At 63.1% G+C, this 110,603-nt stretch carries 118 protein-coding genes and 1 tRNA gene (2 of these 119 running past the window's edge); 69 read left to right on the forward strand and 50 right to left on the reverse strand.

The features are described from left to right. Nucleotides 1-414, reverse strand: partial view of a phosphoketolase family protein gene (locus NKH89_RS20720; RefSeq protein WP_352481445.1) — the beginning only. The gene continues 1,998 nt to the left of window position 1, outside the view; only the first 414 of its 2,412 coding nucleotides appear in the window; it begins with the start codon at nt 412-414; its stop codon lies beyond the left edge, outside the window. Nucleotides 415-713: 299 nt separating this feature from the next. On the opposite strand from NKH89_RS20720, the gene NKH89_RS20725 reads away from it, so the two are divergent. Both NKH89_RS20725 and NKH89_RS20730 read left to right on the forward strand, forming a co-directional pair. Next, nucleotides 714-2,714, forward strand: a complete 2,001-nt coding sequence (locus NKH89_RS20725; protein WP_352481446.1) for a protein-L-isoaspartate(D-aspartate) O-methyltransferase — start codon at nt 714-716, stop codon at nt 2,712-2,714. A gap of 49 nt (nt 2,715-2,763) precedes the next feature. Beyond that, nucleotides 2,764-3,009: a hypothetical protein gene (locus NKH89_RS20730; RefSeq protein ID WP_023720508.1), complete on the forward strand. Its 246-nt coding sequence runs from the start codon at nt 2,764-2,766 to the stop codon at nt 3,007-3,009. Between the two features lie 120 nt (nt 3,010-3,129). On the opposite strand, the gene NKH89_RS20735 is transcribed toward NKH89_RS20730, so the two are convergent. From NKH89_RS20735 to NKH89_RS20750, 4 genes are read right to left on the reverse strand one after another with little or no spacing between them, the layout of a single operon-like run. Continuing rightward, nucleotides 3,130-3,702 (reverse strand): DUF1772 domain-containing protein, encoded by a 573-nt coding sequence (locus NKH89_RS20735; protein WP_352548028.1) that lies wholly within the window; start codon nt 3,700-3,702, stop codon nt 3,130-3,132. After that, nucleotides 3,699-5,237 (reverse strand): SpoVR family protein, encoded by a 1,539-nt coding sequence (locus tag NKH89_RS20740; RefSeq protein WP_352909722.1) that lies wholly within the window; start codon nt 5,235-5,237, stop codon nt 3,699-3,701. The genes NKH89_RS20735 and NKH89_RS20740 overlap by 4 nt, the downstream gene beginning before the upstream one ends. After that, nucleotides 5,237-6,559, reverse strand: a complete 1,323-nt coding sequence (locus NKH89_RS20745) for a YeaH/YhbH family protein (RefSeq protein ID WP_023720505.1) — start codon at nt 6,557-6,559, stop codon at nt 5,237-5,239. Before NKH89_RS20745 ends, NKH89_RS20740 begins: the two co-directional genes overlap by 1 nt. A gap of 19 nt (nt 6,560-6,578) precedes the next feature. Next, nucleotides 6,579-8,528, reverse strand: a complete 1,950-nt coding sequence (locus NKH89_RS20750) for a PrkA family serine protein kinase (protein WP_023720504.1) — start codon at nt 8,526-8,528, stop codon at nt 6,579-6,581. 271 nt (nt 8,529-8,799) lie between these two features. Here NKH89_RS20750 and NKH89_RS20755 point away from each other — a divergent pair, with 271 nt between their 5' ends. Beyond that, the gene (locus tag NKH89_RS20755; protein ID WP_023720503.1) at nt 8,800-8,961 is read left to right on the forward strand and encodes a hypothetical protein; all 162 of its coding nucleotides are present in this window, start codon (nt 8,800-8,802) and stop codon (nt 8,959-8,961) included. Between the two features lie 16 nt (nt 8,962-8,977). Here the strand turns inward: NKH89_RS20755 and ocd are convergent, their stop codons facing one another. Next, the gene (ocd, locus tag NKH89_RS20760) at nt 8,978-10,045 is read right to left on the reverse strand and encodes an ornithine cyclodeaminase (RefSeq protein WP_023720502.1); all 1,068 of its coding nucleotides are present in this window, start codon (nt 10,043-10,045) and stop codon (nt 8,978-8,980) included. Nucleotides 10,046-10,048: 3 nt separating this feature from the next. Then, nucleotides 10,049-10,969: an arginase gene (gene rocF / locus NKH89_RS20765; protein ID WP_352481448.1), complete on the reverse strand. Its 921-nt coding sequence runs from the start codon at nt 10,967-10,969 to the stop codon at nt 10,049-10,051. 129 nt (nt 10,970-11,098) lie between these two features. On the opposite strand from rocF, the gene NKH89_RS20770 reads away from it, so the two are divergent. Together NKH89_RS20770 and NKH89_RS20775 are read left to right on the forward strand one after the other, a co-directional pair. Further along, nucleotides 11,099-11,536, forward strand: coding sequence for an Lrp/AsnC family transcriptional regulator (locus NKH89_RS20770; protein ID WP_352909725.1), 438 nt, complete (start codon nt 11,099-11,101; stop codon nt 11,534-11,536). Between the two features lie 189 nt (nt 11,537-11,725). Further along, complete coding sequence (locus NKH89_RS20775; protein ID WP_352909728.1) at nt 11,726-12,043, forward strand: hypothetical protein; 318 nt, start codon at nt 11,726-11,728, stop codon at nt 12,041-12,043. Between the two features lie 48 nt (nt 12,044-12,091). Here the strand turns inward: NKH89_RS20775 and NKH89_RS20780 are convergent, their stop codons facing one another. The 7 genes from NKH89_RS20780 to cyoA all read right to left on the reverse strand — a co-directional run bounded on the left by NKH89_RS20780 (nt 12,092) and on the right by cyoA (nt 18,262). Further along, entirely contained in the window at nt 12,092-12,307 is a 216-nt protein-coding gene (locus tag NKH89_RS20780) for a hypothetical protein (RefSeq protein WP_352481451.1), read from the reverse strand. Between the two features lie 23 nt (nt 12,308-12,330). Continuing rightward, nucleotides 12,331-12,702, reverse strand: coding sequence for a SpoIIAA family protein (locus NKH89_RS20785; RefSeq protein WP_352909730.1), 372 nt, complete (start codon nt 12,700-12,702; stop codon nt 12,331-12,333). 79 nt (nt 12,703-12,781) lie between these two features. Beyond that, entirely contained in the window at nt 12,782-13,987 is a 1,206-nt protein-coding gene (locus NKH89_RS20790) for a DUF3182 family protein (RefSeq protein ID WP_352909732.1), read from the reverse strand. A 273-nt stretch (nt 13,988-14,260) separates the two neighbouring features. Beyond that, entirely contained in the window at nt 14,261-14,689 is a 429-nt protein-coding gene (gene cyoD, locus NKH89_RS20795; protein WP_352909734.1) for a cytochrome o ubiquinol oxidase subunit IV, read from the reverse strand. Further along, entirely contained in the window at nt 14,686-15,339 is a 654-nt protein-coding gene (gene cyoC, locus NKH89_RS20800) for a cytochrome o ubiquinol oxidase subunit III (protein ID WP_023720495.1), read from the reverse strand. The genes cyoD and cyoC overlap by 4 nt, the downstream gene beginning before the upstream one ends. Next, nucleotides 15,336-17,342, reverse strand: a complete 2,007-nt coding sequence (gene cyoB, locus NKH89_RS20805) for a cytochrome o ubiquinol oxidase subunit I (protein WP_352909736.1) — start codon at nt 17,340-17,342, stop codon at nt 15,336-15,338. Before cyoB ends, cyoC begins: the two co-directional genes overlap by 4 nt. A gap of 2 nt (nt 17,343-17,344) precedes the next feature. Further along, the gene (cyoA, locus tag NKH89_RS20810) at nt 17,345-18,262 is read right to left on the reverse strand and encodes a ubiquinol oxidase subunit II (RefSeq protein ID WP_352548035.1); all 918 of its coding nucleotides are present in this window, start codon (nt 18,260-18,262) and stop codon (nt 17,345-17,347) included. A 369-nt stretch (nt 18,263-18,631) separates the two neighbouring features. On the opposite strand from cyoA, the gene NKH89_RS20815 reads away from it, so the two are divergent. The 12 genes from NKH89_RS20815 (at nt 18,632) to NKH89_RS20870 (ending at nt 31,006) form a co-directional block, all read left to right on the forward strand. Next, complete coding sequence (locus NKH89_RS20815; RefSeq protein ID WP_352791038.1) at nt 18,632-18,838, forward strand: hypothetical protein; 207 nt, start codon at nt 18,632-18,634, stop codon at nt 18,836-18,838. Between the two features lie 32 nt (nt 18,839-18,870). Continuing rightward, nucleotides 18,871-20,013 (forward strand): extracellular solute-binding protein, encoded by a 1,143-nt coding sequence (locus NKH89_RS20820; protein ID WP_352856068.1) that lies wholly within the window; start codon nt 18,871-18,873, stop codon nt 20,011-20,013. Further along, nucleotides 20,013-20,864, forward strand: coding sequence for an IclR family transcriptional regulator (locus tag NKH89_RS20825; protein WP_352548037.1), 852 nt, complete (start codon nt 20,013-20,015; stop codon nt 20,862-20,864). The genes NKH89_RS20820 and NKH89_RS20825 overlap by 1 nt, the downstream gene beginning before the upstream one ends. A gap of 23 nt (nt 20,865-20,887) precedes the next feature. Then, the gene (locus NKH89_RS20830; protein ID WP_352909740.1) at nt 20,888-21,919 is read left to right on the forward strand and encodes a sugar ABC transporter substrate-binding protein; all 1,032 of its coding nucleotides are present in this window, start codon (nt 20,888-20,890) and stop codon (nt 21,917-21,919) included. Between the two features lie 138 nt (nt 21,920-22,057). Continuing rightward, nucleotides 22,058-23,041 carry an ABC transporter permease gene (locus NKH89_RS20835; protein ID WP_023720488.1) on the forward strand — a complete coding sequence of 328 codons (984 nt, stop codon included), beginning with the start codon at nt 22,058-22,060 and terminating at the stop codon, nt 23,039-23,041. Further along, a complete protein-coding gene (locus NKH89_RS20840) occupies nt 23,031-24,563 on the forward strand; it encodes a sugar ABC transporter ATP-binding protein (protein ID WP_352909742.1) in 1,533 nt (510 codons plus the stop codon). The genes NKH89_RS20835 and NKH89_RS20840 overlap by 11 nt, the downstream gene beginning before the upstream one ends. Nucleotides 24,564-24,593: 30 nt before the next feature. Continuing rightward, a complete protein-coding gene (locus NKH89_RS20845; RefSeq protein ID WP_352909746.1) occupies nt 24,594-25,589 on the forward strand; it encodes an ABC transporter permease in 996 nt (331 codons plus the stop codon). A gap of 1 nt (nt 25,590) precedes the next feature. Next, nucleotides 25,591-26,376, forward strand: coding sequence for an SDR family NAD(P)-dependent oxidoreductase (locus tag NKH89_RS20850; protein WP_352640322.1), 786 nt, complete (start codon nt 25,591-25,593; stop codon nt 26,374-26,376). 17 nt (nt 26,377-26,393) lie between these two features. Then, a complete protein-coding gene (locus tag NKH89_RS20855) occupies nt 26,394-27,599 on the forward strand; it encodes a CaiB/BaiF CoA transferase family protein (RefSeq protein WP_352909749.1) in 1,206 nt (401 codons plus the stop codon). A 2-nt stretch (nt 27,600-27,601) separates the two neighbouring features. Further along, nucleotides 27,602-28,387, forward strand: a complete 786-nt coding sequence (locus tag NKH89_RS20860; RefSeq protein WP_352909752.1) for an enoyl-CoA hydratase/isomerase family protein — start codon at nt 27,602-27,604, stop codon at nt 28,385-28,387. After that, nucleotides 28,384-30,159, forward strand: coding sequence for a CoA-transferase (locus NKH89_RS20865; RefSeq protein WP_352717485.1), 1,776 nt, complete (start codon nt 28,384-28,386; stop codon nt 30,157-30,159). The genes NKH89_RS20860 and NKH89_RS20865 overlap by 4 nt, the downstream gene beginning before the upstream one ends. A 13-nt stretch (nt 30,160-30,172) precedes the next feature. Continuing rightward, on the forward strand, nt 30,173-31,006 hold the full coding sequence (locus NKH89_RS20870) for an SMP-30/gluconolactonase/LRE family protein (protein ID WP_352481464.1): 834 nt from the start codon (nt 30,173-30,175) through the stop codon (nt 31,004-31,006). Between the two features lie 31 nt (nt 31,007-31,037). Here the strand turns inward: NKH89_RS20870 and NKH89_RS20875 are convergent, their stop codons facing one another. Then, entirely contained in the window at nt 31,038-31,367 is a 330-nt protein-coding gene (locus NKH89_RS20875; protein WP_352640318.1) for an antibiotic biosynthesis monooxygenase family protein, read from the reverse strand. A gap of 156 nt (nt 31,368-31,523) precedes the next feature. Continuing rightward, on the reverse strand, nt 31,524-32,102 hold the full coding sequence (locus NKH89_RS20880) for an EF-hand domain-containing protein (RefSeq protein ID WP_352909755.1): 579 nt from the start codon (nt 32,100-32,102) through the stop codon (nt 31,524-31,526). Between the two features lie 105 nt (nt 32,103-32,207). On the opposite strand from NKH89_RS20880, the gene NKH89_RS20885 reads away from it, so the two are divergent. Continuing rightward, on the forward strand, nt 32,208-32,468 hold the full coding sequence (locus tag NKH89_RS20885) for a DUF3606 domain-containing protein (RefSeq protein ID WP_352811898.1): 261 nt from the start codon (nt 32,208-32,210) through the stop codon (nt 32,466-32,468). A gap of 32 nt (nt 32,469-32,500) precedes the next feature. Here the strand turns inward: NKH89_RS20885 and NKH89_RS20890 are convergent, their stop codons facing one another. Beyond that, complete coding sequence (locus tag NKH89_RS20890; protein ID WP_352859092.1) at nt 32,501-33,049, reverse strand: DNA-3-methyladenine glycosylase; 549 nt, start codon at nt 33,047-33,049, stop codon at nt 32,501-32,503. A gap of 94 nt (nt 33,050-33,143) precedes the next feature. Beyond that, nucleotides 33,144-33,473 carry a hypothetical protein gene (locus tag NKH89_RS20895; protein ID WP_023720476.1) on the reverse strand — a complete coding sequence of 110 codons (330 nt, stop codon included), beginning with the start codon at nt 33,471-33,473 and terminating at the stop codon, nt 33,144-33,146. A 254-nt stretch (nt 33,474-33,727) separates the two neighbouring features. On the opposite strand from NKH89_RS20895, the gene NKH89_RS20900 reads away from it, so the two are divergent. Both NKH89_RS20900 and NKH89_RS20905 read left to right on the forward strand, forming a co-directional pair. After that, nucleotides 33,728-34,246: a metallophosphoesterase gene (locus NKH89_RS20900; RefSeq protein ID WP_352591929.1), complete on the forward strand. Its 519-nt coding sequence runs from the start codon at nt 33,728-33,730 to the stop codon at nt 34,244-34,246. A 74-nt stretch (nt 34,247-34,320) separates the two neighbouring features. Further along, complete coding sequence (locus NKH89_RS20905) at nt 34,321-34,629, forward strand: hypothetical protein (RefSeq protein WP_352909844.1); 309 nt, start codon at nt 34,321-34,323, stop codon at nt 34,627-34,629. Nucleotides 34,630-34,639: 10 nt separating this feature from the next. On the opposite strand, the gene NKH89_RS20910 is transcribed toward NKH89_RS20905, so the two are convergent. Then, a complete protein-coding gene (locus NKH89_RS20910) occupies nt 34,640-34,873 on the reverse strand; it encodes a hypothetical protein (RefSeq protein ID WP_352909758.1) in 234 nt (77 codons plus the stop codon). A gap of 235 nt (nt 34,874-35,108) precedes the next feature. On the opposite strand from NKH89_RS20910, the gene dcm reads away from it, so the two are divergent. Both dcm and NKH89_RS20920 read left to right on the forward strand, forming a co-directional pair. Continuing rightward, on the forward strand, nt 35,109-36,317 hold the full coding sequence (gene dcm, locus NKH89_RS20915) for a DNA (cytosine-5-)-methyltransferase (RefSeq protein ID WP_352909761.1): 1,209 nt from the start codon (nt 35,109-35,111) through the stop codon (nt 36,315-36,317). Beyond that, a complete protein-coding gene (locus tag NKH89_RS20920; RefSeq protein WP_352909764.1) occupies nt 36,310-36,765 on the forward strand; it encodes a very short patch repair endonuclease in 456 nt (151 codons plus the stop codon). The genes dcm and NKH89_RS20920 overlap by 8 nt, the downstream gene beginning before the upstream one ends. A gap of 65 nt (nt 36,766-36,830) precedes the next feature. Here the strand turns inward: NKH89_RS20920 and NKH89_RS20925 are convergent, their stop codons facing one another. The 6 genes from NKH89_RS20925 to NKH89_RS20950 form a co-directional block, all read right to left on the reverse strand. Further along, nucleotides 36,831-37,334: an EcoRII N-terminal effector-binding domain-containing protein gene (locus NKH89_RS20925; protein WP_352909766.1), complete on the reverse strand. Its 504-nt coding sequence runs from the start codon at nt 37,332-37,334 to the stop codon at nt 36,831-36,833. Beyond that, nucleotides 37,252-39,066 carry a DEAD/DEAH box helicase gene (locus NKH89_RS20930; RefSeq protein WP_352909768.1) on the reverse strand — a complete coding sequence of 605 codons (1,815 nt, stop codon included), beginning with the start codon at nt 39,064-39,066 and terminating at the stop codon, nt 37,252-37,254. Before NKH89_RS20930 ends, NKH89_RS20925 begins: the two co-directional genes overlap by 83 nt. After that, the gene (locus NKH89_RS20935) at nt 39,059-39,883 is read right to left on the reverse strand and encodes an HNH endonuclease (protein WP_352909769.1); all 825 of its coding nucleotides are present in this window, start codon (nt 39,881-39,883) and stop codon (nt 39,059-39,061) included. Before NKH89_RS20935 ends, NKH89_RS20930 begins: the two co-directional genes overlap by 8 nt. A gap of 1 nt (nt 39,884) precedes the next feature. Then, on the reverse strand, nt 39,885-41,516 hold the full coding sequence (locus NKH89_RS20940) for an ATP-binding protein (protein ID WP_352909772.1): 1,632 nt from the start codon (nt 41,514-41,516) through the stop codon (nt 39,885-39,887). A 361-nt stretch (nt 41,517-41,877) separates the two neighbouring features. Next, nucleotides 41,878-41,954 (reverse strand) — tRNA-Arg (locus NKH89_RS20945). Between the two features lie 162 nt (nt 41,955-42,116). Next, entirely contained in the window at nt 42,117-43,037 is a 921-nt protein-coding gene (locus NKH89_RS20950; RefSeq protein WP_352909775.1) for a zinc-binding dehydrogenase, read from the reverse strand. 202 nt (nt 43,038-43,239) lie between these two features. Here NKH89_RS20950 and NKH89_RS20955 point away from each other — a divergent pair, with 202 nt between their 5' ends. Continuing rightward, on the forward strand, nt 43,240-44,052 hold the full coding sequence (locus NKH89_RS20955) for an AraC family transcriptional regulator (protein WP_352548051.1): 813 nt from the start codon (nt 43,240-43,242) through the stop codon (nt 44,050-44,052). A 33-nt stretch (nt 44,053-44,085) separates the two neighbouring features. Here the strand turns inward: NKH89_RS20955 and NKH89_RS20960 are convergent, their stop codons facing one another. Then, a complete protein-coding gene (locus tag NKH89_RS20960; RefSeq protein ID WP_502896921.1) occupies nt 44,086-44,979 on the reverse strand; it encodes a D-alanyl-D-alanine carboxypeptidase family protein in 894 nt (297 codons plus the stop codon). A 249-nt stretch (nt 44,980-45,228) separates the two neighbouring features. Between NKH89_RS20960 and NKH89_RS20965 the strand changes: the two genes are divergently transcribed. Then, complete coding sequence (locus tag NKH89_RS20965; protein WP_352909778.1) at nt 45,229-46,335, forward strand: hypothetical protein; 1,107 nt, start codon at nt 45,229-45,231, stop codon at nt 46,333-46,335. A gap of 345 nt (nt 46,336-46,680) precedes the next feature. Beyond that, nucleotides 46,681-47,301, forward strand: a complete 621-nt coding sequence (locus NKH89_RS20970) for a nucleoside triphosphate hydrolase (protein ID WP_352495059.1) — start codon at nt 46,681-46,683, stop codon at nt 47,299-47,301. 43 nt (nt 47,302-47,344) lie between these two features. Here the strand turns inward: NKH89_RS20970 and NKH89_RS20975 are convergent, their stop codons facing one another. Then, complete coding sequence (locus tag NKH89_RS20975; protein WP_352481497.1) at nt 47,345-47,626, reverse strand: hypothetical protein; 282 nt, start codon at nt 47,624-47,626, stop codon at nt 47,345-47,347. On the opposite strand from NKH89_RS20975, the gene NKH89_RS20980 reads away from it, so the two are divergent. Next, entirely contained in the window at nt 47,619-47,744 is a 126-nt protein-coding gene (locus NKH89_RS20980; RefSeq protein WP_352481498.1) for a hypothetical protein, read from the forward strand. The genes NKH89_RS20975 and NKH89_RS20980 overlap by 8 nt on opposite strands. 21 nt (nt 47,745-47,765) lie before the next feature. Here NKH89_RS20980 and NKH89_RS20985 read toward each other — a convergent pair whose 3' ends face one another. The 3 genes from NKH89_RS20985 to NKH89_RS20995 all read right to left on the reverse strand — a co-directional run bounded on the left by NKH89_RS20985 (nt 47,766) and on the right by NKH89_RS20995 (nt 50,074). Beyond that, nucleotides 47,766-48,470: a glutathione S-transferase family protein gene (locus NKH89_RS20985; RefSeq protein ID WP_352481499.1), complete on the reverse strand. Its 705-nt coding sequence runs from the start codon at nt 48,468-48,470 to the stop codon at nt 47,766-47,768. A 136-nt stretch (nt 48,471-48,606) separates the two neighbouring features. Then, complete coding sequence (locus NKH89_RS20990; protein WP_352816691.1) at nt 48,607-49,815, reverse strand: beta-ketoacyl-[acyl-carrier-protein] synthase family protein; 1,209 nt, start codon at nt 49,813-49,815, stop codon at nt 48,607-48,609. Between the two features lie 4 nt (nt 49,816-49,819). Next, nucleotides 49,820-50,074 carry an acyl carrier protein gene (locus NKH89_RS20995; protein ID WP_023677013.1) on the reverse strand — a complete coding sequence of 85 codons (255 nt, stop codon included), beginning with the start codon at nt 50,072-50,074 and terminating at the stop codon, nt 49,820-49,822. Nucleotides 50,075-50,297: 223 nt separating this feature from the next. Between NKH89_RS20995 and NKH89_RS21000 the strand changes: the two genes are divergently transcribed. From NKH89_RS21000 to NKH89_RS21020, 5 genes are read left to right on the forward strand one after another with little or no spacing between them, the layout of a single operon-like run. Further along, nucleotides 50,298-51,119 (forward strand): urease accessory protein UreD, encoded by an 822-nt coding sequence (locus NKH89_RS21000; RefSeq protein WP_502896922.1) that lies wholly within the window; start codon nt 50,298-50,300, stop codon nt 51,117-51,119. 28 nt (nt 51,120-51,147) lie between these two features. Next, nucleotides 51,148-51,450 (forward strand): urease subunit gamma, encoded by a 303-nt coding sequence (locus NKH89_RS21005; protein WP_023677011.1) that lies wholly within the window; start codon nt 51,148-51,150, stop codon nt 51,448-51,450. 23 nt (nt 51,451-51,473) lie between these two features. After that, nucleotides 51,474-51,731, forward strand: a complete 258-nt coding sequence (locus NKH89_RS21010) for a DUF1272 domain-containing protein (protein WP_023722547.1) — start codon at nt 51,474-51,476, stop codon at nt 51,729-51,731. A gap of 35 nt (nt 51,732-51,766) precedes the next feature. Next, complete coding sequence (locus tag NKH89_RS21015) at nt 51,767-52,360, forward strand: HupE/UreJ family protein (RefSeq protein ID WP_031195187.1); 594 nt, start codon at nt 51,767-51,769, stop codon at nt 52,358-52,360. 8 nt (nt 52,361-52,368) lie between these two features. After that, entirely contained in the window at nt 52,369-52,674 is a 306-nt protein-coding gene (locus NKH89_RS21020) for an urease subunit beta (RefSeq protein ID WP_023722545.1), read from the forward strand. 26 nt (nt 52,675-52,700) lie between these two features. On the opposite strand, the gene NKH89_RS21025 is transcribed toward NKH89_RS21020, so the two are convergent. Then, on the reverse strand, nt 52,701-53,195 hold the full coding sequence (locus NKH89_RS21025) for a hypothetical protein (RefSeq protein ID WP_023722544.1): 495 nt from the start codon (nt 53,193-53,195) through the stop codon (nt 52,701-52,703). A 126-nt stretch (nt 53,196-53,321) separates the two neighbouring features. After that, entirely contained in the window at nt 53,322-53,705 is a 384-nt protein-coding gene (locus tag NKH89_RS21030; protein ID WP_023722543.1) for a hypothetical protein, read from the reverse strand. Nucleotides 53,706-53,884: 179 nt separating this feature from the next. Here NKH89_RS21030 and ureC point away from each other — a divergent pair, with 179 nt between their 5' ends. The 7 genes from ureC to NKH89_RS21065 all read left to right on the forward strand — a co-directional run bounded on the left by ureC (nt 53,885) and on the right by NKH89_RS21065 (nt 59,472). Continuing rightward, nucleotides 53,885-55,597: an urease subunit alpha gene (gene ureC / locus NKH89_RS21035; RefSeq protein WP_502895920.1), complete on the forward strand. Its 1,713-nt coding sequence runs from the start codon at nt 53,885-53,887 to the stop codon at nt 55,595-55,597. A 47-nt stretch (nt 55,598-55,644) separates the two neighbouring features. Then, nucleotides 55,645-56,238 carry a hypothetical protein gene (locus tag NKH89_RS21040; RefSeq protein WP_023722541.1) on the forward strand — a complete coding sequence of 198 codons (594 nt, stop codon included), beginning with the start codon at nt 55,645-55,647 and terminating at the stop codon, nt 56,236-56,238. A 56-nt stretch (nt 56,239-56,294) separates the two neighbouring features. After that, nucleotides 56,295-56,879: an urease accessory protein UreE gene (locus NKH89_RS21045; RefSeq protein WP_023722540.1), complete on the forward strand. Its 585-nt coding sequence runs from the start codon at nt 56,295-56,297 to the stop codon at nt 56,877-56,879. Next, nucleotides 56,872-57,543 (forward strand): urease accessory protein UreF, encoded by a 672-nt coding sequence (locus tag NKH89_RS21050; RefSeq protein WP_352495055.1) that lies wholly within the window; start codon nt 56,872-56,874, stop codon nt 57,541-57,543. Before NKH89_RS21045 ends, NKH89_RS21050 begins: the two co-directional genes overlap by 8 nt. Continuing rightward, on the forward strand, nt 57,540-57,980 hold the full coding sequence (locus tag NKH89_RS21055) for a DUF3995 domain-containing protein (protein WP_023722538.1): 441 nt from the start codon (nt 57,540-57,542) through the stop codon (nt 57,978-57,980). Before NKH89_RS21050 ends, NKH89_RS21055 begins: the two co-directional genes overlap by 4 nt. Beyond that, nucleotides 57,977-58,618 carry an urease accessory protein UreG gene (gene ureG / locus NKH89_RS21060; protein WP_352791970.1) on the forward strand — a complete coding sequence of 214 codons (642 nt, stop codon included), beginning with the start codon at nt 57,977-57,979 and terminating at the stop codon, nt 58,616-58,618. Before NKH89_RS21055 ends, ureG begins: the two co-directional genes overlap by 4 nt. Nucleotides 58,619-58,704: 86 nt before the next feature. Next, the gene (locus NKH89_RS21065; RefSeq protein WP_352791971.1) at nt 58,705-59,472 is read left to right on the forward strand and encodes a class II aldolase and adducin N-terminal domain-containing protein; all 768 of its coding nucleotides are present in this window, start codon (nt 58,705-58,707) and stop codon (nt 59,470-59,472) included. Nucleotides 59,473-59,583: 111 nt separating this feature from the next. On the opposite strand, the gene NKH89_RS21070 is transcribed toward NKH89_RS21065, so the two are convergent. After that, complete coding sequence (locus NKH89_RS21070) at nt 59,584-60,216, reverse strand: HAD family hydrolase (RefSeq protein ID WP_352909783.1); 633 nt, start codon at nt 60,214-60,216, stop codon at nt 59,584-59,586. 360 nt (nt 60,217-60,576) lie between these two features. Between NKH89_RS21070 and NKH89_RS21075 the strand changes: the two genes are divergently transcribed. Continuing rightward, nucleotides 60,577-61,536 (forward strand): sugar-binding transcriptional regulator, encoded by a 960-nt coding sequence (locus NKH89_RS21075; protein ID WP_352716338.1) that lies wholly within the window; start codon nt 60,577-60,579, stop codon nt 61,534-61,536. Between the two features lie 75 nt (nt 61,537-61,611). Here the strand turns inward: NKH89_RS21075 and NKH89_RS21080 are convergent, their stop codons facing one another. Next, entirely contained in the window at nt 61,612-61,797 is a 186-nt protein-coding gene (locus NKH89_RS21080) for a hypothetical protein (RefSeq protein ID WP_254815832.1), read from the reverse strand. Nucleotides 61,798-61,907: 110 nt separating this feature from the next. Between NKH89_RS21080 and gcvA (NKH89_RS21085) the strand changes: the two genes are divergently transcribed. The 9 genes from gcvA (NKH89_RS21085) (at nt 61,908) to NKH89_RS21125 (ending at nt 72,026) form a co-directional block, all read left to right on the forward strand. Continuing rightward, the gene (gcvA, locus tag NKH89_RS21085; RefSeq protein ID WP_352859128.1) at nt 61,908-62,819 is read left to right on the forward strand and encodes a transcriptional regulator GcvA; all 912 of its coding nucleotides are present in this window, start codon (nt 61,908-61,910) and stop codon (nt 62,817-62,819) included. 222 nt (nt 62,820-63,041) lie between these two features. Beyond that, nucleotides 63,042-64,352: an ABC transporter substrate-binding protein gene (locus NKH89_RS21090; protein WP_023722530.1), complete on the forward strand. Its 1,311-nt coding sequence runs from the start codon at nt 63,042-63,044 to the stop codon at nt 64,350-64,352. A gap of 113 nt (nt 64,353-64,465) precedes the next feature. Beyond that, the gene (locus NKH89_RS21095) at nt 64,466-65,338 is read left to right on the forward strand and encodes a carbohydrate ABC transporter permease (protein ID WP_031195183.1); all 873 of its coding nucleotides are present in this window, start codon (nt 64,466-64,468) and stop codon (nt 65,336-65,338) included. A gap of 208 nt (nt 65,339-65,546) precedes the next feature. Then, nucleotides 65,547-66,371, forward strand: coding sequence for a carbohydrate ABC transporter permease (locus tag NKH89_RS21100; RefSeq protein WP_352909788.1), 825 nt, complete (start codon nt 65,547-65,549; stop codon nt 66,369-66,371). A 50-nt stretch (nt 66,372-66,421) separates the two neighbouring features. Next, on the forward strand, nt 66,422-67,426 hold the full coding sequence (locus tag NKH89_RS21105; RefSeq protein ID WP_352484353.1) for an ABC transporter ATP-binding protein: 1,005 nt from the start codon (nt 66,422-66,424) through the stop codon (nt 67,424-67,426). Next, entirely contained in the window at nt 67,423-68,193 is a 771-nt protein-coding gene (locus NKH89_RS21110) for an L-iditol 2-dehydrogenase (RefSeq protein ID WP_352484352.1), read from the forward strand. The genes NKH89_RS21105 and NKH89_RS21110 overlap by 4 nt, the downstream gene beginning before the upstream one ends. A gap of 72 nt (nt 68,194-68,265) precedes the next feature. Next, nucleotides 68,266-69,744 carry a mannitol dehydrogenase family protein gene (locus tag NKH89_RS21115; protein ID WP_352909790.1) on the forward strand — a complete coding sequence of 493 codons (1,479 nt, stop codon included), beginning with the start codon at nt 68,266-68,268 and terminating at the stop codon, nt 69,742-69,744. Nucleotides 69,745-69,759: 15 nt separating this feature from the next. Further along, the gene (locus tag NKH89_RS21120) at nt 69,760-70,443 is read left to right on the forward strand and encodes an HAD family hydrolase (protein WP_352909793.1); all 684 of its coding nucleotides are present in this window, start codon (nt 69,760-69,762) and stop codon (nt 70,441-70,443) included. Then, nucleotides 70,440-72,026, forward strand: a complete 1,587-nt coding sequence (locus NKH89_RS21125) for an FGGY-family carbohydrate kinase (RefSeq protein ID WP_352909796.1) — start codon at nt 70,440-70,442, stop codon at nt 72,024-72,026. Before NKH89_RS21120 ends, NKH89_RS21125 begins: the two co-directional genes overlap by 4 nt. A gap of 14 nt (nt 72,027-72,040) precedes the next feature. Here the strand turns inward: NKH89_RS21125 and NKH89_RS21130 are convergent, their stop codons facing one another. Next, nucleotides 72,041-72,622 carry a histidine phosphatase family protein gene (locus tag NKH89_RS21130; protein ID WP_352495113.1) on the reverse strand — a complete coding sequence of 194 codons (582 nt, stop codon included), beginning with the start codon at nt 72,620-72,622 and terminating at the stop codon, nt 72,041-72,043. 229 nt (nt 72,623-72,851) lie between these two features. Between NKH89_RS21130 and NKH89_RS21135 the strand changes: the two genes are divergently transcribed. Beyond that, on the forward strand, nt 72,852-74,255 hold the full coding sequence (locus NKH89_RS21135; protein ID WP_352592983.1) for an MATE family efflux transporter: 1,404 nt from the start codon (nt 72,852-72,854) through the stop codon (nt 74,253-74,255). A 16-nt stretch (nt 74,256-74,271) separates the two neighbouring features. On the opposite strand, the gene NKH89_RS21140 is transcribed toward NKH89_RS21135, so the two are convergent. From NKH89_RS21140 to speB, 4 genes are all read right to left on the reverse strand, one after another. After that, nucleotides 74,272-74,919, reverse strand: a complete 648-nt coding sequence (locus NKH89_RS21140; RefSeq protein ID WP_352640300.1) for an amino acid ABC transporter permease — start codon at nt 74,917-74,919, stop codon at nt 74,272-74,274. Next, the gene (locus NKH89_RS21145) at nt 74,916-75,584 is read right to left on the reverse strand and encodes an amino acid ABC transporter permease (protein ID WP_352548064.1); all 669 of its coding nucleotides are present in this window, start codon (nt 75,582-75,584) and stop codon (nt 74,916-74,918) included. The genes NKH89_RS21140 and NKH89_RS21145 overlap by 4 nt, the downstream gene beginning before the upstream one ends. Nucleotides 75,585-75,590: 6 nt before the next feature. Continuing rightward, the gene (locus NKH89_RS21150; RefSeq protein WP_352592981.1) at nt 75,591-76,400 is read right to left on the reverse strand and encodes a transporter substrate-binding domain-containing protein; all 810 of its coding nucleotides are present in this window, start codon (nt 76,398-76,400) and stop codon (nt 75,591-75,593) included. A gap of 138 nt (nt 76,401-76,538) precedes the next feature. Next, complete coding sequence (gene speB / locus NKH89_RS21155) at nt 76,539-77,600, reverse strand: agmatinase (RefSeq protein ID WP_352909800.1); 1,062 nt, start codon at nt 77,598-77,600, stop codon at nt 76,539-76,541. A gap of 182 nt (nt 77,601-77,782) precedes the next feature. On the opposite strand from speB, the gene gcvA (NKH89_RS21160) reads away from it, so the two are divergent. The 8 genes from gcvA (NKH89_RS21160) (at nt 77,783) to NKH89_RS21195 (ending at nt 86,711) form a co-directional block, all read left to right on the forward strand. Next, entirely contained in the window at nt 77,783-78,757 is a 975-nt protein-coding gene (gcvA, locus tag NKH89_RS21160; RefSeq protein WP_023722516.1) for a transcriptional regulator GcvA, read from the forward strand. Nucleotides 78,758-78,949: 192 nt separating this feature from the next. Beyond that, nucleotides 78,950-80,254 carry a nicotinate phosphoribosyltransferase gene (pncB, locus tag NKH89_RS21165; RefSeq protein ID WP_352484344.1) on the forward strand — a complete coding sequence of 435 codons (1,305 nt, stop codon included), beginning with the start codon at nt 78,950-78,952 and terminating at the stop codon, nt 80,252-80,254. Nucleotides 80,255-80,430: 176 nt separating this feature from the next. Next, complete coding sequence (locus NKH89_RS21170; protein WP_352909803.1) at nt 80,431-81,879, forward strand: hypothetical protein; 1,449 nt, start codon at nt 80,431-80,433, stop codon at nt 81,877-81,879. Nucleotides 81,880-82,042: 163 nt separating this feature from the next. After that, nucleotides 82,043-83,347 carry an ABC transporter substrate-binding protein gene (locus tag NKH89_RS21175; RefSeq protein ID WP_352909805.1) on the forward strand — a complete coding sequence of 435 codons (1,305 nt, stop codon included), beginning with the start codon at nt 82,043-82,045 and terminating at the stop codon, nt 83,345-83,347. A gap of 86 nt (nt 83,348-83,433) precedes the next feature. Next, nucleotides 83,434-84,315 (forward strand): branched-chain amino acid ABC transporter permease, encoded by an 882-nt coding sequence (locus NKH89_RS21180; RefSeq protein WP_023718163.1) that lies wholly within the window; start codon nt 83,434-83,436, stop codon nt 84,313-84,315. After that, nucleotides 84,312-85,274 carry a branched-chain amino acid ABC transporter permease gene (locus NKH89_RS21185; RefSeq protein WP_023718164.1) on the forward strand — a complete coding sequence of 321 codons (963 nt, stop codon included), beginning with the start codon at nt 84,312-84,314 and terminating at the stop codon, nt 85,272-85,274. The genes NKH89_RS21180 and NKH89_RS21185 overlap by 4 nt, the downstream gene beginning before the upstream one ends. Next, a complete protein-coding gene (locus NKH89_RS21190; protein ID WP_023718165.1) occupies nt 85,271-85,999 on the forward strand; it encodes an ABC transporter ATP-binding protein in 729 nt (242 codons plus the stop codon). The genes NKH89_RS21185 and NKH89_RS21190 overlap by 4 nt, the downstream gene beginning before the upstream one ends. Then, nucleotides 85,992-86,711 (forward strand): ABC transporter ATP-binding protein, encoded by a 720-nt coding sequence (locus NKH89_RS21195; RefSeq protein WP_352484342.1) that lies wholly within the window; start codon nt 85,992-85,994, stop codon nt 86,709-86,711. Before NKH89_RS21190 ends, NKH89_RS21195 begins: the two co-directional genes overlap by 8 nt. On the opposite strand, the gene NKH89_RS21200 is transcribed toward NKH89_RS21195, so the two are convergent. Both NKH89_RS21200 and pncA read right to left on the reverse strand, forming a co-directional pair. Next, nucleotides 86,712-88,139 (reverse strand): sodium:proton antiporter, encoded by a 1,428-nt coding sequence (locus NKH89_RS21200; protein ID WP_023718167.1) that lies wholly within the window; start codon nt 88,137-88,139, stop codon nt 86,712-86,714. 40 nt (nt 88,140-88,179) lie between these two features. Next, nucleotides 88,180-88,779: a bifunctional nicotinamidase/pyrazinamidase gene (gene pncA / locus NKH89_RS21205; RefSeq protein ID WP_352909809.1), complete on the reverse strand. Its 600-nt coding sequence runs from the start codon at nt 88,777-88,779 to the stop codon at nt 88,180-88,182. A gap of 272 nt (nt 88,780-89,051) precedes the next feature. On the opposite strand from pncA, the gene NKH89_RS21210 reads away from it, so the two are divergent. Genes NKH89_RS21210 through NKH89_RS21235 form a run of 6 tightly spaced genes read left to right on the forward strand, consistent with a single transcriptional unit; the run spans nt 89,052 to nt 96,113 of the window. Then, nucleotides 89,052-89,912, forward strand: coding sequence for an FAD binding domain-containing protein (locus NKH89_RS21210; RefSeq protein ID WP_352484341.1), 861 nt, complete (start codon nt 89,052-89,054; stop codon nt 89,910-89,912). Continuing rightward, a complete protein-coding gene (locus NKH89_RS21215) occupies nt 89,912-92,665 on the forward strand; it encodes a molybdopterin-dependent oxidoreductase (protein WP_352790254.1) in 2,754 nt (917 codons plus the stop codon). The genes NKH89_RS21210 and NKH89_RS21215 overlap by 1 nt, the downstream gene beginning before the upstream one ends. Continuing rightward, complete coding sequence (locus NKH89_RS21220) at nt 92,662-94,203, forward strand: 6-hydroxynicotinate reductase (RefSeq protein ID WP_352484339.1); 1,542 nt, start codon at nt 92,662-92,664, stop codon at nt 94,201-94,203. Before NKH89_RS21215 ends, NKH89_RS21220 begins: the two co-directional genes overlap by 4 nt. Next, nucleotides 94,203-95,078 carry a UPF0280 family protein gene (locus NKH89_RS21225; RefSeq protein WP_352484338.1) on the forward strand — a complete coding sequence of 292 codons (876 nt, stop codon included), beginning with the start codon at nt 94,203-94,205 and terminating at the stop codon, nt 95,076-95,078. Before NKH89_RS21220 ends, NKH89_RS21225 begins: the two co-directional genes overlap by 1 nt. Next, nucleotides 95,071-95,655 carry an amino acid synthesis family protein gene (locus NKH89_RS21230; protein ID WP_023718173.1) on the forward strand — a complete coding sequence of 195 codons (585 nt, stop codon included), beginning with the start codon at nt 95,071-95,073 and terminating at the stop codon, nt 95,653-95,655. Before NKH89_RS21225 ends, NKH89_RS21230 begins: the two co-directional genes overlap by 8 nt. Further along, nucleotides 95,652-96,113 (forward strand): MarR family winged helix-turn-helix transcriptional regulator, encoded by a 462-nt coding sequence (locus NKH89_RS21235; RefSeq protein WP_352484337.1) that lies wholly within the window; start codon nt 95,652-95,654, stop codon nt 96,111-96,113. The genes NKH89_RS21230 and NKH89_RS21235 overlap by 4 nt, the downstream gene beginning before the upstream one ends. A gap of 69 nt (nt 96,114-96,182) precedes the next feature. Here NKH89_RS21235 and NKH89_RS21240 read toward each other — a convergent pair whose 3' ends face one another. Genes NKH89_RS21240 through NKH89_RS21250 form a run of 3 tightly spaced genes read right to left on the reverse strand, consistent with a single transcriptional unit; the run spans nt 96,183 to nt 100,002 of the window. Then, entirely contained in the window at nt 96,183-97,148 is a 966-nt protein-coding gene (locus NKH89_RS21240; RefSeq protein WP_023718175.1) for a substrate-binding domain-containing protein, read from the reverse strand. Next, entirely contained in the window at nt 97,145-98,458 is a 1,314-nt protein-coding gene (locus NKH89_RS21245) for an ABC transporter permease (protein WP_023718176.1), read from the reverse strand. The genes NKH89_RS21240 and NKH89_RS21245 overlap by 4 nt, the downstream gene beginning before the upstream one ends. After that, nucleotides 98,455-100,002 carry a sugar ABC transporter ATP-binding protein gene (locus NKH89_RS21250; RefSeq protein WP_352909813.1) on the reverse strand — a complete coding sequence of 516 codons (1,548 nt, stop codon included), beginning with the start codon at nt 100,000-100,002 and terminating at the stop codon, nt 98,455-98,457. Before NKH89_RS21250 ends, NKH89_RS21245 begins: the two co-directional genes overlap by 4 nt. 253 nt (nt 100,003-100,255) lie before the next feature. Between NKH89_RS21250 and NKH89_RS21255 the strand changes: the two genes are divergently transcribed. Beyond that, nucleotides 100,256-101,275 carry a LacI family DNA-binding transcriptional regulator gene (locus NKH89_RS21255; RefSeq protein WP_352484335.1) on the forward strand — a complete coding sequence of 340 codons (1,020 nt, stop codon included), beginning with the start codon at nt 100,256-100,258 and terminating at the stop codon, nt 101,273-101,275. 254 nt (nt 101,276-101,529) lie between these two features. Further along, nucleotides 101,530-102,153 (forward strand): L,D-transpeptidase, encoded by a 624-nt coding sequence (locus NKH89_RS21260; protein WP_352484334.1) that lies wholly within the window; start codon nt 101,530-101,532, stop codon nt 102,151-102,153. A 157-nt stretch (nt 102,154-102,310) separates the two neighbouring features. Here the strand turns inward: NKH89_RS21260 and NKH89_RS21265 are convergent, their stop codons facing one another. The 3 genes from NKH89_RS21265 to NKH89_RS21275 all read right to left on the reverse strand — a co-directional run bounded on the left by NKH89_RS21265 (nt 102,311) and on the right by NKH89_RS21275 (nt 105,807). Further along, on the reverse strand, nt 102,311-103,312 hold the full coding sequence (locus NKH89_RS21265; protein ID WP_352484333.1) for an LLM class flavin-dependent oxidoreductase: 1,002 nt from the start codon (nt 103,310-103,312) through the stop codon (nt 102,311-102,313). 157 nt (nt 103,313-103,469) lie between these two features. Beyond that, the gene (locus tag NKH89_RS21270) at nt 103,470-104,630 is read right to left on the reverse strand and encodes an AI-2E family transporter (protein WP_023718182.1); all 1,161 of its coding nucleotides are present in this window, start codon (nt 104,628-104,630) and stop codon (nt 103,470-103,472) included. A 118-nt stretch (nt 104,631-104,748) separates the two neighbouring features. Continuing rightward, nucleotides 104,749-105,807, reverse strand: coding sequence for an LLM class flavin-dependent oxidoreductase (locus tag NKH89_RS21275; protein ID WP_352548082.1), 1,059 nt, complete (start codon nt 105,805-105,807; stop codon nt 104,749-104,751). Between the two features lie 231 nt (nt 105,808-106,038). Between NKH89_RS21275 and NKH89_RS21280 the strand changes: the two genes are divergently transcribed. After that, nucleotides 106,039-106,467, forward strand: coding sequence for a DUF6481 family protein (locus tag NKH89_RS21280; RefSeq protein WP_352484331.1), 429 nt, complete (start codon nt 106,039-106,041; stop codon nt 106,465-106,467). Between the two features lie 83 nt (nt 106,468-106,550). Here the strand turns inward: NKH89_RS21280 and sugE are convergent, their stop codons facing one another. Both sugE and NKH89_RS21290 read right to left on the reverse strand, forming a co-directional pair. Then, nucleotides 106,551-106,865, reverse strand: a complete 315-nt coding sequence (gene sugE / locus NKH89_RS21285) for a quaternary ammonium compound efflux SMR transporter SugE (protein ID WP_352484330.1) — start codon at nt 106,863-106,865, stop codon at nt 106,551-106,553. Nucleotides 106,866-107,018: 153 nt separating this feature from the next. Then, nucleotides 107,019-107,144 (reverse strand): hypothetical protein, encoded by a 126-nt coding sequence (locus NKH89_RS21290; protein ID WP_013528464.1) that lies wholly within the window; start codon nt 107,142-107,144, stop codon nt 107,019-107,021. A gap of 215 nt (nt 107,145-107,359) precedes the next feature. Here NKH89_RS21290 and NKH89_RS21295 point away from each other — a divergent pair, with 215 nt between their 5' ends. The 3 genes from NKH89_RS21295 (at nt 107,360) to NKH89_RS21305 (ending at nt 109,710) form a co-directional block, all read left to right on the forward strand. Then, complete coding sequence (locus NKH89_RS21295) at nt 107,360-108,169, forward strand: transglutaminase-like domain-containing protein (protein ID WP_023718185.1); 810 nt, start codon at nt 107,360-107,362, stop codon at nt 108,167-108,169. 106 nt (nt 108,170-108,275) lie between these two features. Then, nucleotides 108,276-109,238: a cation diffusion facilitator family transporter gene (locus NKH89_RS21300; protein WP_352484329.1), complete on the forward strand. Its 963-nt coding sequence runs from the start codon at nt 108,276-108,278 to the stop codon at nt 109,236-109,238. A 67-nt stretch (nt 109,239-109,305) separates the two neighbouring features. After that, a complete protein-coding gene (locus tag NKH89_RS21305) occupies nt 109,306-109,710 on the forward strand; it encodes a GFA family protein (protein WP_352909820.1) in 405 nt (134 codons plus the stop codon). A gap of 43 nt (nt 109,711-109,753) precedes the next feature. Here the strand turns inward: NKH89_RS21305 and NKH89_RS21310 are convergent, their stop codons facing one another. Further along, nucleotides 109,754-110,603, reverse strand: partial view of a DNA recombination protein RmuC gene (locus tag NKH89_RS21310; protein WP_352909823.1) — the 3' portion only. Its footprint extends 413 nt past the window's final position; the window shows 850 of its 1,263 coding nt (coding positions 414-1,263); its start codon lies beyond the right edge, outside the window — the gene reads right to left on this strand; it ends in the stop codon at nt 109,754-109,756.

Below are 110,603 nucleotides of genomic sequence, written 5' to 3' on the forward strand. Positions count from 1 at the left end.
CGCGTGGCTCGGCACTCCGCCGGGAAACGAGAACTGCCGGAACAGCTTTCGCAAGCCGTCTTCGTCCTTGCCGACCTCGGGATAGATCTCGCTGTAGGTCCCCTCGAGCCAGGTGTTCGCGACCATTGCCGGGCCGCCGTGACCCGGACCGCAGATGAACAGAACATCGAGACCACGTTCACGGATGATCCGGTTCAGATGCACATAGATGAAATTGAGGCCGGGTGTCGTGCCCCAATGGCCGAGCAGCCGCGGCTTGATGTGCTCGGGCAGCAAAGGCTCGCGCAAGAGCGGATTGTCGAGCAGATAGATCTGGCCAACCGAAATGTAGTTCGCGGCGCGCCAGTAGCGGTCCATCACATCGATCTGGTCAAGGCCGGTTGTTTGCGCAGTGGTGCGGGCCTCGTCGTTCATAGAAATGCCTCCGGAATACCCTCGTCCGTCGTTATCTGGGGTGGCGTCGCGCCGGAGAAAGGATTTGCCTCGAAATAAGTTAGGGCGGCCGCCAGCGCCGCTTGCCGATCCTGCAACCTGGCGAGCCCGACAAAAGCGGGTCGGTCTTTGGGGAACCTCGGGGCTTGCCAACGGTTAGGAAGGTGCACCGCATTGTATGAATCCAGGCGGACTGCCGAGGCCCTGGGACATGGACCGGCCAAAGTGCCGTTTGAGCAGCTTGGGCGATTGTGGCGGAGGCCCATAGGAGGAGCAGAAAAATGCTCGATCTCTCCCATGCCCGCAACCAAATGGTCGACATTCACTTAAGCCGCCGTGGCATTCGCGACCGCAATGTCCTTCAGGCGATGCGCGAGGTGCCGCGCGAGGCTTTCGTCGAGCCTGGTTTTGAAGAATTTGCCTATGAGGACGGGCCGCTGCCGATCGCCGAAGGTCAGACGATATCGCAGCCCTACATCGTTGCGTTGATGATCGAAATGGCGGAGATCGGAGCCGGTGACCACGTCCTCGAGGTTGGCACCGGCTCGGGCTATGCGGCTGCCGTAATGAGCCGGATCGTCGAACGCGTCTACACGATCGAGCGCCACGCCGCGTTGGCTGAAACGGCAAGGCAGCGGTTTAAAAAGCTTGGCTACGACAATATCGAAGTCCGCACCGGCGACGGCACCAAGGGCTGGCCCGAGGCGGCACCCTTCGATGCGATCCTGGTTGCGGCCGCCGGGCCCGGCGCACCGCTCGCCCTGCAAGAACAGCTCGACGTCGCCGGCCGGCTTATCATCCCGGTCGGCGACGAATTCGACTCGCAGCGCCTGCTCAAAGTCACCCGGACTGGCGCAGCAACTTACACCGAGGAGGATTTCGGCGGCGTGCGGTTTGTTCCACTGATCGGCGAGCAAGGCTGGGGCGAGCCAGGCAGCGACAGCCAAATAGCGGCCGATCTTCCGCACCGGCATCAGCGCAGAAGCAGCCTGCCGCAGATGATAGCGACCGCCGCCGAACCGCTTCCGGATTTCGACGATCCCGCCTTCGGTGCGCTGTTCGACCGGTTTGCCGACCGCCGCGTCGTCTTGCTCGGCGAAGCCAGCCACGGCACGTCGGAGTTCTACCGCGCGCGCGCCGCGATCACTCGCAGGCTGATCGAGAAGCATGGCTTCACCATCGTCGCGGTCGAGGCCGACTGGCCCGATGCCGCGGCGATCGACCGCTACGTCCGTCACCGGCCACCGCGGCCGGGCGCCGATCCGCCGTTCCAGCGCTTTCCCACCTGGATGTGGCGCAACACCGACGTCGCGGCGTTCGTCGACTGGATGCGAGAGCATAATGAGCGGATCAGGATATCCTCCCGGCGGGCCGGGTTCTATGGCCTCGACATCTACAATATGGGCGGGTCGATCGCGGCGGTCTTGCAATATCTCGACCGGATCGATCCGCAGGCGGCAAGGATCGCACGCGAGCGCTATGGCTGCCTGACGCCGTGGCAGAACGACCCGGCCACCTATGGCCGTGTCGCACTCACCTCCGGCTACCAGAAATGCGAGAAGGCCGTGCTCGAGCAATGCCGGGAACTGCTTTCCAGAGAGCTCGACTATGCGCAGCAGGACGGCATCGATTTCCTCGACGCCACCCAAAACGCCCGCCTGGTCGCCTCCGCCGAACGCTATTACCGCACCATGTATTACGGCGGCGCGCAGTCCTGGAACCTGCGCGACACCCACATGTTCGAAACACTGGAGCACCTGCTGCAGGCCCGCGGCCCGGCCGCCAAGGCGGTGGTGTGGGCACATAATTCCCATATCGGCGATGCCCGCTATACCGAGATGGGGATCGTCAGGGACGAAGTGAACATCGGCCAGCTCTGCCGCCAGCGTTTTGGCGACGAGGTTGCCTTGATTGGGCTCAGCACGCATTCCGGGACGGTGGCCGCCGCCACCGACTGGGACGGCGACATGGAAGTGAAACCGGTTCGTCCTTCCCACAACGACAGCTATGAGCGGCTTTGCCATGACAGCGGCGTCTCGCCTTTCCTGCTCGATTTCGAGCGCGACGACACGCTGCGCCAACGGCTTCTGGAGCGCCGGCTGGAACGCTTTATCGGCGTTATCTACCGGCCGGAGACCGAGTTGCACAGCCACTATGCGGATGCCTCGCTCGCCCGCCAGTTCGATGCTTTCGTCTGGTTCGATGAAACCAGTGCCGTGACGCCGCTTGGGCCGGAACATGCGGGGACAGGCCTTCCCGAGACCTATCCTTTCGGGCTGTAGCGAATTTGGACCCTGGGGGAAGCGGAAAATCGAAAGAAGGACGTCACCAATGGCCGGAAAGAAGACTCATGAGCAGCAATTGCGCATCATCGAAGAGCGCGAGAACACGAAAAACGCTGGCAAGGATTTCGACGCGGAAGCGGATTTGAAAAAGACCAGGCAAGAGCGCGAGGCGTTCCGGCGCGGTGCCGAGCTCAGATCGGACCCCAAGGACATTGCCGATCCCGACGACCGCAACATCATCCGCGGCGAGCACCAGGAAAGCGCCCACAACAAGCATCGCGCCGACCGCTGAAACGGCGGGATCGCTTAACGTTAAGACAGTATGGCGCCGGTTCCCGTTCCCCGATCTGACGGATGCAGCGTTCGTGGCCGCAAATTGGCGGACGAGGGCGCCGTCTTGATCCCCTCGGCGCTATTCAGCAAAAAATGTCGCGGCGACAGCAATTGAGACGAGGCTCAGCATCGCCAGGCCTGCCCTGGCGACATGCGAAGTCTCCCAGACGTTGCGCAAATCTCTCCAGTCGCCGGTCTGCTTTCGAGAAAACATTGAAAAAAACGTCGCGGCTGATTGCGGCATGGCAACGTCTTGCACCCAGAAATTATTGACGGGATGCGTGACCAACCAATAGGTCGCATGTTCCGCCAGCAGGAAGACAAGCGCCGCCAAGGTCCACCAGAATCGAGCGCTTGGATAAGGCGTCAGGTAGAGCAGGATGGCGAGTGCAATGATGCCGCCGATCTCGGCAAACCCGCCGATCGTGAAGCCGGGATAGTAGATCGCCTGCACTGATTTGTAGGTAGCCTCCTTGAGGCGCAACTTGCCCGGCAACTCCAAAGCGTGCGCAAGCGACAGCGCCATCGTGACAGCGACCAGAAGAAGGCGGCGATCATCAATACGCGCATGTTCCTGCTCCCTGACCACAGCGTGGTTGGTGATCCGGTAAAGGCGACGCCACCCGACTTCCCTGCAGGCCGGTTCGGTCATTCCCCGATCTGGCTGGTCGACCGTTCGTGGAGTGTGGCGCCGGTCTGCGCGTCGACCGCGACCATGCTGACCTCGTAGCCCCAGAGCTTGCGGATATGGCGCAGCGTGGCGTCACGGCTGCCGCCTTCCAGCACGATGCCGTCCTTGACCTTGTGCTGCAGGCGCAGATGCCGGTCGCCGAGCAGGTCCACGTCCACCACCTGGATGTCCGGCCGGCTGGCGCCGATGTCGTAGCTGTGGGCGAGTGCGGCGCGGACGCTCTCGTAGCCGCGCTCATTGTGTATCGAGGCGACTTCGTAATGCGGGTCGTTGGCGGCATCGGCAAGGACAAAGAACCGCCATTTCCGTATCAGGGTAGGGCTCAGATACTGGCGGATGAAGGACTCGTCGCGATGGTTGGCCCAGGCGTCCAGCAAGGTCTGGCGCCAGTCGCCATTGCCGGCGATATCGGGAAACCAGTCGCGGTCCTCAGCCGTCGGCGCGGTCGAGATGCGCTGGATGTCCTGCATCATGTCGAGACCCAGCGCGTAAGGATTGATACCGGAAAAGCGCGTATCGTCGAACCCTGGCTGGAAGATCACGTTCGAATGGTTGCGCAGGATTTCCAGCATGGCACCTTCGCCGATCAGGCCGCGGTCGAACAAAAGGTTCATCAGCGTGTAATGCACGAAGGTGGCGCAGCCCTCGTTCATCACCTGCGTTTGCCGCTGGGGATAGAAATACTGCGCGATCACGCGGACGATCCGGATGACCTCACGCTGCCACGGTTCCAGGATCAGGCTGTTCTTCTCCAGGAAATAAAGCAGGTTCTCCTCGGGCAGCTTGAGCGATTTCTTGCGCTCCGTCATGGTATCCGTTTCGCGGACCTTGGTGCCGTCCTTGGAAGGCGGCAGCGTGCGCCACAGATCGTTGTAGGAACGTTCCTCGTATTCCAGGCGCTCGCGAATCCCCTCGCGCTGCTTTTCCGACGACAGCTTCGGCGGCCGGTGATATCTGAACACGCCCTGTTCCATCAGCGCATGTGCGGCATCGAGGATCTCTTCCACCGCATCGACGCCGTGCCGCTCTTCGCAGCGGGCAATATAGCCCTTGGCAAAGTCGAGATAGCTGAGGATGGCGCCGGCGTCCGTCCACTGCCGGAAAAGATAATTGTTCTTGAAGAAATGGTTATGGCCGAGCGCCGCGTGCGCCGTCACCAGCGCCTGCAGGGCCATGGTGTTTTCCTCCATCAGATAGACGATGCAGGGATTGGAATTGATGACGAGTTCGTAGGCCAGCCCTCGCCCACCTTTGCGGTAGAGCAATTCCTGGTAGAGGTAGTGCTTGCCGAACGACCAATGCCGGTACATCAGCGGCATGCCGACAGAGGAATAGGCGTCGAGCATCTGTTCGGACGAGATGATCTCCATCTGCACCGGATAAACGTCGAGGTGGAACTCTTCGGTGGCGACCGCCTCGATGGTCTCGTAGGCGCGCGACAGCGTCCTGAAATCCCAGTCGGAACCGGAAAACAGCAACCCGGATTTGCTCGCCATCAGCCCCCTCTTTCACCGCTCTTTTGATAACCCGGCTGTCTGGCGAAGAGTTGGCGGAAAACCGGGTAGATGTCGGCCGCCGTGGCGATGCGGCTCATCTGGAAGTTCGACCATCTCAGCTTGACCGCACTGTAGGCACGCCACAGCGACGTGCCGTTGTCGGTAGCGCCGAAGATGTGGCTCTCACGCTCGTCGAGGATCTCGACATAGGCAAAATACTGGCAAAGCCGCATGATCTGTTCGTCGAGAAGGGCGATGCAGCGCTCGGAATCGGTGACGAAATTGTCGCCGTCCGAGGCCTGGGCGACATAGATGTTCCATTCGCGGCTGGGATAGCGTTGCTCGACGATGCGGTGCATCTCCTCGAGCGCCGTGGAAACCACCGTGCCGCCGCTCTGGGTGTTGTAGAAGAAGGTTTCCTCGTCCACCTCCTGCGCCTCGTGCGTGTGGCGGATGAAGACGACCTCGGTCCGGTCATAGCGCCGCTTCAGGAACAGGTGCAGCAGCACGAAGAAGCGCTTGGCCAGATCCTTCTCGCGTTCGCCCATCGAACCGGACACGTCCATCAGGCAGAACATCACCGCATTGGCGTTCGGCACCGGCTGGGCGTCGAAGCGGTTGAAGCGGATATCGACCGGATCGACAAAGGCGATCCGCTTGCGGCGGCGCTCCAGCCGCTCAAGCTCTTCCTGCAGCGCCACGATGCGCTGCCGCATCTCGGCGTTTTGCGGCTTGGCCTCCAGCGTCGCGATCTCCTGCGCGACAGCGTCGACCGCCTCCTGCTTGGGACGCCTGAGCGCTATGCGGCGGCCATGGCTGTTGCGCATCGTGCGTCCGACATTGATGTTGGTCGGCGAGCCGGTCGCGGCGAAGCCGGCCCGGCGCGGCTTGAAGGCGAGGATCTCCTTGAGGTTGAGCTTGACCATATCAGGCAGTTCGAGGTCTTCGAAGAAGAGGTCGAGCACCTCTTCGCGCGACAGCACGAAACGGAAATCGTCCTCCGATTCGGTTCTCCCCGGGGCGGATCCCATGCCGCCGCCCTGGCCCGGCTTGGGCAGCCGGTCGCCTGGGGCAAAATGCTTGTTGCCGGGCAGGACGTGCTGGCGGCTGCCGCTGTTCCGGGCATCGTTGAAGCTCGGCTCGCCGGTGCCTCGCGCCGGCATCGAAACGGCATGCTCGGCGTCCACGTCGGCGATCTTGCCGGTGCGGATCTGATCGCGGATGGTGCGCTTCAACTCTTCGCGCGCCCGCCGCAGGAAACGCTGCCGGTTGCCGAGGCTTTTGTCCTTCGGGTTCAGTCGGCGATCGATGAAGATCGGCATATGTTACCCCGGGCTGGCTTCAACCCGCCTTGTTCACCCGCATGTACCAGTCCACCAGCCGGCGGACCTGGCGCTCGGTGTAACCGCGCTGGATCATCCGCTGCACGAATTCGGTATGCCGCTTCTCCGTCACGCTGTCTTGCTTGGAGCCGAAGCTGATCACCGGCAGCAGATCTTCGACCTGCCCGAACATCCGCTTCTCGATGACTTCGCGCAGCTTTTCATAGCTTGTCCATGACGGGTTACGGCCGTGGTTTCTGGCCCGCGCGCGCAGCGTGAACTTCACCACTTCGTTGCGGAAGTCCTTGGGATTGGCGATGCCGGCCGGCTTTTCGACCTGCGACAGTTCGTTGTCCAAAACCTCGCGATTGAGGATCTGGCCGGTATCGGTATCCTTGAAGTCCTGATCCTCGATCCAGGCATCGGCATAGGCGATGTAGCGGTCGAACAGGTTCTGGCCGTATTCGCTGTAGGATTCCAGATAGGCCTTCTGGATCTCGTGGCCGATGAACTCGGCATAACGGGTGGCGAGCTCCGACTTTATGAAATCGAGATAGTCCGCCTCGGTTTCCTTCGGGAACTGCTCGCGCTTGATCGCCTCTTCCAGGATGTACATCAGATGCACCGGATCGGCGGCGACCTCTTCGGTGTCGTAGTTGAAGGTCTGCGACAGGATTTTGAAGGCGAAGCGGGTGCTGACGCCGGTCATGCCTTCATCGACACCGGCCGCGTTTCGGTACTCCTGGACCGACTTCGCCTTGGGATCGGTTTCCTTGAGGTTCTCGCCGTCATAGACGCGCATCTTGGTGTAGAGCGGCGAATTGTCGTGTTCGGCCAGGCGGGTCGAAACGGTGAACCGGCTGAGGATATCGAGCACTTCCGGAGCGCAGGGGCTGGAGGCCAATTCGCTTTCGCGCAACAGCTTCTCGTAGATCTGCCGCTCTTCCGTGACCCGCAGGCAATACGGCACCTTGACCACCAGGATGCGGTCGAGGAACGCCTCGTTGTTCTTGTTGTTCTTGAACTGCAGCCATTCCGATTCGTTGGAATGGGCAACGATGATGCCCTGATAGGGGAAAGCGCCGAAATTCTCGGTGCCGTTGTAGCTGCCTTCCTGGGTCGCGGTCAGCAGCGGATGCAGCACCTTGATCGGCGCCTTGAACATCTCGACGAATTCGAGCAGTCCTTGCGTCGTCCGGTTCAGGCCGCCGCTATAGGAATAGGCATCCGGATCGGACTGGCTGAAGTTTTCCAGCTGCCTGATGTCGACCTTGCCGACCAGGGCCGAAACGTCCTGGTTGTTCTCGTCGCCCGGCTCGGTCTTGGCGATGCCGATCTGGCGAAGCCTGGACGGCATCAGCTTGACGACGCTGAATTTGGAGATGTCGCCGGACAATTCGTCGAGGCGCTTGGCCGCCCAGGGCGAGATCAGGCCGTTCAGCCGCCGCCGGGCGATGCCGTATTTGTCCTCCAAAAGGTCGCCCATGCGGTCGGGGTCGAACAGCCCGAGCGGCGATTCGAAGACCGGGCTGACCTGGCCGCCGACCTTCAGCGTATAGATCGGACGCTGCTCCATCAGCCTTTTCAACTGCTCCGCAAGCGAGGACTTGCCGCCGCCGACCGGGCCGAGGAGATACAGGATCTGCTTGCGTTCCTCGAGCCCTTGCGAGGCATAGCGGAAATAACCGGCGATACGCTCGATCGTATCCTCCATGCCGTAAAAGTCGGCGAAGGTCGGATAGATCTTGATCGTCCGGTTCGAAAAAATACGGCCGAGCCGCTCGTCCTTGCTGGTATCGACAAAGGTCGGCTCGCCGATCGCCTCGACCATCCGCTCGGGCGCCGAGGCGTACATCGACTTGTCCTCGCGGCAGGCAAGCAGATATTGCTGGAGGCTTATCTCCTCCTGCGCCGCATTCTTGTAAACCTCGGAAAACAGATCGAAGACGTCGGATTGATTCTCACGCATGGTATTCCTAGCCCCGGAGCCGGTGTGGCTGCACGTTTGTCTCTTGAACAACCAAATGTCGGAAAGCCCTTGTGGTTCCCTTCACTTTGCAGAGAGTGCCTGTGACCGAATGATAAGACTCTAGATAAGAGCATCCTGCATGCCGACAAGGCGTGGAACGTCCTGCTCGAGGCACAAAATCCTGAATCACGCCACGCGGTGCGGGCGACCTCCGACAAGACGGAGGAACGGTTCTGGTCCTTCCCGGTTGTGAGGGAAAGGAGACGGTTCGATGTTTGAGACTAGTTTGTGGTTGCTCGTTGTTGCAGGCGGTCCACTGCTGCTGGCAATCCTGATCGCCTACGCCCTGCTCACCCAGCGCCGTCGCGGCCCGGCGGAGCGCAGGGAAAGCGAGCGCGCGACCGAGCGCCTGTACCAGGAAAAGAAGGACTGACCGACGGGATCGCAGCTCAGCTGCGGGCAACCGCCAGCCCGGCCACTTTTTCGGCGCGCAGCAGCATGCCGAACAGGTCACGCGGCTCATCGGGATCGGCCAGAAGGTCTAGTTCCTCGTAAAGGCCGGTCCGCTGAAGCTGATCGCGGACGTAGCGTAGCGCGGAAAAATCCTCGATCGCAAAGCCGACGGAATCAAACAGCGTGATCTGTCCGGCGTCCGTCCGGCCTGCTGCCTTTCCTGTCATCACCTGCCACAATTCGGTGATCGGATGGTCCGCATCGAGCTGCTGGCTCTCGCCTTCGATGCGCGTCTGCGGCGGATATTCGACGAAAATATCCGAGCGCAGCAGAATGTCGCGATGCAGCTCGGTCTTGCCCGGGCAGTCGCCGCCGACCGCGTTGATGTGCACGCCGGACCCGACCATGTTGTCGGTCAGGATTGTTGCCGATCGCTTGTCGGCGGTTACCGTGGTGATGATCTGTGCACCTTCAACGGCCTCCTGCGCCGACGCGCAGAGCTTGATGTCGAAACCCATGCCGGCAAGGTTCTTCATGCATTTGGTCGAGGCCGCCGGGTCGATATCGTAGAGGCGCAGCCTGTCGACGCCAAGCAGCGCCTTGAACGCAATAGCCTGAAATTCCGATTGCGCGCCGTTGCCGATGATCGCCATGCATCTGGCGGCCCCGGGAGCGAGGTATTTCGCCGCGACCGCCGAGCTGGCCGCCGTTCGCAGGGCAGTCAGGATGGTCATTTCCGAAAGCAGCATCGGATAGCCGTTGCCGACATCGGCAAGCACGCCGAAAGCGGTCACGGTCTGGCGGCCGTCACGCGTGTTCTTCGGATGCCCGTTGACGTATTTGAAGCCGTAAAGCTGCCCGTCGCTGGTCGGCATCAGCTCGATGACGCCGTCAATGCTGTGCGAGGCGACGCGCGGCGTCTTGTCGAACAGCTCCCAACGCCTGAAATCCTCTTCGATATAGGCGGCAAGCTCGACCAGGAAGCGCTCGATGCCGATGGCAAGCACCAGCTTCATCATGCGGTCGACGCTGACGAACGGAACGATGTTCAAATTGACGGTCATGGCTCAGAACCCCCTCGTCGGGCGATCCATGATCCGCCGGCCCATCAGGCTTGCGGTCAGGTCGACCAAAAGCGTGGCGGTGCGGCCGCGCTCGTCGAGAAAGGGGTTGAGTTCGACCAGGTCGAGACTGGTGACGAGCCCGCTGTCATGCAGCATTTCCATCGCCAGATGCGCCTCGCGGAAGGTGGCGCCGCCGGGAACGGTGGTGCCCACCGCCGGCGCGATCGACGGGTCGAGAAAATCGACATCGAGGCTGACATGGAGCATGCCGTTGGCGGCGCTCACCCGTTCGAGAAAGGCGCGAAGCAGTTGCGCGATGCCGTGCTCGTCGATCGAACGCATGTCGTGGACCGTCACGCCGGCTCTGCGCAACGCATCCCGTTCCGCCAGGTCCACGCTGCGGATTCCCAGCGCGCATATGCGAGCCGGGTCCACCTGCGCCGCGAGGCGGGGGAAATAGCCCTCGAAGCCGGGCTGCCCGCTGGCATAGGCCAGCGGCACGCCATGCAGATTGCCGCTGGTCGTCGTGTCGAGCGTATGAAAATCGGGGTGGGCGTCGAGCCACAGCACGAAGAGCGGCCGGCCGGCATTCGCTGCCCGGCGGGCAATGCCGGCGAGCGTGCCGGCCGAAATGCTGTGGTCGCCGCCGAGAAAGATCGGCATTGCGTCGGCGCTCGCAGCATAGGCGGTTTCGCTGATCGCTGCCGTCCAGGCGGCGATTTCCGGCAGCGCCTTCACCACCGCGTTGCCGTGTACGACAGGGCGCATGTCGGCAGGGACAATCGTTCCGAGGTCGGTCAGCGTATGGCCAAGCTCGGTCAGCGCGCCGGCCAGACCGGCCGTGCGCAGCGCGCTCGGCCCCATCTCGCAGCCCATCCGGCCAGAGCCGGCCTGGATCGGTGCTCCCACGATCACGCAGTGCATTCTCGTACCCCACCAAATTACGATGCCTTTAGTGAACCCCGCATCGCTGGCAGAATGAACATATCAAATTGGCAAATTTGTCGAAGTGCCTTACCATAGTGGCAGCATCTACTTCCGTTGTGAGCAATCATGGACCAGCTCGACGAGCAGATCATCACCTCTTTGCGGCATGACGCCCGGCGCAGCATTTCCGACCTTGCCGTTAGCCTGGGTGTCTCCCGGGCAACGGTAAGGTCCCGGATCGAGCGACTTGAAAGAGACGGCGTCATCGTCGGCTACACCGTCATTCTACGCGCCGACGCAGTCGATCAGCGGGTGCGTGGCATCATGATGATCGAAATCGAAGGCCATGCCGCAGATCGCGTCATCCGGGCGCTGGGCGGCTTCTCCGAGGTCTCGACGATCCACACCACCAATGGCCGTTGGGATCTGGTGATAGAACTCGGAACCCAGACGCTGAGCGAGTTCGATGCGGTGCTGAGACGTATCCGCCTGATCCCCGGAATTACCGGCAGCGAAACAAGCCTGCACCTGGCAACGCCGCGCACCACCAAAGCGCGGCTGTGACCTTCGCCCGTGACCTGTAGCGGTAACGAAGCTACGGAACCTTCAATTGCCGCCGCGGTTAGAGCAATTCCAGGAAAAGCGTGGAACGATTTTCCGTTCGGAATTGCGTCAAAACAAAAAGATTGAGCGGTTCGGCGTTTCCGCGAAACCGTTCCAAGCCCACACAGCCTTCTTCGAGGGAGAACAAGCATGGCTCACGCCCAGCAAGAACTCGTCGAATTCGTTATCAGCAAAGCCTTCAATCCGGTCATGCGGGCCAAACCCGACGGAAAATCCGATGCCGAGCGCAAGATGCTCGAACATGTTCAGCAGGCCACGAAGACCGAGATCGAGCGCTATCGCCGTTACGGCTCGGCTGAGGAGGTCGCGACCAATTTCAAGCGCGACCTGAATTCCGACGCTGCCAAAAAGTTGCACGCCCAGCTGCGACGCCTGCATCTGCCGACGATCGAGGACATTCGCGACGACTTCGAGGACAAGGCCCGCGCGTTAGGCGTCAAGGCCTAGCCGTAGATCCGCGACCGGTCGTCCTCGGTGACGTCCGTCCGGTTGTCATCACAATCCGTCCTTGGTCGGAGGCCACCCTGACCGAACCGTCTCGGGGATGTTGTCCGACGTCAGCTCGCCCCGATTGAGCTTTTCAATCGCTTCACCGGCTTCGCTCTCATCGAGACCGGAAAGCGGCAACCCGCCGACCACGACGGCTTCGTCGCTCTCGCTGTCATAGACCTCCCAGAGGCCTTCCGGATCCTGTCGTTTGTCGTAGGGCATGGCCACTCCTCCAGGCAACGCCGCTATTGTACGGCCGCTACCCATTTCAGGGCCTGAGCCTTTTCGTCTTCCGGGAACACCCGCGCCTCGATTTGCGGAAACAGCGCGTCCGTCATTTCCGTGGCTGCCTTGATCCACTGCTTGTCGGAAATCACGGCGGCACGTTTGAAGCGGTGGAGCTCGCGGAGTTTGCTCAGCCCATACTGCAGGTCGCGCCGTAAGGCGCCAGCCGTCATGTCTTCGAAATCGGTAAGGTCAGTCAGGACGCCGATGTCCTTGTGGTCGCTCAGTTTCTCTTCGATGGCCGGGGTGATTTTTTCGTAGTCCTCCGCCGTCACAGTGCCGGCGACACGAAAGGCAGCGACGTTTTGGGGAGCGGAAATCATCTCGATCATTTTTTCCTCCGGTTTCTGAATGGCTGGCTGCCTGAAACAAACTCGGGCCATTCGCGGATGTTCCCTGCCAAAAGCGTGTTCACTTCGACCTAAAATGACGATCGGCTGGCTTCCTGACGGGTCCTCGGATCGCCTGCGTGACGACGGTATAACGCGTGATTTGGCCCTCCACGGGGTCCTCTCCGTGGAAGTGGATTTCTGCATCCAGCGGCATCTGCGCGGTGTTGCCGAATTGCTTGACCGCGCACGCATGCACGAGCTGTACGTCGGGGTCACGCATCATGGCCTCCATTGCCGCAAGCTCTGCCGTGCTGCTGCCGCCGATCCGCCAGCTGGCTTCCAGCACACCCGATCGCCAGATGCCCGAGGAATCGACACCTTGGCCGATGTCGTAGTTGCGCCTCGAGGCGAAGAATCCGGGATGGCCAAGCATCGCCGCGTCGTAGGTCCTCGCCTGCGCCACAGCCAAAGTCAGCGCCGGAGACAGCTGCAGCCTGTCGAGCGCTTCCCATCCGCCGCGCACGACGACCAGATCGGATCCGCCGTAAACGGGCTGTCCGGCATTGTCGGCGGTCATCCGCTGCACGCCATAATAGCTGACCGATGTTCCGTCGATCGCGGTTCTGCCAATGCTCAGCGTGACAATGTCGCGAAGCTCCGTTTCGAGAACAAGCCCGTATTCGCTTAGGTCGGAGGATGGATATCGTTCCAGCAGCCTTTCGATATCGGCGACCGTCGCGGCGGTGTGCTGGTCGCGGCCCCGCGAAGCGCGCGGTGGCTTGAACCGGACCAGCCCGAGCTGCAGCAGACGTTCCGCTGCGCGCAGCGCGTCATCGCGTGAAAATGCGGTGTAGCCGGGCAGTACGGCCGCGCCGACGGCGCTGCCGAAGCCGGCTGGCCAATCTTTTGGCCGTGCCGCCGACCCGTCCACCAGCTCGTGGGTTATGGCCTTGGTGGTTGCGAGGCGCCAGGGCACCACACCGCCGAAGAGGTCGTCGGGCCCGTTGATGCCCAGTTGGACCGCATCGGCGGCAAGCAGGCTGTCGTCCGGCACGAAATACAGCCCGCCGTTGTCACCGCCCCAGTCACGCAGGCCCTGGCGGAAGGAAAATCCCTTCAACGCCGCAATCGTGCGCGCGACGGCAGCGACGGTCTCCCATTCGTGGGCATAGATGGTCTCGCCGCCCGGCGCGGAGAACGCGACCACAACACCTTTTGCTCCGCCCGATTGTGTGCCGCTTAGCCCGGTCATGTCGCGCCGCCCTTCGTCCATTGCCGGGCCCATTGCCGTTATTCCGCGGCGATGCGTCCGAACCGAAAAACCCGCTTCCTCGGCGAATGTTCCGGGCAACGGCGCGCTATCCGGTTTGACCGAGTTGCGGCGATCGGAACATCGGCGGCTCATGGTTTTTATGCGGGAGCCTCAGACAGGGTGATGGATGTGCTCAAGGAGGCCGCGCCCCGCGCCCTGGGAGCGGCCGAGGTCGTCGACACATTCGAACGGGCTTGAGACCGAGCTGGCTGTCGCATGAACTGCGGCCAACGGCCGGAACTGTCACTAGCGGTTCATGTTCATGATCGCATTCGTCGGCATCAAATTGTGGTCGAGGTTGGCCATGATCCAGATCGAGCCGCCGATCACCAGGACGACGATCAGCACGCCGAAGGCAAGCGCCAGGGCGTTGTTGGTGTTGTCCGGCCCCGTCGTGATATGCAGGAAGAAGACGAGATGCACGCCCATCTGCGCGATCGCCAGCACAATCAGCGCCACCGGGATGCCCGGTGCCCATATAAGGTTGCTTCCGAGCAACCAGAACGAGGCGATGGTCAACAGCGTTGCCAGCCCGAGGCCGATCACATAGCCGCGTAACCCGGATCCGACCTCGGCGTCGCCGAGGTATTCGTCACCCGGCGCCGTATCGATGTCGTAGCGCTCCAGGCCATCGGTGTCGCGCCTTTGCGCATGGCGGTCGTCAGCATTGCTCATCGACTTGCTCCCAGGAGATAGACCACCGTGAACAGGGCGACCCAGATGATGTCGAGGGCGTGCCAGAACAGGCTGAAGCACATGAAACGCCGAAGAATATCGTCGCGGAATCCCTTGGCGAAGATCTGCGCCATCATCGTGAGCAGCCACAGCAGCCCCGCCGTCACGTGCAGGCCATGGCATCCCACCAGCGTGAAGAACGCCGACAGGAAAGCACTGCGCGTCGGTCCGGCATCGCGGGCAATCATATGCGCGAACTCGCGCAGCTCGAGCAGGATGAAGCTGGCGCCGAGCACGAAAGTGAGAGCCATCGCAACATAGAACCAGGAGCTTCGCCGCGCGGTCACGGCGAGGCTGGCGAGACCGCAGGTAAAGCTCGACAACAGCAGGGCCGCCGTCTCGATCGCGACGTTGCGCAGGTCGAACAGCTCGGCTCCGCTTGGTCCGCCCGCCGTCTTGCCCGCCAGCACAGCGTAGGCCGCAAAGAAGGCCGAGAACATCACGATGTCGCTCAGAAGGAAGATCCAGAAGCCGTAGCCGACGACGATCCGGATCGGTGCCGGTCCGCCGTCGCCATGGCCGGGGGCATGGCCGTGCCCGCGATGGCCGAGGTGGTAGGGGTCACGCTCTCGAACGTCGATCGCGGTCATGGCCTTGGCCCCGTATACGTGGCCAGCGCCTCGCGGCGGGCACTTCGGTTGGCGCGGTCGATCCGGGCGACTTCGGCGGCAGGAATGACGTATTCGGGTATGTCGCGCCACGCGAATACGACGAAGGTGGCGAAAGCACCGAGCGCGCCGAGCGCCACCATCCACCAGATGTGCCAGATGAGGGCGAAACCCATCACGGTCGCAAAGAAGGCGCAGATGAACCCGGTGGGACTGTTGCGCGGCATCTCGATCGGCTCGTATTCAGGCTCGTCGCGCAGCCGGTTTTGCTCGCGTGCCCGCTGCTTGATGCTCCAGTAGGGCTCTTCGCCCTCGACATGCGGAAGCGCGGCGAAGTTGAAGACCGGCGGCGGCGAGGGTGTGGCCCATTCCAACGAACGGCCGTCCCAGGGATCCCCGGTGACATCGCGAAGCGCCGCGCGCTGTCGGATGCTGACGACGAGCTGAATGATCTGGGCGACCACGCCGGCGGTGGTGATTAACATGCCGGCGCCGGCAACCAGCACCCAGGGATACCAGGCCGGCACGTCGAAATGCTGCATGCGGCGGGTCATGCCGAGCAGGCCGACGGTGTAGAGCGGCACGAAGGTGGCGTAGAAGCCGATCAGCGTCAGCCAGAAGGCCAGCTTGCCCCAGCCCTCGTGCAGCCGGAATCCGAATGCCTTGGGAAACCAGTAGGTATATCCCGCGAAGGCGCCGAACAGCACACCGCCGATGATGACGTTATGGAAATGCGCCACCAGGAACAGGCTGTTGTGGAGCAGGAAATCGGCCGGCGGCACGGCCAGCAACACGCCCGTCATGCCGCCGATGACGAACGTCACCATGAAGCCCAGCGACCACAGCATTGGCGTCGCGAAGCGGATGCGGCCGCCATACATGGTGAACATCCAGTTGTAGATCTTCACGCCGGTACCGACAGCGATAATGCTGGTGGCGATGCCGAACGCGGCGTTGACGTCGGCGCCGGCTCCCATGGTGAAGAAGTGGTGCAGCCACACCATGAAGGAGACGATGCAGATGAAGAGCGTCGCGGCCACCATCGAGCGGTAGCCGAACAGCGGCTTGCTGGAGAACGTGGAGATAACCTCCGAGAAGATGCCGAACGCCGGCAGGACGAGGATGTAGACCTCGGGATGGCCCCAGGCCCAGATCAGGTTCACGAACATCAGCATGTTGCCGCCGGCTTCATTGGTGAAGAAATGAAAGCCGAAATAGCGGTCGAGCGTCAGCATCGCGAGCGTCGCGGTGAGGACCGGGAACGCGGCGACGATGAGCAAGCCGGCGGCGAGTGAGGTCCAGCAGAACATCGACATCCTGAGGTAACTCATGCCGGGCGCCCGCATCTTCAGGATCGTGGTGACGAAATTGATGCCGGTGAGCAGCGTTCCGACGCCCGCTATCTGCACTGCCCACAGATAATAATCGACGCCGACGCCCGGCGAGTAGGCGGTCTCGCTGAGCGGCGGATAGGGCAGCCATCCGGTGCGCGCGAATTCGCCGATCACCAGCGAGATGTTGACCAGCAGCGCACCGGTGGCGGTGAGCCAGAAACTCACCGAGTTGAGCGTTGGAAAGGCAACGTCGCGGACGCCGAGCTGCAGCGGCACGACCAGGTTCATCAGGCCGATGACGAACGGCATCGCCCCGAAAAAGATCATGATGGTGCCGTGGGCGGAAAAGACCTGGTTGAAGTGGTCGGGCGGCAGATAGCCGGGCGCCTGGAAGGCGAGGGCCTGCTGGGACCGCATCATGATGGCGTCGCTGAAGCCGCGCAGCAGCATCAGCAGCGCCAGCAGCGTGTACATCACGCCAATCCGCTTGTGATCGACGCTGGTGATCCATTCGCGCCACAGATAGGGGAAATGGCCGGCCAGGAAGACCCAGGCCAGCACACCGAGGATTGCCAGGGCGACGACCGCCGAGGCGATCATCGGCAGAGGCTGATCGAACGGGATGACGTCCCAGCTCAATTTTCCGAGCATTGTCAGCCTCCTGTCTTGGGCGATACGCTCGGCTCGGGGCGACCGGCCTGGGGGCCGGGCGCGGGCGGAACGCCCTGCGTCGCGATTTCATGGAAAAGGTCCGGCTCGACCGAGCGATAGGTCGAAGGCGGCACGTCCAGGCTCTGTCTGGCCAGTTCCTGGTAGCTGGCCCTGTCGAGTGCCTGTCCTTGGCTTCGCGCCGAATTGACGAACGCGTCGAAGGCGTCGACCGCGACAGCATGCAGCACGAATTGCATGCCTGGAAAACCGTCGCCGCTGAAGTGGGCCGACCGCCCATAAAATTCGCCCTGCTGATCCGCCTGCAGGTGAAGCTGCGTCGTCATGCCGTTCATCGTGTAGATCATGCCGCCAAGCTGAGGCACGAAGAACGCATTCATGACACTTGCCGAGGTAAGCGAGAAATGCACCGGCCTGCCCGCCGGCACCACGAGCCGGTTGATGCTCGCGACATTCTGCTCGGGGTAGATGAACAGCCATTTCCAGTCGAGCGAGACGACCTGCACCTCAAGCGGCTGTTGCTGGGAATCCAGCGGCTTCATTGGATCGAGGTCATGCGACCCGATCCAGATGATGCCGCTCAGAAACAGGATGACGAGGATGGGGATCGACCAGACCACCAGTTCGATGCGTCCGGAATAGGCCCATTCCGGCAGATACCGCGCTCTTGTGTTGGTTTCCCGGAACCACCAGGCAAAGCCGAGCGTCGCCACGATCGTCGGGATGACGATGGCCAGCATGATGGCAACCGAATTGAGCAGGATCGTGCGCTGCGCCGCGCCGACTGGCCCGTGAGGGTCGAGCACGCCGCCCTGGCAGCCGGCAAGCAGCCCGGCAAGTAGCGTCGTCGCGCCGACGCGGCCAAGAACGGCACAGTTTCGAACGATCGCCCTCGGCAACATGAGATCTCGCCGTTTCCTGAAAACCGATTGGAACGTTGCAGGCAGCGTGGCTGCCAACCCCGAATGTGCGCGCCGGTGTGCTCCTGGCGACAGTTTCTTCACGCACGCGGCTCCGGCTGGCAGAACCACATGCCGTGGATGTCGTTAAGCGGTCAACCTGTCGAGAACCCCTCCAAATCCTAACAAACCAGCGGCAAATCCCCCGCAACCAAAGCCAAATCTTAAGAAACCAGAAACAGTACCCAGATCGAAGTTATCGCCAGAAACGTGGCGAATGCCAAGGCGGCAAACCGGTTCATGGCCGCGCCCACAGTTGGGCCATTTCGTCCGCTCCCTACGACTCGGCGCTGAATCCAGTGACGCTGCCCAATGATGCTGCTCAAGATGGTTGCGCCAACCGAACGTATGTTCGTCGCGAAAGTTCCAAAAAGCCAGACCCGTCGCAGCCTTTGGTTGAAGGCCGGCGACAATGCGATGCGCACCAGCGGCGGTTGGGCGGTTTCCCTGCCAAACGGAGCCGAGACTGGTTTTGCGTATGTAAAAATTACTTGTCTAGGTGAAAATAGTTGCTACTAATCGGCTGGGCAGTTCAGGGAGGAATTTCGGGCATGACAAGACTGCGCGGTCTCGCGTGGGATCACCGACGCTGCTGGGGTCCGCTCGACGCCAGCATCGGGCCGTATTGTGCCGCCAATCCCGGTCTTGAGATCGAATGGGACCGCCGCAGCCTCTACGAGTTCGGCGAGGGCGCGCTTGGTCCGGTGCTCGGCGCCTATGATCTTGTCGTGTTCGACCATCCGTTCATCGGCGATATTGCCGAAGGCGGGCTGATGGTGCCGTTCGATTTGTCGGCTGAGCAGCGCCGCGGCTTCGAACGGGATTCGGTCGGCGCATCCTGGCAATCCTACGCAAGGGACGGGCGCCAATGGGCGTTGCCGATCGATGCTGCCTGCCAGGTTGCCTCGTATCGCCCCGATCTCCTGGAGCGCTACGGGCCGCTGCCGCGCAGCCATGACGAGGTGCTGGAGCTCGGCCGGCGCGCCTTGAAGGACGGCAAATGGCTTGGGCTGCCGTTGGTGCCGACTGACGCCATGTGCCTGCTTTTGACGCTGGGCGAACCGCGGGAAGACGGCGACGAGTTCATTGCCAGGGAAAAAATCGAGCAGGCCGTTGGGCAATTGCGCCAGCTTGCGGCGCTGTCGCATCCGGACTCGCCGAAATGGAACCCGATCCGCTGCTACGATCATATGATCGCGCATGACGATGTGGTCTACGTGCCGTTCGCCTTCGGCTATGTGAACTATGCCTTCAAGGCAGACAGGCCGTATCTGCGCTTCGCCGATGTGCCGACGCCGCGATCCGCCGGCGCCTTGCTCGGCGGCGCCGGCATCGGCGTCAGCACGCAATCGCAACACAAACAGGCAGCCATCGACTACGCGCTGTTTCTGTGCTCGCCCGGCTATCAGCGCGGCGACTATGTGAAATCCGGCGGACAGCCGGGGTCGCTGGCGGCGTGGCAGGATACCGAGGTCAACGCGCTCTCGGGCGGCTTCTTCGCCTCGACGCTGGCGACCATCGAAGCCTCCTATCTACGCCCGACCCATGCGGGCTTCATCAGCTTCTTCCGCCAATGCGCCCCTCATGCCGCGGCGGCCATCGCCGGCGAATTGCCGGCGGCGGAGCTCGCGGACCGGCTGAACCGGCTCTATCGCGAGACCAGGCATGGCCAGCCGCAACGGAGCGTCGCGTAATGGCCGCCGATATTGCCCAGATCGTCGACGAAGGCGAAAGCGGCCGCAACGGCTACCGCGTGCCCGCTGTGGAGAAGGCGCTCGATATCCTGGAATTCATGGCTGCCAGCGGCGAGCCGCTGACCCAGACAGAGATCGCCACCGGAATGGGGCGCTCCATTCACGAGATCTACCGCATCCTGCTGCTGCTGGAGAAGCGCGGCTACATTTTCCGGACGCAATCGGACCGCTTCCGCCTGTCGCTGAAGCTATTCGAGCTGGCGCATATGCATCCGCCGGTAAACCGCCTGGTTGAATGCGCGCTGCCGGTAATGCGTGGCCTCGCCGCCAATGCCGATCAGAGCTGCCATCTGGTCGTGCGCGAAGGCGAGAGCGCGCTGGTCGTGCTGCAGATCGATTCGCCTTTGCCGATGCGTTATTCGGTTGCCCTCGGCTCACATTTCCCGATCCTCGAAACGAGCTCCGGCGCGGTGCTGCTGGCGCATTCGAGCCGCGCCGAGCGCGACCGCATCGTCGAACGGATCGTCGCTGCGGGCGAAGGCCAAGGCAGCCGGGCGGAAATCGAAGCGCGGCTGAACGACGTCGCAAGGCTCGGCTATGAAATGCGCGCCTCGCTGGCTGTCGAGGGCTGCACCAACATCTCGATGCCGGTGCGCGACCATACCGGCGCGGTCATTGCCGCGCTCACAGTCCCGTTCCTGCCGCAAAAGGCCGCCCGCTTCGATCGCAAGACCGTCTTTGAACGGACTAAGGCGGCCGCCGAGACGATATCGGCGGCGCTGGGCGCGGGTGAAGCTGCCTACCCTTCACGTGCCGACCCGGAACGGCGGGACTATCCGTTCAGCAACTGACAAGAAATGCAGGGAGAAGAAACATGAACTGGTCCAAATCAATGCTGTTTGCCTCGGCGGCCGCGCTGGCTCTGAGCGCCGCCGCGGCACACGCCGAAAACATGCCGAAGCGCATCGGCTACGTCACCAACTACGCCACGCATGAGTGGTATCAGAACGTCATCAAGGGCATGCAGGCCCGCGCCAAGGAACTCGGCATCGAACTCGAGGTGCAGGACGCCAATCTCGACATCGCCAAGGAGGTTTCCGCCGCCGAAGACTTCATGGCCAAAGGCGTCGACGTGCTGATTGTCACGCCCGTCAACGAGGAAGGCGTCGTGCCGCTACTGCGCCAGGCGAAATCCAACAACGTTCCGGTCGTGCTCGAAGGCAATCCGGTCAAGGGCATGACCACCATGGTCGCGATCTGCGACTACGACACCGGCTACACCGCCGGCGTCGAAGCCGGCAAATACGCCAAGGAAAAGCTCGAAGGCAAAGCCAAGGTGATGAATGTCGGCCTGCCGCTGCTGTCCGCCACGGTGCTGCGTTCGCAGGGTTTCATGGACGGCCTGAAGACCATCGTCCCCGACGCGGTCATGGTCCACGACCTCGACGGCGGCGGCAATCCGGACCGCGCGCTCGAAGTCTCTTCGGCGGCACTTGCCAAGAACGCCGACATCAACATCATCTACGGCATCAACGATTCCTCGTCGCTCGGCGGCCTTCAGGCCTGGAAAGCGGCCGGCAAGTCGCAGGATGGCCTGTTGACGGTCGGCACCGGCGGCGAAGGCCTTGCCTTCATCAATGCCATGCAGAACGAGCCGTCCTATCGCATCGAAGCCGCGATGTTCCCGGAAAAGGAAGGCTACACCGCCATCGATGCAGCGGTTAAGCTCTTCAACGGCGAAGAGGTGCCGGAACACATCGTCAGCCCGACCGCGCCGATGAACGGCGACGACTGGAAGAAGTTCTACGACTACGACGGCACCACACGAACGATCAAATGGGATGCCGTCAATGCGCTTCAGCCACCGGAAAAATGCATGAAAACTTCCGCCGACCTGAAGAAGTAAGGATTCCGGGTAGCCCTTCCCACGCCGCGGGAAGGGCATCGGATCGGATGCAGGCGGCAAAACAGGTCAACCGCCCTGTTTTGGCCGGCAGTTTCCAAACGGCGACGGCACCCGATGCGGCCCGGAAATGAAATGGACATGAGCGAGCTTACGCAATCCTCCGCGCCAAGGCGTTTCATCGGCGGCCAGCTGCTGGGCAGCAGCCAACTGGTGCTCGGCGTGATCCTGGCCGTGCTCTGCATCGCCATCTCGATTGCGGCGCCGCAATTCTATTCCGAGGCCAACATCATCGCAATCCTGCGCCAATGCGCGCTGGTGCTGATCGTCGCCTCCGGCATGACGATGCTGATCATCACCGCTGAAGTCGACCTGTCGGTCGGTGCGTCGCTGGCCTTTGTCGGCTGCATCGGCATGGCCGTACTCAATTCAACGCACAGCCTGACGCTCGGCCTGCTGGCGGCGCTCGCCTTTTCCGGTGCGGTCGGCCTGTTCAACGGGCTGGTTGTCACCAGGCTCAAGGTGAACTCGCTGATCGCCACCATCGGCACCATGATGATGCTGCAGGGCGGCGTCTATCTGTTCACCCGCGAAGCGGTGCAGAACCACCACCGGCTTGCAAGCTTCACCGATCTCGGCGCCGGCTATATCGGCGCGATCCCGCTGCCGGTGGTGATTGCCGCGCTGATTTTCGCCCTAGCCGCGGCAACGCTGCGCTTCACCACGCTCGGCCGTTATCTTTACGCGGTCGGCGCCAATGAGCGGGCGGTCCGCCTCTCCGGCGTGCGCTCGCAACGCCTGAAGCTGTTCGCCTTCGTCGTCACCGGCCTTTGCGTCGGCATTGCCGGCATGATCCTGTCGTCGCTGATGAATGCCGGCCAGCCGACCGCCGGCCGCGGCTTCGAGCTGACTGTGATTGCCGCCGTCATCCTCGGCGGCACCAGCCTGCTTGGCGGCCGCGGCTCGCTGCTCGGCACGTTGCTGGGCGTGCTGGTGCTGAAGGTCATCGACAACGGCATCATCATCCTCGGCTGGAACCAGGACCTGCAGATGGTGGTGCCGGGCATCGTCATCATCCTGGCGACCTATCTCGACATCGTCCGGAACAGAGCCAATGTCGGTTGACTTCCTCCATCCCGGCAAAACCGCGGCCGTCGATAAAAGCGTGCCGGCGCTGGAGATGCGCGGCATCGGCAAGCGCTTTCCCGGCGTGATGGCGCTGGACAATGTCGATCTGACCCTGGAACCCGGCAAAATCCACGCCCTGATGGGCGAGAACGGGGCCGGCAAGTCAACGCTGATCAAGATCATGGCCGGGGTCTATGGCAAGGATGCCGGCACCGTCCGCCTGCGCGGCCGCGAGGCCGACATCAAGTCGCCGCACGACAGCCTGAAGGAAGGCATCAAGGTGGTGTTCCAGGAGATCGCGCTGATCGCCGAATTCAGCGTCGCCGAAAACATCTTCCTCGAAGGCTATCCGACCGGCAAAGGCGGCTCGATCGACTGGAAGAAGATCCGTGCCGATGCGGCCGCCTTGTTCAAGCGCATCGGCTTCAACGTCGACCCGGCGGCGCGCACGGGATCGCTGCCGGTCAGCCAGCAGCAAATGGTCGAGATCGCCCGCGCGCTCGCCCATGAAGCTCGCGTCGTGGTGATGGACGAGCCGACCTCCTCGCTGACGCCGAACGAGGTTTCGCTGCTGTTCACCGTCATCCGCCGGTTGGCCGCTCTCGGCATCGCGGTGCTCTATGTCAGCCACAAGCTCGACGAGGTCCTCGAGATCGCCGACACCGTTACCGTGCTGCGCGATGGCCGTCACGTCTCGACCAGGCCGATCGGCGAGCACACCAACGGCACGCTGATCCAGGACATGATCGGCCGGCGCATCGAGAACCTGTTCCCGCGCAAGCGCAGTGCGCCGGGCAGCAAGGTAGCGCTTTCCGTTGAAGGGCTCAGCACCGCCAAGAAACTGAAGGACGTATCGTTCGAGGCGCATGCCGGCGAGGTCCTCGGCTTCTTCGGCCTCATGGGGGCCGGCCGGACGGAGCTCGCCAAGGCCATCGTCGGTTACGACCCGATCACTTCCGGCGCCATTTCGGTCGATGGCAGCCGGCTGCTGCCGCACGACACCCACACCGGCGTCCGGCTCGGCATCGGACTGCTCACCGAGGATCGCAAGAGCGAAGGGCTGATGGGCGAGCTGCCGGTCTACCAGAATGCCAGCCTCGCCTCGCTCGGTGCCTTCGCCAGAATGGGCTTCGTCGACAAGGCCAGGGAACGCAAGGCGGTGCAGGACTATGTCGACCGTTTTCGCATCAGGACGCCCAGCCTGTTTCAGCAGGTCAAGAATCTGTCCGGCGGCAATCAGCAGAAAGTGCTGATCTCGCGCTGGCTGATGCGCGGTCTCAAGGTAATCGTCGTCGACGAGCCGACCCGCGGCATCGACGTCGGCGCCAAGTCGGAGATTTTCGCGCTCATCGACCGGCTCGCCGGCGAAGGCCTGGCGGTCGTCATGATGACGTCCGAAATGCCCGAACTGCTGGGCCTTGCCGACCGCGTCGCGGTGATGTGCGAAGGCCGCCTCACCGCGATCATGCCCCGCGACGAGGCCACGCAGGAGAACATCCTCAATGCGGCGATCGGCTAAGATGATGACGCTTCGCAAAGGGAGCAAGCGATGAGCCTTGCAGCCAGCCACTCCACCAAAGCCGGCCCGTCCATGCTGGCACGGCTGCTGGCGCGGCAGGAGCTCGCCCTGCTGCTTTGCCTGATCCTGGTGATTGCGTTCTTTTCCCTGACGGCGGAGAACTTCTTCTCGGTGCGCAACATCACCAATGTGCTCGGTCAGGCGTCGCTGGCGCTCACCGCCGGCATCGGCTGCGCCATCGTCTTCATGTCCGGCGAGGTCGACATCTCGATAGGGTCGCTGCTGGCGACCATCGCCCTGCCGCTGATCATCATCATGAACGAAACCAACTCGCTGCTGCTCGGCATCAGTGGTGCGCTGCTGTTCGGGCTGATCATCGGCGTGGTGAACGGCTATCTGACCGCCTATGCCGGCATCAACTCGCTGATCGTGACGCTGGGCACGATGTTCATCATGCGCGGCGGCGTCTATCTCTACACCGGCCAGCGCGCCATCCCCGACGATGCCGCGCTCGACAGCTTCATTGCGCTGTCGGACGGCCGCCTGTTCAATGTCATTCCGTATTCGGCGGTCATCGCCATCGTCCTGCTCGCCGTCTTCGCCTACATGATGCAGCACCGGCCGTTCGGACGGCAGATCTATGCCGTCGGCGGCAATCCGGAAGTGGCACGGCTGGCGGGTTACGACGTGCGCCGCGTCAAGTTCATCTGCTTCATCATCAGCGCACTGCTAGCAACGGTTGCCGGCATCATCCTGGCCGCCCGCGTCGGCTCTGCGCAACATACGGCCGGGCTGAATTTCGAGTTCCAGGTCGTTGCCGCCACCGTGCTTGGCGGCGTGAGCCTTGCCGGCGGCATCGGCAGCCTGACCGGCATGGCGCTTGGCGTGCTGATCCTGCAATTCCTGTCCAACGGCCTGCGCGGTCTCGGCCTGCCGACCGAGTGGCAGCTGGTCATCACCGGCGTGATCATCATTGCCGCCGTCGCCTTCGACGAAGCGAAGCGCCGGCGTGCCATTGGAGGCTGATATGGATCGTCTCAAAGGGAAAACCGCGATCGTCACCGGCGCCGCCGACGGCATCGGCCATGCGATCAGCGAGGCGATGGCGCGTGAGGGCGCGCACGTCGTCCTCGGCGACATCGCCGACGAGAAGGGTGAAAAATTCGCGGCGGAACTGCGCGCCGCCGGCCACCGCGCCGACTACGTCCATTGCGACGTGGCGGAGGAGGCCGATATCGCCGCCCTCATCGACGCAGCCGTCGCCAAGACCGGCCATCTCGATATTCTGGTCAACAATGCCGCTATCGCCATCGGCGGCATGCCGGTTCACGAAATGACCGACGAGCAGTGGCACCGGCTGATCGCGGTCAACCTGACCAGCGTGTTCCGCGGCTGCAAATATGCGCTGCCGCACATGATCGCGCAGAAATCCGGCTCGATCATCAACATGGCCTCGGCGCAAGGTCATATCGGGCTCGACGGCTGGACCGCCTATGCCGGCGCCAAGGGTGCGGTGATGGCGATGACGCGCCAGATGGCGGTCGAGTTCGGCCCGCTCAACATTCGCGTCAACTCGATCTCGCCCGGCACCATCAACACGCCAATGAACGACAAACTGGTCAAAGAGATCGGCGGCAACCTCGCCAAGGCCTGGGTGAAGATGCATCCGCTCGGCCGCATCGGCAAACCGTCCGAAGTGGCCGAAGCCGCTGTCTATCTGGCCTCCGACGCCGCCGGCTTCACCACCGGCACCGACCTGCGCGTCGACGGCGGCCTCACCGCAGCACCCCGCTACGTACCCGACCTGCTTTGACAACAAACGAGAAAAAAATGAACAAGGCCCTCGAAGGCGTCCGCATTCTCGATTTCAGCCATCTGCTGCAAGGGCCGTTCGCCACGCAGCTGCTCGGCGACATGGGCGCCGACGTCATCAAGATCGAGCGTGCCGGCGCCGGCGACATGTTCCGCGGCATGACCTTCTTCGCCAAATGGGTCGGCGGCTCCGAAAGCCCGAACTTTCTCGCCTGGAACCGCAACAAGCGCTCCATCGCGCTCAATCTGAAAAGCCGCAAGGTGCATGCCATCATCATGGAGATGGCGAAGAAGGCCGATGTGGTGGTGCAGAATTTCCGCCCCGGCGTGCTCGCCAGGCTCGGCTATGGCTACGAGGACTTCAAGGCAGTCAATCCCGGCATCATCTATTGCTCGGGCTCCGGCTATGGTGAGGAAGGCCCCTATGTCGAGCGCCCCGGCCAGGACATGCTGATCCAGGGACTGTCCGGGCTGATTTCCAACACCGGCCGCGGCGATCAGGCTCCTGTTCCGGCCGGCGCCGGCCTCGCCGACCAGATCGGTGCCATGAACATGGTCTACGGCATCCTGTCGGCGCTCTACTATCGCGAGAAGACCGGCAAGGGCCAGAAGATCGAGGTCAATCTGCTGGCCGGCATGCTGGCGCATCTCAACCAGGAATATGTCGCCGTGCTCAATCTCGGCGAGGATTTCGTGCGCCCGAATTCAGGCATCGGCCACCCCGGCATGCAGGCGCCGTTCGGTATCTACGAAGCGAACGACGGCGGCTATGTGTCGATCGCCATGAGCCCGTTCAAGGCGCTGTACGAGGTGCTAGAGGCGCCGCAGCTTGCTGTTTACGACGATCTGAAGACGCTGTTCGACAAGCGCGACGAGGTGTTCGACAAGGTCAACGCCGAAACCAGGAAGTTTGCCACGCAGGATCTGCTGGCGCGGCTGCTGGCGGCCGACATCTGGTGTGCCGAGGTGAAAGACATCCGCCGCGCAGCCGAAGACCCGCAGGTGAAGCACCTGGGCATGATCACCAGCTACGATCATCCGCGCGGCGGCAAGGTCAGGGTGGTCGCGCCGGCGGTCAAGATGAGCGAGACGCCGGCTACCATAGAACGGCCGGCGCCGCTGGTCGGCCAGCATGGCCGCGAGATACTGGCCGAGTTCGGCCTCTCCAGCGATGAGATTGCAGCGCTTGAGGCGTCCGGCGACATGACCGTGGATGCTGCCTGACGATGAGCGGTTACCAGACACTCACCTTGGAAATATCCGGGCGCGTCGCGGTCGTCACCTTCCGGCGCGCCGATCAGCTCAACGCCATGAACCGGCTGATGCAAAGCGAGATCACCGAGGTTTTCGAGGCGCTGTCGCAGGATGACGGTATCGGCGCGATCGTGGTGACCGGCGAGGGGCGCGGCTTTATGGCCGGCGCCGACATCAAGGAATACGCCGCCCAGACAGCTGCCGAGTTCGACGCCTTCCAGATGGCGGGCACACGCATGTATGCGGCGGTCGAGAACAACCGCCAGCCGGTCATCGCGGCGGTCAACGGCTTTGCGCTCGGCGGCGGCATGGAGCTGGTGCTGTGCTGCGACATCGTCATCGCCAACCAGTTCGCGAAGCTCGGCCTGCCCGAGATCAAGCTCGGGCTGGTGCCCGGCGGCGGCGGCACCCAGCGCAGCGTCCAGAAGCTCGGCCGCAACCGCGCCAATCTGCTGCTGATGACCGGCGCCATCGTGCCGGCTTCCGAGTTCGTCGGCGCCGGTCTGGTCAACGAGATCGTCGATGCCGAAAGGCTGATGCCGCGGGCGCTGGAACTCGCCGAGATGATCGCCGCCGAACCGGCCGCAGCGATCGAGGGGCTGAAAGCGCTGACAGCGCATGCCGTGTCGGGCAATCTGGCCGGCGGCCTTGCCATGGAGCGCGACATACTGGGCAGCCTCTGCCGCAGCGAGATCGGCCAGCGGCGCGTCAGGGAATTTGCTGAAAAGAGCGCGGCACGGGCCAAGGCTGCGAAATGACGTCCCTGGTCAAGCAAAACCGGCCGCGCTTCACCGATGTCGAGGGCCTGGCCGCGATGGTCGGCGGCGGCGACGTCTTCGGCGTCGGCGGCCATCATTTTGCCCGGCTGCCGATCGCCCTGCTGCGCGCCATCGCGCGGTTGGGCGTACGGGATTTGCGCTACGTCTGCTGGGCCGGCGGCCTGCCGCTCGAGCTGCTTCTCGAAGCGAATGCCGTGGCGGAAATCGACCTCTGCTTTTCCAGCCTCGATATTTTTGGCTTGCCGCCCCGTTTCCGCGCGACTGCCGAGACCAGTGCCGTGCCGGTCCGCGACTGGACCGCGCTGGCCATGATCCAGGCGTTGCGGGCGGCACAGCAGAACCTGCCGTCGATGCCGTTTCAGCTTCCGCAGGGTTCGGACATGCCGGCGCGCGTGCCCGGCGCGATCGCCGCGCCCGATCCGGTCGACGGAATCACGACCGGGGTCATCCCGGCCTTGCGGCTCGATACGTTCGTCGTCCATGCCCAGCGTGCCGACGAGAGCGGCAATGTCCAGATCATCGGACCACGGGCGCTGGACTTCGCCATGGCCGGCGCGGCGCGCCAGGTGCTGGTCACGGTCGAGGAAATCGTCCCGGTCGGAGCGCTGCGCCATGCTGGTCGCCAAAACATTTTGACCCGCAACCAGGTGTCGGCCATAGCGCTGGCGCCAGGCGGCGCCTATCCCGCCTCCTGCCTGCCATTCTATGTGACGGATTATCAAGCGTTGGCGGGAGCGTTGGCGGCCAAGGAGATACCTTTGGCGGACAGCCTGAGCGTGCCTTCGGAAGGTGTGCCGGAGCGGGTTCAAGACGCTGCGAAAGTCCGCGCTGAAACAGTCCTCGCAATGCCCGGGCTCGTGCACGGCGAAAAGAAGGCATCCATCGACGAGATCATCGCTGCCCGCATCGCCGCCGAGCTCGACAATGAGAGCTTTGCCAGCGCCGGCGCGGTGTCGCCGCTCGCCAATGTCGCCTACCGGCTGGCCAAGGCGACGCACGCGCCGGACATGATCATCGCGACGATGAGTTGCGGTCATCTCGACATAGCGCCGAGCCCGATGATCCTGTCGTTGATCGAGAGCCTCGATTGCGAGACAGCGGTGGCCCATGCCGGCGGCGACGACACCTATTCGACCTATTACCAGGCCGGCGCCGTGACGCATGAGATCGTCGGTGCCGCCCAGGTCGACCGACGCGGGCGCGTCAACACCATTGCGCTGCGCAAGCGCGACGGCAGCCTCATCCGGCTGCCCGGGCAGGGCGGCATGGCTGATGTCGCCAACATGCATCGCGATTATCTGCTCTACGTCCCGCGCCACTCCCCGCAGTCGCTGGTCGACACTGTCGAGATCGCCAGCTCGGCGCGCGGCTTGCTGACAGAGGCCGAACGCGAGCCGATGGGCTATCGGACCGGCGCGGCGCTGGTGTTCACCGATCTTTGCATCTTTCGGCTCGACCGGGAGAGCCGGCAATTGGTCATCGTCGAGACCATGCCGGGCGTGACGCGCCAGCAGGTCCAGGATGCCACCGGCTTCGCCCTGACATTCGATGCCGATTGCCGCGAGGTTCCGCTGCCCTCGAACGAGACGCTCGACATCCTGCGAAACCGCATCGACCCGCTTGGCCTGCGGCGTCTCGAATTCGTCAGCGCCAAGGAGCGTGGCGCGCTTATCGCCGAGATCCTGGCGGCCGACCGGCTGATGGTCGAGCGCTGTATTGCCGTGCAGCGGTCGCATACCGCAACAGGCTGAAGAGGGGTGGCGCATGGCAAAGCCGTTGCTCGAAATGTCGGCCGCGAAGGTCTTCTTCGACGGCATCTTCACCAGCCCGCGCGTCGCCCATCCGGAAGGCGTGGCCATCCATCGCGACGGCTCGATCTGGTGCGGCACCGAAACCGGCGACCTGCTGCGCCTCGCCGCCGATGGCAGCTCGGTCGAGCACATGGGCGGCACGGAGGGCTTTCTGCTCGGCATCGCCTTCGATAGCGCGGACAACTGCTTCGCTTGCGATCTCAGGCATTCGGCGATCTTTCGCTGGAATGCCGGAACGGGTCATATGGAGCGCTTCGCCTCGGCTGGCATCCGCGTGCCGAACTATCCGATCGTCGACGAGGCACGAGGCTGGCTCTACGTTTCCGACAGCCTCGGCGAAGACAGCCGCTCCGGCATTTTTCGCTACGAGTTGAAGACCGGCGAAGGCCGCCTGTGGTGTAGCGAGACCATGGCCTTCGCCAACGGCATGGCGATGGCGCCGGGTGGGAATGGGCTTTACGTCGTGGAAAGCCATGCGGCCTGCGTCAGCTATGTGCCGATCCGTGCCGACGGCACGGCAGGACCTCGCCAGCTCGTCGTGGACGGCGTGAACAACGTCCCCGATGGCGTTGCCTTCGCGCCGGACGGTTCGCTGTTCATCTCATGCTACGAGCCGAGCCGCATTTATCGTTGGCGAAAAGATAGCGGGCTCGAAGTGCTGATCGAGGATCCGGCGGCAACGACGCTCGCCCATCCCACCAACATCGCCTTCAAGGGCGACAGGCTCTACACCTCAAATCTCGGCCGCTGGCACATTACCGAGATCGACTTGACGGCGATTTATTAGGTCGAGCCGAACCGGGCGGCTCTCCTCAGAGCTATTGCAGGCGGCCGTGACTGGAGCGGATGCGCAACACCTGCACCCGCGACGGCAACTCGATCAGGAACTCTTCGTCCCGCTCGAGATGGTGGATTTTTGTCGGATCGCCGCCGGTGAACGCCGCCATCGCCTCGACATTTTCCCAATAGGAAATCGTCACGAACTCTGCATGGGTCGGCGTGTCCTCGCGAAAGGTCTGCACGCCCAGCGCCTTCTCGATCAGCGGCTTGATGCCGGCTTCATAATTGTAGCTTTCATAGGCGTCTGCCTTCTCAGGCAAGGTTCTGCCGCGCCAGATACGAGCGATGGTTGGAGTTTTCTCTGTCATGGCCATTGAATCCTGCTGTCTCGAATCGTTGCGACTCGGCATTCGGCTTGGCAAGGCCAGCCAAGCGATGCATCTGCCAGCGACGGTTTTCGCCCTCCCCGGTCGTCATAGGGGGCGCCGCCTCAGCCAGGGCCTCCTTGCCGACCGGTAGGAGACTTACTCCTGATCCTCGGCGCCTGCTCCGTGGAAGAAGGACCGGATTTCCTGCATGTCGACGCTGCCGTCACCGTCCTCATCGACGGCGTTGAATATCCGCCCGACGAAATCCTGGACTTCGCTCTGAGAAAGCGCGCCATCGCCATCCGCATCCACTATGGCGAACATCATGCGCATCCTCGCGCCATGCATCCCGCGTGCAATACCACCGCGGCCTCCCATCTCCCAACCTCGGTCAGGCGGGCCCATCCTGTAGTCACGATGCCAGTGGTCGCGACCTCGCCGTTCTGTCCGGGGCGCGCGATCCTCTTGCATTCTCTCCTCCAGCATCTCAGTCATCATCTGGCGCATCATATCGCGCATGGCATCCTGCCCGTTCACTGCGGGCGACGGTTCGGCGCCACGATCCGGCGCCGGCGCCGCGGGCGGGCTCGTCTGGCCGAATGCCGGCGCGGTCAATATGGCCAGCGCGGCTGCAATTACAGTGGTTTTGCTTGCGAGCGTCATCGTAACCTCCATCGGTATGAATTGGTGGCCGAACGTGGTCTGCATCCAAGCCAAACCGGCTGCTCGCCTCATGGTTCCTGGGCAGTCGGCACGGCCGCACAAAAGTCCGCCCGATCGCGGCAACGAAAGCGGCTTGCCCACGTTGCCATTGATGCGAAGCTCCACCAGGAGGAAAAAATGGCTGACGATAAGAGCAAGCGAGATTTCCGCGACCGCGATCGCGTTTCCGCGGAAGATGAACGTGAAGTCGAGTATTTTGCCCAACAGAACGGCATTACCGCCGACCAGGTCCGCCGGCTGATCAAGAGCTTCGGCAATGATCGCGGGCGCCTGACCGAAGCCGCGAAGGCGTTGCGAGGGATTTCACCTGCCGGAGCCGACGAGGTGACCAGGGAAGCCCGCCAACAGACAACGCCCATGCATCTCGACAAGGAGTGATGCGTGGCAGCTACTCTGCCGCTGCCGCGGCGTCAGAACTTGCGGCTCAAATAATCCGAACCGCGAAGGCCGAACCGCCACTCCGCATCGACAGCCTTGGAAATGCCGATCCGGCGGCCTGTTAGAACGGCGCTGGCGTCGCCCGGCTGCCTGAATTCGAATGGCGGCACGTCCAGCGGCAGCCCGTCATGGGATTTGTCGATTGCCAGCGCCTGGCAAAGGCGACCTGGTCCCGAACAAAGCAGCCGGGGATCGTCAAGGCCGCGATTGGCCCGCATCACGTCCAGCCCGGATTGCGGTTCGATTGCGCGGACAAGAACGGCACTGCCGGGCAGGCAGACGGCATTGAGGCACCAATGCAGGCCATAGGAGCGATAGACATAGGCGCTGCCGGGGGCGCCGAACATTGCGCCGTTGCGCGCCGTCCTGCCACCGAAAACGTGCGAAGCCGGGTCATCCGGGCGATAGGCCTCGGTCTCGACGATGATGCCGCCAACGCCATGCAAGAGCAGCGTGGCGCCAATCATGTCGCGCGCGACGATGGTAGCGTCTCGGGCAAAGAATTGATGGTTCGTGGTCAAAGTGCACCGGACGGATCGCGCCTCAACCTGGCGCGGCAGCAAGTTCCTGGACCGGACACGAAATGTCCAGCCACTGCTCTCGGATATGCGATATTCAGCGCAGCAGGGCTGCGCCGATGAAAACCGCCGCGGCCAGCACGACGATGGCGGCAATCACCATGACTGGCCCATATCTACTCGGTTGGACGTCGGGCTCATCCTTCAGCGGACGCATCGCATTGGCATAGCTCGCCTGGTTGGTGAACTCCGGCTTTTCATGAGGCGCAGACCGATCCTTTGCCGGAACGCTGCCGGCCGATTCCGCGTCCGTCTCCATGGGAGCCGCGGCTGGGTCGATCCCCGGTGTCTTATCCCCTCCGCGCCCGGCGTCGATATCGCCCCGCGCTTGAGCCGGGCTTCGCCCAACAGGTGCTGCGTCGGTCATCGTCGAGGTCCTTTCAGAGCATCGGCCTCAAGCATTCTAACCTGCGTCTCATTTCAAAGTTCCCACGTTTCAAAGTTCCCCCTTCTTAAAGTTCCCCCTTCTTAATGTTCCAACGAGCGGAAGCCGCCCAGGCCTGTTTACAGGAACAACCGACGATCGAGCGGGTTGAGCAAGCATTGGGGAGAGCAAGATGGACTTGGTGCGCCACGCGCCTACATGCGCGGCAGTTCGACAACAGGCCCCAACGAGCGCGCATGATCTACTTCACCGCCGACACGCATTTCAGCGACCCGCGCATTCTGCGCATCGACCGCCGCCCGTTCGGCTCGCTGGCGGAGCATGATCGGGCGCTCATTGCGTTCTGGAACGAGACTGTCGGCCCGGACGACGAGGTCTGGCACCTCGGCGATTTTGCCAAGGGCTCGGCGTCCTTCGTGTCGTCGCTGCTGTCGTCTCTTCATGGCAGCAAGCACTTGATCATCGGCAACAACGATGCTGCGACCACCATTGACGCGACGGGTTGGGCGAGCACGCAACATTACAAGGAGCTGAGCCTCGACGGCAGTCTGCTGATCCTTTGCCACTATCCTTTTCGCACCTGGAACCAGATCGGCCGGAGGTCGATCGACCTGCATGGCCATTCGCACGGCCGGCTCACCCCGGTCACGCGCCAGTATGACGTCGGTGTCGACAGCTGGGATTTTCGTCCGGTCACGCTTCCCGCCATCCTCGCCAGCCGCGGCCGCCGGCCGGCGCGGACAAAACCCGGCTGAAGGCGGCTGGCCGCAACCGGAACCTCCGCGGAGCTGAGGCGTTCGAAAAATTGCAAGGCGTAAAGGCAACGGCAATGGCTCAGAAGATCACGACAGGCATGAATGACCGGCCGCGCAATGAAACCATCGGCCAATCCGGCGAAGGCCTGCCGGACGACAGCAGCAGGCAGCTCGAGGTCGACGAAGGCTGGGTCGCCCGGCTGAGAGACAAGCTGCTGGGAAAACCCCGGCAAGCCGCTCAGACCAACGCGGACGAAGTTCCGGCAGGCGTTCCCGGGGCAGGCGAGAATATCTGCCGCCGCTGTGCAGGGTCAGGCATGATCGACGGCCGGACCTGCCCCGAATGCGGCGGAACCGGCAAGGTGACGACGCCGATCGGCTGATAAGCGCCGGTCAGATCGCCGGCACCCATTTCCAGAACACGCCCTCCTTGCGGTCGGGGTAGTGCTTGAAGTCGCATTCGAAGCGCCAACCGTAATTCTTGGCGGCCGCAAGCGCCTCCTTGCTGACCGGGTTCATGCCCGTTCCCGGCGCAAACCAGTCCTCCAGCAAATCATCGGGAATATAGGCGCCGATCCTCAAAGGCAGCTTTTCGAGGACGATATCCATTTCAGGTGGTGCAGGCACGGGGGCGCTCCTTTGAAATCTGCTGACGAAGAAATCGTTCGAAGTGAATTCGGTTCCAGAGGTTAGTGAGGTCATGGGCCGAGCTGGATTCGACGTGCGGCTTTCGAGATTGGCTGAGACAGGAAGGATTGGCAGATTGCAAGCATGGCGCACGCGTGAGCCAACCAATTCATTTGTGCCCTGAGTCAGATTCTGCCAAATTGGGAAAAAATGACACAGTAGGAGATTCGGCCCCTTGAACACTCATCCCGTGCCGAGAACCGAATTTTCCATGCTCCGGGAACAGGCCGGACTCACCATTGAAGAAGCCGCTCGGATCACCAGATCTTCAATCAGTTCCGCTTATCGGCACGAGCGGGGAGAATCAGCTCCAACTGCGCTGGCGATGGATGTCCTCAGGCTTGTTGCAGAGAACCATAAGAAGGCGCGCCCAGAGAGCACGTTCCGCTTCATCGACCTGTTCGCCGGCATAGGTGGCCTCCGGTCGGGGTTCGAAACGATTGGCGGCAAATGCGTTTTCACCAGCGAATGGGACAAATACGCGGTGCTAACCTATCGCAAGAACTTTCTGGAGGATCCGGAACATAAGTTTGGGGGTGACATTCGTGAGTTCACCAAAGACGCAAAGGCCTTAGACACCATTCCGAAACATGATGTCTTGCTTGCCGGTTTCCCTTGCCAGCCTTTTTCTATTGCAGGTGTTTCCAAGAAGAATGCACTCGGTCGCAGCCACGGCTTTCTTGATGAGACACAGGGAACACTTTTTTTCGATGTAGCGCAGATCATTAAACATCACAGGCCGAAGGCATTTTTACTGGAGAATGTAAAAAATCTTGAGCGCCACGACAAGGGCAGGACGTTCGAGACGATCCTGAATGTACTTCGCAATGACCTTCAGTATCATGTCACGACAAAAGTACTTAGCTCGCGTCCGTGGGTGCCACAAGGACGCGAACGTATCTTTATTGTCGGGTTCCTTGAGAAAATTAATTTCTCGTTCGATGAGGTCAAAATACCCAACGGTCCTGGGCCGAAGCTTGCCAGCATACTTTCGAAGACAGTTGACCCGAAATACACGCTGACTACCGATCTCTGGCAATACCTAAGGGACTACAAGAATAAGCATACCGCGAAAGGTAATGGATTCGGTTACGGTCTTTTCGGCCCAAACGATGTCGCGCGCACCCTCTCTGCTCGCTACTACAAAGATGGCTCCGAAATCCTGATTGACCAAGGCAAAGGAAAACGCCCGCGTCGGCTCACTCCCGATGAGTGCGCAAGGCTTATGGGGTTCGCGCGCGGGGGTAAGGAATGGTTTATCCCCGTGTCCGATATGCAGGCCTACAAGCAGTTCGGAAACGCTGTGGTCGTCCCTGTGGTAGAAGCTGTGGCGAACGCCATGAAGCCACACATCCTCTCATTGGTTGATCGCGAAGTTGGTTGATATCGTATCCCAGGAGGCGCGTAGCCGGATGATGGCCGGCATTCGGGGGAAGGATACCAAACCCGAGCTGTTGGTCCGTCGCGCGCTACACGCTAGAGGCTTCCGATACCGTCTTCACGGCACGGGGGTCCCAGGGAAGCCCGATTTGATCTTTCCGAAATATCGTGCAGTGATTTTTGTCCACGGATGCTTCTGGCACGGTCATGACTGCAGCCTGTTTCGAATGCCGGAGACAAGGCGAGATTTCTGGAGTGCCAAAATCCTGCGCAACAAGGCCCGCGACCTAAGTGTGGAGCTAGAGCTGATCGCCTCTAATTGGCGGTCGCTGACGATATGGGAGTGCTCATTACGAGGGAGGCACCGGTTGGGCGCTGACGAGACCCTTTCAAGGGCGGTAGCGTGGCTGCTTGAAGGTCAGGAAAACGCCGAACTGCGGGGTTGGGCTTGAAGACTCGGATCAATAGGGTGGGCGATGAATGAACGGCCCGGATTCCGCAGCCAACTGGCGTGACGTTAGTGAAGACGGCGCCATCCGCGAAGGCGCACCGTACGTGCCTTGGGTCCTCCGCCCGTCATATTTTCCGCCACGACGCTAATGCGGATCTGTCCGCTTCCAGGTTCGCCAGAGATCATCATCCGATCACCTGGGCCTGCACCTGCTGCCCGGAAGTATGCCGTCAGATGCGTAATGCGGAACTCGTTCCGCGTTCCCTTGGGGCTATGAAGCCGGTTATTATAATGGATGTAGCGAAGCCTCCAGGTCGTGCCATCCTCGTCGCGGGCCGTCAGCCAGACGCTAGGGTTGAGGGTTTCGGCGTCTAGCGGCGGTAGAAACGCAATTAGATCCCGCTGAGTCTTGGGGACATGAATGCCTGCCTGATGGCTACGCGATCGCCCAGTGTCGTTAGCGGTCAAAGTCTTTTCAAAGCGCTGCTCAGCCATCTTCAGCCTCCGGCCGGATCGTGAGCGCGCGGCGCAGGTCGGCGTGTTCGCGCGCGGAGATTGGGACGGCATCATTAGCGAGATCACGGCGCCAGTTAGACCGGTCTATCATTACCCGCTCAACCGTGTTCTCGTAAAACAGGTGGTAAATCGCTACGGGATCTTTCTGGCCCCGCCGGTGCGCTCGTGCGCTGGCCTGCATTTCGAGCGCTGGATTCCATGCTTGGGTATAGTGGACCACGATCGTGGCGGCAGTTATGTTGAGGCCCGCACCTGCTGCCTTAGGATTGAGCACGAGACAGGCCGGACCTGCATGGACCGTAAATGCTTCTACAATCCGCTGCCGGTCCGACTGCGGCGTCGATCCGTTGATTGCGCCCCAGAAAGCCGGTGGCAGATGCCGCCCCGCCTCGCGGATCAGTTCGCCACACCGATTGAATATTGCAAAAATGAGAACTTTCCGTCCCGTGAGGAAGGCCTCCTCAAGGAGCGCGACCGTACGTTCAAGCTTGGGCGTCATAAGAGGCAAGGTTTGGTTCGAGCAAAGTACAGCGTCGTCATCAGTGTCAGGCTCGCCACCGCCTTGCAGCCAAGGATGCGCGCAGAAAAGCTGGAGCTGTCCTGTCGCGACCAGTGGCCCCGCACTCGGATATCGCGCAAGCGTATTGGCCAGTACCTCCGAATAGTGGGCAGCAAGTTCGTCCCCCAGCTCAAGGGGGACGTCAATGTCACGGCGCTCAGGCAGATCGCCGGCAACGTCCGCCACACGGCGCCGCAGCACAATCGGCGCCGTGATGTCGGCTAGCTGACGCGCAGCCGTTTCATCGTCGGGGTAGTAGGTCAAGAATTGGTTACGCGGGCCGAGAAGGCCGGGAATAGCTAGATCGGTGAGCGACCACAGGTCCTGCAGCGATGTCTCGACCGGAGTGCCGGTCATCGGGATCGTACGGCGGCGCGGCAGCGACGCCAAGACAGTGCGACGCCTGGCGTCCGGGTTCTTCACTGCCTGGGCTTCGTCACAGATCAGCCAACTCCACTCTACACCTTGGAAAATCGCAGCGTCGTTTACGACCGTGTCGTAGGTGGAGACGACGACTTCGGCGCGCACCAACCCCGCTGAAGTTCCGGCGCGGTGTGGGCCGCCGTGAATCATCACGGAAAGGTCGGGGGCAAAACGCAAGATTTCGCTACGCCAGTTGGCCACGAGGCTGGTGGGACAGACGATAAGGGCTGGTGCCGTGGGGTCCGGACGGTCAAAGAGTAGCAGCGCGATAATCTGGACCGTCTTTCCAAGTCCCATTTCGTCAGCAAGGATGACCCCGCCAGTATGGCGAATGGTGTCAAGCATCCACCGGACGCCGCGTGCCTGATAGGGAAAGAGAACCGCATTCAGACCGGGTGGCGCAGCCCCAGGGTCCATCGCTTCGGACTCGGTCTTGGCTGGCGTGAACACCGAAGGCTCAGCTTGGACTTCGATCAAAGGGTTATCGAGCTGCAGTAGCTGCACCACCTTGGCAAAGCTGAGGCTCCCATCCAGAAGATCCCGAACCCTTGCGGGCGTGTCCGCTGGCAGCGGCCGGACCGTACTGCCGTCGAGCACCCAGCTGAAGCTAAGGGCTGGCGCGGGAATGAGGACCGCTTCTCCACCAACTAGCCGCCGCCCGTAGAGGCCGGCCGAAAAACCTGATGCTTCACGCCGAATTCTCAGCACAGGCTGCAGCAACCGCTCGGAGAATAGGACATCCCGCGGAAGGCTTCGCACGACCTCCGCAAACGTATTCGGTGCTGCTGCTGTCCACTCAACCATCGCGACTCAGTATCGCTCTAAGTTCATCGGGCGACCAAGGCATCGGCCGGCGGGTATGGGCAGCACGATGGCAACTTGGACACACCGGGATCAGGTCGGTTTCTGGGTCATAGGCACGCGGCTCACCGGCCAGTGACAGAGGTTGGATGTGATGCACCTCGATGATGTTACCGGCGTCCCCGTAGACGGCAGTCGGGTCGGTGCCGCACACACCGCAGATTGGTCTATGAATCCGGAGGCAGAGGAGGCGATTGCGCGGATTGCGTTCCCGGCGCCTCACCACCGATATAAGCACCGTGCCCTCGATCTCGCCCTCTAAGGTTGGCGCCTCTGGCGGCAAGATAGGGTCATAACCATAGAGTTCGGCCATAGCAGCTAGCATCGGGATCACCATTGCCCGACAGGTTGCGGTGAGCGCATCTGCGCCGAAGCGGTCTTCGACGCCCTTTTGGAGGGCGATGATCGAAAAGCTGCTGTCACGAATATCCCAACCCTCGAGTGACTGGCCGGGAATCGTCACCTCAGCCCCGTTAGCAGCGCTGCGAATGAGGGCACGGGCGAGCTGTTTTTCCTCAGGCTGCGCGACCTGCATCTGCGTAATCGTTCCCGCCGAAAAGGAAGCAAAACGCAGCCGGGCCTCGTAACGTTTGAGGCCCCGTGGGACCAGCTCTACTATCGGGCTGCGCGCCCGGCCGAGATCGTCGAACCAGAGCCTGAGCCCCGTCTGGGCACCGTCCCTCACAGTCTCAACGCCTACGGCTGCGCCAGTTCCGTCCTCGACCTCGCGTCGGATCAGTGCTTGCTGCGCCGCCAGCATCTCAAGCCTCTTCGTCGGACCCGATCAGCTCGTCGTCATCGGGCAGTGGGACCTCCCGCAGCAATCTCCTAAGATTGGTCGAGATTTCATCGCGCATGTCCTCGAAGATGGGCTCGAGTTCGCTGTTAGTGTTGTTCTGCTCCGCCGTTGCGAAAGCCCACATCAGCAGATCGATGCCTTCAACCGCATAGCCGCTTGCGGCCGCCCGCTGGTAGATCTTCTGGTAAAAATCGTGGTGCTTGTTGATTCGCACCCCCGTAACGAAGCCGGTGCCTTCGCCGCTGCGCATCGCGGGCTCCCACAGGTTACCACTGGTGATGTCGTCGACCGCCTCAACGTAGATGTTCTTCGGATCAACGTTTGTTTCGACCGGAACCTTGAGGCGGATACTAGGTCCCCGATTGTTGGCGAGCGTAGCAATTTTCGATGCCGGGTCGAACGAATCAACCGACGGCTTCTTGGTGGATGGCGTGTTGCCAATTACTTTGTTGGCGCTGTCGTGATCGACACCGCGTTCGACCGCGGCCGCGCGTTCTTTGCGGCGATAGCGATTGCCAGCTTCGCGATAGGTCGGCTGCAAGCGACGCCTTAGCTCGTCCTCGAGTGCAGGATCGAATAGGATCTTGGATTTCTTGACGTCCACTTTAAACGCATGATCGAGTTTGTGATCGAAGTCGAACTCCACCCTCAGCAACGACGTGTGAGGTTCGACCGCGCCAAACACGCCAAGCCAGCCACCCTGCTGGATTACGCGGCCCTCGCGATGGATGTAGAAGCCCTGCCCGCGGTTGGTTATACGCGCTTTCTTGCGCTCCTCGCCACTGAGATCGCGCTGGTTGGGCAGGATCCAGGCACGAATGTGAGCCACCTCGACAGCTCTATCCTCCATTTCGACCTCAAGCTTCTGTAGGTCCTTGCCAAGCACCTGCTCAGCTTTTTCCGGGTAAAAGGGATTCCACGGTTCCACCTTTTCATGGTCGATGCAGATACTGACCGTGCGCTCGCGCTTATCCGCCGGATCGAGGAAGCGGTAGTAAATGAGCGCCACGTGCTCTCGCAGCCTTTCCGAGAGGCGACGCATCGCCGCCTGTTCTTGGGTTCCTCCGGGCTGGTCGTAGTCCTTGGAGAGAAGTCGATCGCACTTAGACCAGATGACGAGCGTCCCCCTGTCTCCGCAGAGCTCCTCAAACCAATCAAGCTCGTCGGCGCTCACCGCCTCGCTTAGCATGACCCATTCATTGGTGGCTTCGACGTGTTCAAGGTCCCATGCTAGCTTGGCAAACCCATCACCGGGGCCGCGTCGTGAGATCACTGTCAGCCTCAGGCAAACTGAGGTGGAAGCGGTTTTGAGACCGAGGCCGAATTTGCCGAGGCTCGCCAGGTTGGCTCTGGCCGGCGCGCCATAGCGCATCGCTGCAAAAAGCATGGCCGCGTCCATCCCGTCCCCGTTGTCGCCGAAGCACACGAACTTTCGGCCATCGTTCATCAGCTCAAGGACAACATTCACTTGGGTCGCATTAGCAGCTATTGAATTGTCAACGACGTCCGCTGCTGCGGTATTGAAGTTGTATCCGGTGTCCCTAAGACCATAGATCAGCCGTGTAGCATCAGGTTCATTGGTTAGATCTGTCACTTTTCCCCCCAAGCTGCAGCTCCACAATGCAGCGGCGCCATGCCGTCCCGCCTATGATGGCCGCTCTGTGCGACAGACGGTCGAATCGGTGTACTCTAACGGTTCAGCGTTTTTCGTCCAAGTCTAGATCGGATTTAGAACACGGACCTCGAAGTCCGGGAGACCGTGTTGCGGCTGGCCTCAGCCTCGTCTTCGCCGGCCAAAGTCGGCATCAAACAGGTCGAGGACCGCATCTGGCTGGTCCAGCCTCATGGACTATGATTTGGGATATATCGACTTGGAACAGAGGACGGCACGAGGTTGTCACCCACGTCTTAGGTACAAATTGTTACCCATGTCTCCGGGCCGTACATTTGAGATTTGGCGCACCCGACAGGATTCGAACCTGTGACCTCTGCCTTCGGAGGGCAGCGCTCTATCCAGCTGAGCTACGGGTGCCTTCAGGATCGACGATCCGGAAAACGAACCAGCCGGTAAACCGGCCAGCCCCGGCTTCTTAGCGGAAGCCGGGCCGGGCTTCAACGGGCAATCGCGGGTGGGCTCACGTTGCCGTAGCGGCCCCTGAGATAGATACCTGTCCCGTCCGGCGGCCGCGCCTGCTCATGCGGTCACGGTAAGCACCGCCTTGCCGCTGATGCTGCGCTGCCGCAGCGCGTCGAGGGCCTGGCCGACGTCCCGCCACGGCACGGTCAGGACCACGCGCGTTTCGAGCCGGCCGGCTGCGATCAGCGCGAGCAACGAGGCGATGTCGGCGCCGACCTCCGGACCGGAAGCGTAGTAGGCGAAGGTCTGCAGCCGCGCGCCTTCGTGACCCGGGACGAACTGGCGGAAGCCGATGGGCGTGAGTTCGCCGCTGCTCGAGCCGAACATGACGACGGTCCCGCCGGGCGCCACCCGTTCGATCGCGTGGGCGAGGCTGTCGCCGCCGACCGACTCGGCAATCAGCGAGAACAGTCCTTCGGCGAGCTCGATCGATTCGACGACCCGCTCGGCTCCGAGGTTACGGAGATCTTCGGCATGCCGGGCAGCGGCGACCGCCACCACCGACGCGCCCTGCTGGCGGGCGATCTGGATCTGGAAACGGCCGACCGCGCCGCTTGCGCCGGTAATCAGGACCCGCTGGCCGGCCAGGTCGCCGCCGTGGCGCAGGGTCCGCAGCGCGGTCGTGCCGGCGACCGGAACGGTGGCGGCGGCGACGAAGCTGACATCGTCCGGCAGCACGGCGAGATGGTCTGTTGGAACGACGACATTTTCGGCCCACCCGGCCTCGTCGACCAGAGCCGCAACCTGGGCGCCGACGGCCGGCCCGGAGCCATCGGCCGCCGCGCGCTCGACAATTCCGGCAACGTCCTGGCCAGGCACCCAGCCGTTCGGGCGGATCTTGAGCAGGCGCAGTTCGCCGCGGTTCAGCGAGACTGCCCGGACTGAGACCAGCGCCTGGTGCGGGGCGGGCTCGGGCTCGCCAAGCTCGGCGAGTTTCAACCCGGTGGCGCTCTCGGAAGATGTGACCAAAGCGAGCATTGGTATCGTCCCTTCTTGCTGCGCGGCGGCCGCCAGCCTGTTTTTCGCGCCGGCTTGTCGGCCCGACGTTCGGAACGCAAGCAGGGCATGGCTAGCTGAAAGCCCGCCTGCCAGCTTCTGAGTTACTCAAGGCCCTAAACTATCGACTTTCCTGCTTAAGTAATTTAGATATCGTAGCATTTGATCGCTAAAATAAGTCAATGTGAGACAACCACTCCGCTACCCTTGGCCGAATTTCGATCCGGATGACGTCCTTGCGCCGGCAATCGCCGTGCGCGTTGACGTTACCGAAACCAGGGCGGAGGTGCCGGACCACCGCCACCGCAAAGGCCAACTCGTCTTCGCGCTGGGCGGTGGCGTCACATGCCGCGTCCCCAGCGGCCTGTGGATGGTGCCGCCGCATTGCGCGGTGTGGATTCCGGGCCGCATGGAGCACAGCAATATCGCGACCGCCAATGCCCGGATTTTCTTCGTCTATATCGAACCGGGTGCTACCGACCTGCCGGACCGGTGCTGCACGCTTTCGATCACGCCGTTGCTGCGCGAGCTCATCATAGAGCTGGCGGATCGCGTTGAGGACGATGACGCGAGGGGCGAGCTCCTGACCAGGGCTCTGCTCACCGAACTGCCGCGCATGCCTGTCCAGCAGCTGCACCTGCCGATCTCGTCCGAGCCGCGCTTGAGGCGCATCGCCGCGGCGTTGGCGCAAGATCCTGCCGATCGCAGCACCCTGGCGGAATGGGCCAATCGCGTCGCACTCAGCGAGAGCAGTCTGGCACGTCTCGTGGTGAAAGAGACAGGGCTGACCTTCGGGCGCTGGCGCCAGCAAATGCATTTGATCGTCGCATTGAGCGAGCTGGCCTCCGGCGCCAGCGTGCAGCAGGTTTCGGCCGATCTCGGTTACGAATCGGTCACCGCCTTCATCACCATGTTCAAGAAAGCGCTTGGCAAGCCGCCGGCAAAGTATCTCAGCAGTGTCGCGCAAAACGGCGGTTCTGCGTTTGTCGCCCGATGAGCGCCTGATTCGCCGCCCGCCGGACGTCACCCCTCACTGCTGCTCGGCATACAACAGCCGCGTCGTCGCATTCGCCGTCCCCGTCGACAGGCTGCGCTGGATCAGCGCCTCGACATGGTCGTTGCGCTGGCGCGCGCTGTCGGCGCCCATCACCACGATGATCAGCCGGTGCCCGTCCGCATTATAGGAGGTGACGATGTTGAAGCCGGAAGCGCGGATGTAGCCGGTCTTGATGCCGTCGACGCCGCGCACCCGGCCGAGCATGTCGTTGTGGCCGCGCACCAGCCTGCCGCGAAACATGAAGTCGCTTTCGGAGAAATAGTGGAAATGCTGCGGGAAGCGGGCGTGCAGCGCCATGCCGAGCACCGCCATGTCGCGTGCGCTCGTGTGCTGGTCGCCGTCCGGCAGGCCCGAGGCGTTGCGGAATACCGTGCTGCTCATGCCGATCTGGCGCGCCTTGGCGGTCATCATGCCGGCGAACGCCTCTTCGCTGCCGCCGAGATATTCGGCAACGGCGACCGCCACGTCATTGGCCGATTTGACGACGATGGCGCGGATCGCCGAATCGACGTCGATGGTCTCGCCGCGCCTGAACCGCAGCTTGGTCGGCGGCTGCCGGGCGGCGTTGTCCGACACCGGAATTTGCGTCTCCTTGCTGATACGGCCCTGGTCCAGCGCCTCGAACAGAAGGTACAGCGTCATCATCTTGGTCAGCGACGCCGGATAACGCAGCGCCGTCGAATTGACCTCGAACAGCGTCTTGCCGGTGCCGGCATCGATGACCATCGCGGCATATTTCTGCGGCGGCGCCGGCACCGCCAGCACGCTGTCAGGGGGCGTCACCGTCGTACAGCCGGCCGCAAACAGCAGCAGCATCAGCACCGCGACGTAATTGTGGATGAGCGAAAAGAAGCGGAAGGCGGACAAGTCGGTTCCGAAGGCAGGCTGTTTCTGAGACGAGGCGAAGCTATCTTAACGCAAAGGCACAGTCCATTTGGTTAATATCGTCGCGCCCTGCAATGGTGCCCTGTCCACAGGCAGACGTGGCGGCTGTGCCAAGCCGTCCGATGCGAATTGCCGGCCGCCGCGCTTGCGCAAGGGGCGGCGAGTGGGCTTTGGTGGCGCCGGCAGAATCGGGCCGCCAGAATCGGGCTGGCAGAATCGGTAGGTGCGCACATGGATACGGTCACGATTACGGCAAAGGGGATTTCGGTATCGGTTGATCTTGCCGTCGGCCATCTCGCCGACATGGCGATCGAGATCGACGGCCGTCGGCTGAAGCCGCTGCATCGCGCACCCTGGGTCGAAGAGCCGCGCGAGACGCTGCCGAAAGATCTGCCTGAAGGGACGGTCCACCTGTCCGGCGATTTCCTCTGCGCGCCGTTCTCGACCAGCGACGTCGAAGCGGCACCTTTGCATGGCTGGCCGGCCAATAGTCGCTGGGACGTCGTCGACAGCGCAGCAACGGCCGATGGCTGGCGCGCCGTCTTCCGTCTGCAGCGTCCGGTCATGGGCGCGACCGTCGACAAGATCCTGACCTTGCGCGACGATCATCCGTTTCTCTATCAGGAGCACGTCTTTTCCGGCGGCGCCGGCGCCATTCCCGTCGCCCATCACCCAATGACGGGGATGAAGGCCGGCGGCAGGCTGGCTTTCTCGGCGAAGCGCTTTGCCGCAACGCCGAACGAGGCGCCGGAGCCCGATCCCGCCCGCGGCCGCTCTTTGCTCGCCTACCCGGCGCGGACAGCCGACCTGACGCGCTTTCCCGCCGCCGGCGGCGGCACGATCGACCTGACCGGCTATCGCATGGACCAGCAGCGTGAGGACTTCGTGACGCTGGTCGAGGCCGATCATGGCGGGCCGGGCTGGACCGCGCTGGCGCGCCAGGCGGAAGCCGATCTGGTGCTGGTGCTGAAGAACCCGGCTGAACTGCCGGTGACCATGCTGTGGGTCAGCAATGGCGGGCGCGATTATGCGCCATGGAGCGGCCGCCATCGCGGCGTGCTCGGCATCGAGGATGGCCGCACCGCTGTCGGCCACGCCGCATCGCTCGGCGACAACTGGCTGAAGCGCGAAGGCGTGGCGACCGCCTTTGCGCTTTCTGAAGGGCGCAGCTTTTCGTTCCGCCATGTCATCGGCGCACTGCCGTGGCCGTCCGGCGAGCCGCCGCGCGACGTCGCGAGCTTACCGGGCCGCATGCGCATCCTGGCCGCCGACGGCGCCGTGCGCGACATTGGCTTCGACAGCGACTTCCTGCGGATCGGCAGGTCGGCCCCAGCTTGAGAGCTCGCCTCCCCACCTTCGTCATCCCAGGGCGGAGCAGGAGCGAAGCGACGTCGCGGAGACCCTGGGATCCATGCCGCGACCGTCGTCGAGGAATGCGGCGGAACAGAATTCTGCGCCGCTGAGGCGCCCTGATGTCACGGCATGGATCCCGGGGTCTGCGCTGCGTCGCTTCGCTCCTTGCTCCGCCCCAGGATGACGAAAGGGACGATCGTTTCGGGCAATCTCAAAGCTTTGCGATTTGCCGACGGACGGTCAAAATCCCTGAGCGAGGAAACTAATCTCGGGTTTGAAATTCCCGCGAATTGTCGCCAAGATCGAAAACACTCAGCCAGAAAGGCTCCAATGTCCGAGATCGCCCATATTGCTGCTGCCATCTTCAAGCGCGCCGGCAAGGCGCCGCGCTTCATCGTTGCCATTGCCGGTCCGCCCGGCGCCGGCAAATCGACATTGTCGGCAGGCTTGCACGACCTGCTGCCGGAAGGCACGGCGGAAGTCGTGCCGATGGATGGCTTCCATTACGATGATGTCGTGCTCGAGCGACGCGGCCTTCGCCAGCGAAAAGGTGCCCCGGAAACCTTTGATTTTGCCGGCTTCGAAACGCTGCTCAAGCGCATCCGCGCCGGCGAGCCGGATATCGCGATCCCGGTCTTCGACCGCAGCATGGAGCTGTCGCGCGCCGCCGCTGCGATCATCGCCGCCGACACCAAATTCATCCTGGTCGAAGGCAATTATCTGCTGCTCGACGAAGAGCCATGGACGCGGCTGGCGCCGCTGTTCGACTTCTCGATCTTTGTCGATGTGCCGCGCGCCGACCTCGAGCGCCGACTGCTGGAGCGATGGCACGAGCACGGCCGGTCCGACGAGGACGCGCGCGCCTGGATTGCTTCCAACGACATGCCGAACATCGATCGCGTGCTTGCCCGTCGGCGGCCCGCCGACCTGGTGGTTGGTGAACAGGCCTGATCTGTAAGGACTGTTCGGCCGGAACCTTAACACTTTCAGGCCGTTATCCCGGACACGGCAATCGTGCCGCATGAGGGAACAGTTCGATGGAAACCATGGCAAGAAAGCCTGCGCCCGCCAAGGGTAGGGCAACACGATCAAAAGCAACGCGAGCGAAAACCAGCGCCGGCCCGGCAGTGGCGGCCCGCTCCAAGGACGCGGCAAAGCCCAGCTTTGGCAAGGCGGCGCCGAAGAAGGTGGTGCCTGCCGCGGCCAAAGCCGCTGCACCCAAGCCCAAAAAGCCGGCAAGCAGCAGAGGATCGATCGCAGGCAGCGCAATGCGCACCGTCAAAACGACGGCCAACGTCGCCGCCGGTGCCGTGCTTGCGACCGCCAAAGGTGCGGCCTCGCTTGCCGCTTCCGTAGTCGGCAAGGGCTCGAAACCCCGGACCAAGGCAAAATAGCCGGGCCAGTCTGGCTTTCGATCAGGCTCTGGCCGGAATGGTGAGGCCCCTCTGCACCGCCGGCCGGGCAAGGCCGCGCTCCAGCCATGCGCCGACGCTGGGGAAATCGTCGAAACCGACGAGTTCCCGTGCCTCATAAAAGCCGATCAGATTGCGCACCCATCCAAGCATCGAAATGTCGGCGATGGTGTAATCGTCGCCCATGATCCAGCTGCGGCCCTTGAGCCTCGTTTCGAGGACGCCGATCAGCCGTCGCGACTCGTCGCGATAACGTTCCAGGGGGCGCTTGTCGGCGATTTCGCGCCCGGCGAATTTGTGGAAGAACCCGACTTGGCCGAACATCGGCCCGATCGAAGCCATCTGGAAGAACACCCACTGGATCGTCTCGTAACGCAGCGTTGCGTCTGCCGGGACCAGCTTGCCGGTCTTGTCGCTGAGGTAGAGCAGGATGGCGCCGGATTCGAACAGGCCGATCGGTTTGCCGCCCGGGCCGTCCGGATCGATCATCGCCGGTATCTTGCCGTTCGGGTTCAAAGACAGGAATTCCGGGGTCCAACTTTCGTTCTTGCCGATGTCGACAGCATGCGGCTCGTACGGCAGGCCAAGTTCCTCCAGCGCGATCGATATCTTCACCCCGTTCGGCGTCGGAAACGAATAAAGCTGGATGCGGTCGGGATGGCTTGCCGGCCAGCGCGTGGCAATCGGAAACGCGGACAGATCGGTCATCGAAACTCCTGGTCGGGGGGCGCCCCGAACGGCGCGGTCATGGCGGGTCGCAGAGAGTTAGGCGCGACGCCTGGCGCGATCAATATGCGCATGGAAAGTTTCACCGGCCCCGACGAAAGCCGGCAAGGGGTGCGGTTCAGACGGCTTTGACCGCCAGCACCGCATTGGTGCCGCCGAAGGCGAAGCTGTTGCTGATCGCGGTGCGCACCGCGCGCTCACGCGCCACGTTCGGCGTGATGTCGAGATCGCAGTCGGCGTCGGCTTCCCGGTAGTTGGCGGTCGGCGGCACGATGCCGTCGCGGATCGCCATCACGCAGGCGATCATTTCCAGCGCGCCGGACGCGCCGAGACAGTGGGCGTGCATCGATTTGGTCGAGGAGATGGAAAGCTTGTAGGCATGGCCGCCGAAGACACGCTTGATCGCCGCCGTCTCGATCTGGTCGTTGGCCTTGGTGCCGGTGCCATGCGCGTTGAGATAGTCGACGTCTTCCGGATTGAGCCCGGCATCGACGAGGCAGAAGCGCATCGCCGCCTCCGGCCCTTCGATGGTCGGCGCAACGATGTCGGAGGCGTCGGCGGAAAGGCCGACGCCGGCGATTTCGGCAAGGATGGCGGCGCCGCGCGCCATGGCATGCTCATAGGTTTCCAGCACCACCATGCCCGCACCCTCGCCGAGCACAAGGCCTTGGCGATCGGCCGAAAACGGCCGGCAGGTGTCCGGCGACAAGACCCGCAGGGCCTCCCAGCCCTTGAGGATGCCCCAGACCAGCGGCGCATCGGTGCCGCCGGCGACCATGACGTCGGCGCGGCCGAGCCTGATCTGGTCGACCGCCGAGGCAATGGCGTGGTTGGATGACGAACAGGCAGAGGTGATGCCGAATACCGGCCCGCGCAGACCAAGATTCATGCTGACGTGGCCGGCGGCCGCGCCCGGCATTACTTTCGGCACGGTGAAGATGCCGGCGCGGTTCTTGCCTTCGAGCAGGATGGCGCGATAGCTCTCTTCGATTGCCTCCCAGCCGCAGACGCCGACGCCGACGATGGTGCCCATCCGATAGGTGTTGGCCGCGTGCGGGTTCAATCCCGCCTGCTGTGCCGCCTCCCGCGCGGCGATCGTCGCCAGAAGGCTGAAGCGGTCCATCGACACGACCTGCTTGCGGTCGATGCCGTGCTCGGGAAGCGTTTTGATTTCGCAACCGACCCTGACCTTGAGGTCATGCAGCTCGGAATTGACGATCGCACCGATTGCCGAACGGCCGGTGCGCATCTCATTCCATATTGCTGGTGCATTGGTGCCGAGCCCGCATAACCCGCCGATGCCCGTGATGACGATGCGCTTGTGCATTCAGTCAGGCTTTTTTCGCGATCAGCGCGCGAACCGCCTCGACCATGTCGCCGACATTCTTCAGATTGCTCCAGGCATCGACCGTGTTCATCTCGATTTCGATGCCATACTCTTCCTCGAGATCGAAGATGATTTCCGTCAGTTCCAGCGAATGGATGCCAAGGGCGGTCAGTTCGGTACTGGTGGTGATTTCCTCGCCGCCCGGCTCGGCATGAGCCTTGATCTTGGCGATGATATCGTTTGCCAGCTGGTCAGCCATTCGGTTTCTTCCCCAACTCTGTCGTTTCCCGACGCCAACTGATCAGCGCCCCTTTTGTCCTCGATTACGTCGTCATCGTCGCCTTTTACCCCCGCCAGGCGCCGATGACCGTACCAAGGTGGCTCCCTCTATAGAAACCGAAACGCTGTCAAGCAACAAGCTATATATCGACAAAGCCGCCGCAGTGCTTAACGTTGGTGTCGTGGACACGATCGCATATAGCTTGAGCTCAGTGCCGCCGGCCCAGCGCGTTGCCGGCGTCGCGCGGCTTGGCTGCGACTGGAACGGAGGCCGCACGCGTCTTCGGCGCTTGTACCAGGACGGCTCGGCCAAGATCCGCATGCCGGCAGTCTCGGCCGATCCGCTCGAAGCTGTCCTGATCAACACTGCCGGTGGGCTGACCGGCGGCGACCGTCTCGCCTGGCAGGTCGATGTCGGTGCCGGCGCCTCCGCAACCATAACAACGCAGGCCTGCGAGAAAATCTACCGCGCCGCATCCGATCGCGCCGAAGTGCGGGTGCAACTGACCGTCGGCGAAGGCGGCCACATTGCCTGGCTGCCGCAGGAAACCATCGTCTTCGACCGCTCGGTCTTTGCCCGCACGCTTGACGTGGAGCTTGCCGCCGGAGCCGAGGCGCTGATCCTGGAGGCTACTGTCTTCGGCCGCCTGGCCATGGGCGAACGGGCAGCGCAAGGCTATTTCCACGACCGCTGGCGCGTTCGCCAGGACGGAGCGCTGGTCCATGCCGAGGAGTTCCGCATCGGGCCCGACATTGCGGCCACCTTGAACCGTACGGCTGTGGCCGGTGGCGGCATCGCCGTGGCGACGCTGCTGATGGTGTCGCCGCGGGCAGAGGCTTTGCTCGAGCCGGCCCGGGGCATGGTCGGCGGCCAGGGCGGCGTCAGTTTCTGGAGTGTGCGGAAATCTGGCAAGCTTCTTGCGAGGCTGTTCGCCGAGGACGGCTACCAGCTCCGCAAGCGGCTGGTGCCGCTTGTCGAATTGCTCAACGGGCGGGCGGGCCTGCCCAAATTATGGTCACTCTGATTTCGATTATGCCACTGCAGGAAAAAGCATGAATCTGACGCCGAGGGAGAAAGACAAGCTGCTGATCGCCATGGCGGCGATCGTGGCCCGCAAGCGGCTCGAACGCGGCGTCAAGCTCAACCACCCGGAAGCGATCGCGCTGATCACCGATTTCGTCGTCGAGGGTGCCCGCGACGGGCGCGCGGTCGCCGAGCTGATGGAGGCCGGCGCCCATGTCGTGACCCGGGCGCAGGTGATGGAAGGCATTGCCGAAATGATCCACGATGTGCAGGTCGAGGCGACGTTTCCCGACGGCACCAAGCTGGTGACCGTGCACGAACCGATCAGATAATCACCAAAGGCGAGGAGAGGAAAATGCTTGAGCTGCGTCCCAACTGCGAATGCTGCGACAAGGATCTGCCGCCCGATGCGACAGATGCGGTGATCTGCACCTTCGAATGCACCTTCTGCGCGGACTGCGCCCAAAACGTGCTCGGCGGCGCCTGTCCGAATTGTGGCGGCAACTTCTCGGCCCGCCCGATCCGTCCGGCAGCGATGCTGAAGAAATATCCGGCCTCGACCCAGCGCATTCTCAAGGCAGAGGGCTGCGGCCCGGCCCGCAAGGCCGCGTGAGAGGCATGATGATCTCGAAGATGGAAGGTACGCCGATGATCCCCGCTACGATGAAACGCACAACGCTGTCGGCGGTCCTGCTGCTGGCGGCAGCTGGGCCAGCCTATGCCCATGTCGGCGACGGCACGGTTTCGTCCTTCACCGCCGGCTTCACCCACCCGCTCTCCGGCCTCGATCACATGACGGTGATGATTGCCGTCGGCCTGTGGGCAGCACTCAAGGGCGACAAAGCGATCTGGGCATGGCCGCTGGCTTTCGTCGGCATCATGCTGGCCGGCGGCGCGCTCGGCATCCTGCATGTGCCGATGGCTTTCGTCGAGCCGGCCATATTGGCGTCCGTCGTGGTGCTCGGGCTGCTGGTTGCGCTCGCCGTCGACCTTCCGGTCTCGGCCGGCGTCGCCGTCATCGGCCTGTTCGCGTTGTTCCACGGCTATGCCCACGGCACCGAGGTGCCCGAAAATGCGGGTGGGCTCGGCTACATGGCGGGCTTTGCCGCCGCCACCGCGCTGCTCCACGCCGTCGGCATCACTGCCGGTTTCAACCTCGGCTGGCGCTTCCGCGGACTTGCCCGCGTCGCCGGGGCCGCCTGTGCCACGATTGGCGCCGGCCTTGCTTTCGGCGTCCTGTGAGGGCCGCAATGATCCCAGGTGAAATCATCACGGCAAGCGGCGAGATAGAGCTGAACAAGGGTCTGGCGACCGTCACCTTGAAGGTAGCCAACAGCGGCGATCGGCCGATCCAGGTCGGCAGCCATTATCATTTCTTCGAGACCAATGAAGGGCTGAGATTCGATCGCGACCAGGCCCGCGGCATGCGCCTCGACATCGCTGCCGGCACCGCCATGCGCTTCGAGCCGGGGCAGGAGCGTGACGTTACCCTGGTGCCGTTCGGCGGCAAGCGCGAGGTCTACGGATTTCAGCAGAAGATCATGGGCAAGCTGTGAGATCGAAGGCGTCGAGCAGTTTCGGCTCAGCCGGGCGGCTTGGCCGCCGCATAGATGACGACCTTTCCCGGATCGTCGAATTCCACCGCCAGAACGTCCTCGGTTTGCACTCTCCGCGAGTCGATGGCGTTGAACAGCAATGCGTTCGCCTCGATCTCCTTGCGCAGCTCGGCAATGTCGTCCCGATGTTGCCTGACCTTGTTTTCGATCGCCGGCGGCGGGCCGCCTTCGGTGCGCGCGGCGTCGGTAAGAAACACGATATCGACCTTGTCGAGCTTGGACGTCTTGCGCACGACAGCGATGTTTTCACGCGTGCGGTCGATCGCCGAGCTGACCTTGCCGGCTTCCGCATTTGTCTTGGTCTCTTCCTGGCCGACCTCCGAGCCGACGATCCGGTTGACGGTCTCGGCGCTATCGAGGCTCTGCGCGTTCAGCGCGGCGTGCGGAATGCTGGCTGCCAGAAACGCGGTCGCAGCAATCCCATGCAGCCATCTGGTGTCGGAGAAGGTGGTGATCGCCATCGCTCGTTCTCAGGCTCCTTTTCGAGGCTTGTGTCAGGGCGACAGGACCGAAACGTAACTTCCCCTGTGAAGGTTCCCTTTGCGATGCGGCGGGCTGACCGGGCGCCGGCCCGCCGCCTCGCCTCGTCAGCTGGCTTTCTTGGTGATCAGCGTCAGCGCGCCATTGGTGCTCATGCTGGCGGCGATCACCTGCGCCGAGGTGAGTCCTTTCGCTTCGAGCGCGGACTTGACCTCCGGTGTCGCGTCGATCGAGCCGCGCAGCTTCTGCAAATCGGCATCGCTGCGCTTAGCGATCACCTCGTTGACCTTGGCTTGAGTATCCGCCGGCAGATCCTTGATATCGACGACATTGATCGCCTGAATGGTGGGCGCCTGCGGCTGCGCCCCGGGCGCGGCAGGAGCAGGAGCGGCCGGCGCCGGACTGGGCTGCTGCGCAGGCTGTTGCTGGGCGCTGGCGGCGGTTGCGAGCACCAGCGTGGCGGCGGCTGCCAGAAGGGTCGTTTTGCGCATGGATGTTCCTTTCCATCGATTGGCAAATGGTCGTTTTGGGGTGGCCCGCCCACCTCAACCGCCAAATGGGATCGGAAAGTGTCGCTCAGCGGGTCATTGCGTGACCATAGGATGGCGGCAATGTGGGTCCCGGCTTCGACAAGCGGTATTTTCGGGCTGTATTTCGGGAGCAATTGCTGATGGCTAAAATCACCCGCGCCGCCTATGCGCAGATGTACGGCCCGACCGTTGGCGACAAGGTCCGGCTCGCCGACACCGAACTGTTCATCGAGGTCGAAAAGGATCTCACCCTTTACGGTGAGGAGGTGAAATTCGGCGGCGGCAAGGTCATCCGCGATGGCATGGGCCAGAGCCAGGTTTCGCGCGCGCAAGGCGCGGTCGACACCGTCATCACCAATGCGCTGGTCGTCGATGCCACCGCGGGTATCGTCAAGGCAGATATCGGCCTCAGGGACGGCCGTATCGCCGCGATCGGCAAGGCCGGCAATCCGGATACTCAAGGCGGCGTCACCATCATCATCGGCCCCGGCACCGAGATCATCGCCGGCGAGGGCAAGATCCTGACCGCCGGCGGCTTCGACGCGCATATCCACTTCATCTGCCCGCAGCAGATCGAGGAAGCGCTGATGTCGGGCATCACCACCATGCTCGGCGGCGGCACCGGCCCGGCGCACGGTACGCTGGCCACCACCTGCACGCCTGGCCCGTGGCATCTGGCACGCATGATCCAGTCTTTCGATGCCTTCCCGATGAATATCGGCCTGTCGGGCAAGGGCAACGCGTCGCTGCCTGCCGCGCTCGAGGAGATGGTGCTCGCCGGCGCCTGCTCGCTGAAGCTGCATGAGGACTGGGGCACGACACCGGCTGCAATCGACTGCTGCCTGTCGGTCGCCGACGATTACGACGTGCAGGTCATGATCCACACCGACACGCTGAACGAGTCCGGCTTCGTCGAAAACACGGTGGCGGCGATCAAGGGCCGCACCATCCATGCCTTCCACACCGAAGGCGCCGGCGGCGGCCACGCACCTGATATCATCAAGGTCTGCGGCCTGCCCAACGTCATTCCGTCCTCGACCAATCCGACCCGCCCCTACACGGTCAACACGCTGGCCGAACACCTCGACATGCTGATGGTCTGTCACCATCTGTCGCCGTCGATCCCCGAAGATATCGCCTTTGCCGAAAGCCGCATCCGCAAGGAAACCATCGCCGCCGAAGACATTCTGCACGACATCGGCGCCTTCTCGATCATCTCGTCGGACAGCCAGGCCATGGGCCGCGTCGGCGAAGTCGCGATCCGCACCTGGCAGACCGCCGACAAGATGAAGCGCCAGCGCGGTTCGCTGCCGCAGGAGACCGGCGACAACGACAATTTCCGCGTCCGCCGCTACATCGCCAAATACACCATCAATCCGGCCATCGCGCATGGCCTGTCGAAGGACATTGGCTCGGTGGCGGTGGGAAAACGCGCCGATCTCGTGCTGTGGAATCCGGCGTTCTTCGGCGTCAAGCCGGACATGGTGCTGATCGGCGGCATGATCGCCGCCGCCCCGATGGGCGATCCCAACGCCTCGATCCCGACGCCGCAGCCGATGCACTATCGGCCGATGTTCGGCGCCTATGGCAAGGCGATGACCAATTCGTCGGTGACATTCGTTTCGAAAGCCGCGCTCGACGCCGGCCTGCGCGGCAGGCTCGGCGTCGACAAGCAGATGGTGGCGGTCGAGAATACCCGCGGCGGCATCGGCAAGCATTCGATGGTGCTCAACGACGCCACGCCGCATGTCGAGGTCGACCCCGAAACCTACGAGGTCCGCGCCGACGGCGAGTTGCTCACCTGCGAGCCGGCCACCGTGCTGCCGATGGCGCAACGCTACTTCCTGTTCTGAACCATAGGCGTTAGAACGACCGATGTAGAACATGCCGCGCCAGGCCTATGGACCAGCAACTCCCTTACGCCCACGACATTTTCCCGCATATCCGCATTGTCCTGGGCATGGTGATCGGCCTTGGCGTCACACGGCTGCTGTCGGGGCTCGCCCGCATCGTCCAGCATCCCGGCCAGTACCGGCTCTATCCCGTGCACCTCGCCTGGGTTGCGTCGGTGCTTCTGATGCTGGTGCATTTCTGGTGGTGGGAGTTCGGCCTGTTCCAGATCGAGAATTGGACCTTCGGCAAATACCTGTTCATCATCTTCTACGCCGTCGCGCTGTTCCTGCTCTGCGCGCTGCTGTTCCCGGATTCGATGCTGGACTACACCAGCTATGAGGATTTCTTTTATTCGCGCCGGGCCTGGTTCTTCGGCCTGCTGGCGGCGACCTATCTGCTCGACGTGATCGACACGCTGCTGAAAGGGCCGGAGCATTTCGCCCATTTCGGCATCGAATATCTGATCCGCACGCCGGTTTTCGTCGCGCTTTGCGTCATTGCGATCCTGCTGCGCGACCGCCGCTTTCACATCGCCTTTGTCGCCGGCGCGCTCGTCTATCAGATATCGTTCATCCTGCGGCTCTTCGACACGATCGTCTGAGCCCCATTGGGGCGGCGGACCGGATAGTCTAGGCTTTTTGCGAAAGGCAGTCTTACATGAAGCTCGATATTCGCACCGACTTCACCAAATTCCCGCGCGCCGTCTCCGTCCTGGCCGCAGGCGAAGCCGGAACTGCCACGCCATACGACCGTGCGGTGCTTGCTCATGACGAGCGGCATCTGCGCCGTCGCGCCATCGAAACGGCCCGTAGCGACAAGGTGCTGGTCGACCTGCCCGAACCGGTGACGTTGAACCATGGTGACCGGCTGGTGCTGGAGGATGGCCGCCAAATCGAGATCATCGCGGCCGAGGAGCCGCTCTATGACATCAGGGCCAGCGATCCTGTCCATCTGGCCGAGCTTGCCTGGCACATCGGCAACCGCCATCTCGCCGCCGCAATCGAAGCTGGGCGCATCCTCATCCTGCGCGACCATGTCATCAAGGCGATGCTGGAGGGATTGGGCGCCATTGTGAGCGACGTCTCCGAGCCGTTCAAGCCGGTGCGCGGCGCTTATTCCGGCCATGGCGGGCACGGCCATGCTCATGCCGAGGCGCATACGCACAGCCACGCCGAAGCGCATTCTCATAGCCATAGCGAATCGCATTCCCACAGCCATTCGCACGACCATGACCATGACTGACCAGCCTTCCAACATTGCATTGTTGCGGCTGATGGCGTGGCTGTCGCCTTCCTTCCCGGTCGGCGGCTTTTCCTACAGCCATGGCCTGGAACAAGCCGTGCATGCCGGGCTGGTTGCCGACAGCAAAGACCTCGCCGCGTGGCTGGAAACGCTGGTCGAGATGGGTTCCGGCTGGAACGATGCGGTGCTGTTTGCCGAAAGCTGGCGCCGGGCGCGCGAAGCCGGCGATCTCGTCGAGGTCGCTGCGCTCGGCGAGGCCTTAGCCGGCTCGCGCGAGCGTCATGCCGAAACCATGCTGCAGGGCGCCGCCTTCCTGAAGGCGGCCTCGGCCTGGCCGTGCCAGGTGCTGGACCGCCTGCCGGCCGAATGTGCCTATTGCGTCGCCGTCGGTGCCGTCGCCGGCGGCCACGGATTTATGCTGCGGGACGCGCTGGGCGCCTTCCTGCAGGCCTTCTTTTCCAACCTCGTCCAGGCAGCGATCCGGCTCGGTGTCGTCGGCCAGAGTGCTGCGATGACGCTGCTCGCCGGCTTCGAGCCGCTGGCCTTGGCGACCGCGGCCCGCGCTACCGGCTCGACGCTCGACGATCTCGGCGGCTGCGCTTTTATCTCCGACATCACGGCGAGTAGGCACGAGACCCAGTATTCGCGGCTGTTCCGCTCATGATCGTCCTCGCTTTCGCCCTCTCGCTGGTTCTGCTGCTGATCACCGCGCTGCATGTCTATTGGGCCATTGGCGGCATCTGGCCGGGCAGGGATGCTGCCTCCTGCGCCCGCGCCGTCATCGGCTTTCATGGCGTCGACGAAATGCCGGCGCCCTTCGCCAGCTTCGCCGTTGCCGCCTGCCTCGGCCTGGCGACACTGTGGCCGATGGCGCTCGAGGGCATCTTTGCCACGCCCTTTCCCAAGGCCGGGCTTGCCGCCACGTCGCTGCTCATCGCGCTGGTTTTCCTGGCGCGCGGCATTGCCGGCTTCACGCCGTGGTGGCGCCGGCTGACGCCCGAGCAACCTTTCGCGCGGCTCGATCTGCGTTATTATTCGCCGCTGTGCCTGCTGATCGGCCTCGGCTTCGCCATCCTTGCCTTCACGGAGTTCCCCGCATGATATCCCCGAACGGCCCTCTTCGCATCGGCATCGGCGGTCCGGTCGGCTCCGGCAAGACGACGCTCACCGAAAAGCTCTGCAAGGCGCTGCGCGACGAGTTCTCGATCGCCGTCGTCACCAACGACATCTACACCAAGGAGGACGCCATGATGCTGGCGCGCCTCCAGGCGCTGCCCGAAGATCGCATCATCGGCGTCGAGACCGGCGGCTGCCCGCACACCGCCATCCGCGAGGACGCCTCGATCAATCTGCAGGCGATTGCCGAAATGACCAAAAAATTCCCGGATCTCGACATCATCTTCATCGAATCGGGCGGCGACAACCTCGCCGCCACCTTCTCGCCGGACCTTGCCGACCTGACGCTCTATGTCATCTCGGTTTGCCAGGGCGAGGAGATTCCGCGCAAGGGCGGACCGGCGATCACCCGGTCCGATTTCCTGGTCATCAACAAGAGCGACCTTGCGCCCTATGTGAACGTCAATCTCGATGTCATGGAGAGCGACGCCGCCCGCATGCGCGGCAAGCGGCCGTTCGGTTTCACCGATCTGTCGCGCGGCAAGGGGCTGCAGGAGGTCATCGATTTTATCGTCGAGCATGGCGGCCTAAGGGTCGGCGCCGCCGCCAGCACGGCGGCGTAAGGCGACAGTGCTCGCCTGCACCAAACGAAATCGGTTGCGGGTGTTCCAGCCGCGCGGCATGCTCGCTCCATTCGCGGAGACATACGATGAGCATCACGCGCCTGCAGAAGGAAGTGCTGACCAACCTGCCGTTCTATGAGGAGCGCGTCGACCTCGCTTGCGCCTTCCGCTGGACGGCGCGGCTCAACATGCACGAGGCGGTGGCCAACCATTTCTCGCTGGCGGTCAACGACGATGGCTCGCAATTCCTGATGAACCCTAACCAGGTGCATTTTTCGCGCATCAAGGCGAGCGACCTGCTTTTGATCGACGCCAATGATCCCGACACGCTGACAGGCCCGAATGCGCCCGACCCGACGGCATGGGGCCTGCACCGCGCCATCCATCGCAACGTGCGTCATGCGCGCTGCGTCATGCATGTCCACTCGATCCACGCCACCGTGCTTGCCTCGCTCGCCGACTCGACGCTGCCGCCGGTCGACCAGAACTCGGCGATCTTCTTCAACCGCCATGTCGTCGACGCTCATTATGGCGGGCTGGCCCTCGAGGAAGAGGGCGAGCGCTGCTCGCAGCTTCTTGTCGACCCGAAGGTCAAGGTGATGGTGATGGGCAACCATGGCGTGCTGGTCATCGGCGACAGCGTCGCCGACACCTTCAACCGCATGTTCTATTTCGAGCGCGCCGCCGAAACCTATATCAAGGCGCTGTGGACCGGCCGGCCGCTGCGGGTACTGTCGGATGAGATCGCAGAGAAAGCGGCAAGGGAACAGGAAGACTATCCCGGCCAGGCCGAACGCCACCTCTCCGAACTGAAGGCTATCCTCGACGAGCAGGAGCCTGTCTACCGGTACTGAGCTGCGCCCTTCTCCCCGTACAATGACGGGGAGAAGGACGCTGTTATCGCTGGTTTCGCCAATCATCGGCGTTGCAGGAAGTCTAGCTTGCGGCGGCCTTTTCAGCCAAGCTTACAGCCCCAAATGAGCCCGCAATTCGTCGGCGCCGTTGATGACAATCGCCCCCGGCGGCCCTTCCATGGGCACCTCTGGCCAGAAGATCGTTTTCATTCCCGCTGCCAGCCCCGCCGTGGCGCCCGTCACGCTGTCGTCGACCGCCACGGCCTCGGCGGGATCGACGTCGGCCAGCCAGGCGGCGCGCAGGAAAGGTTCGGCGTGCGGCTTGCCTTCGCGCACGTCGTTGCGGCTGACCGTCTTCATACCGGGATAGACGAGGCCTACGGCGCGCAGATTGGCATCGACGATCAGCCTGTCCGAGTTGGACACCACCGCTTGCGGCACGCCAAGCGCGCGCAGCTCATTGAAAATCTCGATCGCGCCGCTGCGAGGCGTCAGCGTTTGCGCCATCGGCAGATAGTGATCGTATTTACGCACGATCCAGTCGTCGAAAGGCAGGTCGAGGCCGAACTCGTCGCGCAGCATTTCGTAGACCGGCCATGCGGCGATGCCGAGCACCCGCTCGTGCAGGTCGGCCGGCGGCGCGACGCCGACGCTGTGCAGCGCCGCAATCAGCGCCGCCTCGTGCAGCGGCTCGCTGTCGACCAGCGTGCCGTCCATATCCCAGAAAACCGCTTTCGGCGTCATGCAAGGCTCCATTCTCCAAAATCCCTTAAAGCGTTTAGCGTGGGAGATAAACCGCCGCGTCCCCGCTAATGCATGTCGCGCAAAAGTGTGCAGCGGTTTTGTGATAACGACATGCATAAAAAAGAATCTAAAGCGGATCGCATGAGGCCGATCGAACACGTCGCGCTTTGGAACCGAGATTGGTGCGACCTCGACAGCCTTGCTGTTGCGACGAGACTAGGTCGGCCCCGTCACTTCGCTCGAAGCACCAAGTCCGGACCTTAAGCAATTGCTCTTCCAATAGGCAATTGCGCACAACCTCATTCCCTGCGAAACTATGGTGCTCCGCCTCTCATGCTCGGCGGGCTGGGAGGCAGGACCTTGAATTCGCGGCAGGATAGCGGCGGCAACAGGCTGGACGACGCGGCGCGCGCCGGCTGGCTCTATTACGTTGCCGGCAACACCCAGGACCAGATCGCCGCCACGCTTGGCATCTCCCGGCAGACGGCGCAGCGGCTGGTGTCGCTCGCAGTCTCCGAAGGGTTGATCAAGGTGCGCGTCGACCATCCGATCGCCAATTGCCTCGACCTTGCGGCACGGCTGAAATCGCGCTTTGCGCTTGATCTGGTCGAGGTGGTGCCGAGCGACCCGTCTTCGTCCTCCACCGTCATCGGCGTCGCCGAGGCGGCGGCGGCCGAGATCGAGCGGCGGCTGCGGTCGCCGACGCCGATCGTCATGGCGATCGGCACCGGCCGCACGCTGAAGGCGGCGATCGAGCAGCTGCCGCCGATGGAATGCCCGCAGCACAAGGTGGTGTCGCTGACCGGCAACATCTCGCCGGACGGCTCGGCCGCCTTCTACAACGTGATCTTCACCATGGCCGACAGGGTCAAGGCGCGCTCGTTTCCGATGCCTTTGCCGGTCATCGCCTCCTCGCCCGAGGAGCGCGAGATGCTGCTCAGCCAGCCGATGATCCAGCCGACGCTGGCGCTTGCGGCCGAGGCCGACGTCACCTTTGTCGGCATCGGCGATCTCGGCCCGAAGGCGCCGCTTTACGAGGACGGCTTCATTTCGGAGGGTGAATTGAAGGCGCTGCAGAAGGCCGGCGGCGTCGCCGAGATCGTCGGCTGGGTGTTCGATCGCGACGGCCGCATGATCGACGGTATCACCAACGACCGGGTCTCGTCGGCGCCGCTGCCGTCGCGCGAAAAGTCGCTGGTGATCGCGCTTGCCATGGGCGACCGCAAGCTGCCGGGCATCTTCGCCGCCGTCAACCGGCGGCTGGTCAACGGCCTCATCACCGATGAGCGGACCGCCGCCGCCTTGCTGGCGGGCGCATGATCTCCAGGCCGCTGGCGGTCGGAAACGATCATGTGAAATCGAAACGCATCTGAACCCCCGATAAAACGAGCGACATTACTGGTGCCGGCCGCAAGGATCGTTGCCGTCGAGGAAGCCCATGTCGCGCTGCAGATGCGGCGGCAGTTCCCGGACGTCGAGATAGGCCCGTTTCCGCGCCGCGTGCCTTGCCAATCCCCGCGCCAGCCGTGAAAACCAGCCGTGGGCTGGAGCAAGAAGCAGCTTTTCCTGTATTGTGGTCATGATCGTCAGCCTTCGCTATCTCTAGGCGTAATTGATCTTCAACAGGGAATATCGGTAGGACCGGCCGGTGCCGCCAATCAAACGTCGATCACTGCCCATAAGGAGGGCTTATGCCGGAGCTCAATTCACGACAGCTGGTTTCGCAGCTTCCTCCGCTTCAGGCGATCCGGGTGTTCGAGGCGGTGGCGCGGCATCTCTCGTTCACCAAGGCTGCCCAGGAGCTTGGCATGACGCAGGCGGCGGCAAGCTATCAGATCAAGCTTCTGGAGGAGCGCATCGGCGCGCCCTTGTTCCTGCGCCAGCCAAAACAGATCGTGCTGACCGAACCCGGCCAACGCCTGGCGCCCGCGGTCAGCGAAGCATTCGCGCTGTTGAGCGGCGCCTATGCCGCCGCGCGCACCGGCGCCGATGGCGTGCTTTGCGTTTCGACGCTGCTGACCTTTGCCTCCAATTGGCTGGCGCAGCATCTCGGCTCGTTCCAGGTCGCGCATCCGTCGCTGGCGGTGCGCGTCGATACTTCGAACAGGGTTGTCGACTTTGCCAGAGAGGATATCGACATCGCCATCCGCTCCGGCGGCGGCAACTGGCCGGGCGTCGAGACCCATATGCTTTTCAGGGCCGATTTCACGCCGGTTCTCAGCCCAAAACTCGCGGCCAGCATCGGCGGCGTCAACGAACCGGCCGACCTGCTGCGGCTGCCGATCCTCGACCCGGGCGACATCTGGTGGCGGGACTGGTTTGCCGCCGCCGGCCTGCCGGTCGCGGAATTGGCCAAACGCACCGGCACCAGCATGGGCGCGCAAGCCTACGAGGCCAATGCCGCGATTGCTGGCCATGGCGTGGCGATCGTCACCAAGGCGCTGTTCAAGACCGAACTTGCCGACGGCCGCCTGATCCAGCCCTTCGATCTGGTTGGTGACGACGGCCATGCCTATTGGCTGGTCTATCCGACGGCGCGGCGCAACGTGCCGAAGATCCGCGCCTTTCGTGATTGGATCCTGAGCGAGATCGCTTGCCAATAGGCCGAATCCAGGCCACCCGGACAGCAAAGCTCCGGCTTTTGGCGGCGCGATGGGCCCGATCCAACCCTTCTCCACATATACCGCGAGTGTCCCAGGCTTGCCGCTGCACGAGACCAGCGTGCTGCGCTGCAGCAACGAATCCGGCTTGACATAATTCACGGTAAGTGAGTAATTGCTCACAGCCAAGGCAAATGCTCATCTTGGTTCATGGGAGGAATTTTGATGAAACTTCGCACGTTCACCCTAGGCCTGTTGTCGGCCAGCGCGCTTGCTTTCGCCGCGCATGCCGAATCCATCACCATCGCCACGGTCAACAATGGCGACATGGTCCGCATGCAGAAGCTGACCGACGACTTCACCGCCAAGAATCCCGACGTCCAGCTGCAGTGGGTCACGCTCGAGGAAAACGTCCTGCGCGAGCGCGTCACCACCGACATCGCCACCAAGGGCGGCCAGTACGACGTGATGACCATCGGCACCTATGAGGTGCCGATCTGGGCCAAGCAGAGTTGGCTCCTGCCGCTCGACAAGCTCGGCGACGACTATGACGTCAAGGACATCATCCCGGCTATTGCCGGCGGCCTGTCGGTCGACGGCAAGCTCTACGCCGCGCCTTTCTACGGCGAAAGCTCCTTCGTCATGTACCGCAAGGACCTGATGGAGAAGGCCGGGCTCAAGATGCCCGACGCGCCGACCTGGGACTTCATCAAGCAGGCTGCCGACAAAATGACCGACCGCGCCAACGGCGTGAACGGCGTCTGCCTGCGCGGCAAGGCCGGCTGGGGCGAGAACATGGCCTTCCTGACCGCCATGTCGAACTCGTTCGGCGCGCGCTGGTTCGACGAGAACTGGAAGCCGCAATTCGACCAGCCCGAGTGGAAGAACACACTGCAATTCTATGTTGACCTAATGAAGGCCGACGGCCCCGAGGGCGCTTCGTCCAACGGCTTCAACGAAAACCTGGCGCTATTCCAGCAGGGCAAATGCGGCATGTGGATCGATGCCACCGTCGCCGCTTCCTTCGTTTCCGACCCGAAGAACTCCACCGTCGCCGACAAGGTCGGCTATGCGCTGGCACCGGACAATGGCCTCGGCAAGCGCGGCAATTGGCTCTGGGCCTGGTCGCTGGCCATCCCCGCCGGCACCCAGAAGGCCGACGCCGCTCAAAAGTTCGTATCCTGGGCAACCAGCAAGCACTATGCCGAGCTCGTCGCCTCGAAGGAAGGCTGGGCCAACGTTCCGCCGGGAACGCGCTCCTCACTCTATGCCAATCCCGAGTACCAGAAGGCGGCACCTTTCGCCAAGATGACGCTGGACTCGATCAACTCCGCCGATCCGACGCACCCAACCGTCAAGCCGGTGCCTTATGTCGGCGTACAGTTCGTCGCCATTCCTGAGTTCCAGGGCCTCGGCACCACTGTCGGCCAGCTCTTCTCGGCGGCACTTGCCGGCCAGTCGAGCGTCGACGATGCCCTGAAGCAGGCGCAGGACGCCGCCACCGCGACGATGACCGAGGGCGGTTACATCAAGTAGGCTCCTCCCGGTGCCGGTTGCCAATGGCGACCGGCAACGGCCGCCCGAATCCCAGTTCGGGCGGCCGGCTATCACACCGCTGAAAACTTGGCTGACCTCGAAGGGTGACCGTCATGGCTACTCAGCAGACCCGTTCGCTTGCCCGCTTCATGATGGCGCCATCCGTGGTGCTGCTGCTGGTTTGGATGATTGTACCGCTGGCATTCACGCTGTGGTTCTCCTTCCAACAGTACAATCCGCTCAATCCGATGCGCGACGGCTTCGTCGGGTTTTCGAACTACGCGCTGTTCTATTCCAACCCGGCATTCCTGCAGTCGATCCTCAACACGCTCACCATCGTCGTCAGCGTGCTTTTGATCACGGTGATCGGCGGTATCCTGCTGGCCCTTCTGCTCGATCAGCCGATGTGGGGACAGGGCATCGTCCGCATCCTCGTCATCTCGCCGTTCTTCGTCATGCCGCCGGTGGCGGCACTGGTCTGGAAGAACATGATCATGCATCCGCAATACGGCGTCTTCGCCGATATTGCGCGCTTCTTCGGCGGGCAGCCGATCGACTGGTTCGGGCAGCACCCGCTTTTGGCCATCATCATCATCGTCGCCTGGCAGTGGCTGCCGTTTGCGACGCTGATCCTGTTGACCGCGCTTCAGTCGCTCGACGGCGAGCAGAAGGAAGCCGCCGAAATGGACGGCGCCGGCTTCATCAGCCGCTTCATCTATTTGACGCTGCCGCATATGTCGCGCGCCATAACCGTGGTCATCCTGATCCAGACGATCTTCCTTCTGTCGGTCTATGCCGAGATCCTCGTCACCACCAATGGCGGCCCGGGTTATGCCTCCACCAACCTGCCCTTCCTCGTCTACCAGAAGGCATTGCTGGAGTTCAAAATCGGCCAGGCGTCCGCCGGCGGTATCATCGCAGTCATTCTCGCCAACATCGTCGCCTTCTTCGCCATGCGCGCCGTCGGCAAGAATTTGGATAAATAAGGGAGGAAACGATGGCACGTGCGCTGAACCACCCCCACTCCGTCCCGCTGCGCGGGACACCTCTCCCCCTGCCCGGGGGAGAGGAAACGCCTGCATCGAAGCCGCACCCTTCCTCTACCCCGTCGATCGGGGGAGAGGTGGTTTGCGCAGCAAACCGGAGTGGGGGTCGACCCTGCCGCCAACATCGCCGATACGGGAGGACCTGACGATGGCACGTGCAGTCACCACCCAGCACAAGACGATTGCGACCGCGGCCGCCTGGATCGTCGCGCTACTGATCTTCTTCCCGATCCTCTATACGATCATCACTTCGTTCAAATCGGAGCAGGAGGCCATCCAGGGCTTCAACCTGTTCCCGTCGGGAACCACGGAGAGCTATTCCGAGGTCCAGGCGCAGAACGGTTATTTCAAATTCTTCCTGAACTCGGTGTTCCTGTCGGTCGGCTCGACCGTCCTGGCTCTGCTTGTCGCCGTTCCGGCGGCATGGTCGATGGCGTTTTCGCCAAGCAAACGCACCAAGGACATCCTGATGTGGATGCTTTCCACCAAAATGATGCCGGCCGTCGCCGTGCTGTTCCCGATCTATCTGATCTTCCGCGATACAGGACTGCTCGACAGCCGCATCGGCCTGATGGTCATGCTGATGTTGATCAACCTGCCGATCGTGGTCTGGATGCTCTACACCTATTTCCGCGAGATCCCGGGCGAGATCCTGGAAGCGGCGCGCATGGACGGCGCATCGCTCTGGAACGAGATCATCTACGTGCTGACGCCGATGGCGGTGCCGGGCATCGCCTCGACCATGCTGCTCAACATCATCCTCGCCTGGAACGAGGCGTTCTGGACGATCCGGCTGACCACCACCGCGGCAGCGCCGCTCACCGCTTTCATCAGCTCCTTCTCCAGTCCGCAGGGGCTGTTCTGGGCCAAGCTTTCGGCCGCCTCGACACTGGCGATCGCGCCGATCCTGATCATGGGCTGGTTCAGCCAGAAGCAGCTGGTCCGCGGCCTGACGTTTGGGGCGGTAAAGTAACGGGCATCGCCTGACGCAAAACGAAAAACAGCCCTTCGGGGGAGGAAATCATGGGAAACATCACGCTCAAGAACGTCTCCAAATCCTTCGGGGCGACGTCCATCATCCCCGGCCTCGACCTGATCATCGAGAACGGCGAGTTCGTCGTCTTCGTCGGCCCGTCGGGCTGCGGCAAGTCCACGCTGTTGCGTCTGATTGCCGGCCTGGAGGACACCAGCGGCGGCACCATCATCATCGATGGCCGCGACGTCACCGGCGAGGCGCCGGCCAAGCGCAAGCTGGCCATGGTGTTCCAGTCCTATGCGCTTTACCCGCATATGACGGTGGCCAAGAACATCGCTTTCCCCCTGAAGATGGCGGGCGAGGACCAGGCGACCATCGACAAGAAGGTGAAGGACGCCGCCCGCATCTTGAACCTCACCAACTACCTAGATCGCCGCCCCGGCCAGCTCTCCGGCGGCCAGCGGCAGCGCGTCGCCATCGGCCGCGCCATCGTGCGCCAGCCTTCCGCCTTCCTGTTCGACGAGCCTTTGTCCAATCTCGACGCGGCGCTGCGCGGCACCATGCGGCTGGAGATCAGCGAGCTGCATCACCAGCTCAAGACCACCATGGTCTACGTCACCCACGACCAGATCGAGGCCATGACCATGGCCGACAAAATCGTCGTGCTCAACGCCGGCAATATCGAGCAGGTCGGCTCGCCGATGGAGCTCTACAAGACCCCGAAGAACCTGTTCGTCGCCGGTTTCATCGGCTCGCCGAAGATGAACCTGATCGAAGGCGAGCCGGCCGCCAAATATGGCGCCAGGACAGTCGGCATCCGCCCGGAGCATATGAACATTTCGAAGACGTCAGGCGACTGGAAGGCGACCGTCGGCGTTGCCGAACATCTCGGCTCCGACACGTTTTTGCACGTCCAGGCGGATGGTGTCGGGCAGCTGACGGTGCGTGCCGACGGCGAACTTGCCGCCCATCACGGCGACACAATCTATCTGACACCGGACAAGACCAAGCTGCATCGTTTTGGCACCGATGGGAAGGCGATGCTGCAATGAGGCTCGGAGGTAAATCGGCGCTGATCACCGGATCGGCGCGCGGCATCGGCAGGGCGTTTGCCGAAGCCTACATGCGGGAGGGCGCGACCGTCGCCATCGGCGACATCAATCTCGAGGCTGCCGAGAAGACGGCTTCGGAAATCGGCGGCAACGCCTACGCGGTGAAGCTGGACGTCACCGATCTCGCGTCGATAGATGCGGCTGTCAAGGCGGTCGAAACCAGAGCCGGCGGCCTCGATATTTTGATCAACAACGCTGCGCTGTTCGACCTGGCGCCGATCGTCGAGATCAGCAAGGCAAGCTACGACAAATTGTTCTCGGTCAACGTCGCCGGCACACTGTTTACGCTTCAGGTTGCGGCCCGTTCGATGATTGCCCGCGGCAAGGGCGGCAAGATCATCAACATGGCAAGCCAGGCCGGGCGCCGCGGCGAGGCGCTGGTCGCCGTCTACTGCGCCACCAAGGCGGCGGTCATCTCGCTCACCCAGTCGGCAGGGCTCGACCTGATCAAGCACCGCATCAACGTCAATGCCATCGCCCCGGGTGTCGTCGACGGCGAGCACTGGGACCATGTCGATGCCTTGTTCGCCAAGTTCGAGAACCGGCCGAGGGGCGAGAAGAAGAGACTGGTCGGCGAAGCCGTGCCTTATGGCCGCATGGGCACGGCGCAAGACCTCACCGGCATGGCGGTGTTCCTGGCCAGCGATGAGGCCGAATACATCGTTGCCCAGACCTACAATGTCGATGGCGGCCAGTGGATGAGTTGAGGGGGCGAAGGCGCTCTTCTCCCCGTCTCCTCCAACGGGGGGAAGAGCCGTCCCGCTAAAGGGTAAAAGCAGATGTCCGTGAAACTCTCTTCTTCCATACTCGCCAAGCTTCCGCCCAAGATCGCCGGCCCGAAATACGATCGCGCCGCGCTCAAGGCCGGCATCGTGCATTTCGGCGTCGGCAATTTCCATCGCTCGCATCAGGCCGTCTATCTCGACGACCTCTTCAATTCGGGCGTCGGCCACGACTGGGCCATCGTTGGCGCCGGCGTCTTCGAGGGCGAGAAGGTCGGCCGCGGCAAGCTGCAGGAACAGGACTGGCTGACCACCGTGGTCGAGCAGGACAGCGGCCATATGAGCGCGCGCGTCACCGGCGTTATGATCGATTTCCTGATGCCGGGCGAAGCGACCGCAATCGTCGAGCGGCTTGCCGATCCGGCGATCAAGATCGTTTCCCTGACCATCACCGAGGGCGGCTATTTTATCGATCCGGCTTCTGGCGTGTTCAATCCGACGCATCCCGACATCGTTGCCGACGCTGAGCCGGGGGCGACGCCGAAGACCGTCTTCGGCCTCATCCTCGCTGGGCTGCTGCGCCGCCGCGCCGATGGCATCGTGCCCTTCACCATCATGTCCTGCGACAACATCCCCCACAACGGCCACGTCACTTCCGATGGCGTTATCGGCCTGGCGCGGCTGATCGACGAGGATCTGGCAAATTGGGTGAACGAAAACGTGGCCTTTCCCAATGGCATGGTCGACCGCATCACCCCGGCCACCACCGATCGCGAGCGCGGCATTCTCTCCAGCGAGTTCGGTCTCGACGACAATTGGCCGGTGTTTTGCGAGCCGTTCAAGCAATGGGTGCTGGAGGACCGTTTCACCGATGGAAGGCCGCCGCTGGAACAGGTCGGCGTGCAGTTCGTCAGCGATGTCGCGCCCTATGAGCTGATGAAGATCCGCATCCTCAATGGCGGCCATGCGACCATCGCCTATCCGGCCGGGCTGATGGACATCCATTTCGTCCATGAGGCGATGCAGGAGCCGCTGGTACGCGGCTTCCTCGACAAGCTCGAGCATGACGAAATCATCCCGACCGTGCCGCCGGTTCCGGACACCGACCTCGAAGATTACTACCAGCTCATCGAGCACCGCTTCTCCAATCCGAAGATCGGCGACACCATACGCCGGCTTTGCCTCGACGGCTCTAACCGCCAGCCGAAATTCATCATTCAGACCATCGCTGACCGGCTGAAGGCTGGCAAAAGTGTCACCGGCCTGGCGCTGGAATCTGCGCTCTGGTGTCGCTACTGCTTCGGCACCACGGATTCCGGTGCCGTCACCGAGCCCAACGACCCGAACTGGGGCCGGTTGCAGGGGACGGCCAAGGCGGCCAGGGACATGCCTGCCGCCTGGCTTGCCATGGAGGACATCTATGGCGATGTCGGCCGCTCGCCGCCGTTCGCCGAAGCCTTCGCCCATGCGCTCAAATCGCTGTGGGCGGACGGCGCGCGCGCGACACTGACGCGCTATCTCGCCGGCGACCTCTGAAGCCGATCCAGCGCGATGACGCCTGAACTGGTCATTTTCGACTGTGACGGCGTGCTGGTGGATAGCGAGATGCTGTCCGTCTCGGCATTGCTGGAGATGATCGCGCTTGCCGGCGGCAACGTCAGCGAGGACGTTGCCTACGAGCACTTCCTCGGCAAGAGCATGAAGAGCGTCCGCGAAATCCTCGCAAGCGACTTCGGGCTCGATCTCACCGACCAGCATCTGACCGAGATGCGCTCCGAACTGATGCGCAAGTTTCGCCAGGAGCTGAAACCGATGCCAGGCATGGCACAGGTCCTGCCGAAGCTCGGCGTGCCGTGCTGCGTCGCCTCCTCCGGCACGCTGGAGCGGATCCGCTATGCGCTCAAGGTTACGGGGTTGCTTGGGCTGCTGGAGCCGCATTTGTTCAGCGCTGCCATGGTGGCGCGGGGCAAACCGGCGCCCGATCTTTTTCTCCATGCAGCAGATAAGATGGGAGCGGCCCCGCAAAACTGCCTCGTCGTCGAAGACAGCCCAGCCGGCATCGCCGCGGCGCGGACGGCAGGCATGCGCGTCCTTGCCTTCACCGGCGGCTCGCACACCGGCAACCCGGCATTGAAAGCGCGGCTTGCGTCGAGTGAGCCGGACTTTATATTCGCTGACATGCTGCAATTGCCCGATCTGATTGCAGGCCTGGGAGCGAGAGCAAGAACACCTTGACCAACAGTTTCGTTTGCGCGGTCGATGTCGGCACCGGAAGCGCCCGTGCGGGCATTCTCGATACCGCTGGCGCCTTGCTCGGCCGCGCCGAGCACCCGATTGCCATGAAACAGCCGAAGGCCGATCACGCCGAGCACGATTCGCAGGATATCTGGTCGGCGGTGTGCATTGCCGTACGCGCTGCCCGCGAAAAGGCGCGCGTGAAGGGTGAGGATATCGTCGGCATCTCCTTTGACGCCACCTGCTCGCTGGTGGTGCGAGACCGGCATGGCGGCCAGCTCAGCGTGTCGGTATCAGGCGAAAGACGCTGGGACACCATCGTCTGGCTTGACCATCGCGCCATTGCCGAGGCCGATGAATGCACGGAAAGCGGCCATGCCGTGCTCGGCTACATCGGCGGCGTGATGTCGCCGGAAATGGTGACGCCGAAGCTGATGTGGCTGAAGCGCAATCTGCCCGGGACATGGAACGAAGCCGGCTATCTATTCGACCTCACCGACTTTCTGACCTGGAAGGCGACCGGTTCGCTCGCCCGCTCGCAATGCACGCTGACCGCCAAATGGACCTATCTGGCGCACGAAAACACCGGCTGGCGGCACGACTTTTTCCAAGCCGTCGGGCTCGGCGATATCTTTGAGCACGGCAATCTGCCGGAAAAGGCAAGCCCGGTCGGTGCCGATATCGGCCCGCTCGGCGCGCAAGCCGCGACGGAGCTTGGCCTCACCGAAAAATGCCGGGTCGGCGCCGGCGTCATCGATGCCTATGCGGGCGCGCTCGGGGTACTCGGCGGTTTCGCCGGTGACGCGACGAACATCGGCCGCCATCTGGCTCTGATTGCCGGCACGTCGAGTTGCGTCATGGCTATGTCGCCCGATCCGCAGCCTTTCGCCGGTGTCTGGGGGCCCTATTATGGCGCCGCCCTTCCCGGCCTGTGGCTGTCGGAAGGCGGCCAGTCGGCCACCGGCGCGCTGCTCGATCACATCATCCGCTGGCATGGCGCCGGCGGCGAGCCGGATGCCGCCATGCATGCCAGGATCGCCCGCCGCGTCGCCGAGCTGTGCGCCGCTGAAGGAGACAACCTCGCCGCCAGGCTGCATGTGCTGCCCGATTTTCACGGTAACCGCTCGCCGCTCGCCGACCCGCATGCCGTAGGCGTCATCAGCGGGCTGACGCTGGATTCGTCCTTCGACAGTCTGTGCAAGCTCTATTGGCGCACCGCCGTCAGCATCGCGCTTGGCGTCCGCCATGTGCTGGAGGCGCTGAACGAGAACGGCTATCTGATCGACACGCTGCATGTCACCGGCGGCCACACCAAGAACCCCTTGCTGATGGAGCTCTATGCCGACGCCACCGGATGCACGGTGGTCGAGCCGCTGGCGGACGAGGCGGTGCTGCTCGGCACCGGCATGATTGCCGCCACCGCTGCCAGGCTTTTTCCCGATTTGAACGCCGCTTGCGTCGCTATGCAGCAAGGCGGCAGGACGCGCGAGCCCAATCCGGCTGCCGCCGGCCGGTTCGATCGCGACTACCGCGTGTTTCTCGAGATGCATCGGCAAAGGCAGGCGCTGGACGCGATCCGATAGATCGGGATCGGCGGCTATCTCTGGTTCCAGCGCCGGACGACCGGTTCGTCAAGGCCGTGCTCATAACCGATCACGCTTACGCTGGCGGTAGCCAGCACGAAAAGCGCGCCGTCTTGCGGTGGCAGGCCGAGCCAGCGTGCGGCTAGCACCCTCAGGAAATGCGAACTTGAGAAGACCAGGACATTGCCGCTGGCCTCGAGCAACTGGCTGACGATCCGGTCCGCCCTCGAGCCTACATCCGTGGCGGACTCGCCGCGCGGGCAGCCGTCGCGAAAGAGCCGCCAACCGGGACGCTCGGCAAGGATTTGCTTGGTGGTCAATCCCTCATAGGCACCATAATCCCACTCCGCCAGATCGTCCTTCTTCACGCCTGACGAGCCGAAGCCGGCCAGCGCACAGGTGTTGAAGGCGCGCTGCGACGGGCTCGACCACACCGCCGAGAAGGATAGACCCTTTAGCCGCTCAGTGACCCGCCTTGCCGCATCCTCGCCGGCCGGCGTCAGCGGTATGTCGGTCCGGCCGGTATGTTTTCCGGACGCACTCCATTCCGTCTCGCCATGCCGAACCAGATAGATTTCGGGAAACGCGCTCATCAGGCTGCCTTTCAAAGGAATCCACCGTGACCATAGCGGCTTCCATGGCCTCTCCAATAGCCTGCATTGAGCCGACTGGCTTAACCCTTCCGCAAGTCAGCCTCTTGCCACCGGTGCCCATTTCATAGACAAACCCGTCGTAATGCGGAATCCGGCCGATCTTGGCCATTTTCCGCGCTGAGACGCGGCTTCCGGCTCTTGCCGACGTGCCGCAATCGGATAGGCGGAAAAAATGTCTGCGATCGAAGCCGACGCTCGCGCGCCGGAAAACCTTTGGCGTCGGGAAATCAGGGCGATGCTGGCGCTCGCCTGGCCGATGGTGCTGACCAATCTCGGTCAGACCGCGATGACCGCTACCGACGTCATGATGATGGGGCGGCTGGGGCCGGACACGCTGGCCAGCGGTGCGCTTGGTGCCAACCTTTACTTCATGCCGCTGATCTTTGGACTTGGCCTGATGCTGGCGACCTCGCCGATGATGGCGACCGAGCTCGGCCGTCGCCGCCACTCGGTGCGCGACCTGCGCCGCACCGTGCGCCAGGGTCTGTGGCTGGCGATCCTCATTTGCATTCCGATCTGGGTCTTTCTCTGGCACGGCGAGGCCGTGTTGCTGGCCATGGGTCAGGAACCGGCACTGGCGCATCAGGCCGGCATCTATCTGCGCTGGCTCGAATGGGCGGTGCTGCCCTTTTTCGGCTACATCGTCCTGCGCTCGTTTATTTCGGCGCTGGAGCGGCCGGGCTGGGCACTGATCATCGTTTTCGTTGCCGTCGCCTGCAACGCCTTTTTCAACTGGCTGTTCATGTTCGGCAATCTCGGCATCCAATCGATGGGCATCGCCGGCTCCGGCCTCGCCACCACGCTGTCCAGCACGTTAATGTTCGCCGGCATGGCGGCGGTGGTGATGCTTGAGAAGAAATTCCGGCGCTATCGTCTGTTCGGACGCTTCTGGCGGGCCGATTGGCCGCGCTTCAAGGGCCTGCTGCGGCTCGGCCTGCCGATCGCCGGCCTGCTGGCGTTTGAGGTGACGATTTTCAACGCGGCGGCCTTTCTCATGGGCCTGATCGATGCGGCTTCGCTTGCCGCCCATGCGATCGCCATCCAGATCGCCTCGATCACCTTCATGGTGCCGCTCGGCCTCAACCAGGCGGTGACGGTGCGCGTCGGACTTGCCCACGGCGCCGGCAATCCGGAAGGTGTCAGCCGGGCCGGCTGGACCGCGTATGTCGTCGGTGTCTCCTTCATGGCGCTAATGGGGCTAGTGATGATCCTGTGGCCGCATCTCTTGATCGGCGCCTTCATCGATCTGGGCAATCCGGCTAATGCCGAGGTGGTGGCGCTTGCCGTGTCGTTCCTCGCCTTTGCCGCGCTGTTCCAGGTTTTTGACGGCGCGCAGGCGGTGGCCAGCGGCATGCTGCGCGGCCTGCATGACACCAAGGTGCCGATGATCTACGCCGCAATCGGCTATTGGGGCATCGGCCTGCCGCTCGGCGTGCTGCTGGCCTTCCGATTCGGCTTCAACGGCGTCGGCATCTGGATCGGCCTGTCGTCCGGGCTGGCGGTGGTCGCCGCGCTCCTGCTGGGACGCTGGCTGCGGCGGGACAGGATCGCGCCGCCGCTGGTGTTCGGGCGTTGAATTGCTGGTCGCCCGCTCAGCGGGCCGCCGCCCGCTGTTCCAGCGAGCGCGCATATTGCGTCAGCGGAAAGCACATGACGAAGAAGATCAGCGCTACCAGCCCATAGACTTTGAACGGTTCGAAGGTCGCATTGTTGATCGCGTTGGATGTCCTTACCAGCTCCTCGAAACCGATGATCGAGGTCAGCGCGGTCGACTTGATCAGCTGCACCAGGAAGCCGACGGTCGGGGCGCGGGTGATCGAAAACGCCTGAGGCAAGATGATCAGCCGGAGTTCCTGCAGATAGTGCAGGCCGAGGCTGGCGCCGGCCTCCCACTGGCCGCGCGGCAGCGCATCGACGCCGCCGCGCCAGATCTCGGCGAGATAGGCGCTGGCAAAGAAGGTCAGGCCAAGCACCGCCGCGGTCCACGGCTCGATGCGCAGGCCCAGCATCGGCAAGCCGAAGAACATCAGGAACAGCTGCATCAGCAGCGGCGTGCCCTGGAAAAGCGCGATGTAGCCGGAGGCAAACCGCCGCGCCCATTTATTCTTGGCGATCCGGAAGAACAGCACGATCATGCCGACCACGGCGCCGCCGACAAAGGCGGCCAACGACAAGAGCACTGTCCAGCGCGCCGCCAGCAGCAGGTTGCGCAGAATGTCCCAGAAGGTGAATTCGATCATGACACGCCGGCTCCAAGAAGCCGGCGCCCGCCGCCGACCAGCAGCCGGCGCAGCCCAATCGACAGGATGAGATAGACCATCGTCACCACGAAATAGGTCTCGAAAGCCCGGAACGTGCGCGCCTGCAGCATGTCGGCTTCATAGGTCAGCTCGCGCACCGCGATCTGCGACACCACGGCGGATTCCAGCATCATGATGACGATCTGGCTGGTCAGCGCCGGATAGATCACCTTGAGCGCCTGCGGCAGCACGATCTTGATGAAGACCTGGCGCGGCCTGAGCCCAAGCGCCATTGCCGCTTCCGTCTGCCCGGGCGGCACCGCGTCGAGTCCGGCGCCAACGATCTCGATCGTGTAGGCCGCCATGTTGAGCGTCATCGCCAGCATGGCTGCCAGCACGGGATCGAGCCTCACGCCGATGCTTGGCAGCCCGAAGAAGATGAAGAACAGCTGCACCAGGAACGGCGTGTTGCGGATCACCTCGACATAGACGCCGATCGCCCGCTTGAGCAGCAGCGGGCCGTTCCGCCGCCCTGCGGCGCCGAGGATGCTGAGCAACGTTCCCGCCAGCGTGGTCACGGCGATCAACAGGATCGTCGTGGCCGCGCCGCGCGCGATCGCCCCTGTCGCCCCGGCAAGCCAGCCGAAGTCGAGGCTATAGGTCACCGGCCGTCAATCCTTGAGATTGGCGGGATCGAGCGGTGTCTTCAGCCAGGCCTTCGAGCTTTCGTCCAGTTTGCCGTCGGCCAGCATCTTGGCAACCGCATCGTTGACCGCTTGCTTGAGGCGGTCTTCCTTCTTGTTGAGGCCGATATGCGATGGCGAGGTGAGAAGCTGGAATTTCTGTTCCGGCTTCAGCGCCTCCTGGCGGGCGAGCACCTGGGCGCCGACATCGTTGCCGACCACCATCAGCTGGGTCTGGCCCGAAATGAAGGCCTGGATGACGGAATTGTAGTTGTCGAAGCGGCGGATGTCGGCCGAGGCGGGTGCTGCCTCGGTCAGCGAGGTGTCCTCCAGCGTGCCGCGATTGACGGCGATCGACTTGTCGGCAAGGTCTTCCTTGCCTTTGACCGCAAGTGCTGCCGGGCCGATGACGGCGATGTAGTAAGGCGCGTAGGCGGCGGCGAAATCGATCACCTGCTCACGCTCCTTGGAATACCCGACGCTCATCAGCAGGTCGACGCGCTTGTCGGTCAGGTACGGAATGCGGTTCTGCCCGGTCACGCTGACCAGATTGAGCTTGACCTGGAGCTGGTCGGCGATGGATTGCGCCACGTCGATGTCGTAGCCCTTGATGCTCATATCGGCGCTGGCCGAGGAGAAGGGCGGGAAATCGGAAAAGATGCCGACATTGATGGCGCCGGCCTTGACGATGTCGTCGATCGCGTCGGCATTGACGGCCTGGGTGGTGAAACCAAGACCGGCCGCACCGAGCATCAGCACGGCGGCGATGGATGATTTGAGTTTCATGTGAAGTGTCATTTTTATTCCCCTGCTGGAAGCTTGTTTGTTTGAGTGCAACCGCCGGCTCCAGCGCGGCGGTAGCCTTTGGATTCCCTAGTGGACCATGATCGTCTCCGAAAAACGGTTCCTACTTTTTCGGGGTCATGGTCGAACGCGTCAGCCCGCCTTGCCGGTGATTGCCGGGCTGAAGACCATCAGGCTGAGGATCTCGAACAGCACCTGCGCGCCGGCATGCGCCGTGTTGGTGGTTGCGTCGTACTGCGGTGCCACCTCGACGACGTCGCCGCCGACGATGTTGAGGCCCTTCAGGCCGCGCAGCAGCTCGAGCACTTCGCGCGTCGTCAGCCCGCCGACCTCCGGCGTGCCGGTGCCCGGCGCGAAGGCAGGATCGACGCTGTCGATATCGAAGGAGACATAGGTCGGGCCGTCGCCGACTATCCTGCGCGCCTTCTCGATAATGGCGGGAATGCCGAGGCCGGTCACCTCTTCGGCATGCACCACGGTCATGCCGGACTCATAGGTGAACTCCCAAAGGTACTCGGCCGAGCCGCGAATGCCGATCTGGATGGTGCGGCTCGGGTCGAGCACGCCGTCCAGCACCGCGTTGCGGAACGGACCGCCATGGTGGAACTTGGTCATGTCGAACAGGCCGCTGGTGTCGCAATGGGCATCGATATGGATCATGCCCACCGGCGCCTTCTTGCCGACAGCCTTCAGGATCGGGTGGCTGATCGAATGGTCGCCGCCGACAGACAAGGGCAGGACGCCGGCGTCGACGATCTGGTTGGTGCGGCGTTCGATGTCGTCATGGCTGGTCTCCAGCCGGTAGCGGCTCTGGAATGGCACGTCGCCAATGTCGGCGACTTTCAGCTCATGCGTCGGTGCGCATTCCAGCACATGATTGTAGGGGCCGATGCGCTCGATGGCGCGCAGCGCCCTTGGCCCGAAACGGGCGCCCGGCCGGTTGGTGACGCCCAGATCCATCGGCACACCGATAATCGCCACCTGCAGATCGCCGAAATCCGGATTGTCGGCGGCGATTTCACGATAGGGCGCCGCCAGGAAGGTCGGGATGCCGGAATAGGGCGCCAGCCGCGTGCCGGTCTTGGAGAAGATCTTGTCGGCGACACGCTGAAATTTCGGGTCGAACATTTCGCCGCCATGGCTCTCGCCATATTTGCGGCGCAACGCTTCGAGCTTGCCGCGATCATAACCCATGTCGGTTCTCCATGGTTGGAGCAGCGCGCGCCAAGGACCTTGGTAGCCGCGGCCATTGGCTGCCTGTAGATTTCAAGTCTTGATGCAATGCTTGGGCAAAGTGTCCTGTAGCTGCATTGAAAAATCAATTGATATTGTTAGGGTGTTTGTTGTGAGAAAATCTCACAGGGTTCAGGTTCCAAATGGCCAAGCGTTTGCCACCACTCAACCCGTTGCGCGCCTTCGAGGCGACGGCGCGCCACGCCTCGCTGACCAAGGCCGCGGCTGAGCTCAACGTCACCCACGGCGCCATCAGCCATCAGATCAAGGCGCTCGAGCAATCGTTGGGCGTCAAGCTGTTCGAGCGCGCCGGCCAGCGGGTGAAGCTCACGCCGCACGGCGCCGAATTGCTGCCGGCGGTGTCGACCGCCTTCGACGGCATTGCCGCCGCCACGCAGCGCATGACGAGGCCGGCCAGCACCGGCGCGCTGTCGGTATCCTGCGTGCCGGCGCTGCTGTTGCTGTGGATGATCCCGCGGCTCGGCAGCTTCACTTCGCAATATCCGGATATCCGGCTGACGCTGATCCCATCGAATGACGCCAAGGACGTCCGCGCCCCGCATATCGATGTCTGCGTGCACTATGGTGACGGCAGCTGGACCGACTGCTGGATGCGCAAATGGTCGGGTCTCGAACTGTTCCCGGTGGTCAGCCCGACGCTGATCAACAACCGCCCGATCCGCACCGTCCGCGACCTCGCCGATCACGTCTTCCTGCATGGCGACGACGGCCGCGAATGGCACACCTGGCTGGCCGCCGCCGACGCGCTGGACCTGGAGCGCGGCCGCCGCCATCATCTTGGCGACGCGCGCATGGCGACCGAGGCTGCGGTTCACGGCCATGGCGTGGCGCTCGGCGACACGGTAACGGCAAGCGGACTGCTCGCCAGGGGTCTGCTTGTCGCGCCATTCAGCCTTTCCGTGCCGGCCGTCGACGATTTCTACGTCGTCTGCCGCAACGAGATGCGGTCGGCGCCGATCGTGCAATTGTTCATCGACTGGCTGTTTGCCGAGAAAGAGCAGGCCGATCGCCGCGCCGACGCGCCGGTGGCAGGCCGCATCGGCTTTCGCCGCAAGCGTCCAGCGCTCAAGGTGGTCGGCGCCAAGACCGCATCCTGAGGCCGAAACTGCCGTGGGCGCCGCTTGCCGCAGGGGCTTCTTTTTGTCGGGCCAGCCCGCAAAGCGGGAGGCGCGTTCAAAAATTCGATGCTAAGAGGCATTTGGAGCAATTCCAGGAAAAGTGCGCAGCGGTTTTCCGTCCGGAATTGCGCTAGACAAAAGCTAGAGCGAGCAGCGAAGGCGCATTGAGCGATGGCAAAGACCGATATAGCGCGGCGCGTCTACAACCACACCTGGAAGCTCGACCCGATCGTGCGTAGCTTGCTCGACACCGATTTCTACAAGCTTCTGATGCTGCAGATGATCTGGGGCATGTATCCCAAGGTCGACGCCACCTTCTCGCTGATCAACCGTACCACCTCGGTCCGCCTTGCCGAGGAGATCGACGAGACGGAGCTGCGCGAGCAGCTCGACCATGCCCGCACCTTGCGCTTCTCGAAGAAAGAGATGATCTGGCTCGGCGGCAACACCTTCTATGGCCGCAAGCAGATCTTCGAACCGGAATTCCTCGCCTGGCTGGAAAATTTCCGGCTGCCCGAATACGAGCTCTCCAGGCGCGACGGCCAATACGAACTCGCCTTCAGCGGCCCGTGGATGTACACGACGCTGTGGGAGATCCCGGCGCTGGCAATTATCAATGAACTTCGATCTCGCGCGGCCATGCGGGCGTTCGGGCCGTTCGCGCTCGACGTGCTCTATGCCCGCGCCAAGGCCAAGATGTGGGCCAAGACCGAGCGGCTGAAGGCGCTGCCCGGCATCCGCATCTCGGATTTCGGCACCCGCCGCCGTCATTCGTTCCTGTGGCAGCGCTGGTGCGTCGAAGCGTTGAAGGAGGGCATCGGCGAGGCCTTTACCGGCACCTCCAACGTCCTGCTCGCCATGGACAACGACCTCGAAGCGCTCGGCACCAATGCGCATGAGCTGCCGATGGTATTCGCCGCGCTCACCAATTCGGAAAAGGAATTGAAGCAGTCGCCCTATAAGGTGTTGCAGGACTGGCAGCGCTACTACGGCGGCAATTTGCTGATCGTGCTGCCGGACACCTTCGGCACCGCGGCGTTCCTGCGCGATGCGCCGGACTGGGTCGCCGACTGGACCGGCTTCCGCCCCGACAGCGCGCCGCCGATCGAGGGCGGCGAGAAGATCATTTCCTGGTGGCGCGAAAAGGGCAAGGACCCCAAGCAGAAGCTGCTCATCTTCTCCGACGGGCTTGAGGTCGAGACCATCGAGGAAACCTACCGCCACTTCCGCGGCAAGGTGCGCATGTCCTTCGGCTGGGGCACCAACCTGACCAATGATTTCGAAGGCTGCGCACCGACCGAGACCAACCGGCTCGACGCCATCTCGCTGGTCTGCAAGGTCACCGAGGCCAATGGCAGGCCGGCGGTCAAGCTTTCCGACAATCCGGCCAAGTCGACAGGCGACGAGAAAGAGATCGAGCGCTATCTGCGCATTTTCGGCCAGAAGGACCGCGTGGAGCAGCTGGTGAAGGTGTGAGGGCCGACAAGAAGTATTTCTTGGAAAGCATGAGTTCCCGCCCACCCCCCTCTGTCCTGCCGGACATCTCCCCCTCAGAGGGGGAGATTGGCTCTCATCTCCGCTCTGGCCAACCCTCAACGAGGCAAGAAAAGCGCCGGCCGATTCAACTGCCAATCTCCCCCCTCGAGGGGGAGATGTCCGGCAGGACAGAGGGGGGTGCCGTAGAACGCTGCCATAACCTAGTAGCCCTGCCGCGGTTCTCCTTCTTCCTGGCCCTTGCACCTGTATTCCTGCCCACGCCCGCCTTCGCCCACGCCTCCGACCGCGGCCACGTCCTGCTCCTCCCCACCGGCTACTACCTCGCCGGCGGCGCGCTCGCCGTCGCCGCCAGTTTCCTTGTCCTGGCGCTACTGAGGCCGGACTCCCTCGACCGCTTCTGGCGCAAACGCCTGCCGCTTTTCACCTTCGGCGACGGCGCGCGGACTGCCGTCAGCCTGATATCCTTTGCCGGCTTTGCAATTCTCACTGCCGCCGGCCTGTTCGGCAGCCGCGATCCGCTCTCCAATCCGCTGCCGCTGACCGTATGGACATTGCTCTGGGTTGGGCTGGCTTTGCTGCAAGGGCTCAGCGGCGATCTCTGGTCGTGGCTCAATCCGTGGTACGGGCCTTGCCGCGTCGTCTCGCGCTTGTCCGACAGAACGGAGCCACGGCGGCTGCCCCAGTGGCTCGGCTATTGGCCGGCTTTCGTGCTGTTCTTCGCCTTCGCCTGGTTCGAGCTGATCGACCCGGCGCCCGATGACCCGGCGCGGCTGGCCTGGGCCGCCGGCGTCTACTGGCTGCTAAGCTTCGCGGCCATGCAGGTCTTCGGCTACCGCGGCTGGACCCGCAGCGGTGAGTTCCTGACAATGTTCTTTTCGATGGTGGCGCGCTTCGCCATCGTCGAACGCAACGAGGACGGCCGGCTCAAACTCTGCTGGCCGGGCGCTAAGCTGCTCGAGGTTGCGCCGCTGCCGCTAAGCGGCGTCGCTTTCCTGCTGCTTGCGCTGTCGTCGGTATCCTTCGACGGCCTGTCGAAAACCTTCTTCTGGCTAGGCCGGTTCGGCATCAATCCGCTGGAGTTTCCGGGACGCACCGCCTTGATCGGCATCGGCAGTTTCGGCCTTGTGCTGACCTTTGTCGTGCTTGCGGCCGTGTTCGCGCTTGCCGTCTTTCTTGGCCAGCACCTTGCCGGCAGCAAGCATTCCCTCGGCCACGCCGCAGGGCTGCTGGTCTGGTCGATCGTGCCGATCGCGCTCGCCTATCACTTCGCGCATTATCTGACGGCGCTGCTGGTCGACAGCCAATATGCGATTGCCGCTCTCTCCGACCCGTTTGCGCTGGGCTGGAACCTGTTCGGTACCGCCGAAATGCCAATTGAAGCCGGCGTCGTCGCCGGCGCCGGCTCGGCGTGGTGGCTGTGGAATCTCCAGGCCGGCGTCATCATAGCCGGCCACATGCTTGCAGTGCTTGTCGCCCATGGCTTGGCCTGGCGATTGCACCCCATTCCCGCTCGCGCCGCGCTCAGCCAGTTTCCGCTCACGTTGCTGATGATCGCCTACACCGTCTTCGGCTTGTGGCTGCTTGCGACGCCAACCGCCGGGTGAACGAGATGCGCGATGCCCGTCAATCGAACCTTGGGGAAAGCTCGCTTGCCACGTCAGAGCTTTGGTGATTTAGTTTGTACACATGCAATTTTCGGCCCTCTTAGCAAGAGTGGCCCGCCTCGCTACAGCCATTGGTCAAAGCTCAAAAACAAGGGGAACTGCCGTGACTGACAAGAATGGGTTTTTCGATCTCTCCAGATCCGCTCTCACCCGCCGCACGGCGCTGAAGGTCCTTGCCGCCGGCGCCGGTCTTGCCGTCGCGCCGGGCTTCGTGCGCTACAGCCAGGCGCAGAGCTCGGCGCCGATCAAGATCGGCTTCCAGTCGCACCGCACCGGCATCGGCGCCGCCTATGGCCGCTGGTACGAGAAGACCACGGCCGCGGCGGTCAAGGCGATCAACGATGCCGGCGGCATCAACGGCCGGCCGGTCGAGGTGATCATCGAGGATGACGGCACCGATCCCGGCCGGGGCGCCGAAGTGGTCGGCAAATTCGCCTCCCAGCACAAGACCGACATCGTCTACGGCACGCTGTTTTCGCATGTCGTCATCGGCTCGGCGCCGGCCGCCGGCGAGGCCAAGATGCCCTATTTCGTCGTCAGTGAAGGTCACCACGTCGCGTCGACCAAATTGAACCGCTACGTCTTCCAGCCCGGCATCACCGACGTGAAGAGCCAGATCCAGTCGATGGCGCCGTGGATTGCCGCCAATGCCGGCAAGAAGGTGACGCAGATATTCCCCGATTTCGCTTTCGGCTACGATCATCGCGACTACCTGCCGCCGGCGCTGAAGGCGCAAGGCGCAGAGGTCATCGCGCAGATCGCCATCCCGCCGACGGAATCCTCCTTCACCAAATATTTTCCGCAGATCCCGGCCGAGACCGAGGTGATTTACCACGTCATGGTCGGCCCGGCGGTGCTCACCTTCGTCAAGGAACTCGGCGAGTTCTACGGCTCCAACCGGCCGCAATTGTTCGGCTTCATCGATTCGCTCGAAGCCACCGACATCAACAGCCCCGGCCTCGAATTCCTCGACGGCAGCCATTTCTGGGAAGGCTCGCCACGTTATGCGCAGCCCGATGACTCCCCTGCACAGAAGGCCTATCGTGCCGCCGTCGGCGTCGACGACAATGGTGCATCTGTCGGCGATCCCAAGGACGTCTCCACCGCCGCGCACATGTTCGGCTGCTGGGAAACGCTCTACGTCGTCAAGAAGGCGATGGAGGATGCCGGCTATAAGGGCCCGGAAGACCGCGCCAAGCTGGTCGAGGCGACCGAGGCGTTGACCGAGTTCGCCGAGGGGCCCGAGCATCCGCAGGGACCGAAAACCTTCAACGGCAAGATCCACCAGTGTTTTGGTATCCAGAACATCTCCAAGGTCGAAGGCGGCCGGCTCAATGTCGTCCACAAGACCAAGATCGAGGACGGCCTCTACGAGCCGGAAGGGGATTACACGACGCAGGCGCTGTGAGCTTGGCTGCTGCAGCAAGCGTGAGCGCCAAGACACCCCCCTCTGGCCAGAGGGGGGTGCTTCGCGCATCCGCCGGTGCTTAGCCGATGCACTTCGGACCCCACCTGCTCCTCGCCGCCCTCGAAGGCCTCGTCACCTCCGCCGTCCTGGCGCTGACGGCGCTTGGCCTGTCGCTGGTGTTCGGCGTCATGCGCGTCGTCAATGTCGCGCATGGCGAGTTCTTCATGCTGGGCGCGGTGCTTGCCTGGGCGATTTCTACGGCGATATCCGGCCATCCGGCGCTCGGCTTCCTGGCCGCCCTGGTGCTGGCGCCGCTGATCGTCGGCTTGATCGCACTGCTCGCCGAACGGCTGGTCCTGCGCCGGCTCAACTACAATCCGGAAGCCACCATCGTCGCCACCATCGGCATGCTCTACATCATCCAGCAATTGGCGCTGACCTTCTACGGCCCGGAGGCGCGGCCTGTGGAGCCGCCGTTCAGCTACCGCATCCTCCTGCCGTGGTTCGGCTATTCCGGCTACAAGCTGTCGATCATCGCCGCATCCGCGCTGCTTCTGGTCGCGACCTGGCTGGTGCTGACGCGCACGAAAATCGGCCTCATCATGCGCGCCACGCAATATGACAGCGAGACGGCGCAGGCCTTTGGCATTCCGGTGACCAGAGTCTATGCCGGCGTCTTCGCGCTCGGCGCCATGTTGGCGGCTGTGGCCGCGGTGCTGATCGTGCCGATCAGCCAGGCCCACTATCTGATGGGACAAGACCCGCTGTTGCTGTCGTTCATCGTCGTCATCATCGGCGGCCTCGGCTCGCTGCGCGGCACGGTCGTCGCCGCGGTGCTGATCGGCCTTTCCGACGGCATCATCTCGGTGTTCTTCTCACCGACGCTGGCCAAGATCATCGCCACCTTGCTCGTCGCCATGGTGCTGGTGTTCCGGCCGCAGGGCCTGTTCGGGACGGCATCGCGATGAAGGATGCTTCGCCGGCAAAGCCATATGCGCTGCACCTCGGCGTCATCGCCCTGCTTTTCGCCCTGAGCTTCGTCTTGCCGGAATACCATCACGGCCTGCTCGCTCGCATCATGGTGCTGGCGGTCTTCGCCATGGGCTACAATCTGCTGTTCGGCTATGTCGGGCTGCTCAGCCTCGGCCATGCCATGTTTTTTTCCGCCGGGCTCTATGGCGCCGGCCTCGCCGTCATTCATCTCGGCTGGAGCGTATCGGCCGCCTTTGCAGCCGGGCTTGCCTGCGGCGCACTTCTCGCGCTGGTGATCGCGCTGCTGGCGCTGCGCACCTCCGGCGTCGCCTTCATGATCGTAACAATGATGTTCGCTCAGGTATTCTATCTCGTCATCCTCTATCTCGCCGCCTGGACCGGCGGCGACCAGGGCATGGTCGTACCGCAGTCGATGCGTGTCCTTGTCCTGGGCAGCACGTCGCTCGACCTCACCAACCCGACCGTGCGCTATATGAGCGCGCTGGCGCTGTTCTCGATCGTGCTGCTTATAAGCCTGGCCATAGTCCGCTCCGGCTATGGCCGCGTGCTGGTCGCCATCCGCGAGAACGAGGAGCGGACAAAAATGCTCGGCTACGATACGTTTTCCAACAAGCTCGCCGCCGTCATCGTCTCCGGCACCATCTGCGCGGGTTCCGGCGCCGCCTATGCGCTGCTGTTCGGCTATGTCGGCTCGAGCTTCGCTTCGGTGCAGTATTCCATCCTGCCGCTGCTCTGGGTGCTGCTGGGCGGTGCTGCCACCACGCTCGGGCCGCTGATCGGCACGCTGTTCATGTACTATGTCATCGACGTCGCTAGCGGCTACACCTCCGCCTATCTGCTGATCGTCGGCATCGCGCTGATCCTGCTGGTTTTGTTTTTCCCAAAAGGCATTCTCGGCAGCATTCGCCAGCGCTGGCTCGGATGGCTGCCATGATGCCGCTTTTGACCACCAAAGACCTGTCGCGCAGTTTCGGCGGCTTGCGCGCCGTCGACGGCGTCGACTTCGCGCTGATGCCGGGCGAGATCCGCGCTGTCATCGGCCCCAACGGTGCCGGCAAGACCACCTTCGTCAGCCTGGTCAGCGGCCGCATCCAGCCCTCGTCGGGCACGATCATCTTCGACGGCGCCGATATCACCAGCCTGCCTGCCTACGCCAGGGTTCGCCTTGGCATCGCCTATACATTCCAGATCACCAGCGTCTTTGCCAATCTCAGCGCCTACGACAATGTTGCCCTGCCGGTGCAGCGCACGCTGACCGACAGCCGCTCGAAGGGCGCGGTTCACACCGGCGTCATGGCGGCGCTCGAGCGCACCGGACTTGCCGACTGGGCGCAAATGCCGGCCGGGCAGTTGTCCTACGGTCACCAGCGCCTGTTGGAAGTGGCGATGGGGCTGGCACTGAAGCCGCGGCTGCTGATCCTCGACGAACCGACGCAAGGGCTGGCCGACAGCGAGATCGACAATTTCATCGAGCTGGTGCGCGAGATCGCCGATAGCGCCACCGTGCTTTTGATCGAGCACAACATGCCGGTGGTCATGCAGCTCGCCGACCGCATCACCGTCTTCAACGCCGGCAGGATTTTAGCTGAAGGCACGCCCGAGCAGATCCGCGCCAATGCCGCGGTGCAGGACGCCTATCTGGGGACGACCCATGGCTGAGGCCCAGTCCAGGGCACTGACGATCTCCGGGCTTGATTGCTTCTATGGCGAGGTCCAGGTGCTCTATGGCCTCGATCTCGTCTTGAGCGAGGGCGAGGTGCTCTGCCTGTTCGGCCGCAACGGCGCCGGCAAGACGACGACGCTGAAGGCGATCATGGGCCTGGTGCCGGCAAGCGCCGGCTCGATCCGGCTCGAAGGGCGGGAATTGACCGGCCTGCCGGCGCACGAGGTGCCCAAGGCCGGCGTCGCCTATGTGCCGCAGGGCCGGCGGCTGTTCGCCGAGATGACGGTGGCTGAAAACATCGAGATCGGCCTGATGGCCCGCAACAAGGGCAAGGCGACGCGCGAAAACGTGCTCGATCTCTTCCCGCTGCTGCGCCAGCGCCTTAGGCAGCGTTCTGGCACGCTATCGGGCGGCGAGCAGCAGATGCTGGCCATGGCCCGCGCCCTGTGTCTGGAACCACAGGTGCTCCTACTCGACGAGCCGACCGAAGGGCTGATGCCGTCGATGATCGCCAAGATCCGCGAAACCGTTTCGAAGCTGCGTGCGCTTGGCGTGTCGACAATCCTTGTCGAGCAGCGCGTCGATGCCGTGCTCTCGGTCGCAGACCGCGTTTGCTTCATCGAAAACGGCCGCAACCGCGAGACGGTCGACGTTGAGGAACTGCGTGCTGATCCCTCGGCGGTCCGCCGCTATGTCGGCGTCGGCTGATCAGGCAAAAAACAGCAAGCCGGCGAGCAGGAAAGTCGGGATCAGCACGGCGCCCGACCACGCCATGTAGCCAAAGAAGCTCGGCATCTTGATGCCGCGATGCCTGGCAATGGCATAGACCATGAAATTCGGCGCATTGCCGACATAGGTGTTGGCACCCATGAACACCGCGCCGGCCGAGATCGCCGCCAGCGTCGAGGCGAGCTCGGTCATCAGATGCTGCGCATCGCCGCCGGCCAGCTCGAAGAACACCAGATAGGTCGGCGCATTGTCGAGGAAGGACGACAGCGCCCCGGTCAGCCAGAAATAAGCGAGATTGTCGGGCGCGCCGGTCGGCGAGCTGACCAGCAGCACCAACGGCGCCAGCGCGCCGTCGAGGCCGGCCCGCAATATGGCGACGACCGGCACGATGCAGATGAAGATGCTGGCGAACAGCTTCGCCACCTCGGCAATCGGCCCCCAGCTGAAGGCGTTTGCGCCGCGAAACTCCTTTGGCGAGACGACAAGCGACGTGAAGGCCAGTATCAGGATGGCGGCGTCGCGCACCAGATTCTGCAGCTCGAGGCTGACGCCCTGAAAAGAGAAACTCACTCCCGGCTTCCAGGCAGCGGAAATCAGGATCGCGGCGATCACCCCTGCCAGCAGCGGGATGTTGGCCAGGCCGCGAATGCGCACCTTGCTGTCGGGCGTCGGATCCTTGATCTTCGGCGCGCCTTCCTCCCGGTGATGCATGATGATGTCGATCGCCAGGAAAACCGCCAGCACCACGCCGGCGACGAACAGTGTCTCGGGCAACAGGTGAACTGTCGTCCAGAAGAAATCGACGCCGCGCAGGAAGCCGACGAACAGCGGCGGATCGCCGAGCGGCGTCAGCGACCCGCCGATGTTGGACACCAGGAAGATGAAGAAGATGACGACATGGGCGTTGAAGCGCCGGTTGTCGTTGGCGCGGATGAGCGGCCGGATCAGGATCATCGAGGCGCCGGTTGTGCCGATGATCGAAGCAAGCACAGCGCCGCCCAGCAACAGCCCGGCATTGACCAGCGGCGTGCCGTGGATGTTGCCGGCAACGAAGATGCCGCCCGAAATGGTGAACAGTGCGAACAACAGGATGATGAACGACATGTATTCGGTGAGCAGCGCGTGCAGCACCGCCTGCGTTGCCGACGGGATGCCGAAGGCGAGCGCCAGCGGCCCGATCACCAACGCTGCCCAGAAAGCGGCAATCTTGCCGTAATGGTGCTCCCAGGCATGACGGAAGAGCAACGGCCCGGTCGCGATGCAAAGCAATAGCCCGGCAAACGGCAGCACCCACCACAGCGACATGGCGGCGCCCGGCAATTCGTGCGCTTCGGCCGCGAGAACCGCTCCCGGAGAAAAGATTGCGGCAATCAGTGCAGCACTTGCCGTCAACGCCGCAAACCGCATGGAGCCCCTCAAAAGTCTGTCAGGTTCGGCTGGATGACGTTCAAATCAGTGCCACGCCGGCATCGCGCATCCGGCCCAGCATCCTCTCCACGGAGCCGTTGAGATCGATGCCGCGGCAGGCGTCGAGCCGCACGGACGTCTCAAAACCGAGCTTGACCGCGTCGAGCGCCGAAAAGGCGACGCAGAAATCCGTCGCTAGGCCGACCAGGGTCAGCGTCTCGATGTTCCGATCCCGAAGATAGCCGGCAAGGCCGGTCGGCGTCGTCCGGTCGTTCTCGAAGAATGCCGAATAGCTGTCGATCGCAGGACGGAACCCTTTGCGGATCACCAGCTCGGCCTTGCTCCAGGCGAGGCCCGAATGGAAATCCGATCCCAGGCTGCCCTGGATGCAGTGATCCGGCCACAGCGTCTGGTGGCCATAAGGCACATCGATCCTTTCGAACGGTTGCTTGCCGGGGTGGCTGGAGGCAAAGCTGGAATGGCCGGCAGGGTGCCAGTCCTGCGTCAGCAGGACGTGCTCGGTCCGCCGGATCAGGTCGTTGACCAACGGCACGATTTCGTCGCCGCCAGCCACTTCCAGGGCGCCACCCGGGCAGAAATCGTTCTGCAGGTCGATGACGACAAGCGCTTCGTCGGCCATGGAGCCTCCTTATTTTCTTGGTCTTGAGCTTAGGCGCCAATGAAAACGCGACCGGACGCAGAAACTTGACCAGATGGCCGGCTGCGTCAACCTCTCACGGCATAACAAATGCGTTCCGGGCGCACCGGTGCCCATAGCCGTGCAAACTCTGGCTTTGACAATTCCTGCCGGCTTGATATCATTTGCATACGAATGAATTTCCTGCCTTGCATGCTCGGGAAAATCTTTCGGCAGGATCCCCTCTCGGGAAGTCCATTCTGGGAAGGCAAAGCGTGATCCGTTACGCAAAACCCACCACGGTCGACGACGCCCTCGCTTTGCTGGGCGAAGGACAATGGCGCATCCTCGCCGGCGGCACCGACTTCTATCCGGCACAGGGCAGCAAGCCTTTCCGCGACAATGTCCTCGACATCAATGGCTTGGCGGCATTGCGCGGCATTGCCGAAGCCGAGAACCATTGGCTCGTTGGCGCGCGCACCACCTGGACCGATCTCGTCCGCCATCCGCTGCCGGCGGCTTTCGACGCGCTGAAGCAGGCGGCGCGGGAAGTCGGCTCGGTGCAGATCCAGAACGTTGCCTCGATTGCCGGCAATCTTTGCAATGCCTCGCCGGCCGCCGACGGCGTGCCGGCGCTGCTGGTGCTCGACGCCGAGGTCGAACTGCGTTCCTCGGTGGCGACCCGGCATCTGCCCCTTGCAGAATTCATCCTCGGCAACCGTCGCACCGCTCTGCAGCCCGGCGAAATGGTCACGGCAATCCGCATTCCCAAACCCGCGACCGCCGGCAGCTCCGCCTTCGTGAAGCTTGGCGCACGGCGTTATCTCGTCATCTCCATCGCCATGGCCGCCGCACGCCTGGCCATCGAAGATGGCATCGTCAGGAACGCGGTCGTCGCCGTCGGGTCCTGCTCGGTCGTCGCCAGGCGCTTGGCGGGCGTCGAGGCGGCGCTGCGCGGCCGTCCGGTCGGCCCCGCGCTGGCCACTGCCATCCAATCCGCGCCAATGGACGATCTGTCGCCGATCGGCGACGTGCGCGGCAGCGCCGAATACCGGCTGGATGCGGCGCGCGAGATCGTCGTCCGCGCCGTGCTTGGTGCGATGGGCGCTATTCCCGGCGAAAGGGCGGCGGCCTGATGGGCATGGAGCGAGCCAACATCGCCTTCGAGGTCAACGGCGCCGCCGTCAGCGTTTGCGTACCGCCGGTGCGACGGCTGTCCGCGGTGCTGCGCGACGAGCTGCGGCTGACCGGCACCAAGATCGGCTGCGATGCCGGCGATTGCGGCGCCTGCACGGTGCTGGTCGACGGCGAGCCGGTCTGCGCCTGCCTGACGCCGGCGGCTTCCGCCTCCGGCACCGTGGTAACGACCGTCGAAGGTCTCGCCAACGGCAGGCTGTCGGCGCTGCAGGCCTCGTTCCTCAGCCATGGCGCAGCACAGTGCGGCGCCTGCACGCCCGGCCTGCTGGTCGCCGCAACGGCACTCCTGGACAGGACGCCTTACCCGACCGAGGCCGAAACGCAGGATGCACTGGGCGGTGTTCTCTGCCGCTGCACTGGTTACCGCAAGATCGTCGCCGCGGTGATGGATGCTTCGCGCCATGCCGACGGTCTCGATCCGCGCCTGCCACGATCCGGCCATGCCGTGGGCTCCTCTCCGATCCGCCTCGATGGCGTGCCGAAAGTCACCGGCGTCGAGAAATTCGGCGGCGATTCCTTCCCCACGGATGCACTGTCAGTGCTGGTCGTCCGCTCGCCGCATTATCATGCCGCTTTCACTTTTGGCGATCTCGGCAGCTGGGTGAAATCCTGTCCCGGCATTGCCGGCGTCTTTACCGCCGCCGATATCCCGGGAAAGAATTGTTTCGGCGTCATTGCCCCCTTCGCCGACCAGCCGGCGCTTGCCGAAGGATTTTCGCGCTTTCGCGGCGAGGCGGTGGCCCTGGTTGCCGGCGAACGCGAGGCTATCCTCGATCTCGACCTTGCCGATTTTCCTGTCAGTTGGACCGAATTGCCGCATTGTCTGGACCCTTGCGAAGCACAGGCCAGCGGCGCGCCACTGGTCCATGAAAACCGGCCCTCGAACTTGCTCACCTCCGGCTTCGTCGAGCGTGGCGACCCCGAGGCCGCCCTTGCCGGTGCGGCTTTCGTCGTTTCCGGCGCCATCGACACCTCCTATGTCGAGCATGCCTATATCGAACCGGAAGCCGGCTATGCCTTCATGGACGGCGATACGCTGGTCGTCGTCGCCTGCACGCAGGCCCCCTATATGGACCGCGACGACACGGCAAAAGTGCTCGGCCTTGCCCCGGAAAAGGTGCGCATCGTGCCGACCGCCACCGGCGGCGGCTTCGGCTCCAAGCTCGATGTCTCGCTGCAACCGCTCATCGGCCTCGTCGCCATGAAAACCGGCCGGTCGGCGGCACTCGCCTATACCCGCACCGAATCGATGATCTCGACCACCAAGCGCCATCCCGCTCGGATGAGAGCGAGCATCGGCGCCGATGCCGACGGCCGCGTCACCGGCATGGTCTTCGCCGGCGATTTCAACACCGGCGCCTATGCCAGCTGGGGGCCGACGGTCGCCAACCGCGTGCCGGTGCACGCCTCCGGCCCCTATGCGACGCCGAACTATCGCGCCGAAGGCCGCGCCATCCACACCAATGGCCCGATTGCCGGCGCCTTTCGCGGTTTCGGCGTGCCGCAGGCGACGATCATGCAGGAGACCCTCTATGACGAGTTGGCCGACAAGCTAGGCATGGACCGGCTCGACTTTCGCCTGAAGAACTGCCTTCGGAACGGATCCGAAACAGTTACCGGGCAGCGGCTCGAGTCAGGCGTCGGCATCGCCGACTGCCTGGAGGCCCTCCGCTCACATTGGCGGCGTGCCCTTCGTGATGCCGAAGCGTTCAATGCCGGTAGCAGCATCAAAAAACGCGGCGTCGGCGTGGCCTCTTGCTGGTACGGCTGCGGCAACACCTCGCTGCCCAATCCGTCGACCGTCAAGGTCGGCATCTCGGTATCGGGTGAAGTCGTCCTGCATCAGGGGGCGGTCGATATCGGGCAAGGTTCGAACACTGTCATCGCGCAGATCTGCGCCGACGCGTTGGGGCTTCCGCTTGAAAAGCTCCGGCTGAAAGGCGCCGACACGGCGATCACCCCCGACGCCGGCAAGACATCGGCCTCGCGCCAGACCTTCGTCACCGGCAAGGCCGCCGAAAAGGCCGGCCGCGCCTTGCGCGATGAGATCTTGCGTTTCGCCAATGTCTCGGAAAAGGCGGCGATTGCGCTGGACGGCACAAGTCTGAGCATCGGGGAAGGCGAAGCGACGCGCCGCATCGATCTTTCCTCGCTGAAGGCAGACGCCGAAGGATTCGTCTTCCGGGCCGAGGAAAGCTACGACCCGCCGACGCAGCCGCTCGATGCAAAAGGTCAGGGCAAGCCTTACGCCGTCTATGGCTATGGCGCCCAGATCGCCGAACTGGAGGTCGACCTCAGGCTCGGCACCGTGAAGCTGATAAAAATCACCGCCGCGCACGATGTCGGCAAGGCCATCAATCCCTTGCTTGCCGAAGGCCAAATCGAGGGTGGCATCGCCCAGGGCATCGGCATGGCGCTGATGGAAGAATACATCCCCGGCCGCACCGAAAACCTGCACGACTATCTGATCCCGACGATCGGCGACGTGCCGCCGATCGAGACCATCTTGATAGAAGTTCCGGATCCGGAAGGACCCTTCGGCGCCAAGGGTTTGGGCGAGCATGTGCTGATCCCGACGGCGCCGGCGATCCTCAACGCCATACGCCATGCCGCCGGTGTGGTGGTCACCAAGATTCCGGCGACTCCGACCCGCATCCGCGCCGCCATCCTCGACAAGGAGGCGCGCCGATGAGCGAGCTTGCCGAACGCTTCGAGACACACGATCCCGGCGAGAAGCTGGTGGCGGAGAAGATCCGGTGCGATGCCTGTCCGGTCATGTGCTACATCGCCGATGGCCGCACCGGCGCCTGCGATCGCTACGGCAATGTTGGCGGCAGGATCGTGCGGATGGATCCGCTGACCATCCTCGACCACGCGGCCGAGACAGGCGGCGCGGTCGTGCCCTTTGCCGAGGAAGGCAAGGGCTGGGACGGCGAACTGGTCAACACCGGCCGCCGCTTCGTCACCGCGATCGGCGCCGGCACCACCTATCCCGACTACAAGCCGGCGCCCTTCATCGTCAGCCAGGAGGTCGAGGGCGTCGATCTGGTCACCGTCGTCACCGAGGGCATCTTCTCCTATTGCGGCGTCAAGGTGAAGATCGACACCGACCGTCATATCGGCCCCGAAACGGCAACGGTCCGTGCCGAAGGCGAGGCGATCGGCCATGTCACCACCGGCGAATACGGCTCGCAGATGCTGTCGCTGGGCGGCGTGCATCATTTGACCGGCGGCTCAAAGGCTGAAGGGCGCGCCACCTGTGATGCCATGCTCAGGCTGTGCAACCGCAAGCCGGTCGAGCTCGTCATCGACGGCGGCGCCACCGTCATCGTCGAAGCCGGCAAACCGCCTGTCATCGACGGCAAACTTGAGCAGCGCATGCGCGTCGGCTGCGGTTCGGCCACCATAGGCATGTTCGCCACCCAGTGGCGCGGCCTTGTCGACGAGGTGGTGGTGGTCGACGACCACATCACCGGCGTCGTCTCCGAGCATCAGGCGGGCAAGGTGCTTGGCTGGCAGGATACCGGCATCAAGATCATCGGCCGCCGTTCGACGCCGGGCCGCTATTTCAAGGTGTCGGAGCCCGGCCTCGGCTGGGGCGGCACCAATATCTCCGACCCGCTGTCGATCCTTGGTGAATGGAGCGCCAAAAAGGGTGCGCGCCCCGGCATGTCGCTGCTGATGGTCTCGACCACCGGTGAGCAATTCGCCTATTACGAGCTCGACGACGAATTGAAGCCGGTGCAGAAACCGTTCCCGGAGCGGCTGCGGAAGTCGGTTGAACTGATCGAGGACAATTGCGAGCCGGCGCTCTGCACCGTGCTTTTCGTCGGCGGCGCCGGCGGCTCGCTGCGCGCCGGCGTCACCGAGAACCCGGTCAATCTGACCCGCTCGGTGCAGGGCCTCAAGACCTATGTGACGGTCGGCGGCGCGCCGGTCTATGTCTGGCCGGGCGGCGGCATCACGCTGATGGTCGACGTCATCCGCGTGCCGGAAGGCGCCTTCGGCTATGTCCCGACGCCGGCGCTGGTGGCGCCCATCGAATTCACCATGCGCCGCGACGATTATGTCAGGCTCGGCGGCTATGAAGCCGAAATCCGCAGCGTCGACGATATCCTGGCCAAGGGCGGCGAGTATCTCAACCCGCGCCGCGGCAAGGCCGCACCTCGCGACAATCCCTGGCCGCCGCTGGTGCAGCTGCGGCGCGCGACGACAAATGGGGCAGGGTGATGAACGGCCCGCAGGCGCATTGGCTCGAGGACGGCCGAAGGCTTCACCTCAATCATGGGCCGATCGATCTGATCGTCGAGGCCTTCGGCGAGGCGAGCGAATGCCGCGCCGCCTATCATCAGGCGGCAACGCGCTTCCAGACAATCCTGCCCGAACTGGTCGAAGAGTTGCCCGAACTGCGTCGCCAGGCGCCGCTGCGTCCTCGCATGTTTGTCGGCCCGACGGCACGTCGCATGGAAGCGGCGGTCGTTCCGCTAGCGAAACAATTCATCACGCCGATGGCGGCCGTCGCCGGCTCGGTAGCCGACGAAGTGCTTGGCGTTCTGCTCGCCGGCCGCCGGCTCGAGCGCGCCTATGTCAACAATGGCGGCGACAGCGCGATCCATCTCGGCCACGGCCAGTCGATGACGCTTGCCATTGCCGGAACAGGTCACGGACTGGCAGACCGTCTCACGATCCGCGCCGAAGACGGGATCCGCGGCGTCGCAACAAGCGGCTGGCGCGGCCGGTCCTTTTCGCTGGGCATCGCCGACGCCGTCACCGTGCTGGCGCGGACGGGTGCTGAAGCCGACGCCGCCGCGACCTTGATCGCCAACGCCGTCGATCTGCCCGGTCATCCCGCCGTTACGCGCGTACGGGCGCGCGATCTCGCCCCGGACAGCGATCTGGGCGACCGACAGGTGACGCAAGACGTAGGGCCACTGTCCGCCGTCGAAATCGCTACCGCGTTGGACAGCGGGCTTGCCGTGGCGGAAGACTTTCGGCGGCGCGGCCTGATTGCCGCCGCGGCGCTTTTCCTCGACGGTCAGGCGCGCATCGCAGGTCCGATGGCGCTCGCCAATAAAGTTTTAGAGAGGGAAATTGCCCATGCCTGAGTTTCCGATCCGCAAGATCGCCGTGCTGACCGAAGAGATTTTTCACGAAGGCGGGCCGGTGGCGAAGGTGCCGCGGCGCCGCGCCGCGGCCATGGCCGTGGTGAAGAACCCGTTCGCCGGCCGTTACGTCGAGGAACTGCAGAGCGCGATGGAGGATTTGAAGCCGCTCGGGCTGCTGCTCTCCGACAGGCTCATTGCCGCATTGGGCGGCGACGTGAAACAGATCGACGGTTATGGCAAGGGTGCCATCGTCGGCGCGGCGGGCGAGCTGGAGCATGGCGCGCTGTGGCATGTGCCGGGCGGCTATGCCATGCGCGAACGGCTTGGCGACGCCAAGTCGATCGTGCCGTCGTCGAAGAAGGTCGGCGGCTTCGGCGCGCGGCTCGATGTGCCGCTCGGCCACATCAACGCGGCCTATGTGCGCAGCCATTTCGATGCCATGGAAATCGGCATCAGCGATGGCCCGCGTCCCGACGAGATCCTGTTTTGCCTCGCAATGACCTGCGGCCCGCGCGTGCATGACCGCATGGGCGGGCTGGCTGCCAAGGACATCAAGGCATGGGATGGGCTGAGGTGAGCGCCGAAGACAATCTGCTCAAGCTGGTCGAGGCCGAGGAACCTGACGAAAACGACTATCGCTTGCAGGAGCAGGTCGGCTTTATCCTGCGCAAGGCGCACCAGCGCCATGTCTCGATCTTCGCCGCACACATCGCCGATCTGACGCCGCCGCAATTTGCCGCCCTGGCCAAATTGCGCGACGTCGGCGAGACCTCGCAGAACCAGCTTGGCAGCCTGATCGCCATGGATGCGGCGACGGTGAAAGGTGTCATCGACCGGCTGAAAGCGCGAGGCTTTGTCGAACTTAGCAAACACGAAGTCGACAAACGGCGCCTGCTGGTCAATCTGACGGCCGAGGGGCGCGACTCGATCGAGCGGCTGATTCCGCTTGCCCGCGAGATTACGCAGGAAACGCTGGCACCGCTTTCCGCCAAGGAGGCTGCCATTTTCATGAAGCTGCTGGCCAAGCTGGCTTGAGCTGCCACCTGCCGAGCGTTTAGTTGTTACTCCTGCCGGGCGCTGAACGCCCGGCAGGAAAGCCTCGTCTCAGAGGCCGTTGTCCTTCAGGATCTGGGCAGCATTTTCCTTGGTGATCTTCTGCGTCGGCAGGATGATGGTCTTTTCCACCTTCTCGCCGTTCAGGAACTTGATCGCCTGCCGCAGCCCTTCGGCGCCCGGCGTCACATAAGTGAACGTCGCCGTCAGCTCGCCATTGGCGACGAGTTGCACGCCTTCATTGGGCAGGCCGTCGATGCCGATGAACTTGATGTCCTTCTCACGTCCGGCGTCCTTGGCGGCAAGATAGGCGCCATAGGCCATTGGATCATTGTGGCCGTAGACGAGATCGATCTTTTCGTTGTTGCGCAGCGCCGTGGCCATGATGTTGTAGGCCTGGTCCTGCTTCCAGTCGCCCGACTGCTGGTCGAGCAGGTTCTTGATACCCGGCTCCTTGTCGGTGAATTCATGGAAGCCGTCATGGCGGTCATGCGCCGGCTGGGTGCCCATGCCGCCCCAGATTTCGACGACGTTGCCGGCGGCCTTGCCCTTGCCGCCAAGCAGCTCGACGGCATATTCACCGGCAGCCCGGCCGATCAGCTTGTTGTCGCCGCCGACGAACTGCGTGTAGTCGTTGGTTTCGACGTTGCGGTCGAGCACGAAGACCGGGATCTTGGCATCGATCGCCTGCTGCACGACGCCGGTCAGGCCGGCGGACTCTTTCGGCGACACCAAGAGCGCATCGACCTCCTGACGGATCAGGTTTTCGACATCGGCGACCTGCTTCTCGGTCTTGTCCTCGCCGTCGGTTACGATCAGCTCGACTTCCGGATGCTTGGCCGCTTCGGCCAGGATGTCCTTGTTGAACTGGGCACGCCAGGGTTCGATGGTCGTAACCTGCGAGAAGCCGATTTTCCATTTCTTGTCCTGCGCGTGGGCACCGCTGGCAAGCATCGCGGTCGTGGTCAGGAGTGCCGCTGTCAGCGCGGCAAGCTTCAACAATTCACGTCGTTTCATTTCTTGTTTCCTCCAATATTCAGAGACGCTGTCTCTTGCGACGGCCGCTTTGCCGCGGCCGTTTCCTTGTGCGCTTGCCCACCGGGCAATCGCAGATAGAAGAGAAGATCGCCGGCATTGCGCTCCTGTACGAGCACGGTACCGATGATGATCATCCCCTTCAGCACCAGCTGAAGGTTCGAATTGATGTTGTGCAGCTGCAGGATGTTGGAGAGCAGCCCGAAGATCAGCACGCCGCAGAACGTCCCGGTGAGGCTGCCGCGTCCGCCCATCAGGCTGGTGCCGCCGATGACCACGGCGGCAATCGCGTCGAGCTCCAGCCCGGCGCCGGCGTCCGGCTTGCCTTGCCGGTATTGCGCGACATAGAGCACCGCCGCGATGCCGGCCAGCAGCCCCGAAACCGCGTAGGTGGCGATCTTGACGCGGCCGGCGGCGATGCCGGACAGCCGGGCCGCTTCCTCATTGCCGCCGATGGCATAGACATAGCGGCCAAACGGCGTGAAGCGCAGCACGGCGCCGTAGATCAGGATCGCGCCGAGGAAGAACAGGCCCGGCATCGGAATCACGCCGAACACCAGCGAGCGCAGCATTTCGAAATCGGCCGTGGCGTTCGAACCGGTATAGACCGGCAGCACCGCATTGTTTTGGCCGGCGGTCAGCCGGGCGATGCCGAGCGCAGTGACCATCATCGCCAGCGTCACGATGAAGGGCTGCAGCCGCCCGGCGACGATGATGAAGCCGTTGAGCGCGCCGAACAGCAGGCCAACGCAAGGCGCCACCAGCAACACGCCGAGCACGCCGAATTTTGAACCTACCTGGGGCAGCAGGAACCACAGCACCAGACTGCACAGGATCACCCCGACAATGCCGGGGGTAACCAGCCCACGAACGCTATCCAACCTGATGTCGTGCGTGGCCTGCGCGCCGGCGCGGGATTTTTCGATGTTCAGCAGGATGAAACGAGTGACGAGAATGCCGAGGCAAAGGGCTGCCACGGCAACTGTCGGCACCCCCAGCACCACCGCCGGCGTCACGCCGGGGACCGTCAGCAGCATGGCACAGACCACCGTGCAGATCGCCATCAGCGAGCCGACGGAAAGGTCGATACCGCCAGTGATGATTACCGCCGTCATGCCAGTGGCAATCAGCCCCGTGGTCGACACCTGGCGCAGCACATCGAGCAGGTTGCCGTAGGACAGGAAGATGTTGTTGCCCTTGGAGCTGATCGGCGAGCCAAGCACGCCGATCAGGAAGATTGCGATCAGGCCCCAATAGAGCTTCGTCCGGGACAGGATATGCAAAATGCTCATGCAGCAGGCCTCGTCATGGTCCGTCGCGGCGCTGCAAGCCGCATGATGGCCTCCTCGCTGGCTTGCGCGCGGGACAGGATTCCCGTCTGGCGGCCATCGGCCATGACCAGGATACGGTCGGAAAGATGCAGCAGCTCCGGCAATTCCGAGCTGATGACGGCGATCGCCAGCCCGTCTCGCGCCAGCTTGAAGATGAGATCGTAGATTTCCCGCTTGGCGCCGACATCGATGCCGCGCGTCGGCTCGTCGAGCAGCAGCACCCGTGGCCTCGTCGCCAGCCATTTGCCGATGACGACCTTCTGCTGGTTGCCGCCGGACAGCGTGCCGGCCGGCTGCTCGACGGTTTCGCAGCGAATACCGAGCGCCTTGACGGCGTCCCGTGCCAGCCCTTGCTCGCCGGCCAGCGAGCGCAGGCCGAACCGCGCCAGCGCGCCGACCAGCGGCAGCGCGACATTGTCGGTGATCGAGGCCTCGAGATGCAGGCCTTGCGTCTTGCGGTCTTCTGTGACCAGGGCGATGCCGAGCCGGCGTGCATCGCGCGGCGAACGGATTTCTACTGCCTCGCCATCGAGTCTGATCTCACCGCCAGCACGTCCTCCGCTGGACCCGAAGATCGTTTCCAGGATTTCGGTACGGCCCGAGCCCAGCAGCCCGCCGATACCGAGGATTTCTCCTGCGGCAAGATCGAAGCTGACGCCGTCGAGCACGGTGCGCCAGCCATGGCGATTGGGCTTCGATAGCGACAGCTCGCTTACGGAAAGGATGGTGTTGCCACCGGGGATGCGGTGCTCCTGGGAGGAAGCAAGCAGGTTTCGCCCGACCATCGCCGAAATTATGGCGTCTTCGTCGAGCTTGTCCATCGTCTGCGTCAGGACGTGGCGTCCATCGCGAAACACGGTGACCCGGCTGGCCAGATGCATGACCTCGTCGATGCGGTGCGAAATGTAGACGATCGCCACGCCGCTATCGGCGAGCTGGCGGATGATGCGGAACAGCCGCTGGCATTCGGCTGGCGACAGCGCCGAGGTCGGCTCGTCCATGATCAGAATGCGCGCCGACATAGACAGCGCCTTGGCGATCTCGACCAGCTGCTGTTCGCCGACGCGCAAGGCACCGACGCGCGCATCCGGGTCGAGCTCGATGCCGAGCCTTTGCAAGAGCGCGCCGGCAGCGCGGCTGCTCGCCTTGCGGTCGACAATCAGCCCGGCGATCAGCTTCTCGCGGCCGAGAAAGATATTGTCCGCGACGCTGAGTTCGGGAACGAGGTTCAGCTCCTGGTGGATGATGGCGATGCCGGCGCGCTCGGCTTCGCGGACGCCGGCAAAGCGCACCGGATGGCCATCGATACTGACCGTTCCGTTATAGTCCGTATAGACGCCGGATAGTATCTTCATCAGCGTCGACTTGCCGGCGCCGTTCTCGCCCATCAGCGCATGGACCTCGCCGCGCCGCGGTTCGAAGCCGACATCGACAAGCGCGGCGATGCCGCCGAAGGACTTGGAGATGTGCTCGGCGCTCAGCACGATAGCCGAGCCGTCCGCCATAACGCCTTCCGCAGGGATGGAATTGCCGTGCTGCATGACAAGGACGGCCTCCCTCCGTCGTCACCGAACGCCTCAAACGCTAATCTAAACGTTTCGATCATGTCAAGCCAATATCTGGTGTCTAAGATTGTTCCATTTCAATTCTTGCGCAAAACCATAAGATTCCGTACGTATTGCTGCCGCGGAGTGGTGAAACGTTTCGAAAATGACAGCGTCAGGACGAAAAAAGCAGCGCAAATCCACTGCACCGACCATGCTTCACGTGGCCGAAGCGGCGCGTGTTTCCGTGGCCACCGTATCGGCGTTGATCAACGGCACCGCGACCGTCAGCCCCGAGCTCAGCCAGCGCATCGAACAGGCGATCCGCGACATCGGTTACAAGCGCAACGCCATCGCCCGCAGCCTCAAGATGGGCACCACACGCACCATCGGGCTCACCGTCCCACACATCACCAACCCGTTCTTTACCGACGTGGTTTCGGTGATCCAGCAGGCTTTCGACAGGGCCGGCTACGCCGTCATGCTGTGCTGCACCGACGAGCACCTGAACACGCAGGACGATCAGATCAGGCTGCTGCTCGACCGGAAGGTGGACGGGCTGATCGTCGCGCGTGTCGGCGACGGCGCGATCCTCAAAGGGATTGTCGACGACGCCAATGTGCCGGTCGTGCTACTCGACCGTGTTTGCCAGGGTGTCGACACCGATGCCGTCGTTCTCGACAATCAGCGCGCGGTGTTCGACGCCATCACTTATCTGATCGATCTCGGCCATCGGCGCATCGGCTACATCTCCGGCTCGTTCGATATCTCGCCGATGAATGACCGCATGGCGGGATACCGGGAAGCCCTCCAGACCGCGGGCCTGCCGGCCGAGCCCGAGCTCGTCCGCTTCGGCAATTTCCACGAAGTCGATGGCTACAACGCCACCATGCAGCTGCTTTCGCTGCACGACCGGCCGAGCGCCATCTTTTCGGCCAACAACCCGATGGTGATCGGCACGATGAAGGCCATCCGCGATATCGGCCTGTCCTGTCCGGAGGATATTTCGGTCGCCTGCTTCGACGATTTTCCGTGGTCGGATGTGTTCCGGCCGCAATTGACCACGGTCGCACAGCCGGTGCAGGCGATTGGCGAACAGGCGGCCAATCTGCTGCTCGACCGGCTCGCCGGCAACAGGGATGCGCCGCCGCGCAAGCTGACGCTCAAGGGACGCCTGATGATCCGCAATTCATGCCGGCCACTTGGCGCGATCGCACAAAGCGTCAGCGCGTAGCGCTTGGGCTCTGTTCAGAAACGTTGTAATGCCGGACGGACAGCGCTCCCCCTGTCCTGCCGACCCCGGCCCTTCGCAGCCGCTACGGGCGTTCGTCGTTCGAAAACCGAGCAATTGAAGGACGCGGCGCCGATCGAGCCAAGTGGGCAACAATCAGCCCGCCGACAAGCAGGAAAATCTTGGCAATCGAAGCATGTCGGATTAGGAATATGACGAGATGCGGCTGATCGCCTACACGGGCGCCGGCTTGAGTCATGTGCGTGAAATCGATCCTAATCGGGCTGGTACTTGCTGGGATGGTCGCATTCTTCGGCTGCACCACCGGCGGCGCATTAAAGACTTTCCCCTCGGCCTATGGTGGCCTCACCGACGCCGGTTTTCGCGTTCCGCCGGTTCCGATCTACAAGGTTGACCAAAAGTTCCTTCGGCAGACAGTGCCTTATGCGACTGAAGAGGCGCCTGGCACCATCATTGTCGATACAGGAGCGAAGTTCCTCTACTACGTGTTGGGAGACGGTCAGGCGCTGCGCTACGGAATCGGCGTTGGCAAGGCGGGCTTCGAGTGGCATGGCACTGCTCACGTTGCGAGGAAGCGCGAATGGCCGGATTGGAGCGCGCCGTCTGCGATGATCGTGCGCGAGCAGAAGCGGGGCCGCATCATACCGGCTCATATGGAGGGCGGACTCATGAACCCGCTCGGGGCGCGGGCGCTCTATCTTTTCAACGAGAAAGGTGACACTGGATATCGCCTGCACGGTAGCCCTGAATGGTGGTCCATCGGCAAAGCTGTGTCGGCGGGCTGCATTCGCCTCATGAACCAGGACATCATCGATCTCTATAACCGCTCCACAATCGGCACCAAGGTGATCGTCATTTAGTAGACGCCGCGTTTCCGTCTAACAGACGAGCATGACGGATCGAAAACTCTCCGCGTAAAGCGCGCGAACTGTTCGCGATGTCTTCGCACACCTGTTCGCGATGTTCCCTGCCTAAGGCCGGCCTTGCCCGCAACAGTGCCAAGTGGCGAACCAGCTCTCAGGCAGCTTCCGACAGCGATTTGTGGGCGTCGGTCAGGATCTCGAACGAGCGCACCCGCGCCGCATGGTCGAAAATCTGCGCTGTGACCATCAGTTCGTCGGCGCCGGTGCGGCGCACGAATGCCTCGATGCCTTGCCTGACCGTTTCGGGGGAGCCGACGACAGCGCAGGAAAGCGCCTGGCCGAGCATGATCTTGGCCATTGGATCGAGGTCGCGCTCATATCCTTCGACCGGCGGCGGCAATCGGCCGGGCCGGCCGGTGCGCAGATTGACGAAGGCCTGCTGCAGCGAGGTGAACAACAGCCGCGCCTCGGCATTGGAAGGAGCAGCGAAGACATTGAGGCCGAGCATCACATAGGGCTTGTCGAGCTGCTCCGAAGGCTGGAAGCGCGAGCGGTAGATCTCCAGCGCATGGTCGAGCTCGGCCGGCGCAAAATGCGAAGCGAAGGCGTAGGGCAGGCCGAGCATGGCGGCAAGCTGCGCGCCGTAAAGGCTGGAGCCGAGAATCCAGATCGGCACCTTTTCGCCTTCGCCGGGCACCGCGCGGATGCGTTGGCCGTCTTCGGCTGGCTGGAAGTAACCGATCAGCTCGACGACGTCCTGCGGGAAATTGTCGGCGCCAGCGTCGAGGTTGCGGCGCAGCGCCCGTGCCGTGGGCATGTCGGTGCCGGGCGCCCGGCCGAGGCCGAGATCGATGCGGCCAGGATGCAGAGCGTTGAGCGTGCCGAATTGCTCGGCGATGACAAGTGGCGAATGATTGGGCAGCATGACGCCGCCGGCGCCGACGCGTATCGTCTTGGTGCCGCCGGCAACGTGGGCGATGACTACCGAAGTGGCGGCGCTGGCGATGCCGGGCATGTTGTGATGCTCAGCCAGCCAGTAGCGCTTATATCCCAGCCGCTCGGCATGACGGGCGAGATCGAGCGAATTGGCGAGCGACTGCGAAGCATTGCTACCTTCGACGATCGGCGACAGGTCGAGAACGGAAAGAGCGGTCATCGGCGGGGATTCCTGTGGACCGGACGGATGTAGGAAGCCGTTGCCGGGGCGGCAAATTCAAAATGTTGATAGAGCGCTGTGCGCCCGACGGATGTGCAACCGATGCAAGGTCGTTGATATGCACACCAATCAGTGACGCTTTTGGGCTCTTAAGCCGCTACCTTTTTGGCTCGGAAATCTCTTCATCCTCGATTACCGCCGTGTGCTGCGCCGCGAGGAAATTGCCGACATGGCTGAGACCGTCGAAATGATCGCAGAATACCTTGATGACGACCAGCAGCGGCACCGCCATCAGCGCGCCGACGAAACCCCATAGCCACGACCAGAAGGCGATGGCGATCAGGATCGCCACGGCGTTGATTTCGAGACGGCGGCCGACCACCGTCGGCGTCACGAACTGGCCTTCGACGACGTCGCATAAGAGGACGAAGGCCGGCGCCAGCAGCGCATAGGAAATCGTGTCGAAGCTGATCAGCGCGATGATCGTGACCAGCGTGATGGTGGTCAGCGCCCCGATATAGGGCAGGAAATTGAGCAAGGCCGCTGCCGCGCCCCAGACCTGCGCGTTGGGCACGCCGAGTGCCCACAGGCCGAGCCCGATGACCACGCCGAGACATGTATTGATGACCGTGACAGTAAGCAGATAGTGCGAGATTTCACGCTCGACGTCATAGACTACGCGCAGCGCCCGCTTCTTTTCGCTTAGACTGGGGAAGGACTGGACGATCTTTTCATAGAACATCGTGCCCGAGGCGAGCAGGAACAGCGACAGGACGAAGACGATGGTGACGCTGGCGCCGGCCGACAGCACATTGCCGGCGGCCTGCGAGAGAATACCCGATGGCGCCATCGCCACCCTCTGAACGCCCGGCTCCTGGGACGTCTGTGTCAGGCCCTCGATCTGGCGCGAAATCTCCACGATCCGTTCGAACGGACGGCGCAGTTGTGCCAGACGTTCGGTAAGCTGCTGGCCGATCGTCGAGGTGTTGTTGATGAGGTCGATGACCGGGCCGCTGAGCAGATATCCCGCGACGGCGACGAGGCAAAACGAAAGCAGCACCAGCAGTGTCGCCGAAATGACATCGGGCATGCCATGCTTGCGCAGGAAGCGAACGATCGGCGTCAGCGTCAGCGCCAGCAGAAAAGCCAGAATGACCGGCATGAAGAAGGCGCGGGCGAAGTAAAGCGCGTAGATCGCCATGAGGATGAAGATGCCGACGAGCAGCGAACGCATCAGATGCGCATCCGCCCGCGCCTCGACGCGCGAATCCGGGCTTTCGGCAGCGCTTGCGCCCGAAGCGGCGGGTTCGGCCTTCATTCTGACCCTCGGCGGCACACCGCGATTGGTGTAGACCGTTGGCGAAAACGCCTCTGCGGCTTCAAGGTTCCGTTAGCCGGCGTCACCGGCAAGGCCGCCTCGCGGCTTTGCTGGTGAATCAGGCAACCGGCGCTGCCGCGGCGACGGCCTTCGCAGTTTCCCGGCGCACGATCGGCGCCACCTTGGTGCCGTAGAGTTCGATAGCCTTCATGACCTTGGCGTGCGGCATGGTGCCGATCGCCATTTGCAGCAGGAAGCGGTCGTTGCCGAATATCCTGTGCTGGGCAATGATCTTGTGCGCCACCTGTTCTGGATTGCCGACGAACAGGGCGCCGTTCGGGCCGCGCGATTGGTCGAAATGAGCCCGCGACGTCGGCCCCCAGCCGCGCTCGCGGCCGATGCGGTTCATCACTTCGGCCTGCGGCCTGTAGAAATCGTCGGCTGCCTGGTCGGCGGTGTCGGCGATGAAGCCGTGCACGTTGAGGCTGGTGGCAAGGCTCGCCGGATCGCTGCCGGCCCGCCTGGCTGCATCCCTGTAGATGTCGAACAGTGGTGCAAACCGCGCCGGTTCGCCGCCGATGATCGCCAGAGCCAGCGGCAACCCGAGTACGCCAGCCCGCGCCGCCGATTGCGGCGTACCACCGATCGCGACCCAGATCGGCAATTTGTCCTGAAAGGGCCGGGGATAGACGCCGCGATCGTTGATCGGCGCGCGCAGACTGCCCGACCAGGTCACCTTGACATGATCACGGATGGCGAGCAGCAGGTCGAGCTTCTCGGCAAAGAGCTCGTCATAGTCTTCGAGATTATAGCCGAACAGCGGAAAGGATTCGATGAACGAGCCGCGCCCGGCCATGATCTCGGCCCGGCCGCCGGACAGAAGATCGAGGGTGGCAAACTGCTGAAAGACGCGCACCGGATCGTCGGAGGACAAAACGGTGACCGCGCTGGTCAGCCTTATGCGCTTGGTTCGTTCGGCAGCCGCCGCCAGCGCCACCACCGGAGCGGAGGCAGCATAGTCGGGACGGTGGTGCTCGCCGAGACCAAAGACGTCCAGCCCGACCTGATCGGCGAGCTCGATCTCCTCGATCAGGTTGCGCAGCCGCTCATGCGCACCGATCGCACCGGGACCCGGTTCCGGGCTGACGTCAGCGAAGGTGTAGAGACCGAGTTTCATAGTGGTGTCATCCTAGCGTTTTGTCTTGGCGCTACAGGTAGCGATCAGTCCGCTGCGCCGCCAGAGGCCTGGATGGTGAACAGTGCGGGTGGCTTTCAGCCGAATTCGATCGAAATGGCGTCTCCCGGTTGCAACAGATCAGAATTTCATGGCTGGCATACCGTTTTGGCGCTTGAACTCTCGGTTTTCACGCGTATGTAAGCCTCGCAAATTGACTCCAGGGAAGTGGACTTGGCTATCTACAGGGAAAAAGACGTTTTCGAGCGGCGCAATGCCGCAAACGAGGCAAAGAAGGCGCTTCTGGAGCGCTTCAAGGCAAAGCCGGCGGCAGATGATCCAGCGGTGCTGGCACGACAGGCCGAGCGCAAGGCAGTCCTCGAGGCCCGCGCGATACGCGAGGCCGAAAAGGCCAGGCTGAAGCAGGAAAAGCTGGCGCGCGAAGCGGCCGAAAAGGCCGAGCGCGAGGCAGCTGCCGAAGCGGCACGCATTGCCGCCGAAGAGGCAGCACAGGCCGAAGCGAAGATCCGGGAAGCTGAAGAGAACGAGCGCATCGCCCGTTTTCTTGCCGACGAGGCCGAACGCAAGGCCAAGCGTGACGCACGCTATGCCGCGCGCAAGCAGCGCACCGGCAGGACGCCGCCCGGCTTCTCCGCCCGATAGCGCCTTCCGGCGCTGATCGGCCGAATTCAAGAATCAGGGCCGCCTTGCAGCGGCCCTGAAGGCGTTTGGTCTGTCGGGCCGACTTAAGCCGCGAGCTTCAGTCCCATAATGCCGCAAACGATGAGCGCGATGCAGGCCAGCCTGATCGCGGTCGCCGGCTCCCCGAGCAGCCATATCCCCAACAGCGCCGTGCCGACGGTGCCGATGCCGGTCCATACCGCATAGGCTGTGCCGACCGGCAGTGCCTTCAGCGCCAGGCCGAGCAAGGTCAGGCTGACAATCATCGAGGCTACCGTCAGGACGGTTGGCAGCGGCTTCGAGAATCCGTCGGTGTATTTTAGGCCGATCGCCCAGCCGATCTCGAACAGGCCGGCGAAGAACAGGAAAATCCACGACATCGGAACGCTCCGTTTCGATGGCTCCCGGCCGATCTCTTGAAAGCGCAAAAACTATCTTCGCCGCATCCATATGGGATGCTCGTGCGCTTAATGAACAACAATACCGGCCGCATTTGCGGCCGGTCGAAATAAGCCAAAACGGTAGCTGCGGCCCTACTTGTCCTTCAGCTTCATCGCCTTCACCGGCGGTGCCTTCAGGGCCGGCGCCGGAGCGGGTTTCTTCGCGTCCTTCTTCGGCTTGCGGGCTTCCTTGCCTGCCTTCATCGCACCTTTAGCCATGATTCGTTCCTCCGGTTGATGTCTGGCGAAGTGAAACAAGAGAAAACGCTAGACTGCAAGAGGCCGCTGCCGTGCAGTCGCCTTGGCCGATGGCTGTCAACCGGTTTCTAATTCCCTCGTAAACCGCAGCGGTCCGTGCGATGGTCCTCTTCGCACTGCAGCATCAGCCCTTGCGTTTCGCCGGCTGATGATCGCGCAGTCCGGTCAGGACGACAATGCGGATCCACATCGGTTGCCAGATGAGCTTCGACTTCCCGCAGGAAACACCGCTGATCGCGATGCTCAACGTCCATTATTCGCGCGCATCCGATCTCGAGCGGCCGGACTTCCTGACGTCGAACCCGCCGGTGCCGATCGAAAGCTATCGCGACAGTTTCGGCAATTGGTGCAACCGTCTCGTTGCGCCGGCCGGGCGCTTTGCGTTCGGCACGGACGCGGTCATCCGCGACCCCGGCTCCTTCGAGACGCGCGAGCTGACGGCATGGCAGCATGAGGTGCGCGATCTGCCGTCGGAGACGCTGCTGTTCCTGCTGCCCAGCCGCTATTGCGAGAGCGACGTGCTGGCGAACGAAGCCTGGCGGCTGTTCGGCAATACGCCGCTCGGCATCCCGCGCGTCCAGGCGGTCTGCGACTTCGTCCATAACCATATCGTCTTCAACTATTTCAATGCACGGCCGACACGCACCGCAGCCGAAGCCTATCGCGAGCAGAGTGGTGTGTGCCGCGACTTTGCCCACCTCGCAGTCGCCTTCTGCCGCGCCCTGAACATCCCGACCCGCTACTGCACCGGTTATATCAGCGATATCGGCCTGCCAAAGCCGTGGTCGGACATGGATTTCGCCGCCTGGATGGAGGTTTATCTCGGCGGCCGCTGGCACGCGTTCGACCCGCGCAACAACGCGCCGCGCATCGGCCGCATCCTGATTGCCTCCGGACGCGATGCCGCCGATGTCCCACTCACCCACATTTTTGGACCGGGCGCGCTGGCTGGCTTCAAGGTCTGGACGGAGGAGGTCATCGAATAGCCTCTCGCGCTGCCCTTTTGAACAACTCGACACTTCGGGCGTTGTTCGAGCTGTGGAGCGTGGGCGTGCTCCGCTAATCTCGGTGCATCAACCAAGGCAGCACACCATGGCGGCGCATGGCGGGTCGAAAAAAGTGATCTATGCGGCGCTCGCCGGCAATCTTGCGATCGCCCTGACCAAATTCGCCGCTGCCTTGTTCACGGGCAGCTCGGCAATGCTCTCGGAAGGCGTCCACTCGCTCGTCGATACCGGCAATGGCAGCCTGCTGCTTTACGGCATGCACCGCGCCGCCCGGCCGGCCGATCGGACGCATCCGCTAGGCCATGGTCGCGAGCTGTATTTCTGGAGCTTCATCGTCGCGCTCCTCGTCTTTGCACTGGGCGCCGGCATATCGTTCTACGAAGGCGTGACGCACATCATGGCGCCGGAGCCGATTGCCAACGCAAAGGTGAACTACGCTGTACTTGGCCTTTCCTTCCTGTTCGAAGGCACCTCCTGGCTGGTGGCGCTGAACGAGTTCCGCCACCAAAAAGGCAGCCACGGCTGGCTCGAGGCGGTGCAGCTCAGCAAGGACCCGAGTGTCTACACCGTACTCTTCGAGGACAGCGCGGCACTTCTCGGCCTCGTTGTCGCCTTCGCCGGCATATTGGCGGCGGAACTGCTGGACATGCCGAAGCTCGACGGCGCCGCGTCGATCGGCATCGCGCTGATCCTGGGCGCGACCGCGATCTTCCTGGCCCGCGAAAGCAAGAGCCTGCTGCTCGGCGAGCCGGCCTCGCCCGAGGTGCAAATGAAAGTGCTGGCCATTGTCCAGCAGGACCCGGCGGTGCGGCGGGCAAATGGCGTACTGACGCTCCATATGGGGCCTCAGGAGATCGTCGCCGCTCTGAGCATCGAGTTCGAGGACCACTTGTCGGCGCCCGAGATAGAGACCTGCGTCGAACGCCTCGAGACACGGCTGAAGGCGGAGATGCCGGAGGTCACGCGCCTGTTCGTCAAGCCGCAGACCACCGGCACCTGGGAACGGCGGAGCAAGGCCTTGGCGGCGTCCGGAGGGGAGCCGGCCTGAGGAAAATGGCTGCGCCATCGGGCAGTCCCGGTTATGATTGCGCGCAAAAGCTCCAGGAGGAACGAAGATGAAAATCGACGGCGGGTGTCATTGCGGCGCCATTACTTACGAGGCCGAGGTCGATCCGGAAAAGACCACCATTTGTCACTGCATCGATTGTCAGAAGCTAACCGGAACGGCCTTTCGCGTCACCGTGCCGGCGTCCGAGGACAATTACACGATCACCAAGGGCGCGCCGAAAATCTACATCAAGACCGGTTCGAGTGGTGCCAAGCGCGCTCAGGCATTTTGCGGTGAGTGCGGCTCGCATCTCTACGCCACGTCGGCGGACGCGGGACCGAAGGTTTACGGCATCAGGGTCGGCACGGCATGGCAGCGCGATCAACTGGTGCCGAGAAAGCAGATCTGGCATCGCTCGGCGCTGCATTGGCTGCCGGAATTCGAAGGCACAACCATCATCGAGGAGCAGTAGCGCCAGACCGGGCGAAGCCTCGGCTCCGGTTCCGGCGTAGCTCTCAATCGTCGCCTTCGACGACCCTTAGCCTCAGCTGCCCGGTTTTCGAATCGGCAACACGCGCGCTGCTTTCCGCTTTTGCTCCGCTGCCATTCGACCCAGCGGTGTCCTCCGCCGGCTGCACGCCAAACTCCAGCGCCTCGATCTTTTGTCCGCGCCTGGTCACCTTCGATGTCGAGACGAGGATGTCCTCGATATCCTTGGCCGATTGACCGAAATGCGTCTGCAATTTGCGCACCCGCTCGTCGAGCCGAGAGACGTCTTCCATCAGCCGGATGACCTCGCCCTGGATCAGGTGCGCCTGCTCGCGCATACGGGCATCCTTGAGGATCGCCTGGATGACCTGGATCGACAGCATCAAAAGCGATGGCGAGACGATGACGATCCGCGATCGATGCGCCTTTTGGACAACGGCCTCGAAATTCTCGTGGATTTCGGCGAACACCGATTCCGAGGGCACGAACATGAAGGCAGTGTCCTGCGTCTCGCCCTGGATCAGGTATTTTTCGGAAATATCCCGGACATGCACCTCGATGTCGCGGCGGAAAGCCTGAGCGGCGGACTTCTGCAGGTCGGCGCCTTCGGCGGCACGGATGGCATTCCAGGCCTCGAGTGGAAACTTTGCATCGATGGCAAGCGGCGGTGCGCCGTTCGGCATCTTCACCAGGCAGTCGGGCCGGCTGCCATTCGACAAGGTCGCCTGGAATTCATAGGCGCCGTGGGGCAATCCGTCGGCGACGATGGCTTCCATACGCGACTGGCCGAAGGCGCCGCGCGTCTGCTTGTTGGAAAGGATCGCCTGCAATTGCACGACCTGGCCGGCCAGCGACTGGATGTTGCCTTGCGCGATA

Origin of the sequence: Mesorhizobium sp. M0923 (assembly GCF_040319365.1) — a bacterium.
In the GTDB taxonomy this organism is placed as follows: Bacteria; Pseudomonadota; Alphaproteobacteria; order Rhizobiales; family Rhizobiaceae; genus Mesorhizobium.

Bases quoted from the DNA above. Each gene is read 5' to 3' on its own strand.
- NKH89_RS20725 (WP_352481446.1), top strand. From the start codon at position 714: ATGCTCGATCTCTCCCATGCCCGCAACCAAATGGTCGACATTCACTTA.
- NKH89_RS20730 (WP_023720508.1), top strand. From the start codon at position 2,764: ATGGCCGGAAAGAAGACTCATGAGCAGCAATTGCGCATCATCGAAGAG.
- NKH89_RS20735 (WP_352548028.1), bottom strand. From the start codon at position 3,702: ATGACCGAACCGGCCTGCAGGGAAGTCGGGTGGCGTCGCCTTTACCGG.
- NKH89_RS20740 (WP_352909722.1), bottom strand. From the start codon at position 5,237: ATGGCGAGCAAATCCGGGTTGCTGTTTTCCGGTTCCGACTGGGATTTC.
- NKH89_RS20745 (WP_023720505.1), bottom strand. From the start codon at position 6,559: ATGCCGATCTTCATCGATCGCCGACTGAACCCGAAGGACAAAAGCCTC.
- NKH89_RS20750 (WP_023720504.1), bottom strand. From the start codon at position 8,528: ATGCGTGAGAATCAATCCGACGTCTTCGATCTGTTTTCCGAGGTTTAC.
- NKH89_RS20755 (WP_023720503.1), top strand. From the start codon at position 8,800: ATGTTTGAGACTAGTTTGTGGTTGCTCGTTGTTGCAGGCGGTCCACTG.
- ocd (WP_023720502.1), bottom strand. From the start codon at position 10,045: ATGACCGTCAATTTGAACATCGTTCCGTTCGTCAGCGTCGACCGCATG.
- rocF (WP_352481448.1), bottom strand. From the start codon at position 10,969: ATGCACTGCGTGATCGTGGGAGCACCGATCCAGGCCGGCTCTGGCCGG.
- NKH89_RS20770 (WP_352909725.1), top strand. From the start codon at position 11,099: ATGGACCAGCTCGACGAGCAGATCATCACCTCTTTGCGGCATGACGCC.
- NKH89_RS20775 (WP_352909728.1), top strand. From the start codon at position 11,726: ATGGCTCACGCCCAGCAAGAACTCGTCGAATTCGTTATCAGCAAAGCC.
- NKH89_RS20780 (WP_352481451.1), bottom strand. From the start codon at position 12,307: ATGCCCTACGACAAACGACAGGATCCGGAAGGCCTCTGGGAGGTCTAT.
- NKH89_RS20785 (WP_352909730.1), bottom strand. From the start codon at position 12,702: ATGATCGAGATGATTTCCGCTCCCCAAAACGTCGCTGCCTTTCGTGTC.
- NKH89_RS20790 (WP_352909732.1), bottom strand. From the start codon at position 13,987: ATGGGCCCGGCAATGGACGAAGGGCGGCGCGACATGACCGGGCTAAGC.
- cyoD (WP_352909734.1), bottom strand. From the start codon at position 14,689: ATGAGCAATGCTGACGACCGCCATGCGCAAAGGCGCGACACCGATGGC.
- cyoC (WP_023720495.1), bottom strand. From the start codon at position 15,339: ATGACCGCGATCGACGTTCGAGAGCGTGACCCCTACCACCTCGGCCAT.
- cyoB (WP_352909736.1), bottom strand. From the start codon at position 17,342: ATGCTCGGAAAATTGAGCTGGGACGTCATCCCGTTCGATCAGCCTCTG.
- cyoA (WP_352548035.1), bottom strand. From the start codon at position 18,262: ATGTTGCCGAGGGCGATCGTTCGAAACTGTGCCGTTCTTGGCCGCGTC.
- NKH89_RS20815 (WP_352791038.1), top strand. From the start codon at position 18,632: ATGATGCTGCTCAAGATGGTTGCGCCAACCGAACGTATGTTCGTCGCG.
- NKH89_RS20820 (WP_352856068.1), top strand. From the start codon at position 18,871: ATGACAAGACTGCGCGGTCTCGCGTGGGATCACCGACGCTGCTGGGGT.
- NKH89_RS20825 (WP_352548037.1), top strand. From the start codon at position 20,013: ATGGCCGCCGATATTGCCCAGATCGTCGACGAAGGCGAAAGCGGCCGC.
- NKH89_RS20830 (WP_352909740.1), top strand. From the start codon at position 20,888: ATGAACTGGTCCAAATCAATGCTGTTTGCCTCGGCGGCCGCGCTGGCT.
- NKH89_RS20835 (WP_023720488.1), top strand. From the start codon at position 22,058: ATGAGCGAGCTTACGCAATCCTCCGCGCCAAGGCGTTTCATCGGCGGC.
- NKH89_RS20840 (WP_352909742.1), top strand. From the start codon at position 23,031: ATGTCGGTTGACTTCCTCCATCCCGGCAAAACCGCGGCCGTCGATAAA.
- NKH89_RS20845 (WP_352909746.1), top strand. From the start codon at position 24,594: ATGAGCCTTGCAGCCAGCCACTCCACCAAAGCCGGCCCGTCCATGCTG.
- NKH89_RS20850 (WP_352640322.1), top strand. From the start codon at position 25,591: ATGGATCGTCTCAAAGGGAAAACCGCGATCGTCACCGGCGCCGCCGAC.
- NKH89_RS20855 (WP_352909749.1), top strand. From the start codon at position 26,394: ATGAACAAGGCCCTCGAAGGCGTCCGCATTCTCGATTTCAGCCATCTG.
- NKH89_RS20860 (WP_352909752.1), top strand. From the start codon at position 27,602: ATGAGCGGTTACCAGACACTCACCTTGGAAATATCCGGGCGCGTCGCG.
- NKH89_RS20865 (WP_352717485.1), top strand. From the start codon at position 28,384: ATGACGTCCCTGGTCAAGCAAAACCGGCCGCGCTTCACCGATGTCGAG.
- NKH89_RS20870 (WP_352481464.1), top strand. From the start codon at position 30,173: ATGGCAAAGCCGTTGCTCGAAATGTCGGCCGCGAAGGTCTTCTTCGAC.
- NKH89_RS20875 (WP_352640318.1), bottom strand. From the start codon at position 31,367: ATGACAGAGAAAACTCCAACCATCGCTCGTATCTGGCGCGGCAGAACC.
- NKH89_RS20880 (WP_352909755.1), bottom strand. From the start codon at position 32,102: ATGAGGCGAGCAGCCGGTTTGGCTTGGATGCAGACCACGTTCGGCCAC.
- NKH89_RS20885 (WP_352811898.1), top strand. From the start codon at position 32,208: ATGGCTGACGATAAGAGCAAGCGAGATTTCCGCGACCGCGATCGCGTT.
- NKH89_RS20895 (WP_023720476.1), bottom strand. From the start codon at position 33,473: ATGACCGACGCAGCACCTGTTGGGCGAAGCCCGGCTCAAGCGCGGGGC.
- NKH89_RS20900 (WP_352591929.1), top strand. From the start codon at position 33,728: ATGATCTACTTCACCGCCGACACGCATTTCAGCGACCCGCGCATTCTG.
- NKH89_RS20905 (WP_352909844.1), top strand. From the start codon at position 34,321: ATGGCTCAGAAGATCACGACAGGCATGAATGACCGGCCGCGCAATGAA.
- NKH89_RS20925 (WP_352909766.1), bottom strand. From the start codon at position 37,334: ATGATGCCGTCCCAATCTCCGCGCGCGAACACGCCGACCTGCGCCGCG.
- NKH89_RS20930 (WP_352909768.1), bottom strand. From the start codon at position 39,066: ATGGTTGAGTGGACAGCAGCAGCACCGAATACGTTTGCGGAGGTCGTG.
- NKH89_RS20935 (WP_352909769.1), bottom strand. From the start codon at position 39,883: ATGCTGGCGGCGCAGCAAGCACTGATCCGACGCGAGGTCGAGGACGGA.
- NKH89_RS20950 (WP_352909775.1), bottom strand. From the start codon at position 43,037: ATGCTCGCTTTGGTCACATCTTCCGAGAGCGCCACCGGGTTGAAACTC.
- NKH89_RS20965 (WP_352909778.1), top strand. From the start codon at position 45,229: ATGGATACGGTCACGATTACGGCAAAGGGGATTTCGGTATCGGTTGAT.
- NKH89_RS20970 (WP_352495059.1), top strand. From the start codon at position 46,681: ATGTCCGAGATCGCCCATATTGCTGCTGCCATCTTCAAGCGCGCCGGC.
- NKH89_RS20980 (WP_352481498.1), top strand. From the start codon at position 47,619: ATGCGCACCGTCAAAACGACGGCCAACGTCGCCGCCGGTGCCGTGCTT.
- NKH89_RS20985 (WP_352481499.1), bottom strand. From the start codon at position 48,470: ATGACCGATCTGTCCGCGTTTCCGATTGCCACGCGCTGGCCGGCAAGC.
- NKH89_RS20990 (WP_352816691.1), bottom strand. From the start codon at position 49,815: ATGCACAAGCGCATCGTCATCACGGGCATCGGCGGGTTATGCGGGCTC.
- NKH89_RS20995 (WP_023677013.1), bottom strand. From the start codon at position 50,074: ATGGCTGACCAGCTGGCAAACGATATCATCGCCAAGATCAAGGCTCAT.
- NKH89_RS21005 (WP_023677011.1), top strand. From the start codon at position 51,148: ATGAATCTGACGCCGAGGGAGAAAGACAAGCTGCTGATCGCCATGGCG.
- NKH89_RS21010 (WP_023722547.1), top strand. From the start codon at position 51,474: ATGCTTGAGCTGCGTCCCAACTGCGAATGCTGCGACAAGGATCTGCCG.
- NKH89_RS21015 (WP_031195187.1), top strand. From the start codon at position 51,767: ATGATCCCCGCTACGATGAAACGCACAACGCTGTCGGCGGTCCTGCTG.
- NKH89_RS21020 (WP_023722545.1), top strand. From the start codon at position 52,369: ATGATCCCAGGTGAAATCATCACGGCAAGCGGCGAGATAGAGCTGAAC.
- NKH89_RS21025 (WP_023722544.1), bottom strand. From the start codon at position 53,195: ATGGCGATCACCACCTTCTCCGACACCAGATGGCTGCATGGGATTGCT.
- NKH89_RS21030 (WP_023722543.1), bottom strand. From the start codon at position 53,705: ATGCGCAAAACGACCCTTCTGGCAGCCGCCGCCACGCTGGTGCTCGCA.
- ureC (WP_502895920.1), top strand. From the start codon at position 53,885: ATGGCTAAAATCACCCGCGCCGCCTATGCGCAGATGTACGGCCCGACC.
- NKH89_RS21040 (WP_023722541.1), top strand. From the start codon at position 55,645: ATGGACCAGCAACTCCCTTACGCCCACGACATTTTCCCGCATATCCGC.
- NKH89_RS21045 (WP_023722540.1), top strand. From the start codon at position 56,295: ATGAAGCTCGATATTCGCACCGACTTCACCAAATTCCCGCGCGCCGTC.
- NKH89_RS21050 (WP_352495055.1), top strand. From the start codon at position 56,872: ATGACTGACCAGCCTTCCAACATTGCATTGTTGCGGCTGATGGCGTGG.
- NKH89_RS21055 (WP_023722538.1), top strand. From the start codon at position 57,540: ATGATCGTCCTCGCTTTCGCCCTCTCGCTGGTTCTGCTGCTGATCACC.
- ureG (WP_352791970.1), top strand. From the start codon at position 57,977: ATGATATCCCCGAACGGCCCTCTTCGCATCGGCATCGGCGGTCCGGTC.
- NKH89_RS21065 (WP_352791971.1), top strand. From the start codon at position 58,705: ATGAGCATCACGCGCCTGCAGAAGGAAGTGCTGACCAACCTGCCGTTC.
- NKH89_RS21070 (WP_352909783.1), bottom strand. From the start codon at position 60,216: ATGACGCCGAAAGCGGTTTTCTGGGATATGGACGGCACGCTGGTCGAC.
- NKH89_RS21080 (WP_254815832.1), bottom strand. From the start codon at position 61,797: ATGACCACAATACAGGAAAAGCTGCTTCTTGCTCCAGCCCACGGCTGG.
- gcvA (WP_352859128.1), top strand. From the start codon at position 61,908: ATGCCGGAGCTCAATTCACGACAGCTGGTTTCGCAGCTTCCTCCGCTT.
- NKH89_RS21090 (WP_023722530.1), top strand. From the start codon at position 63,042: ATGAAACTTCGCACGTTCACCCTAGGCCTGTTGTCGGCCAGCGCGCTT.
- NKH89_RS21095 (WP_031195183.1), top strand. From the start codon at position 64,466: ATGGCTACTCAGCAGACCCGTTCGCTTGCCCGCTTCATGATGGCGCCA.
- NKH89_RS21100 (WP_352909788.1), top strand. From the start codon at position 65,547: ATGGCACGTGCAGTCACCACCCAGCACAAGACGATTGCGACCGCGGCC.
- NKH89_RS21105 (WP_352484353.1), top strand. From the start codon at position 66,422: ATGGGAAACATCACGCTCAAGAACGTCTCCAAATCCTTCGGGGCGACG.
- NKH89_RS21110 (WP_352484352.1), top strand. From the start codon at position 67,423: ATGAGGCTCGGAGGTAAATCGGCGCTGATCACCGGATCGGCGCGCGGC.
- NKH89_RS21115 (WP_352909790.1), top strand. From the start codon at position 68,266: ATGTCCGTGAAACTCTCTTCTTCCATACTCGCCAAGCTTCCGCCCAAG.
- NKH89_RS21120 (WP_352909793.1), top strand. From the start codon at position 69,760: ATGACGCCTGAACTGGTCATTTTCGACTGTGACGGCGTGCTGGTGGAT.
- NKH89_RS21135 (WP_352592983.1), top strand. From the start codon at position 72,852: ATGTCTGCGATCGAAGCCGACGCTCGCGCGCCGGAAAACCTTTGGCGT.
- NKH89_RS21140 (WP_352640300.1), bottom strand. From the start codon at position 74,919: ATGATCGAATTCACCTTCTGGGACATTCTGCGCAACCTGCTGCTGGCG.
- NKH89_RS21150 (WP_352592981.1), bottom strand. From the start codon at position 76,400: ATGACACTTCACATGAAACTCAAATCATCCATCGCCGCCGTGCTGATG.
- speB (WP_352909800.1), bottom strand. From the start codon at position 77,600: ATGGGTTATGATCGCGGCAAGCTCGAAGCGTTGCGCCGCAAATATGGC.
- gcvA (WP_023722516.1), top strand. From the start codon at position 77,783: ATGGCCAAGCGTTTGCCACCACTCAACCCGTTGCGCGCCTTCGAGGCG.
- pncB (WP_352484344.1), top strand. From the start codon at position 78,950: ATGGCAAAGACCGATATAGCGCGGCGCGTCTACAACCACACCTGGAAG.
- NKH89_RS21170 (WP_352909803.1), top strand. From the start codon at position 80,431: ATGTCCGGCAGGACAGAGGGGGGTGCCGTAGAACGCTGCCATAACCTA.
- NKH89_RS21180 (WP_023718163.1), top strand. From the start codon at position 83,434: ATGCACTTCGGACCCCACCTGCTCCTCGCCGCCCTCGAAGGCCTCGTC.
- NKH89_RS21185 (WP_023718164.1), top strand. From the start codon at position 84,312: ATGAAGGATGCTTCGCCGGCAAAGCCATATGCGCTGCACCTCGGCGTC.
- NKH89_RS21190 (WP_023718165.1), top strand. From the start codon at position 85,271: ATGATGCCGCTTTTGACCACCAAAGACCTGTCGCGCAGTTTCGGCGGC.
- NKH89_RS21195 (WP_352484342.1), top strand. From the start codon at position 85,992: ATGGCTGAGGCCCAGTCCAGGGCACTGACGATCTCCGGGCTTGATTGC.
- NKH89_RS21200 (WP_023718167.1), bottom strand. From the start codon at position 88,139: ATGCGGTTTGCGGCGTTGACGGCAAGTGCTGCACTGATTGCCGCAATC.
- pncA (WP_352909809.1), bottom strand. From the start codon at position 88,779: ATGGCCGACGAAGCGCTTGTCGTCATCGACCTGCAGAACGATTTCTGC.
- NKH89_RS21215 (WP_352790254.1), top strand. From the start codon at position 89,912: ATGGGCATGGAGCGAGCCAACATCGCCTTCGAGGTCAACGGCGCCGCC.
- NKH89_RS21220 (WP_352484339.1), top strand. From the start codon at position 92,662: ATGAGCGAGCTTGCCGAACGCTTCGAGACACACGATCCCGGCGAGAAG.
- NKH89_RS21225 (WP_352484338.1), top strand. From the start codon at position 94,203: ATGAACGGCCCGCAGGCGCATTGGCTCGAGGACGGCCGAAGGCTTCAC.
- NKH89_RS21230 (WP_023718173.1), top strand. From the start codon at position 95,071: ATGCCTGAGTTTCCGATCCGCAAGATCGCCGTGCTGACCGAAGAGATT.
- NKH89_RS21240 (WP_023718175.1), bottom strand. From the start codon at position 97,148: ATGAAACGACGTGAATTGTTGAAGCTTGCCGCGCTGACAGCGGCACTC.
- NKH89_RS21245 (WP_023718176.1), bottom strand. From the start codon at position 98,458: ATGAGCATTTTGCATATCCTGTCCCGGACGAAGCTCTATTGGGGCCTG.
- NKH89_RS21250 (WP_352909813.1), bottom strand. From the start codon at position 100,002: ATGGCGGACGGCTCGGCTATCGTGCTGAGCGCCGAGCACATCTCCAAG.
- NKH89_RS21255 (WP_352484335.1), top strand. From the start codon at position 100,256: ATGCTTCACGTGGCCGAAGCGGCGCGTGTTTCCGTGGCCACCGTATCG.
- NKH89_RS21260 (WP_352484334.1), top strand. From the start codon at position 101,530: ATGTGCGTGAAATCGATCCTAATCGGGCTGGTACTTGCTGGGATGGTC.
- NKH89_RS21265 (WP_352484333.1), bottom strand. From the start codon at position 103,312: ATGACCGCTCTTTCCGTTCTCGACCTGTCGCCGATCGTCGAAGGTAGC.
- NKH89_RS21270 (WP_023718182.1), bottom strand. From the start codon at position 104,630: ATGAAGGCCGAACCCGCCGCTTCGGGCGCAAGCGCTGCCGAAAGCCCG.
- NKH89_RS21275 (WP_352548082.1), bottom strand. From the start codon at position 105,807: ATGAAACTCGGTCTCTACACCTTCGCTGACGTCAGCCCGGAACCGGGT.
- sugE (WP_352484330.1), bottom strand. From the start codon at position 106,865: ATGTCGTGGATTTTCCTGTTCTTCGCCGGCCTGTTCGAGATCGGCTGG.
- NKH89_RS21290 (WP_013528464.1), bottom strand. From the start codon at position 107,144: ATGGCTAAAGGTGCGATGAAGGCAGGCAAGGAAGCCCGCAAGCCGAAG.
- NKH89_RS21295 (WP_023718185.1), top strand. From the start codon at position 107,360: ATGCGGATCCACATCGGTTGCCAGATGAGCTTCGACTTCCCGCAGGAA.
- NKH89_RS21300 (WP_352484329.1), top strand. From the start codon at position 108,276: ATGGCGGCGCATGGCGGGTCGAAAAAAGTGATCTATGCGGCGCTCGCC.
- NKH89_RS21305 (WP_352909820.1), top strand. From the start codon at position 109,306: ATGAAAATCGACGGCGGGTGTCATTGCGGCGCCATTACTTACGAGGCC.